Genomic DNA, 111,694 nt, shown 5'->3' with positions numbered 1-111,694 from the left:
CCGAGAGCGGGCCAATTTTCCGGAACGTGAGGGGCGGGATTTATCCAGCCAGCCGCGCGCCGTCACGCGACCAGACAAGGGTTAGTGGACCGACGGGTCCTCTTCTTCCAGAAATGTTCTGATTCCCTCGCGTGCGACCGTCGCCAGAAACTCGTCAAACGCCTCGCGATCGGTGGCAAAAGGCTCCTCCCATTCGATGAGGTCCTCGTGCTGGGTCACGACTTCCATTTTCCAGTCGCCATTCGTGCCTGCCGGGCGGAAGATGTCGACGAGCACCGTCACGCCATCATCGGTAAACTCACCAGCAAGGTCGGAATGCTCCAGCTTCGGCTTCTTCGCCATTCTCAAATCCGATCCGTGATTTCGACGAGCCGTTTAAGCGGCAATGATGACACGCCTTGTAGGCCACCATCGTGCATAGCGTAAGCAGCAGAGAAAGGCCCAAAGTCGAAGTTTACGAGAAGTTCCACAGAAGAAAATGCGTCATTCGACTGGTAGCGAAGCCCGTTTCAACCCATCTCCGGGATCACGCTAAGCCGTGTCGATGCTACGTGACGCCGCCCTTTTTTCGAGCGTCTTCAATGGTTGACGCGACGCCGACCGCCAGCGTCCGTTGTCGCCATAGCACCATCGCTGTAGTTAAAAGCGACTTTCGTTGTGCGATCGTTGGCGCATTTTTGGGAATGCGGTCCTCCAAGGGACTCCCGCGGAGTACCTACGTCTTATTTACAGCTTAAAGCGCCCGCTCCTGGAAATGAATGATCGTGATTGCGCATTGCCCGCGAAGAGAATGCTATGGGTGGCAGTGCACGGACCGGAACGGAACGGAATTGTTCTGGTGGATACTATCGATTGCGGCTTTAGTGGCGACTGCTGCGGCGTTTTGGTGAACTATAGAAAGGCCCAGTTTACGATTATCATCATGGTTTGGAGCAAACCGTAGCGCGCTAGTGCCAAGGCGACAGGTTGAAATTCAGTCCGCACCAGAGAAATGAAAAATAAGGACCCGAGCCGCGCCTGCTGGCGATCGCAAGCGCCTGTCAGCGGGCGACCCGCCGACCCATTTGCTGAAAGACTTTTGCTCGTCGCGACTCGCTCGCAAGCAACACCATCGCGATCCCAGTCATTTCCAGAATCCAATTCCACTTGAAGCCTAAGAAATAGCTACTGATGAAGCGGTCAAAATGATGAAAGGATGCCGCTCGAATTAGCACATACCCCAATACAAACGTTGAACCGACGAGCGCTAGCCAAGTCTGGATCGGGGATTTTCTGGCCCAGAAGAGAAAAACCGGTACGGTGGCCGCGCACATGACGGCTACACCGATAATAAAATCGACTTGCATTGCCCGGCGTTGCTCATACCACCCGCCAGAGACAGCGACCATGCGGCCCAGTTCCGTCATCGCAGACTGGAGATCGAGCTGCTTGTTTATGCCGAGAAAGAAAAACACCACGGAGATGGCACGCCAGATATAGCCGTCGGATCGTTCGTTCCAACATTGCCGAGCGACGACCCCGGTCGTCTTCCAGCAGCTCGCACAGGCCAGCAGGTACAGGATGACGGTAATCCATCCCCCGATTGTAGGGTCACCAATGCCCGGTTCCCAATTGAAATCGTGCGCCACTCTCGATCCTCAAGATGCTGGCCCTCAAGATGCAAGCCAAGCGCCTCTTCAAGTGCAATCCTTGCGGTTCGCGCTCTCGTCGCCAAGTTCGTCTTTGGACGTAGTTCAACCATCGTCGGAACTGAGCTGGCCTCAGCGTGAACGGCGCAACACGGAGCATCGGGACAGGTCGTTCCACGAAGACGCCAATCGACCGCGTGGGAACCGTTGTTTTAGCGCCCTTTGATGCGGTCGCTGCCGATTCCGACTCGGCGCGGCCTTGACTTTGCAAACGTTCGTCGTCCACCCTCAGCAGAGGCTAATTCAAGGGAGAGGGCTGGTGGCAGAACTTTCGGTCTGTATTGGATGGAATTCCCGCGAAGATATTGCCGACGAAGTTAAGGGCACTACACCAAAGGCGGCCCTTGGTTCAAGAACTGGCAGGATGTCGAGTATGCCCAAAAGTGGCTCGACAAGGCGCTCGCGATCGAGCCGCAGTTGGCCCCGGTATAAGCAGTGAACCTTGGCGCGCTCGTCAAATTTTACTCGGTTTTCTCCGGTGGGCGCCTCACGATCGGAGCGAAACCCAAAATGCTGTATTGGCCACGTTTCAGATGGCGAAAAGGAACGATAGCAATTGGCGATCGCGTCTCGATGCGCTACGGCGTCGTGATCGACGCCCAGAGCGGACACGTCGAGATCGGCAACAATGTTTCACTCAACGACTTTGCGGTACTGCTCGGCCACGGGGGTATCCGCATCGGGAATGGCGTACGGATCGCTGCTCAAACCGCCATTGTTTCTTTCGAGCATGGTTTCGACGATCCGGTTGCCCCCATAAAGGACCAACCGCTACGGAAAGCACCGGTCGTGATTGAGGACGACGTCTGGATCGGAGCCGGCGCTAAGATATTGGCCGGCGCCCATATCGGTCGCGGTTGCGTGATCGGAGCCAATAGCGTCGTCAAGGGAACCACGGTTCCTGGCGGCATCTATGTCGGCGCGCCGGCTCGGCTGGTCAGACTGCGTGGACGTTGAAGTGCTAGATCCCTCGAGGAGGCCAAAGTGCCAGTTTCGTAGACTGAGCGACGTGCGGGTCGGCGGTAAAGACCGGGAGCCTCTGCTCACGGAATATCTGAAGCGCTTGCAGGTCGGTTTCTCGATGCATGCGAGAAAGATTTAGCGAATTGTATTGGTGGCCCTTCGAGAGCGGATCGATGCCGGTGAGAATCACATTCGCCGCGCCACTTGCGAGTGCCAGAGCCGCGCCAACGATGCCGTTTGACCACTTGGCCTCGCCCTCCAATTCAAGATTCAGTCTTCCCGTCATCCGATGCATCAGGGCGATGCGCTCATGGCGGCTGATCAGCATCAATTCGTTGTAACGGTAGTCGAATGTATCAAGTCCTCTCACGAGCCGATCGAGCTCGTGCCGCCAATTGAGAACGCAAAGTAGTCCTGTTTTCTTATGTTGGAGCACTTTGCGAACCTCGACCGCGGCCGCATTGAGCCCTTCAATCTGATTGAACTGCATCAATGTCGCGTCAGGCGGCTGGGTTAACCAACCTTGGGCCGCCACCTGGGAGGCATTTATCGTCAATACGCGAAATGAATCGTTCCAGCCCTGAGGCCTCGTGGAAAAGGGTGCGGAGCCAGCGACCACGACGGCTTTTCCAAGAAAGAGGCGCTCCAACTTTGGAACTCGCGGAGCAGCCAACCGATACCTTAGCCAGCGATTAAAATAGCGCTTAGCGCGTATCAGCTCTTCGAAGTACGACATGCTCTGCTGTCCCTCCTCGGCGCTTTTCCCGGTCTAATAAAATTCGACGATGATCACGATCGCGAAATACAATGCCGTCGCAAGAAGAAGCAGTAGATCCCGCCTCAGCGCGCAGCCTCCCTCTTGCACCCGATGCGATGCTAGTGGCGCGTTGGATATTGCGCAAGAAGCAGCTCTCACAAATGCGGCGGCAGCAGAGTTTCCGTGCTGGCGAATACCGCCGTTTCTTCATCTACTCGGGCGAGAGCGCGACCTTTCCGTCGACGGGCTCGGCGCGCCAAGATCGCGAGGCTTTTTTAATGACCGTCTTGCGAATGAGGCGTAGACTATCGTGTTGGACCAGATGCACGGCACGGTTCGATCAAGGGTCTAGCGCTCTTGTCGTTATGGGGGAACGCCACCATGCAATTCCCTACATTCACACTGGACAATGGAGAGGTTGAAGTCCTCGCGTCCGTCATCCAAGCCTGGTGCCAAACAAACCAAATAGACCCGGAAAGCGAGTGCGCTCGGGCGGTAATTGCCACGGCACTTGACCTGATCGAAGCCGGCTTCCGGACGCGTGAGGGCCTGTCGATCGCGCTTGCCAATGCGTTAGCGCCCGATGCCTTGAACATCAGTGGCGAGTAAGACGGAGTGAGCGTATATTGATCGGGTTGCCCGTCGCAGGTAAAGCGTACACCTTCTTCGAGCAACTTGGCGTGTGACCCTCAGGAATGGACCAGGCCCTGTGAACCAGCCTCAGGGGCCCGCTAATAGGACCGACTTCTTTTCTTGATGTCTCAAAGGGGAACCTCGCAGCCTGCGGTAGCCGAACTGCGAGGTTCCCTTTGGTTCGAACCGACGCGATCCCCCTCAACATCCGGCCCGAGCCACCGGGAGTACCCTGGCAACGGAAATATAGGTGAATGATGCAAGGTCGGCATTGGACCTTGGTCGCGCCGAGTTTACGACTATTGCCCACCGCTATTCGGCCGCAACAAGCGGCAACGCGTCAAGTCCGTTGATCATGATCTCGAAGAATTCCGCAATGAAGCGACCGGCTACAAAGGGTTAGCTTTCCGGCTCGGTCAAACACAGAACTATCTGTAATAAAGATGGTAGCGGAGGATCGTTTTCACCCATCCCCCAGTTCGTCATAGGGCGGTTTACAGTATGAATGGTCCACTTTCGGCCTTTTCGTTGTTAATGTGCGACTTGGGAAGCTACCGACATCAAGTCCTCGGAATTCGGTGCCTTGAATGTATGGAGCCCAGCCTCCAGAACTTCAGTGAAGCTCCAGCGTACGATGCCCTCCCGGTCGATTAGGAACTGACCGACAAGCTGCCCCTGGTCGGCAGTCATCATCTGCTGATCGGCTTGCGTAATCTGATATCCTTCCTTCTTGTTGAGAAACTCGTCCATTGCCATCACGCCCATAGGCTCGGGCAACTCGCCTGGAAGATCGATCCGTATCGCCATGACCGTGTCGATCCCGACCTCGCGTAAGCCGAAGGCTTGGTGCGAAGCCCGTACCGGGTCGGAAGCAGCAAGAAGATCGGGTATCGGATGGTAACGGAAATAGAGCCGCGCGCGTTCGACCGGGGTGTTTACCACTGCCAGGGATTGGACGCCTTTCTCACGCAGCATCGGGTTGAGATGTGCCATGGCCGCGACATGGCGCCGGCAGAACGGACAATGCAGGCCTCGAAACAAACCGATCAACAATGGGCTGCGGCCACGAAAATCATCAAGTGCGATCTTCCCCTCGCACGAGATCGCATCAAACACAACGTTCGGGGCCCGGTCGCCCGGTTGTAGCGGATGGTCGACATAGCGCGTGGACATGGACAACCTCCTCGCTCAGGGATCAGTCGAGATAAGGCGCCACGGCAAGTGCTTCGAGGTCGAGATTGAGCGTTGCAAGCCTGACCTCTCGTCTTACCGCACAGCCAGGATCCGATCTGAGAATGGCCTCAAAGTGGCCCGCGGGCAAGCGGTAAACGGCGAATCGTGATCCATGCCATGGGACGACACGGCGGCGAGGCCGAATGGACTTCCAGACACGCGTCGTTCCCCTGCCGACCAGGCGGCGCGTTATCTTCTCGCCTGCGAAGCCTGGCAAGAGACACGAGACGCAAGTCACAGCCGGGAGAACTGTTACTGCTGTCTCACCAAAGGGGTGCAGTCCACCATGTCTTAGGTACGTTTTGTTACCTATGTCTTCGGTATGGACAAGGGACGTATGGTAGCGGAGGAGGGATTTGAACCCCCGACACAAGGATTATGATTCCTCTGCTCTGACCTACTGAGCTACTCCGCCACTGGTCAACGGTGCCGTTCGCAATGCGGTGGCCCGTGGGATGAGCGGCTTATAAGGTGCGCTTCGGCTTTGTGTCAAGCACATGATCGAGAAAATGCCACAGGCATTTTCAGGCGGCGACGGGGCTGGCCAGCAGCGCCTTCAGCGAGGCTTCCGCTGCCGGTTCCCGCTCGGAGCGCTCGATGAAACCACCGCCGTAAACGCGGGCGTTGTCGCCGGGCGCTGAATAAAGCGCACAGGCCTGGCCTGGTGCAACGCCGGCTTCGCCGATCGCTAGATCGACATAGATGCCGCTCGCATCGGCGTGCAGGACGGCCGGTGTCGGGGCACGCGTCGAGCGGACCTTGGCAAAGCATGCGAAGCCTTCGTCCGAGGCAGCCGCAGCAAGCGGTTCGTCGCCGAGCCAGTTGACATCGCGCAGATAGACGCGGTGTGTCTCCAGCGCTTCCTTGGGCCCGACGATGACCCGGCGGGACCGGGCATCGAGGTAGACGACATAGAGCGGCTCGCCAGTCGCGATGCCGATACCGCGGCGCTGGCCGATGGTGTAGTGCAGGATGCCTTCATGCTGCCCCAGCACGCGGCCGTCGAGATGGACGATCTCGCCTGCAAGCGCCGAATTCGGCTTCAGCTTGTTGATGATGTCGGAATATTTGCCCTGCGGCACGAAACAGATGTCCTGGCTGTCAGCCTTCTTGGCGACCACAAGGCCCATCTCTTCAGCAAGCTTGCGGGTTTCGGCCTTGGGCAGGCCGCCAAGCGGAAAGCGCAGATAGTCGATCTGCTCCTGCGTCGTCGCGAACAGGAAGTAGCTCTGGTCGCGGTCGGCGTCAGCAGGACGATAAAGGGCGCGGCGGCCGGGATTGCCAGGCACCGGATTGGGCCGCGAGCGGATGTAGTGGCCGGTCGCCAGCGCGTCGGCGCCGAGTTCCTTCGCGGTCGCGAGCAGGTCGGCAAACTTGACGGTCTGATTGCACGAGACGCAGGGGATCGGCGTCTCGCCCGCGACATAGCTTTCCATGAACGGATTGATCACCGTGTCACGAAACCGCTTCTCGTAATCCAGCACGTAGTGCGGGATGCCGAGCGTCTCGCAAACGCGACGGGCATCGTCGATATCCTGGCCGGCACAGCAGGAACCGGCGCGGTGAACGGCCGCGCCGTGATCATAAAGCTGCAGCGTAATGCCGAGCACGTCGTAGCCTTGGCGTTTGAGAATGCCTGCGACCACGGAGCTATCAACGCCGCCGGACATGGCGACGACAACACGGGTATCTTCCGGCTTCTTGTCAAAATCCAGTGTGTTCACGGGTGGCTGCCAATTCTAAGCTTGCTGCGATCCGCCCATCAGAGCCGGCGGATTTCATGTCCGCGGGATCGGCCGCCGGACTTTCGTTGGCGAGGATATAGAAAGGATTGGGTTCCGGCGCAAGAGGCGGGGAATTTGCTGAGATCTCGGAGATAGATTTCAACCCTTACGCAATTGTTTCAGAGTATCCCGAACAGCCTCCAAGCCATCCCAGCCACAGCACATCCGAGCAGTGTGGGAATAACCGACAGTCTAAGCCGAAAGATCGCAATGGCTGCGGCGACGCTGAGAACGAGCGAAGGCAGGGCCAGCGACGACCAGACGGGCAGCTCGATCCACATGGGGCCGAACCGATGGATGCGCGCCTCGGTGAACAGGAAGTGCAGACCGAACCAGATGGCAAGGTTCAGTATGACGCCGACCACGGCAGCGGTGATGGCCGACATCGCGCTCGCGAGCGCCGCATTGCCCCTGAGCTTTTCGATGAATGGCGCGCCGAGAAAGATCCACAGGAAGCACGGTACGAACGTCACCCACGTCGCGAGGATCGCAGCCAGCGTGGCTGCCGTGATCGGATCGAGACTGCCCGGATCGCGATAGGCGCCCATGAACCCGACGAACTGGAGCACCATGATCAGCGGTCCTGGCGTCGTCTCGGCCATGCCCAACCCGTCGAGCATCTCCGTCGGCCGCAGCCAGCCATAGTGCTGAACCGCCTCCTGCGCGACATAGGCAAGCACGGCGTATGCGCCACCGAAGGTCACCACGGCCATCTTGCTGAAAAAGACGCCAATCTGCGTGAACACATCATCTCCGCCGCGGAAGGCATAAAGCAGCAGAAGCGGCCCGAGCCAAAGCGTGAGCAAGACAGCCGAGATATTCAGCGACCACACCAGGTTCGGCCGCGCATGGACCGGCGTTTCCTCGCCAAGAGCGGAGTCGGCGTCAGCCAGGACACGGCCGGAGGCTGCCTTGTGGCCATTGCCTGCCTGGAAAAGGCTCGAGCCGGATTTGGAACCCACGAAACCTATCATCGCCGCAGCCAGAATGATCAGCGGGAATGGGACGTGAAGAACAAAGATCCCTATGAATGCGGCGGCGGCGATGGCGACCATGGCAGGATTCTTGAGCGCCCTGCCCCCGATCCGAATGACGGCTTGCACGACGACCGCAAGCACCGCGGCCTTGAGACCGAAGAACATGCCTTCGATGGCGTCGACGCTTCCAAACAGCACGTAGACGTAGCTGAGGGCCAGGATGGACAGGAAGCCGGGCAAAACGAACAGGATGCCGGCCACAAGCCCTCCTGCCGTCCTGTGCATAAGCCAGCCGATGTAGATCGCGAGTTGTTGCGCCTCTGGCCCAGGCAACAGCATGCAGTAATTCAGGGCGTGCAGAAAGCGCTGTTCGCCGATCCACTTCTTTTCGTCGACGACGATCCTGTGCATGACGGCGATCTGCCCGGCCGGGCCGCCGAAGCTCAGCGCCGCCACGCGCAACCAGACGCGAAGCGCCTCGCCGAACGAGATGCCGTGGCTCGTGTTGTCCGCCGTGCCCTCCGCGTGCGGCTCGGTGACAGGGTTGGCCATCTCAGCTTCCCTTCTTCACGGAGGGCCAATTGTGGGTCTCTTCGGTCGCGTCCCGGCACCATCGATAGAAGGCATCGTACAAGGTCATGCCTGCCTCCAATTGCTCGAGGTCGTCGGCAAACATCCGCGAAAGCCCGAGTGAGGCTGCCAGCAATCCCGCCGCTTCGGGCGCGAGATCAAGCCTTCCGGTATCTGCAGCCCTGACGATTGTAGCAAGCCTAAGCAGCGGCCCGGATTGAAGGGCGAACTCCTCCACCATGATATCGAACGAGCATCGATCGCCACGGTGGCTCCAGAAGACGTCCTCGATATCGAAGGGTGTTGCCCCAAACCGATCGGCGACCATCAGCACCTCCGCGGTGGGAACGAACAGGAAGACGGCCAAGGGATCCACGAAGCGGCGGATCAACCAGGGGCACGCGATACGGTCGATCTTCGGGCGGGCACGCGTGACCCAAACCGTCCGCCCCTTCACGTTGCGAGACGGCAGCTTATCCTCGGGCACCGCGAGACCGCCTGCCTTGATCCATGCCTCGAACCCGCCTTCGAGTGTTTCGGCTTGCACTCCCATGACGCGAAGATGCGCGGCAACGCCGTGGCTGAGCTTGGCGCCATGGTGGCACACGATGACGGCCGGGCTTTGAATTTCAGCGCCCCATTGGACCACATCCTTGAATGGCCTGCGGACTGATCCGGGGATGAGACGGGGATCGGCGGAAAAGTCCTCGTCATTGCGCACATCGATCAAGACAGGCGCACCCGGCGTGCCGATGAGGCGGTTCAGTTTATCGTTCGAGATTTCGGTGAATGACGGCATGGCGCGTCCCTCCGTGTTAGCGGTTTCGTTGGACGCGACTCTTCGGCTGGCGCCTCGTGGGGTGATCGCGACCCCATGAGCCATATGATCCACGGTGGATGGGCTATGTCAACACTTTCCATCCGCTTGCGCTGCCGGGCAATTGAGATGTAACGACTGAACTGGGGCGATGCCGCAGCAGCCAAGCTGAAGGGTCTTCAGGTCGCCGTCAGATTTCAAAAGCAGAAAACCCATGGCGGGTTAGTTTGTGAAAGGTAGTTCGCATGGTCGACATTGCCGGCTCAAGACCCGCCGCCCTGCGGGCGATCCCGAAAGGCGTCTGGGCTCTTGGCTTCGTCTCCCTGTTCATGGACATCTCCTCGGAGATGATCCACGCGCTGCTGCCGGTCTACATGGTTGCCGTCCTCGGCACCTCGGCATTTGCAGTCGGGCTGATCGAGGGTATTGCCGAGGCGACCGCCGCCATCACCAAGGTGTTTTCCGGAGCACTGAGCGATTGGCTTGGCAAGCGAAAGCTGCTTGTCGCCCTGGGCTACGGCATGGCTGCGTTGACAAAGCCCGTGTTTCCCCTGGCGCCGTCGCTGGGCTGGCTGGTGGCGGCCCGCTTCATAGATCGCATCGGGAAAGGCATCAGGGGGGCGCCGCGCGACGCCCTGATCGCCGATATCAGCCCGAAGGAAATCCGCGGCGCAAGTTTTGGTCTGCGCCAGTCGCTCGACACGGTCGGCGCATTCCTTGGGCCAGCGCTGGCTCTTGTTTTGATGTGGTGGACCGCCGACCACTATTCGACAGTCTTCTGGATCGCGGTCATCCCAGCGTTCTGCTCCGTCGCGATCATCCTCTTTGTCGTTAAGGAACCGCCACATGCTGACCAACGGCGCGCCCGGGTGCCGCTTAGAGGCTCGGAACTCGTCCGGTTGCCTGCGATCTACTGGCTGGTCGTTGCCGTCTCCGCAGTCTTCACCCTCGCACGTTTCAGCGAAGCCTTCCTCATCCTCGACGCCCAACAGATGGGACTTCCCGTCATGTTCGTGCCGATCGTCCTGATCGTCATGAATATTGCCTATGGGTTCTCGGCTTACCCCGCAGGCGTCATGGCGGATCGTGTCGACCGAATGACACTGTTGATTGTCGGGCTCGTGCTTCTCGTTCTCGCCGACCTCAGCCTTGCGCTTCTTCCCGGGTTGGCGGGCCTCGGGATCGGGGTATTGCTGTGGGGTCTCCACATGGGATTTACGCAAGGGTTGTTAGCCACCCTCGTTGCGGATACCGCACCCGCCGAGCAGCGCGGAACCGCCTTCGGCATCTTCAACCTGACTGCCGGTGTCGCGCTTCTCGCCGCGAGCGTGCTTGCCGGTGCGCTTTGGGATTGGGGCGGACACCAGATGACCTTCCTCGCCGGCGCGGCCTTCGCGCTGCTCGCCGGCCTTTCGCTGCTGCCGCTGAGGAAGCGACTAAGAAGTGCTTCGTAAAGCCAGAAGCAGGTGATCCGGCGTATTGAATAAATGACCAACCTCACAACGAAAATCCGCGTGCCCGGTAGCGAACACGCGGATCGTTGATCATCGACCACCGGTTATCCGGCCGGCAATCCTGAAGGAAAGCTTGCCCACGAAAATCGACAGGCAGAATGCGATCGGCCAGGCGGTGAAGAAAGCTTTCGGCCATTCGTGCAACCATTCGGCTGTCAGTCCAAGTTTCAGGAAGCTAAACAATCCCGTCATGCAAAAGGCCATCATGCAGGCGATCAGCAGGGTCTTTGTATCGGTCACTATTGTTCTCCACGCTGACGTGGACTGCGCCAGAAGCTTTCTTCGAAGACACAGCACCGCCTCTTGATAAGGTCAGGTGCCGTGGGTTCGCTTCTGGCGACTAATTCCCGCTGGGGCGAGGGCCCGAATAACCAGCCGGCCGATCATTTTTCGGCCCGCTCTGGTTATTGCGGCTTACAGAGTCTGTCAATCGACAGGGCCAAAGGAACAGCGAGCCGTCGCCTGCCTCGCAGCCCGCTTCTAGTCGAACTTCTCAGTCGTATCTGCCTTCCCCTTCACCCAATAGCCGGACGCCTTGATCCAGTGCAGCGGATAGCTTCTTTCGGTCACAAGATACTCGCGGACGGCACGCGTGACCGAAGCCTCTGCCGCGACCCAAACGAACGTCCCGCGCTCGATGCCTATACTGCGCAAGATGTTCAGGAGCGGCCGGGCGTCCGTCGCATCCGAAAGGGGACGGTCCGCCCAATGCATATACAGGTCCGCCTTTGTTTCGAAGATCTGTCTCTCTGCCGGACCGGTCACCGCCGCGATCGCGGTGATCACTGTATCGGCGTCGCTTTCCTCGATCCGACGTCCCATGGCCGGCAGGGCAGTTTCATCGCCGACCAGCAGCCACCGGGTCACACTTGCGGAGACCACCGCTGAGCCGCGCGGCCCACCGATTGAGAGCGTATCGCCCGCAGACGCATCGATCGCCCATTGGGTCACTGGACCCGCCTCATGCAAGGCAAAGTCGATGGTCAATGTGCGGGCATTGCTGTCGTACCGCCGTGGCGTGTAGTCGCGGCGCGGTTCGCCCTCGGCCGCGGGAACGAAAATCTTCACGTGGTCATCGGGCGCCAGGCTGACGAAGTCCGCAAGATCTTCACCCGTGAGGACGATGCGGCGCATGCCCGGCGTGATGTCGGTGACTTCGGCGACCGTCAGAGAGCGGCGACGCAGTTCGTGACGAACCCGTTCGACCAGGGGAGCTGGCAGGCTGTGAGTTGGGTTTTGATTGTTATCCATTGTGTCCTTCAGAGGCTCTTCACCTCGATCCGCAGGACACAGTCGCGCAGATCGAAGCCGCAGAGCCGTTCGATCATACGCGTTGAGTGACGTTAACGCTTACGTGGCCAGGATATCCGGCCATTGACGAACCCGATGTAGTCGACATCTCAAAGCTCTGCAACAACAGCCACCAGCAAATGTCGATTGTTGCGAAAGTTTAACTTTCGTTCCAGCCGGTCAAAACTCGCCAACCGACAGGCCGCTCTGGAGCGGTTTACCTCAGGACGCCGCCCGAGCGAGGAACGAACCATGGATAGCAAGATCCAGGACGTGCTTGACGCCTATCATGCCATGATCCGCGAGGAGCAAAACAGCCCACGCGAGCTTCCGCCCGGCGGTCGCGACGGAGGGCAGGACATGCGCTTGCGCGCGGTCGGCCGCGAAACCGGGCAGATCATCAACATTCTCGCCAAGAGCCTCAAGCAGCCGGTCATGCTCGAGCTCGGCACGTCCTTCGGCTATTCCGGCATCTGGCTGGCGGAAGCTGCCCGGGCCGGCGGCAAACTGATCACCATGGAGTTGCACGAGTACAAGTCGACACATGCCAAGGAGATGGCGACAAGGGCCGCGCTTGCCGATTGGATCGATTTCAGGATCGGCGACGCAGTCCAGATGATCGGCGAACTCATGGATGGCATCGACTTTGTCCTGGTGGATCTCTGGAAAGACTTGTACCTGCCTTGCCTTGAGGCTTTTTATCCCAAGCTCAATCCGGGCGCGATCGTCGTTGCCGACAACATGCTGCGCCCGGGCGACGAGAACGTCAGGCAATACGGCAAAGCTATCCGGGCTAAGCCGGGCATTACCAGTGTGCTTCTGCCCGTCGGCAGCGGCATCGAGGTCAGTCGCTGACCGATGAAACCGAGATTAACTGAGCGTTGGGAGCAACACTGATGTCGTGCAGCATCGTCGCACCGTTGCTGCCGGCAGGAAGTCTCACGCAGGCCCACGTTGCATCACCGCCCGGCCATTCTTTCTGCTGCGCCATCAGGGATGCTATCGCAGCATGACTGCCGACACCTTCGATGCGATCGATTTCAGCCACGAGCTCCGATTGGCAAGGGCGAGGCGCCGCCTTCGATCAGAGCTTGCGCCTCGGCCTCTAGCATCGGCCTGCCGAGCAGGAAGCCTTGCACCTCGCTGAAGCCTTCGGCGCGCAATTTCTGCAGTTGCTCCTCGGTTTCGATCCCTTCCGCAAGCGTCGTCGCATTGAAGCCGGAGCCGATACCGACGACCGCACGTACGATCGCCAGATTGCCCGGATCCGTTTCAATGCCAGAGACGAAGCTGCGGTCGAGCTTGATCTTATCAAAGGCAAAGGCCCGCAAGTAGCTGAAGGACGAATAGCCGGTGCCGAAATCGTCAATGGCGATGCGGATACCAAGTTCCTTCAATGCCCGCAGCAGCGGCAGGCTTTGCTCGACGTCGGCAAGGAAGACGGATTCGGTAATCTCGATCTCGAGGCGTTCCGGACGAAGGCCGGTCTCGTCGAGTGCGGAGACGACCGTCGCAAGCAGGCTGTTGTGCCGGAACTGGCACACGGAGAGATTGACCGCGATCTTCAAATGACTAGGCCAGGCGGCCGCCGCGCGGCAGGCTTCGCGCAGCACCCACTCACCGATCTGAACGATGAGGCCGGTTTCCTCGGCGAGAGGAATGAATTCCATCGGCGGCACCAGTCCTCGAACGGGATGGCGCCAGCGGATCAAGGCCTCGAAGCCCGCAAGGCCATCGTCATCAAGTTGCACGATCGGCTGGTAGTGAAGTTCGAACTGACCTTTAAGCAGCGCCTCGTGAAGTTCGGCCGTGAGCATGTGCCGGCGCTCTGCTTCCAGGCGCATTTCCGGCAGATAGAAGCGGTAAGTCGAGCGGCCGCTTTCCTTGGCTGCGTAGAGCGCAAGGTCCGCGTTCCGCATCAGGACGTCGTCGTCCTCGGCATGCTCAGGCGCAAGCGCAATGCCGATGCTGCAGGTGACGTGCTCGTTGACGCCGTCGAGATCAAACGGGGCCGATAACGACCTGAGCAGGCGTTCGGCAAAGCGTTCGATGCTCTCGCGTTGCTCCGAACACAGAAGAAGCGCGAATTCATCGCCGCCGAGACGAGCGACGAGGTCGCCGTCCGCCACCAGTTGCATCAGACGCGCGGCGACCTGGCAGAGCAGTGCATCGCCCGCCGCATGGCCCTTGCTGTCATTGATGTGCTTGAAATGGTCGACATCGAGGTAAAGCAGCGCGAGCGGATTTTCCGCGGTGGCAATCCGTGCTTCCCGTTGGATATGATCGGCGAAGAATGCGCGGTTCGGCAGGCCGGTCAGTGCATCATGCATTGCCATATAAGCGAGGCGGGCCTCGACCGATCGCTCCTCGGTCACGTCGTGGGAAATGCCGAGCACATAGCGCGGCGCTCCGCCATCCAGCGCAGGGAGTGCACGCTTGATCGTCCGCAGAATCCGCGGTGTCCCATCGGCACGCTGCATCGTCTCCTCGAAGCTGATGGTTGCTCCGGCCCCAAGAGCCCTGGAGTCCTGCTCGCGAAAGATGTCCGTTTGCCTGTCGTCGAATATGATGCGATCGCTCTTGCCGACAATGTCCTTCGGATCATAGCCGACGATGCCACCGCACGCCTCGTTGAAAAGGATATAGCGTCCGTCTTCTTCCATATCCTTCACGAAGACGCCGACGGGCAGGTTGTCGACGATGCTGTCGAGCATCGAGCGCGTATCGCTCACCTGCCTCTGGGCTGCGTTGACCTCAGTCCGGTCCTGAACAATCGCCAGGATCGCATCCCGCCCGTCAAAACGAACCGCCCGTCCATAGGTTAGCACTTCAAGGGTTTCGCCGTTGGCCTTCAGATGCGTCCAACGCTCGGCGCGTTCCATGTCGGTTCGACGCTGCACGGCATCGAGCATTCGCTTGCGCTCCTGCTCCGGCCTAATGTCGAGGACCGTCATGCGCGCATAGTCCTGGCGCGAATAGCCGTAGAGATCGACGGCAGCGTTGTTGACGATCAGGAAGCGAAGGCTGCCGGGATCGTAGACCCACATCGGCGACGGATGGGTTGCAAACAGCGACTGAAAATCATCATTCGGCGCATCGATCGGAACAAATGCTTTCTGGAGACCGGTCATGAGGAAATCACATAAAATAATGGCAGCGGATCGACAGGTTATAGACAAAAAAGCTAAATAAAATCAGAATCATAGTTCGCACAAACTTTAGGCGCAACGCCTTTGTATTGTGCAACGCAGTATATCTTCCAGCCTATTGTCGTCTCGTTGGAGCTTACCGATCTGGTATCCGACCGTCAGTTGTGCGGGTGACTACATTGACCGTGATCCGCAAGAACCTCGATGACGCGGCACTGATCGACGCGACCGTGACCGCAGCCTTCCACCATTAGCTCCAGCTCCGCCTTCAGGGCCATCAGGCTGCGGATTCTCTGCTCGACTTCGATCAGACGGGCCTTGGCGATCGCGTCGGCGGAAGCGCAGGACTGATGTGGATCGTCCTGCAGGGTCAGCAGTGTGCGGATTGCTTCCACTTCGAACCCAAGCTCTCGGGCATGACGGATGAAGGCGAGCCTGCGTAGATCTGCCAGCTCGTACGAGCGCTGATTGCCCTCGCTGCGGTTCGGCTCTGGCTGGAGGCCGATGCTCTCGTAATAGCGGATCGTCGGTACCTTGACGCCGCTTTTCCGGGAGGCTTCGCCGATCGTGATCTTTTTCATGATTTTCCTCTTGCACCTCTAGTCGCTAGAGGATGTAGGAAGGATGCTTCTTTATGACAAGGAAGCGGATCATGGGTGAAACGGTCGAGAAACGTTACAGGGTTGACGGCATGGATTGCGCCGGCTGCGCAGCCAAGATCGATACGGCCGTGCGGCGTATGCCAGGCGTCGAAGACGTTTCGGTCTCCGTGACGGCAGGAACGATGACCGTACGCCACAATGGCAACAGCGACCTTGTCGCCATCGAGCGGAAAGTGACGAGCCTTGGCTATTCCGTCTCACAACTCGTCGGAAGGTCGCCGGCGGAAACCCCACCGACGAGCCATGCCCACCACCATCATGACCACACTGATCATGATCATGCCGACCACGAACCTGCAGGGAAAAAGGCGACGGACGCACTTGAAGGTCTGCACGGTCACGACGCCCCGATGGCCGGACCTTGGTGGCAAAGCAAGAAAGGCCGCCTGACAATCCTTTCCGGCGCAGCGCTCGTTGTCGCCTACGCTATTGGTCACCTTGTGCCGGCAATTGCACCCTATGCATTCATCGTGGCAATGCTCGTCGGGCTTGTTCCGATCGCTCGGCGCGCCGTCGTCGCCGCCTTCGCGGGCACCCCTTTCTCGATTGAGATGCTGATGACGATCGCGGCGGTCGGCGCAGTGGTCATCGATGCCGGCGAGGAAGCCGCCACAGTGGTCTTCCTGTTCCTGGTCGGCGAACTGCTGGAAGGCGTCGCCGCCGGCAAGGCGCGCGCGAGCATCCAATCTCTGACGACGCTGGTACCGAAGCGTGCCTTCCTTGAAGAGGGCGGTACGACCCGGGAAGTGCCAGCCGAAAGCCTCGCTGTCGGTTCGACTATTCTGGTTCGTCCGGGCGACCGCGTCGCAGCGGATGGCACCGTCCTTTCCGGCGAGAGCGCAATCGACGAAGCGCCAGTCACCGGCGAAAGCACGCCGGTGCGCAAAGGCGAAGGCGACATGGTTTTTGCCGGCACCGTCAACGGTGACGCAGCACTTCGGGTCAAGGTGACGGCGGCGGCCGCCGACAACACGATAGCCCGCGTCGTCCGGCTGGTGGAGGAGGCGCAGGAATCCAAGGCGCCGACGGAGCGCTTCATCGATCGTTTCTCTCGCTACTATACACCCGGTGTGGTCGTCGCCGCTGCTCTTGTCGCAATCCTGCCACCGCTTCTTGCCGGTGGCGCTTGGGACGAGTGGATCTACAAGGGCCTCGCCATATTGCTGATCGGTTGCCCCTGCGCCCTGGTGATTTCGACCCCGGCCGCAATTGCCGCCTCGCTTTCTTCGGGCGCGCGCCGTGGACTGCTAATGAAAGGCGGCGCGGTCCTTGAGACCCTTGGCAAAGTCACCGCCGTTGCCCTCGACAAGACAGGCACGCTGACGGAAGGCAAGCCGCAGGTGACCGATGTGATCGCTTTTGGAAAAGACGAAGCGGAAGTCCTGAAGTATGCGGCTGCGCTTGAGACAGGATCTAGCCATCCGCTGGCGCTCGCGATCCTGGCAAGGGCAACAGCGGCGGGGGTCACCCTCCCCGCAGCGACCGACGCCAAGGCTCTAGGAGGAAAAGGTATCACCGGGGCGGTCGAGGGCCAGCCGGTGTTCTTCGGATCTCCCAAGGCTGCCGGCGAACGAATTCCTCTTTCGTCCGATCAGACCACCCGCATCAGCGCGCTCAATGACGATGGAAAGACTGTGTCCGTGCTCATCGTCGGCGACACGCTGGCGGGAGCCATCGCCATGCGCGACGAACCGCGCGATGACGCCAAGTCCGGCCTTGAGGAATTGACTGAGGCAGGCGTCAAGATCGTGATGCTCACCGGCGACAATCACCGCACGGCGGAGGCCATTGGCAGGCAGCTCGGCATCGAGGTACGCGCCGAGCTGATGCCCGAGGACAAGCAGCGCATCGTGAACGAGTTGAAGCGTGACGGCTTGATCGTTGCCAAGGTCGGTGACGGCATCAACGACGCCCCTGCCCTTGCGACCGCGGATGTCGGTATCGCTATGGGCGGCGGCACCGATGTGGCGCTCGAAACCGCTGACGCTGCGATCCTGCATGGCCGCGTCAGCGACATTGCGGCAATGATTGCGCTCTCCAAGCGCACCATGCGAAACATCGTCGAAAACATCACCATCGCACTCGGCCTGAAGGCCGTGTTCCTGGTGACAACGATTGCAGGCATTACCGGTCTCTGGCCCGCCATTCTGGCCGATACCGGCGCCACGGTGCTGGTCACCATCAATGCGCTGAGACTGCTGAAACCGATCGAGTGAGGGTCGCCGTTACCGGCGATCCATCCTCTGCGAAATCCGATCACGCAGGCACCGCTCGTTCGCTTACCGCTTCAGCCATGCCTGCATTGCTCGCGAAGAGAGCCGCAAAGAGGATTGCCGTCATACTCTTCGCACCCCGCCTCCAACATCGAAAAGATTCTCCGCAGCAAGGCTGTCGAGCCTGGCCTCCCGCCGACCGTCAAGGTCCAGATACACGCGAAGCGGCGGTGCGAAGCGAGACACGAGCAAGTGTAAATTGGAGGTTCGTTACTGTAAAATCGCTAAGATGGCGCCTGCAAGCCCTTGTGAGCTTCCGCCGATACGAGCCCATCACGCCGGCAGCCTTCATAGAGCATTCACGGAGATTTGCGCGTATTGGAACATTTTACGCGCCAGGGAGTTAACGTTTAGAGGAGGAGTAACATGACAAATGATTTCAACAAACCAAACCCGATGAACACGTCGGCGTCGAAGAGCAAGACCATATGGATTGTGCTTGCAGCGATCGTCGTCATCGTGGCCCTCGCAGCCACCTACTGGCCGAGATCACAGAGTACATCGACCACGACTGCACCTGCTGCGCCAGCGCCGACGGCTTCCGAGCCGGCTTCGCCACCGCCTGCATCGACTGCACCGGCAACACCAGCAACGCCACCAGCAGCGAACCCACCCGCTGAAGCTCCGGCAACCCCTGCGGCTCCCGCTCCGGCCCCGGCTACTCCGGCTCCGGCAACGCCGCAGTGATCGCGAGCCCGCTTGGTCTGGCGGGCTACGCTACGCGCAGGCAGAGGGCCGGCAGTGCGATTTAGTTCGCGCCGGCCTTGAGAATGCGATGCGTGCTGGCATCCAGCGCATTGCCCGCCTCCCTGCCATCCTTGGCAAGTCCATTCGCGGTGTTTGCGCATGAAGAAAGCCCAATAAGCGATGTGAGCGCAATGGCAATAGCGACGGCTGACTTTGTCATGGAAGCTCCTGAAATTGATATTGGAACAAACCGCTAAAAGATAACGATAGTCGCCCGCGTGACAGTGATCAACTTGGTCGACCGAGAGACAAAAGAAAAAGCCCGGCGCCGGTTCCCGCGCCGGGCTTTCTCATTTGCCTTGGGAGCAAAACTTAATCGACCGCAAAGACCAGCGGCTTTGCCTGGCGGATCGCCGGATTCGCCGTAAGCTTGGCAAGCACCTCGTCGCCGATCGGGCCATCGACATAGAGCAGTGCGATAGCATCACCGCCCTGCTTGTCACGGCCGAGCTGGAAGTTCGCGATGTTGACGCCAGCAGAACCAAGCGTCGTACCGATGAAACCGATCATGCCGGGGACGTCGGTGTTGGTTATGTAGACCATGTGCGAACCGACGTCGGCATCGAGGTTGATGCCCTTGATCTGGATGAAGCGCGGCTTGCCGTCCGAGAACACCGTGCCGGCAATCGAGCGTGTCATCGAGTCGGTTTTGACAGTCAGTTTGATGTAACCGTCGAAGACGCCCGTCTTGTCGCGCTTGACCTCGGAGAGAACGATACCCTTTTCCTTGATCATAACGGGGGCCGAAACCATGTTGACGTCGGCAACCTGCGTGCGGATCAAGCCGGCAAGCAGCGCGCTCGTCAGGGCGCGCGTGTTCATCGTGGCGGTCGCACCATCGAAGAGAATTTCGATTTCCTTGATCGGCTCTTCCGTGACCTGGCCGACGAAGGCGCCGAGAACGTCGGCGAGCCGGATGAACGGCTTCAGGATCGGCGCTTCCTCAGCCGTGATCGACGGCATGTTGATGGCGTTGGAAACGGCACCCTTCACCAGGTAGTCCGACATCTGCTCGGCAACCTGCAGCGCAACGTTTTCCTGGGCTTCCGTGGTCGAGGCGCCGAGATGCGGCGTGCAGACGACGTTTGGCAGGCCGAAGAGCGGGCTTTCCTTGGCGGGCTCGACTTCGAAGACGTCGAAGCCTGCACCGGCGACATGACCGGACTTGATGGCTTCGGCGAGTGCCGCTTCGTCAACCAGGCCGCCACGGGCGCAGTTGATGATACGAACGCCGGGCTTGGTCTTGGCGAGGTTTTCCTTGCCGAGAATGCCGCGAGTCTTGTCGGTCATCGGCACGTGCAGGGTGATGAAATCGGCCTTGGCCAGCAGCTCGTCGAGTTCGACCTTGGTGACGCCCATTTCCTGCGCGCGTTCGGCCGACAGGAAAGGATCATAGGCGAGAACATGCATGCCGAGGCCAATGGCCTTCTTGCACACGATGCCGCCGATATTGCCGGCGCCGATGACGCCAAGCGTCTTGCCGGTGATTTCGACACCCATGAACTTCGACTTTTCCCACTTGCCGGCCTGCGTCGAGGCATCGGCCTGCGGCAGCTGGCGGGCGACCGCGAACATCAGCGCGATGGCGTGCTCGGCGGTGGTGATCGAATTGCCGAACGGCGTATTCATGACGATGATGCCGCGGCGCGATGCGGCCGGGATGTCGACGTTATCGACGCCGATGCCGGCGCGACCGATGACCTTGAGGTTGGTCGCGGAGGCGATCAGCTTTTCCGTCGCCTTGGTAGCGGAGCGGATGGCGAGACCGTCGTAATTGCCGATTATTTCGGCGAGCTTGTCCTTGTCCTTGCCGAGCTGCGGCTGGAAATCGACTTCGACGCCGCGATCACGGAAGATCTGGACGGCGGTTTCCGACAGTTCGTCGGATACGAGAACGCGAGGTGCCATTGGGGGCTTCCTTCAAAAAGTTCAACGATGGATGAAATCAGGATGCGAGGCTCCGCCCATTCGGCGGAGCCGGATGCGATCAACTCAGGCAGCGACCTGGGAAAGCGTAGCCTTCTGGGTCTCGAACGCCCAGGTCAACCACGGCATCAGCTTCTGCATGTCAGCAGTTTCGATGGTCGCACCTGCCCAGATGCGAAGGCCGGACGGCGCGTCGCGATAGTGGCCGATGTCATAGGCGACACCTTCCTTGTCGAGCAGGCTGACGATGCCCTTGGCGAAGTTCGCCTGGCCGTCGGCGTCGAGTGCCAGAACGTCCTTGTCGGTGATCTTCAGGCAGACGGAGGTGTTCGAAGCCGTCTCAGCCTTCACCGCAAGGTTGGCGATCCAGTCGTTGGCAGCGACGAAGTCGGCGATGACCTTGGCATTGGCATCAGCGCGGGCCATCAGGCCCTTGAGACCGCCGACCTGCTTCGACCACAGCAGCGCATCGATATAGTCTTCGACGCAAAGCATCGACGGCGTGTTGATAGTTTCGCCGGTGAAGATGCCCTCGATCAGCTTGCCGCCCGAGGTCATGCGGAAGATCTTCGGCAACGGCCAAGCCGGTGCATAGGTCGTCAGGCGCTCGACGGCGCGCGGCGACAGGATGATGACGCCATGGGCGCCCTCGCCGCCGAGAACCTTCTGCCAGGAGAAGGTGACGACATCGAGCTTGGCGAAATCGAGGTTCTGCGCGAAGGCGGCCGAGGTCGCATCGCAGATCGTCAGACCCTTGCGGTCGGCGGGAATGAAATCGCCGTTCGGAACGCGAACGCCCGAGGTGGTGCCGTTCCATGTGAAGACGACGTCCCGGTCGAAATCTATGGTCGAAAGATCAGGCAACTCGCCGTAACCGGCTTCGATCTTGCGGACGTCCTTCAGCTTCAGCTGCTTGACGACGTCGGTGACCCAACCGGCGCCAAAGCTTTCCCAGGCGACCATATCGACGCCACGCTCGCCGAGCAGCGACCAGAGCGCCATTTCGACGGCGCCGGTATCGGAGGCAGGAACGATGCCGATGCGGTAATCCGCGGGCACTTCAAGCACTTCACGTGTGAGATCGATGGCCTGCTTGAGCTTCGTCTTTCCGATCTTCGCGCGGTGCGAACGGCCAAGCGGCGCGTCGGAAAGGGCTTCGAGCGACCAACCGGGGCGCTTCGAGCAAGGGCCAGAAGAAAAATGGGTGTTTTGCGGACGTACGTCCGGCTTTGCGGTCTTCGCCATGTGCTATCCTTCCAGATAGATAGCTCCTCGTTGGGGAGGAGTGTCCCGCCGCCGTCGTTATAGGGCGGTGAGATCGAAGTCAAGCAGTCGGCGGCGCAACGAGAGAAATTTTTGGTCTATACGCGTCATTGCGTCGCGGATCGGCCGGCCTACCAGCCAGCAACGCGCAGGCCGACACGGACTTCGTGCCGGGTCATCCCGTGATCGCGCCCGCTTTCCGCGTAGGGACCTGTAAACATGCTGCCGCCGGCAATATCGGAAAAGCGATAGCCAAAATCGACCTTGATGTTATCGGCGACTTCATAGCTGACGCCAACCATCAGGGCATAGGTGAAGCGCCAGCTGTTTTCGCCATTCAAATTCTGTGGGGCGAACGTGGCTGCCGCGCATGTCGAGGCGCCGTCGACGCACTCCGGTTGGGATCTCACGCTCCCCCATCTGACGTTAGTTATCCCCAAGCCGGCACCGACATAGGGGGTGAAGCCGGCAACGGTCGCAAGGTCGGCGTAGCCGTTTGTCATGATGCCATACGTCCGAACATCGGCACGTGTGCCGTAGGCGCAACCGGTTCCGGCGGGAGCAGAGGCCGCACAAGGCAGATCGAGGCGTGCTGTACCGGAAAAATCGCTCTTGAAGAAATCTGTCGTTAAATCGGCGCGCCAGATGTCGGTGAATTGATAACCGATCCCGACGCCACCGGAAACGGGCTGGGAGAAGCGCGCAGGATCGAACTCGCCCTCGCCGGCACCACCGACGTGATAAGTCGGTTTTTCGTTGCCCGTCCACGGCGCATAGCCGAGATCACCCCGAAGATACCATCCGGTCGTCATTGAGCTGCCGGCAATGCTAACCTCCGGTACGTCCGCAATCAGTGGTTCTTCCGCCGCCACCGGACTGCCGAGCAGCATAAGGCTTGCTACAGTGGCGAGGATCACTTTGGACGATTTCATTGCAAATTCCCGGCCGGGCAATAGAACGCCCGCATGACTGACTACGCAGACATTATTCCAGCGAGATGCTAACGCGCGGTTAACCATATTCGTTAACTGCGATCAGCGTTCGACCCACGCGAAAAAGGCTGCCGTGAAGGCAGCCTTGTAAGTGAGAACTCATGCAACAAAGAACGTGGTTGGTTATTGCAATGAGTAGCGCAAGGCGAGTTTGAAATCGTGCGAGGTAATGTTGTTGAAATGCATCGGCCCGGTGTCCACCGTGTTGTCATAGGAGTGGATCCGGCCGGTCTTTGCATCGCCTAGATCAAGGTAGGTATAACCGAAATCGACGGTAAGACGGTCTGTCACTTGATAGCCGAGGCCCGCATGCAGCGCCCAGGCAAAGTTCCAGGTGGAGTCGCTATCGGCATAAGCGACGCCTTGCGTCGGGACGTTAATGTCCCTGAAACCGGAGATGGTGTTGCGGGAGGTACCGACACCGGCTCCGACATATGGCGTGATGCCGTACCAGGTGCCTAGATCGACATAGGCGTTGGCCATCAGCAGCCATTCCGACTTGGCACCGTCATAGTCATTGGTGCCATCCCAAACAGCCGTCCCGGATGCATCGGTGTGTCCATAACGATCGAGTGCGGAGAAGTCGGCTTTGCCGCGATACTGGACGATCGCGTCAGCGCGTAGCCACTGGTTGAATTGATAGCCTACACCGAGGCCACCCAACGGCGCGCTGTCGAAGCCGCCATCGTCCAGAAATGGATGGAGCTCGACTTCGTCAAATAATTCTTGTTGCAACCCGCCAAGACGCTGGTTGCTCATGCCCAATTCGCCGCGCAAATACCATCCGCCGAAGACAGGCGCCGGTGCCGGCGGGTCAACATAGAGATCGGCCGCGAGAACTGGGGTAGTTCCCACCAGCACCGTAGCCACGGCAATCAAAAATCTCTTCATAATAATTCTCCAGGAACACAAATAGTCCGCGTGCCAATCGACCGCATACGGCTCTTATTCGTCCCGAAGTCTTGCAAATCAGAGTTAATGTCCGATTAAGTTTACAAGATATTCATCATGACCTTAGGCAAAAAGGTGCATAGCGGGGTCGAATCGACATCCGCCATGCACGGCCGCCTTCACGCCGCGTCGCGCACCCCACCGATCACGCCGGTCAGATCATTGACGATGCGTTCAATCTGAGCGCGGTCGTCGCCCTCGGCCATGACACGGATCAGTGGCTCGGTGCCGGACGGACGGATGACGAGGCGGCCGTTCTTGGCAAGCTCGGCCTCTGCATCGGCGATCGCCTTCTGCACCAGGATATCCTCCAGCGGCTTGCCGCCGGAGATGCGGACGTTGCGTAGCAGTTGGGGCACGGGATCGAAGCGACGGCAAACTTCGCTCACCGTCTTGCCGGTCCGCTTGACCGCAGCAAGAATCTGCAGGGCCGCCACGAGACCGTCGCCCGTCGTGCCATAGTCGGACAGCACGATGTGGCCGGACTGCTCGCCGCCGACATTGTAGTTGTGCTGGCGCATGTGTTCGACAACGTAACGGTCACCAACCATCGTACGCACAAGGCCAAGTCCCTTATCGCCGAGGAAGCGCTCCAACCCGAGATTCGACATGACCGTCGCGACGATACCGCCGCCGCGAAGCTGCTGGCTCTCGGCATAGCTTTCGGCGATGACGGCCATCAGCTGGTCACCGTCGACGACCGCACCGTTCTCGTCGACGATGATGACACGGTCGGCGTCGCCATCGAGCGCAATGCCAATATCGGCGCGCACTTCGTCGACCTTCTTCTGCAGCGCGACCGGGCTCGTGGAGCCACAATTGAGGTTGATGTTCGTGCCGTTCGGCTCGTTGCCGATGGTCACGACATCAGCACCGAGCTCCCAGAGCACGGCAGGCGCCACCTTGTAGGCGGCCCCGTTTGCGCAGTCGATCGCGATCCTCAAGCCCTGCAATGTGACGTCGCGCGGCAGCGTACGCTTGGCATGCTCGATATAGCGGTCGTGAACGCCGTCAACGCGCTTGGCGCGGCCGATATCATCGGCCTTCGCAAGCTGCGTGGAGAGATCCTTTTCAAGCAGGTCTTCGATCTGCGATTCCAGATCGTCGGAAAGCTTGTAGCCATCAGGCCCGAAGAGCTTGATGCCATTGTCCTGATAGGGATTGTGGGAGGCAGAGATCATGACACCAATGTCGGCGCGCAGCGAACGTGTCAGCATCGCCACGGCCGGTGTCGGGATAGGACCGAGAACGAACGCATCGACGCCGGCAGCGGTGAAGCCGGCAACCATCGCGTTTTCCAACATGTAGCCCGAAAGGCGCGTGTCCTTACCTATGACGACGCGGTGACGATGGTTGCCTCGGCGAAAGATCGTCCCAACTGCAATGCCGACCCGCATCGCAAGATCCGGTGTCATCGGGAACACGTTGGATTGACCGCGAATGCCATCCGTACCGAAATAGCGTCTTTTCATATGCACCCCTGTGCCTTGGCGCGCCTTCAGGCTGCGCATCATCACTTGCAAAAAATCAGCCGCCACAGGCGGAATATCGCTACAAGAGCCCCAAATGAGGCCTCGCTATGTCACCGGCATGACACAAATCGCGGTGACCATCACGTAAATTAGCAAGAAAACCCATTACATCGCGTTACCGACACAAAAGGCCGGCGTCCAGAATGGACCCCGGCCTTGCCGTCATTCTTCAAGAGAAATCAATGTGGCTGCGGCTCCAAGCCGGCTTCCGGCTCGTCACCCTTTGCCACCGGCCGCGTACCGGTCTTCGGCACAGCAGAGCCGCGGCTGGGCGGTGCATCGTCACCGAGATCGCGCGACGGCTTCTCGCCACGAATCAGCGCCTTGATTTCCTCGCCAGTCAGCGTCTCGTATTCGAGCAGGCCTTCGGCAAGCGCAACGAACTCGTCGTGCTTGTCCGTCAAGATGTCGCGAGCCTGAGTGTAGGCTTCGTCGATCAGGCGGCGCACTTCATTGTCGATCTTCTGGGCTGTCGCTTCGGAGACATTCTTCGACTGCGAAACAGAATGGCCGAGGAAGACCTCCTGCTGGTTCTCCCCGTAGGCGACCTGGCCGAGCTCGTCGGAGAAGCCCCACTGGGTCACCATCGCACGGGCAAGCTTGGTGGCCTGCTCGATGTCCGAGGATGCACCCGAAGTGATATTCTCCTTACCGAACGTCAGCTCTTCGGCGACGCGGCCGCCCATCATGATGCAGAGGCGCGAGACCATCCACTTGTAGCTCATCGAGTAGCGATCGCCCTCGGGGAGCTGCATGACCATGCCAAGCGCGCGGCCGCGCGGGATGATCGTTGCCTTGTGCAACGGATCGGCGACGGCAACGTTGAGCGCTGTGATCGCATGACCAGCTTCGTGATAGGCCGTGAGCTTCTTCTCCGCTTCGGTCATCGCCGAAGAGCGGCGCTCGGCACCCATCATGATCTTGTCTTTGGCGTCTTCGAACTCCTGCATGGTGACGACGCGCTTATTGCGGCGCGCAGCCATCAGGGCAGCTTCGTTGACGAGGTTCATCAGATCGGCACCGGAGAAGCCGGGCGTACCGCGCGCCAGAACCTTGAGATCGACATTCGGTGCCAGCGGCACGTTGCGGGCATGCACCTTGAGGATACGCTCGCGGCCGACGATGTCGGGGTTCGGAACGACGACCTGACGGTCGAAACGGCCCGGACGCAAAAGCGCCGGATCGAGAACGTCGGGCCGGTTGGTCGCCGCGATCAAGATGATGCCTTCGTTTGCCTCGAAGCCGTCCATTTCGACCAGCAGCTGGTTCAACGTCTGCTCGCGTTCGTCGTTACCGCCGCCGAGACCGGCGCCACGATGGCGACCGACGGCATCGATTTCGTCGATAAAGATGATGCAAGGCGCATTCTTCTTGGCCTGTTCGAACATGTCGCGGACACGGCTCGCGCCGACGCCGACGAACATTTCGACGAAGTCGGAGCCCGAGATCGTGAAGAACGGAACGTTTGCTTCACCGGCGACAGAGCGGGCGAGCAGTGTCTTACCGGTACCGGGAGGGCCAACCAGCAGAACACCGCGCGGAATCTTGCCGCCGAGACGCTGGAACTTCTGCGGATCGCGCAGGAATTCGACGATTTCCTCGAGGTCTTGCTTGGCTTCGTCCACGCCTGCGACGTCATCGAAGGTCACGCGGCCATGCGCTTCGGTCAGAAGCTTAGCCTTGGACTTGCCGAAGCCCATCGCGCCGCGCGAACCGCCCTGCATCTGCCGCATGAAGAACAGCCAGACGCCAAGGATCAGAAGCATCGGCAACAGCGTGCCGATATAGCTCAGGAAGCCCGACGAACCATCGGTTTCCGGGCGCGCGGAAACGAGAACATTCTTCTGCTGCAGACGATCGAGCAGGTTGTCGTCAACGACTGGCGTATAGGTCTGGAAGGTGGTGCCGTTTTCAACATAGCTGCCGGAAACGCGGTTGCCCGTGACGACGACTTCCTTGACGCGGCCCGCATCCACTTCACGCAGGAACTGCGAGTAAGGGATTTCGCGGGAGCTGGTCTGCGCCGGCGACGTCTGGAACATGCTGAACAGAGCAATCAGCAGAAGCGCTATGATTGCCCACAAGGCGAAATTACGTAAGTTAGGGTTCATCGAACTCCCCAGCACTGGAACAACCGCCTCATGGCGACCGTCTTATTTGGCCTCTAACATAGGATTGCCGCAGGTGATTGCCAAGGCAAACTGGACTGTTAGATAGATTTTCCGTCAATACGACCTAAAGGCGGTTTTGGATAGGGGCGTGTTCCAAAGGCAGCCGCAAGGCTCTCCGCAAAGATGAAATCAAATCGTGTCAAAAAACGGTCGAAGGGCGAAAAATAGGCTGTGATCCGGACTTTCTCCGCAATACTGCCAGGAGCCTCGTGTCCTGCCACGTCGACGATACGTGGGATGGCCACCAGGGCCCGCCTGACGACGCCCCTAGGTAGTTGACCGCTCTGTGCCACTGTTTTGCCAGCAACGATGCCGATTTCCGTTTGAGCTGCGTTTTCAACCAGGAATCGGCCGTCCCAGACAGCGCGCGTGGCGGGTGCCAGCGTCAACGGCAGGATGCCGCGGTTCTCGCGAACGAGAAAGAGCCCGTCGCGCCGAAGGTCGAAAACCACCCTCCCCGCCGTCATCCGGCCCACCCCACCTTTTTCGATAAACGCCAGCACATCGTCTATCTGCTTGCGACCGAGCGCGAACGCTTGCCCACCAAATACCGCTGCAAGGCGGGCGACGGCGTAGCTAAGGATCTGCCTTTCGGCGACGAGCCCGGCCGGGATCACGTGGCCGATCAAGGGAGAATGTAAAACGAAATACTGATCCAACCATCGAGCCGCCAAAACGGCGACGCCCGCTCGTAAATCGCCCACCTCGTCCGGAGCCGGAACAACATCAGCCTCTTCAGCAAGGCGCGACCGTATCCGCACACGTTCGTACTTCGGGTCCTCATTGCTTGGGTCGTCGATCCAGGCGACCTGCCGCGCGCGAAGGTAATCGCGGATCGCCTCCCGCTGGCAACCAAGCAACGGTCGAGCTACCCACAAGCGGCGATCAAAGAGAACGAGATCGGCAATGCCGGTGCTTGGCTGTTCTGAACGCTCCCGTCGCATGGCGAGTGTCTCGCGCTGATCGTCGGCTGTATGCGCGGTCACGACAATATCTGCGTTCAGGCTTTCAGCGGCATCGGCAAGCAGAGCGTAACGGGCTTCGCGTGCCGCCAGCATCGTACCAGTCTTGGGCTTTTCACCGCGCCATGTCTTGGTGAGGTGCGGAATATCGAGCGACCGACAGAAGGCTGCAACCTGGTGCGCCTCCTCGGCCGAGTCTGTCCGCAACGCATGGTCGACGGTTGCGGCACAAAGGGATATTTTCGAGTTGGGCGCGGCCTCGAGTGCTTCGGCGAGCGCCAGAAGCAGGCCAGTTGAATCGCTTCCACCCGAAATCGCGACAAGGATGCGCGAGGGCTTGATCAGCGAGTCAAGAAAACGGCGTGCTGCCGTCTCGGGTAGAAGGGGGCCGTCCGGGCGCAAACCGGAAGTCCTTAGCAGGCGAGACGCTTTTGCTCGCTGGCAACCTTGGTTATCACGGCACGAGAAGCCTTGGGATAACGCTTCGAAACTTCGCGCAGCGTGGCGCATGCGGTTTCCGTATTGTCGAGCGCGGCAAGCGACATGCCGAGCTTCAGCAGCATTTCCGGCGCCTTTTCAGAGCTGCCATACTTCTTGTGAGCATCGAGGAACGTCTTGGCGGCCTCGTTGTACTTGCCCTGCGAGTAGAGCGCCTCGCCAAGCCAGAAATTGGCATCGGCTGCTCGAGCACTGCTCGGGTATTGAGCGATGTACTGAGTGAACTCCTGCTCGGCCGTCGAGTAGTCACCCGAAAGGACGTGGCCATAGGCAGCCTTGTACTGGTCGGCTTCGCTGCCGAGCGAGGCAGTCTGCGACGAGCGGCCGGAATCGACGCCCGGAAGCGGGCCGGATCCAACTGTGGCACCCTCGTTGACCGAGCCACCGATCGGATTGCCGTTCTGGTCGAACTCCATCGAACCGAGCTGCTTCGGCGGCTGGCCGAGGCCATCGTTTGCCGGAACATCGGTCGAGGGAGCCGTCTCGGCTCCCTGCGGTGCTTGGATAACGCGGGCGACATCGTCACCACCGCTCTGACCTTGAACCGGAGGAGGCACATTGGCCTCGCTCTTTTTCATCGTCTTGGAGCTGCTGCCGGCACTACCGCCGCCGCCCTTTTCCAGCTCCTGGAAACGGAATTCATTGTCTTCCTGCGCCTTGCGGATCGTTTCCTGCATCTGCAGGAGCTGGAAGCTCATCTCCTCGATGCGGCCGTTCAGCTGACGCAGCTGCTCTTCCAACTGCTGGACGCGAACTTCGGCGCCGCCGGCGGCCTGCACGTTTACAACCGGTGCCTGCGGCTGCCGATCCGCGGCCTTGCCGCCGATCTGCCACCCAAAGAGCGACGTCGCATTCGCCGATTGGCCCGCCCCGGCCACGGCCGCGAGGCACAGCATGCCCGCAACGACAAGTTTTTTCATATGGTTTGTCCTGTCCCTGTGATTCTTCGCGCCCATTGGCGCGAACAGGAGATTTTTCCAATTGCTTTCAAAAAGCAACGGAAACTGGCCAAAGTGTGTTCAAAAAGAAAAGGCGGCCCGCGATGGAGCCGCCCTTTCGAAATTGTAATATTTCCCGGCAATTACATACCGGCGCCACCGAGAACGGTAACGGCACGGCGGTTCTGCGACCAGCAGGAAATATCGTCGCAGACGGCAACCGGACGTTCCTTGCCGTAGGAGATCGTCTTCATGCGCTGAGCCGGAACACCACGCGAAGCAAGGTAATCCTTGGTGGCGGCTGCACGGCGAGCACCGAGAGCGAGGTTGTATTCGCGCGTACCGCGTTCGTCGGCGTGGCCTTCGATGGTGATCGCGTACTTCGGATAGCGGGCAAGCCACTGAGCCTGACGATCGAGCGTCTGGGAAGCGTCCGCGCGGATCGAGGTGGAGTCAGTGTCGAAGAAGATGCGGTCGCCGACGTTGACGGTAAAGTCCTGGGCGGAACCAGGCGTTGCGGCTCCGGCGCCAAGGCCGAGGTCGCCTGCACTGTTCGCCATGTTCTTCTTGTTGGCGCAACCGGCCAGAGCAAGACCGGCGACAAGCGCGATCATGACGGGGTTACGGGCAAAATTCTGCATGCGGCTCATTGCCGGGGTGTGAATTCGGCTCATGGCCGGTCTCCTTGCGACTTGATTAAGGTTGCCGGACTGTAACCTCGTTGGGTTAATCGGCATTCAAGAATTATGGTTAACAGATGGTTGATTTGTCCCTCAGTCGCCCCAATCAGGGATTTTTGCGGCGACAAAAAGGCACATTCACAAGCTTTACTACTCGAGAAGCGGCGACCAGGCTGGGTCCGAAGCGTAGGTCGGGGTCTTGATGAGTTGCTCGTTGTAGCCTGTCAGATCGATCGAGTAGAGCTGCGGACCACCGGCACCCGCCGCCTGGCGGAAGAACATGATGACGCGGCCATTCGGCGCCCAGGTCGGGCCTTCGTTGTGGAAGCCCGTCGTCAGGATGCGCTCGCCCGAACCGTCCGGCTTCATCACACCGATCGAGAACTTGCCACCCGACTGCTTGGTGAAGGCAATCAGATCGCCGCGCGGAGACCAGACCGGCGTGGAGTAGTTGCCGTCACCGAAGGAGATGCGCGTCTGGCCGGAGCCGTCGGCGTTCATGACGTAGATCTGCTGCTTGCCGCCGCGGTCGCTTTCGAACACGATGCGCCCGCCATCCGGCGAATAGGACGGCGACGTATCGATCGCGGCTGTCGAGGTCAGGCGCGTCGTGGTGCGCGAACGCAGGTCCATCGTGTAGATATTGGCGTTGCCTTCCTGCTGCAGGCTCATCACGACCTTCTGGCCATCGGGCGAGAAGCGCGGCGAGAAGGTCATGCCCGGAAAGTTGCCGACGACCTCGCGCTGTCCCGTCTCAAGCTGCAGCAGGTAGACCCGCGGCTGCTGGTTGGCGAAGGACATGTATGTGACTTCCTGACGGTTCGGCGAGAAGCGCGGCGTCAGAACGAGGTCGCTGCCGTTCGTCAACATGCGGACGTTGAAGCCATCCTGGTCCATGATGGCGAGCTGACGCTTGCGATCCTGCTTGGTGCCGGATTCGGACACGAAGACGACGCGGGTATCGAAGTAGCCCTCCTCGCCGGTGATCTGCTTGTAGATCGCATCGGCGATAATATGGGCTACGCGGCGCCAGTTCTCCGGCTGCGTATAGAACTGCTGACCGGTCATCTGCGTGCCGGCAAACGTATCCCAGAGGCGGAACTCGGCGCGGAGGCGGCCGTCGCTTTCCTGCGTCACGCGACCGGTGACGAGGGCCTGTGCATTAATGACCTTCCAGTCCTCGAAGCGCGGAGCGGCATCCGGGTTGGAGATCTTCTCGATGAAGGCGTTCTTGTTGATCGGCGCGAAGAGGCCGGAGCGCTGGAGATCGGCAGCGATAACCTGCGATACCTGCGCGCCCATGTCACCCTGCAGGAAATCAGTGATCGCGATCGGCAGCGGCTCGACGTTACCCTTGTTGATGTTGATTTCGACAAGCGCGTTCGCCGGCGTGGCGACAACCGCAGTGGTTATCATGCCGACGGCGACCATCAAGGCGCGGATGAGGGAACACTTGGTCATGGAGGACAAGCCTTTCAGCATTTTAAAGGGCTAGATCGCTAGGATCGAAGTTGACGATAACTTCGCCCCAGGCGTCATATTTGTCTTTCGGAAGGTTCGTGAAGGGCGACGACTTCATGACGGCGCGCTTGGCACCGCTTGCCAACGCCATCCGCGTCGCCTCGTTTGTGCCGCCGGTCGCTTCAACCTCGGGTGAGCCGATGATGTTGCCATCAGGGTCTAGCTTCATGTGGACCTTGATGCGAACTTCGCTTGCGCCTTCCATCCCGGGGATAACCGACCAGTTGCCGGCAATCGCGCTGCGCAGCGCGTCCATCTCACTCATCGAGAGCTTGGAGCCGCTCGTGGTCTTCTTTGCACCGAGCGACGCAACTTCTGTCGAGCGCTTGGCGCCGCCGGAAGAAGGATCCTGCTTGTTCAGCAGAGCCGCAATATCGTCAGCGTTGAAATCGCTCTGCTTGGAAGAGGCAGACTTGGCCTTCTCCTGCTTCTTCTCAGCCTTCTTCTTGTCCGTCGGCTTGTCGTCGGCCGTCGCCTGGTCCTCGGTTTTCTTTTCCGGGGGCTTTTCGGCTGGCTTCTGTTCCGGTGGTTTTGGCTGCGGCTTCACGACCGGAGTCGGAACCTTGTCCGGCAGCGCCTCAGCGTCCGGCTTCGGCGGCTCGGCCTGTTCCTGCGGCGGTTCCTCAGCCTTCGGCGGCGTCGGGGTCGGCGGGGTGATTTCCGGCTTCGGCGGCGTGATGGAAGCGACCTGCTTCGGCTCGACGTCCGTCTCCTCCTTCATGATCTCCTTCACCTCGTTGGGCACGGGATCGTTCTGCGGAAGAGGCTTTTCGGCCGCCTTCGGGGCAGCAGCGCTCTCATTGTTGCTGGGCTTGGCGTTCGGGACCGGCGGCGTCTTGAGGTCGATATTGTTATCGCCCATGTTTTCCGCGTTATCGACTGTCGCCGGCTTGGTCGTCGGCTTCGGCGCCGCCTTTTCCTTCGGGGGCGCCGTCTTGTCACCCTGCTGCAGCTGCGACATCTCTTCGACAGGCACGAGATCGACGGGCATCGCCTCGAAATCCTCGACTTTGAACTGCTCCGGGGAGCCGATCGAGATCAGTGCCCAGGCAAGCAGTGCACAGTGCAGAGCCGCAGATGTGACGATACTGGCCTTCATAGCGTTTGCTATTGGTCCTTCTTCTGCTGCGTCACGAGACCGATGTTCTTGTAGCCGGCACCCTGGATGCGGGCCATGACGTCGGCGATCACGCCATAAGGCGCGGTCGCGTCGCCGCGAACGAAGATGCGCTCATTGTAGCCGGTCGTTGCGATCGCCTCGAGCTTCGCGGCAATCTCCTCGGCCGGGATCGGCGTTTCCTGCAGGAAGACCTGGCCGTCATTCTTGACCGAGATCGTGATCGGCTGCGTTTCGGAATTCAGCGCCTTCGCCTGCGTTTCCGGCAGATCGACCGGCACGCCGACGGTCATCATCGGTGCGGCGACCATGAAGATGATCAAAAGCACGAGCATAACGTCGACGAGCGGCGTCACGTTGATTTCGGAGATGGCACCACCTCTGTGGCCACCGCGACGACGACCACCGCGGCCACTGCCGCTACCGCCACCGCTTGGAGCACCCATACCCATATCGTTGACTCCGTTCCCGTCGATTACTGCGCGGCCTGACGCGGCTGCAGTTTCTCGTCGATCTGGCGCGAAAGGATGGCAGAAAATTCATCCGCGAAGCCTTCCATGCGAGCAGAGAGCTTGCCGGCATCGGCAGTGAACTTGTTGTAGGCGATAACGGCTGGGATAGCGGCAACAAGGCCGATTGCGGTTGCGAGCAGCGCTTCCGCGATACCAGGGGCAACGACCGCGAGGTTCGTCGACTTCGAGCCGGCGATCGCCTGGAACGAGGTCATGATACCGACGACCGTACCGAAGAGGCCGATGAACGGACCGGCAGAACCGATTGTCGCCAGCGAGCCGAGACGGGCTGAGAGGAATTCGGATTCACGAGCGAGCGTGACGTCCATGGCGCGGTCGATACGCATCTGCAGACCGATCGGGGAGCGCGCGCCGCGCTCGAACGACTTCTTCCATTCGCGCATGGCAGAGACGAAGATCGAGGCAAGGCCGGTGTTGTTGCGTTCCGACAGCGTCCGATAAAGCTCTTCCAGCGACTGACCCGACCAGAACACCTGCTCGAACTTGTCGAACTGGCGCCGCGCGCGGCCGTAAGCCAGATACTTGTCGATGACAATCGCCCAGGTCCAGACCGAGGCTGCGATGAGCCCGAGCATGACCAGCTTGACGACGAGACCTGCCTGCATAAACAGCGACCAGAGGCTGACGTCGGCCGTTGCTGCTGCCAATCCTACTTGTTCCATTGATCCAAAATCCCCGAATCCAAACGCCCGGTACTTGACCGGGCGGCACAAAGTGATCTCGCAAGAAGTGTCTGGCGGCCGCCGCCCAAAGCCCTGGTCAAGCTTCCAAGCTCTTATCCGCCTTCCTTGCCGTCAAATTTGGTCAAAGGAAGGCGTGCACCGCACAAACTCTGACAATCCGAGTAAGACACTATTATGGTTAACAGTTCGTTAGCGCCGGATCATGACAGCGAAACTATCGGCGAAAGATTTATCCCTTGGATTACTTGGTCAGATCTAGGTCGATGACCACAACAGCGCTTATCTTCCAGCGCGCGAATTCCTTCACACAAAACTCATGTTTATGCAAGGCCGGAATCCAGCGTCTTTTCATCGCTTCGCGATTAACCTGCGCGAATCGCCGCAGGCAAACGATGTTGAAACGGCGGGACGCGCTGCGGCCGCAAAGGCTCACGGTCCACGGAGCGGCTTGCTGCCTTCCAGAAATTTCTCGGCAAGCGCTTCGGGCAGTCGTCGCGGCCTCGCATTGGCGTTGATGACGGCGATGATCACCTTGGCGGCGATCAGCAGCGTTTCGCCGCGCCGGATTTCCTGATTGAGGACCATCTTGGCGCCACCCGCTTTTTCGGTGTGGGTCAGCACCATCAGGATGTCATCCATCCGCGCCGGTTGCTTGAAGTCGATCTCCATGCGGTGGACGACGAAGACAAGCCCCTCCTCGTCCGAATTGATGAGTTCGCGCTGCTCGACGCCGAGACAACGGAGGTAATCGGTGCGGCCGCGCTCGAGGAAGTGCAGATAGCGAGCATGGTAGACGAGGCCGGAAAAATCCGTGTCCTCGTAATAGACGCGCTGCAGGAGCCGGTGACCCGTTTCCGTGAGTTCACCCGAAATCGAAAAACCGTTGTCCGCCATAATTTTCTCCAAAGTCACGCGCCCTCTTTGGCGGAAGACTTTCCGCCTTGCAAGCATTGAACAATTGTCACGCTTCCTAAGTATTTTTTGACAGAGACAATCAAGCAGGAGACGACGCGATGAAGATTGCAGTGATGGGCGGAGACGGATTCATCGGCTGGCCGACATCATTGCATCTCTCCGACGCGGGACACGACATTCATATCCTCGACAATCTCTCGCGACGGTGGATCGACACCGAACTCGGGGTCCAGTCGCTGACGCCGATGGACTCGATCCAGGAGCGCACGCGCATTTGGCACGCCGAAACTGGCCGGCGCGTTCACTTCAACCTGATCGATCTCGCCAAGGACTACGAGCTCCTGAAGAAGTGGCTGGCCGAAAACCGTCCGGATGCCGTCATTCATTTCGCTGAGCAGCGTGCCGCCCCCTACTCCATGAAGAGCGACCGCCACAAGAACTACACCGTCAACAACAACGTCAACGCCACCCATAACCTCCTGAATGCGCTCGTCGAACTCCAGCTCGACGCGCATCTGATCCACCTCGGTACGATGGGCGTCTACGGCTATTCGACGGTCGGGGCGGCGATCCCCGAGGGCTATCTGCCCGTTGGCATCGAGACGGCGGATGGCGAGACCGTCAGCCAGGAAATCCTCTATCCCTCCAATCCCGGCTCGATCTATCACATGACCAAGTGCCTGGATCAGTTGCTTTTCCATTTCTACGCCAAGAACGACGGTCTGCGCATCACGGACCTGCACCAGGGGATTGTCTGGGGCACGCACACCGAGCAGACGCGCCGGCACGCCCAACTCATCAATCGCTTCGACTATGATGGCGACTACGGCACCGTGCTGAACCGGTTCCTGATCCAGGCGGCGATTGGATACCCGCTGACCGTTCACGGCACCGGCGGCCAGACCCGCGCCTTCATCCACATCCAGGATTCCGTACGCTGCATCGAGCTGGCGTTGAACAATCCGCCAGCCCGCGGCGCCCGTGTCGACATCTTCAACCAGATGACGGAGACGCATCGCGTGCGCGATCTGGCGGAAATGATCGCCAAGATGAGTGGTGCCGAGATCGCCTGGCTGCCGAACCCGCGCAAGGAGGCGCCGGAGAATGAGCTCATCGTCAAGAACGAGAAGTTCCGTAATCTTGGCCTCGATCCGATCACCCTGCGGGCGGGGCTTCTCAGTGAAATCGTCGACGTCGCCAAGAAGTTTAGCTATCGCGTCGATCGGTCGCGCGTGCCCGCCGTTTCCGCCTGGACGAAAGACATTGCCGCCACGATCAACCACGATCCGGAAGGCAAGAGGCTGAAGTCCGTTTCATGAGTGAGTCCCTGCGGCACGCCTACGTCACCCTCGTCACCAACAACGACTACGCCATGGGTGCCAAGGCGCTCGCGGCGTCGTTGCGCCGAACCGACACCCCTGCCGACATCGTCATCCTCCATACGCCAGGCGCTGAGCTGGCCAGTCTTGCCCCGCTCCTGCAGCTCGACTGCCGCCTGGTGCCGGTCAAGCATATGCCGCTGTCAGTCGAGTTCAATGAGCGCCATGCTCGATCCAATCTGCACGCCGCGGCCCCCTTCACGAAGGGACGCAAGCCGGAGTTTCACTCGCCGCTCGACAACTTCTGCAAGCTGCGCCTCTGGCAGCTGACCGAGTACACCAGCTGCGTCTTCATCGATGCCGATGCGATCGTGCTGCGCAACATCGACAAGCTCTTTCGCTATCCGGAGTTTTCGGCCGCCCCGAATGTCTACGAATCTCTTGCAGACTTCCACCGACTGAATTCCGGCGTCTTCGTCGCGCAACCGTCCGAAGCCACGTTTCAGCGCATGCTGGAGCGACTGGATAAGCCAGGCATGTTCTGGAAGCGGACGGACCAGACCTTCCTGCAGGATTTTTTCCCGGATTGGCACGGCCTGCCGGTCTATTTCAACATGCTCCAATATGTATGGTTCACCATGCCTCGGCTTTGGGACTGGCAGAGCATTTCCGTCCTGCACTACCAGTACGAGAAGCCATGGGAGGCGAATCATCCGAAGGCCGAGAAACTGCGGCCGCTGATCGACCTGTGGCACGCGTTCTATGCCGGCGATGATCCGCCGGATATCTCGGCAATGGCCAACCCCAAAGAGGCGGCATGAAGGTACTGGTATCGGGCGGAACGGGTTTCGTCGGACGCTACATCGTCGAAGAACTGCTCGCCGGCGGCTATACCGTGATCATCGGCGGCCGCCACGCGCCGCTGCCACGCTTCTTTTCGCGCCCGGTCGAGTTCGCCCCGCTCTCGCTCGATCCGGCCCACGATCATATCGAAGCCTTCGACGACGCCTATTTTTTCGTTCACGCCGCCTTCCACCACGTGCCCGGCAAATACCGCGGTGGGGAGGGTAACGACCCGGAGACGTTCAAGCGCTTCAATCTGGACGGCAGCGTCCGGCTTTTCGAAGCGGCAAAACGCGCCGGCACGCGGCGTTGCATCTTCATTTCCAGCCGTGCCGCCTATGGAGAGCACGCGCCTGGAACCACGCTGAAAGAAGGGATGCTTGACAAGCCGGAGACCCTTTATGGTCAGGTCAAACTGGATGCCGAACGCAGTCTGGCACATCTTGCAGCGCCGGGTTTCGCAACGGCCAGTCTCCGATTGACCGGCGTCTACGGCGACCTTCGACCCGGCAAATGGGACAAGCTGATCGGAGATTACCTCGCTGGTCGTCCCTTGCCTTCACGTGCCGGCACCGAGGTCCACGGAAAAGACGTCGGCAAAGCGGTGCGGCTCATGTTGGAAACAGACCCCCCGCGTATCTCCGGCGAGACCTTCAACGTGTCCGACGTGGCGCTGGATACCTGGGACATCCTGGAACCCATTCGATGGGAGCACGATTGCCTGAACAGGCTGCCGCTCCCCGCCGACAAATCGCTGCTCACACCGATGGACACGGCGAAAATCCGCGCGCTCGGTTGGTTGCCTGGGGGCATGCCCCTGTTTAATGAAACGATCCATGCGCTGGCCACGGGCACATAGGCGGCAGGTAACGGCGCACAGGCCCACGCAAGCCTGAAGTTGCAGACTGCCACGGATAGTGCAATCCGGAGGATAGTATGCAAGTCGGTTCCGCATCAGCGCTCAACATCCTGCGCAACACCTACTCGGCCGATAATCTCAATACGCCGGCCGACGGCACCAGCGCGCGACTGAAGATATTGCAGAATTCGGCAAAGGCGCAGGAAAGCCTGCGCGAAAGCATGACGACATCGGCCGAAGCCGCGAAAGTCCGTGCCGCACGCAAGCTTGAGGAAGCCAAGCAGCAGCTCGAAATGCTGAAGAGCGGCGGCTACCCGCCAGAGGTCGTCGCCCGGCTTGCGGCCGAACTTGCTCACAAGATCAGCGCCGCTGCGGCGGAGTTTGCCTCGGCTGTCGCTGCCAGCGCGACGCCCCCCGCATCTGCAGCCAATGCCACCGTTGCAACCGCCGATACCGGGGCGAGCGCGACAGACGCTACGACCTATGCGTCGGCGACAACCGAAACGGCTTCTTCGGATAGCTCCGACGGTAGCGCGGAGCAGACAGACGTACCCGATGGCGCAACCGCCGCACGCAATGCCTACCAAAGCGTGATCGAAGATGGAAGGCAGGCATCTGCCGGTATCTCGACCGAAGATCGCAAGACGATGGAAGAGTTCAAGGCCATCCTGCAAGAAGTCCGGCAGCTGATGGACAAGGCGATGCGCGAACTGCGCGCAAGAACCGGCCAGCAGGGATCGGGCACGGACGCCTATCCGCTTGAGGCACAGGCCGGCGCCTCAGTCAGACCAACCAGTATCACGATTTGACCTGATCGACTCAGGCAGGCGGTCAAAGGTCGCATTGACCCGTTGAAATGATCGGCAAGACCTTTATCGTCTGCTGAAAACAGCGCGATGGACCGCATGACCCCGAGAGAATTGAAAACCGAAATGCGTACCGGACGGCTCGCACTGCGCGACGCGATCCCGGAAGATACTCGCATCGAGATGAGCCTTGCCATGGCCGAGCATGCCGGCGAGGCCGTCGCATTCGAGCCCGGGACGACCGTGTCCGGCTTCCTGCCGATCCGCTCCGAAGCGGATATCCGGCCGCTTATGGCACGGTTCCAGACGCGTGGAGCACGGCTTTGCGTACCCGCCATCCTCGACAAGCAGACGATTGTCTTTCGCGAGCTGGTGCGCGGCGTCCCACTGGTCAGCACCGGCTTCGGTACCTCGGGTCCGCCCGCGGACGCCGCCGTGCTCGATCCCGAGATCATGCTGGTGCCTCTCTCCGCTTTCGACAATCGCGGCCACCGCATCGGCTATGGCGCCGGCCATTATGACCGCGCCATCGAGCGTTTGCGGCAAAAAGGCCTGCATCCGAAACTGATCGGCATTGCATTCGACTGCCAGGAAGTGGCACATGTGCCCGACGAGCCGCACGACGTCAGCCTGGACGCCCTCCTGACAGAAAGCGGGCTGCGCTTTTTTGCCTCTTGGATTGGATAGCAATGCGACTGCTTTTTCTGGGTGACATGGTGGGTAAGACCGGACGCACCGCCGTCTGGAACCGTCTCCCCGGCCTCATTTCTGACCTGAAGCTCGATTTCGTCGTCGTCAACGGCGAGAACGCTGCAGGCGGTTTCGGCATCACCGAGGATATCTTCCTCGAGACGATCAACGCGGGCGCCGATGTCGTCACGACGGGCAACCACGTCTGGGATCAGAAGGAAGCCGTCGCCTTTGCCGGACGTCATGACCAGTTCCTGCGACCGGCCAACTACCCGCAGGGCACGCCGGGGCGCGGCTCGGGGCTTTTTTATGCCCGCAACGGTGCACGCGTGCTTGTCGCAAATGTCATGGGCCGCGTTTTCATGCATCCCGAACTCGACGATCCCTTCAAATCCGCCGAGACGATCCTGGATGCCTGCCCTCTCAAGGAGCAGGCGGATGCAATCATTTTCGACTTTCACGCCGAAGCGACCAGCGAGAAGCAGTGCTTCGGCCATTTCGTCGACGGCCGCGCCAGCTTCGTCGTCGGTACGCACACCCATGTCCCGACGGCCGATCATCAGATCCTGAACGGCGGCACCGCCTACATGTCCGACGCAGGCATGTGTGGTGACTACGATTCCTCCCTCGGCATGGACAAGGAGGAGCCGCTGAACCGTTTCATCTCCAAAATGCCGAAAGGCCGCATGGAGGCGGCGACCGGCCCGGCCACCATCTGTGGCGTCGGCGTCGAGATATCGGATGCGACCGGCCTCGCGGAAAAGATCGCGCCGCTGCGCCTCGGTCCTCGGCTCGCCGAAACCATTCCGGAGTTTTGGCGTTAGTTCAGGCAGCCTCGCGCCATGACGCAAAAGTGAGCAGTGGCTCGGGATTTCAACTGGACCGCTGCGGCGCCTTGCCGCATCCTCCCGAGCTTACCGTGAGAGCGCTGGAGGAAGTGGCATGACGCCGCGTTTTCTTGTCTTCGCAATCGCCTGCCTGATGGTCTTGGTCGCCGCGGAGGCAGCCGCGGCCCAGGAGGAACGAAGAAACGTCAGCCAGTGCCAGGCCATCGCCCAATCGATCCCGCAAGCGACTTTTGCCAGTTTCACGGGCCCAGCACCGATTGCTGGCGCCGGCGCTGCCGACCAATCGGTCACGTTGACCTACATCGGACATTCCACCTTCCTTATCGAAACGCCGGGCGGCGTAACGATCGCGACCGACTACAGCGGCTGGTATTCGCCGCCGCACGTTCCGATGGTCGTCACCATGAATCGCGCCCATTCCTCGCATTATAGTTTGGTGACCGACCCGGCCATTAAATACGTGCTTCATGGATGGAGCGACGTGCCAGGGGAAAAGGCGAAGGTAAACCTCGTGGTCGGCGACACCTACATCCGCAACGTCACTACCGATATCAGGGGCGGTTTCGGCGCGCCGCAGCAGGATGGGAACTCGATCTTCATCTTCGAGGTGGCCGGTCTCTGCATCGGTCATCTCGGCCATCTGCATTACGAACTGACGGAAACCCACTACACGGAGATCGGCAGACTGGATGTCGTGATGGTTCCGGTGGATGGTGGCCTGACGATGGGTTCGGACAGCATGAGCCGGGTCATCAAGCGGCTGCGCGCCTCTCTCATCCTGCCGATGCACCAGCCGAGGCCGCTGCAAAGCTTCCTGTCGATGTTCGGACCCGATTTCGATATCAGCTACGCACCGACGAACACGATCACCGTGTCGCTGCGCACCTTGCCGAAAAAGCCGCTGATCTATGTGGCGAAAGGCATGCATTAAAAGACCTGGATCGCCCCAACCCCTTTCGACAAGATCGCTACATAGGCCACGCCAGTAAAAGGCCTTTTCATTCAATGACGGGAAGTCCCAGGCCGTGCTTGACCGTTTTGAGTGCGATCAGGCTCTTGTATTTTCGCACGAGCGCTTGTTGTTCACTCATAAGTCGCTCAATGAAGTTGTTATATTCCTCAAGGTTGCGGACGGCTACAAGCAGCACATAATCCATATCGCCGGTCACATACCAGCATGACTGAACTTCAGGCGCACGGTCCAACCATCGCTGGAATTGTTGCAGCGTGTGTCGATGTTCGTTCTGGATTTCAAGCTCGACCAGAACGGACAGGGTGCGATCGACGGCTTTCGGACTGACCACCGCCACGATCCTCTCGATGATCCCATCCTGCTTCAATTTGCTGATTCGGCGTTCGATGGCCGAGGTAGAAAGATTGACCGCATCAGCAATGACCTTGCCGGGAATGTCGGCATTCTCCTGCAGCATCGAAAGAATAGTTCGGTCAATATCGTCCACAGCGCATAACCAAGCTTCTACGCGGAAAATCCGCTATAAATTTGATATTGGCGCGATTTTCCCGCGTCATAAATTCATACCATCGCTCCATGACAAAACAAGCACCTCTCTCAGCCATCAACATCGAAGACGCACGCAAGCGCATCGATCCGATTTTTCTGAACACCGATTTGCTGTGTTCCGATAGGCTCGCGCTGTCGCTAGTCGTCAAAGACGAAACGGAAAATCCGATCCGCAGCTTCAAGGGGCGAGGTACGGGATATTTTCTCGCCGATCTCGCCGACGAGAGAACTCCTCTGGTCTCGGCATCGGCCGGGAACTTCGGTCAGGGGCTTGCTTATAATGCCGCGCGGCATGGGCGACCTCTGATCGTCTTTGCCAGTCTAAACGCCAATCCGCTGAAGATCGAGGCCATGCGCAGGTTTGGGGCAGAGGTCTTTCTCGCCGGGGAGGATTTTGACGCTGCGAAGGAGGCTGCCAAAATCTACGCCGTCGAACGGAAGCTGCAGTTCGTCGAGGACGGCGCGAGTGCAGCCATTGCGGAAGGGGCTGGAACGATTGCGGCGGAACTGACTGAAAACGTCGAAAACATCGACGCCGTTTTCATCCCGCTTGGAAACGGTGCTTTGGCGGCCGGAATAGGATGCTGGTTCAAATCGCGATCACCGCGAACAAGGGTCATCGCCGTCGCCGCAAAGGGTGCGCCATGCATGGCTCTGTCCTACAATGCGGGTGACGTGATCTCGACGTCGGAGGCACGCACGATTGCCGATGGAATTGCCGTCCGGAATCCCGTGCCGTCCGCGATCGAATGGCTTAAAGATACTATCGATGACGTCGTTCTCGTTGATGATGATCAACTTCTGGACGCAATGCGGTTTGCTCATGATACTTGGGAGCGTCTCGTCGAGCCAGCCGGGGCGGCGGGGCTCGCGGCCATTCTTGTGCAGGCATCTGCCCTGAAAGGCTGCCGTGTAGCGACCATGTTGTGTGGTGCTAACCTCACGGATCAACAGATCAAGCTATGGCTTCCATCTGCCGTAAAGGACAGCGCCTGTTAGAGCAAAGCAAATCGACTTCTAGCTGTTCCCCATCATGTCCGAATTTGTTTCGCCAATTTCGCGACAGATATTTGCGACTGAAAGTATTCCATATTCCAGTTAGGGCTAGGGATCACGCCGGGTCTAGTATTCTCAAGCGAACTGCAAGTGCTGCCGGATGCCGACATCGGGCATCTTGTCATCATCGAGATTGGCCTTGGCAATCTCCCAACCGAATTTGAGCTTACTGCCGGTAGAGACCCAGATCTCCGCGTCGTCAACATGCATCACTAGCATCGTCAGCTTCGGATCCTTCTTGCCGTCCTCATACCAGGCGGCGACGACGGAATTCCAATACTCATTGATCTTCGACGGATCGGACCGCACCTCGATCTTGCCGGCAAGGCAAGCGTGATAGTCGTGATGCTTTCCGACGACGCAGAAATGTGCCCTGGTGCCCGGCTTGATGGCACGGGCGATTTCTGCGTCCGATTTCGAGTAGAACCAGATCGTATTGGTCTTCGGATCGGCATGTGGCGCCATTGGCTGCATATGCATGTCCACTCCGTCCACGCCGAGCATGCCGGCATGAATGTCGTTGACCTGATCCCAGAGCTGACGTGCTGGGTGTTTCCGCGCCTCGTTGAAACTAGCCATAGCACTTCCTTCCGTTTCAAGGGTCCGTGTTTTGAAACGCCAGCTTCGGGGCTTTGTTCCGTAATTCCGGACGAGCGAGTCCCGGGAGAATGAAGCCGTTTTCCCTTGAATACCGCCCATTTCGCTCTTATAAGGCGGCCCATTCCGACAATAGGACGTGAACAGGGGTGCCATGGCTGGCCATTCACAGTTTAAAAACATCATGCATCGCAAGGGCCGTCAGGATGCCGTGCGGTCGAAAATGTTCTCCAAACTCGCGCGCGAAATCACCGTTGCCGCCAAGGCCGGCCTGCCCGACCCGACGATGAACGCCCGCCTGCGCCTGGCTATCCAGAACGCCAAGGCCCAGTCCATGCCGAAGGACAATATCGACCGCGCCATCAAAAAGGCAGCCGGTGCCGACAGCGAGAATTACGATGAGGTCCGCTACGAAGGTTACGGCCCGGGCGGAACGGCGATCATCGTCGAAGCCCTGACCGACAACCGCAACCGTACCGCGTCGAACGTCCGTTCGATCTTTACGAAGGCCGGCGGCGCACTCGGCGAAACCGGCTCGGTTTCCTTCTCTTTCGATCACGTCGGCGAGATCACCTACAAGCTTGCCGCTGGCGATGCCGACAGGGTGATGGAAGCTGCCATCGAAGCCGGTGCCGACGACGTCGAAACCGATGAAGAAGGCCACTACATCACGACCGCCTTCGAATCTCTCGGTGAAGTCGCCAAGGCCCTCGAAGGCTCTCTCGGTGAAGCCGAGACCGTCAAGGCCGTCTGGCGTGCGCAGAACAACGTGCCGGTCGACGAGGAAAAGGCGCAATCGCTGCTGAAGCTCATCGACAGCCTCGAAGACGATGACGACGTCCAGAACGTCTACTCGAACTTCGAAGTCGACGAAGAAGTTCTGGCCAAGCTTTCGGCTTGACCAATCACCATTTTTTCTGCAAGCCGGTCACGGAAACGTGGCCGGCTTTGTTGTTTTCGGCCGTCCATTCACATCCGATGGATCGGTGACAGCTTGGTTATCCCTAGCCACGGCGCGCCGGTCAGGAACCGGCGCCGCCGAGGAAGGCAAGCCGGGTGAAGATCGTGTAGTGCGACTCGGACGCCATCATCGCCACGAAGACCAGAACGAGCAGCGGCGGCAACATTATCGCGTAGACGAGCGCCAGCCGCTCCCATGCCATGTGCATGAAGATGGCAACGATCAGCCCCGCTTTCAGCATCATGAAGACGATGATGAGCGTCCAGCGCAGATAGCCCTGAATGCCGAGATAATCGACGAGATAGGAAAAGGTGCTGAGGACGAAAAGCAATCCCCAGACGACGAGGTAGAGCCGGATCGGATGCTGTTGGCCGGAATGCGCTTGTGCCTGTGCCATATTGCGACCTCACCACAGATAGAAAAACGCGAAGATGAAGACCCAGACGAGGTCGACGAAGTGCCAATAGAGGCCCATGATCTCGACGATCTCATAATTGCCCTTGCGGCTGGTGAAGAAGCCGCGCCGACCGGTATCGAAGTCCCCGCGCAAGACTTTGCGCGCGGTAATCAGCAAGAAGATCACGCCGAAGGTCACGTGCGTCCCGTGAAAGCCGGTGATCATGAAGAAGGATGATCCGAATTGTGCCGCCCCCCATGGGTTTTCCCAGGGGCGCACGCCTTCGGTGATGAGCTTCGTCCATTCGAAGGCCTGCATTCCGACAAATGTGGCGCCAAGTATTGCAGTCAGAAGCATTAAGGCAGCCGTTTTTCCGCGCTCACGGCGATAACCGAAGTTGACGGCCATGGCCATCGTGCCACTGCTGCTGATCAGAACGAAGGTCATGATCGCGATCAGGATCAGCGGAACGTCCTGCCCGCCGATATGAAGCGCAAAGACTTCGCTTGGATTGGGCCACGGCACCGGAGTCGACATTCGCGCGGTCATGTAGGCGAGCAGGAAGCAGCCGAAGATGAAGGTGTCGCTGAGGAGAAAGATCCACATCATGGCCTTACCCCAGGAAACGTTCTTGAATGCCCGCTGGTCCGAGGCAAAATCGGCCGCGACCCCTCGCAGACCTGCGGGGGGATGAAGGGCTACATCTTCGGTGTCCATTCGGGTCAATTCGGCCATCGTCTACCCCTTAGGAAACGAGTTGGCGGCAAAGATCGACGAAGTCGTTCGCCAAGCCAGTGAAGAGTGCGAAGAGAAGCAGCCAAACGACGAGCATGAAATGCCAGTAGGTGGCGCAGAGCTCGATGCCGAGGCGCAGCCTGGCTGATGTCGCGGTGCCCGCTCCGCGCGATCTCACTCTGGTCCGCGCCAGCACTGCCAACCCGCCGACAATGTGGAGGCCATGCAGCCCGGTCAGCATGTAGAAGAAGCTGTTCGCCGGATTGTCGACGAGCAGATAGCCCGCCGCGACGAGCTGCAGCCAGGCCACGATCTGCCCGGCGAGGAAAAGAACCGTGGTGGCGAGCGCCACGTCGAGCCCCAGTCGCACGCCTTCGTCGGCGCCGCGGCGCGCTTCGACGACAGCCCATTGCAGAGCTGCACAGCTGCCGATCAGCATGGCTGTATTTGCCCATAGAAGCCGCGGAATGGGGATCGCCCACCAATCGGAGCCGCTCATTCGCGAAAGATACGCGCTGGCCAACAGAGAAAAGAGTGCACCGACAACCGCGAGAAAAATGCCGAGACCGAACTTGGCGACGGGAATCGGCGGCCTCGCTGCGCCCTGGATGTCGTCAAGCGTCCCGATCTCCGCCCATGGCTTCGACATCAACCTTTGCCCGGAGAGCCACCAGATGATGATCGCGGCTACTCCCGCGAGAAAGACGAGGATGACGGTCATGCCGGCGCCCTCGACAGTCCGACCATGGGCGGCTGGTTCTGGGGTATGAAGTCTTCGGGAGCGCCGGGTACGCTGTAATCGTAGGCCCAGCGATAGACGATCGGAAGATCCTTGCCCCAGTTGCCATGAGCAGGCGGCGTCTCAGGCGTCTGCCATTCGAGCGTCGTCGCGCGCCACGGGTTGCCGCCGGCCTCGCGACCGTGGAACAGGCTCCAAACAAGATTGAACAGGAACACCATCTGCGCCGCGCCGACAACAAGCGCGGCGACCGAAATGAACATGCTCAGCGTATGCACTGACGGCGGAATGAAGACCGTGTCGCCAAGCTCGAAATAGCGGCGCGGCACACCCACGAGACCAACGTAGTGCATGGGGAAGAAGATCGCGTAGGCGCCGACGAAGGTGACCCAGAAATGGATCCTCCCGAGAACCTCGTCCAGCATCCGCCCGGTGATCTTCGGATACCAGTGATAGATCGCGCCAAAGACCACCATGATGGGAGCCACACCCATCACCATGTGGAAGTGCGCGACCACGAACATCGTATCGGACAACGGCACGTCGACCACGACGTTGCCAAGGAACAGTCCCGTCAAACCGCCATTGACGAATGTCACAATGAACGCGATGGCAAACAGCATCGGCAGTGTCAGGTGGATGTCGCCTCGCCACAGCGTGAGCACCCAGTTGTAGACCTTGATCGCAGTCGGCACGGCTATGATCAGGGTCGTCGTGGCAAAGAAGAATCCGAAGTTCGGGTTCATGCCGCTGACATACATGTGGTGCGCCCAGACGACGAAGCTCAGGGCTCCGATGATCACGATCGCCCAGACCATCATCCGGTAGCCGAAAATGTTCTTGCGCGCGTGCGTACTGATAAGATCGGAGACGATGCCGAAGGCGGGAAGCGCCACGATATAGACCTCGGGGTGCCCGAAGAACCAGAAGAGGTGCTGGAAGAGGATCGGGCTTCCACCGTCCGACGGGAGTTGCTCGCCCATTTCGACAATTGCCGGCATGAAGAAGCTGGTGCCGAGCAGCCGATCAAACAGCATCATGACCGCCGCGACGAAGAGCGCCGGAAAGGCAAGCAACGCCATCACGGTCGCGGTGAAAATGCCCCAGACGGTCAATGGCATCCGCATCAGTGTCATGCCGCGCGCCCGCCCCTGCAGTACGGTGACGACGTAGTTCAGCCCGCCCATCGTGAAGCCGATGATGAAGATGATGAGCGACGACAGCATCAGGATGATGCCCCAGTCGCGCCCACCCGGCGTGCCTGATGTCAATGCCTGCGGCGGATAGAGCGTCCAGCCCGCACCCGTTGGACCGCCCGGCGCGAAAAAGCCCGCGACGAGCACGATGACGGCGAGCAGGTAGAGCCAATAGCTCAGCATGTTCGCATAGGGGAACACCATGTCGCGCGCGCCGACCATCAGCGGAATGAGGTAGTTCCCGAAGCCGCCGAGAAAGAGCGCCGTCAGCAGATAGATCACCATGATCATGCCGTGCATGGTGATGAACTGGTAATAATGATCCGCGTCGATGAAGGAAAAATAGCCGGGAAAGCCGAGCTGCAGGCGTATCAGCCAGGATAGAACGAGCGCTACGAAACCAATGGCGAACGCCGTCAGGGAATACTGGATGGCGATGACCTTGGCATCCTGGCTGAAGACATACTTCGTCCACCAGCTCTTCGGATGATAGAGCTCGACGTCCGCGACCTCGGCGGGCGGGATGACGTCGCCGGCACTGGTCGGAATATCAACCATCGGATGCCTTCCTTCCTCCTCCCGTCACGGCCGCTCCTCGGCCGCGACGCCGGCCTACTCGGCCGGTTCAACCGCTGCCATCAGCTGCGAGAATGTCTGTTGCTGCGCCAGCCACTCCTGATAGGCGTCCGCCTCGTCGACGACGACCGTTCCTCGCATCTGCGCATGTGCAACGCCGCAAAGCTCCGCGCACAACACCTCGAAGGTGCCCGTTCGCGTCGGCGTGAACCAGAAATAGGTGACCGAGCCTGGGATCATGTCCATCTTGGCGCGGAACTCCGGAACATAGAAATCATGCAGCACGTCGATCGAGCGCAGGTGGACACGGATCGGCTTGCCGATCGGGAGATGCAGTTCGCCGCCTGCGATGATGATGTCGTCCAGGCCGGCTGGATCGTTCCTGATCACGCCGAGAGGGTTGTCGGCGGAAACGGCACGATTGTCCGCCCTGCCCAGCTGACCGTCGGCGCCCGGCAACCGGAAATTCCACAGCCATTGCTGACCGATGACTTCGACTTCTGCCGCTCCCGCCGGGACGGTGATGAACTGGTTCCAGACGACGAGGCCCGGCGCGAGCATCGCTCCCACGCCAAGGGCCGTGCTGCCGGCAAGCCACCATTCCAGGCGCTTGTTCTCCGGCTCGTAGGCCGCCCGGTTACCGGGCTTATGCCGAAAACGATAGATGCAATAGGCCATGAAAGAGATCACGGCGACGAAGACGATACCGGTGATCCAGAACGTGATGATGATGGTATTGTCGATGTAGTTCCAGTTCGAGGCGATCGGAGTCCACCACCACGGGCTGAACAAGTGGAATGCCACCGACCCGACAACGATCAGAACGAGAACCAGCACGACAACCATGCGTTCCTCCCAAGCCCCTGCCGGCCGCGGAAATTACCCGCAATCCGTCGGCACTTACGTTAGGACTATCTCATAAACAGGACATCACGGCAATGGCACGAGAGGAACCTCGCCAGACTGTCGACGAAGCTTCAATAAGCTGATTTTATTTCGAGAATTGCTTGAGATAGGCGATCAGATTGAGAATTTCGCCGTCGTCCTTCAGACCGATGAACACCATCTTCGTGCCCTTAACCTTCAGCTTTGGGTTGTGAAGATAATCGCGTAACGAATTTTCATCCCAGACCAACCCGGCTGTGCCTGCGGCCTTCATCGCGGGCGAATAGGCAAAATTCGGATGCGTGCCGGCGGTTCGGCCGAACAGGTGGTTCAACGACGGACCCACCTTGTTCTTGTCGGTATCCGCCACATGACAGACCGCGCACTTCTTGAATACCGTTTCCCCGGCCGCCGCATCGCCTTCTTGGGCAATGGCGGCCGAGGCGGGAAGACAGATCAGTGAAATCAAAACAGCAAGACCACGGTAACGCATAGCAAGCCTGATCCTCCAAAGGTTGCTCGAAACCGACCGCGCGCGATTTGCGGCGTGCGCCGTCCATCACATTTGTATCGCCACAATGTCGTGCAAACGACATGTGTGATCAAGCAAAGCTATGGTCCGGCTGCGTTAAGTCAATTCACACAAATGGCTGTGGGACCTGAACCGCCCGGGATGCGCGACATTAGGCCGCAGCGCGGAGGAAGTTTCCGAGCCCAGCAAAAAGCTCGACCGATTTCAATCTTGCCTCGACGTCATGGATCGGCATCGAAATGATGACCTCGTCGGCTTCCGTCTCGGCCAGGAACTGCGTGAGCTTTGCTTCAGCCGTCTTCTGCGAACCGACGACGGCGTAGCGAAGCGTATGCTCCACGGTCAGCTTTTCCATCGGCGACCAGAAGCTCTCCATATCCTCGACCGGGCGCGGGAACTGACCGCGCACGTTGCGACGCAGGTTGACGAACTGCTGCTGGGCGGAGGTGAAATGATACTGCGCCTCCTCATCCGTCGCGGCGACTGAACCCATGACGCCGACCATGACATAGGGCTTGTCGAGCACGGCAGACGGCTTGAATCGGCTGCGGTAGATGTCGATGGCATCGAGCAGCGAATCCGGCGCGAAGTGCGAGGCGAAGGCATAGGGCAGCCCGAGCATCGCGGCGAGCTGTGCGCTATAGAGGCTGGAGCCAAGCAGCCAGATCGGCACATTGGAATTCATGCCTGGAACAGCGAGGGTCGCCTGGTTCTCAATCGGCGCGCCAAGCAGCTGCTGCAACTCGACGACATCGTTCGGGAAGCTCTGCGCCCCGGCGTCGAGATTGCGCCGCAGCGCCTGTGCGGTACGCATGTCGGTGCCGGGCGCCCGGCCAAGACCGAGATCGACCCGGCCCGGGAACAGCGCCTCCAGCGTCCCGAATTGCTCGGCAATGACCAACGGCGAATGGTTCGGTAGCATGATGCCGCCCGAGCCGATACGAATGCGCTTGGTCGCGGCGCCGACATGGCCGATCACGACAGCCGTCGCCGCGCTGGCAATCCCCGGCATGCCATGATGTTCCGCCAGCCAGAAACGGCTGTATCCGAATTCTTCGGCCTTCTGCGCCATGCGCGCCGAACTCTCGAGCGACTGGCGGATCGTCCCGCCTTCTGGAACGGGAGAGAGATCAAGAATGGAAAAGGGAACCATGGCGAAGCCTGTCGGTCGTTGAAAGGACAGGTTTATGTAGGTCTGGATGCCGCCCATTCCAAACAACTCGGAAAAGAAAGAGGGCCGGTCTCCCGGCCCTTTCGTTCACTCTGCCAATCGCCCTGCTCAGGCCCGACGTCTAAGGACGTGCACCTCGGCACTCTGGTGCACCTGCGTCAGCGTAAAATTCGCCAGCTGACGGTCCATTTCGACCGCTTCGGTGGCTAGCCGGTGAATCGCTGCCGTTGTTTCCTCGACCATGGCAGCGTTCTGCTGCGTCATCGCCTCCAGTTCGGATACCGCCGTGTTGATCTGGCGCAGCGTGTCGGCTTCCTCGCGGGTCGTTTCCATGATCTCGCTGATCTGGCCGTTGATCGCCTCGACATGGCTGCCGATCCCGGTCAGCGCGTCGCCGGCACGCTCGACGAGGGATACGCCCATTTCCACCTCATGCGTGGACTTTTGCAGCAGGCTCGCGATCTCCTTTGCAGCGCTCGATGAACGCTGCGCCAGTTCACGCACTTCCATGGCGACGACTGCAAAGCCCTTGCCGGATTCGCCTGCGCGCGCTGCCTCGACGCCGGCATTGAGCGCCAAAAGGTTGGTCTGGAAGGCAATCGCATCGATAACGGCGATGATCGAATTGATCTGGCGCGACGAGGCCTGGATCGCCTCCATCGCGGCAACCGTCTCGCGCATGATCTGGCTGGAGCCGGTCGTCTCCCGCTTGGCGTCACGGGCGATCCGTTCGGCCTGTTCGGCACGCTCGATCTGAACGCGGACCGACTGGGTGATTGCATCGATGGCGTTTGCAGTCTCGGTGATCGAGGCGGCCTGACGCTCAGTGCGGCCGGCCAGCTCATCGGCACCGGTGCGCATTTCCTCGGAGCCCGCACGCACCGCCATGGAGTTGCCGCCGATTGCCGTCATCGTTTCGCTGAGCACCGCCAAGGCTTCATTGAAATTGACGCGAAGGCTTTCGAGTTCGTTCGGGAAGCGCGTCTCGATCTGATAGGCAAGATCGCCATTGGCAAGATGGTGCAGACCCTCGTCGATCGCTTGAACGACCTCCTGCAGTGTCCGGGCCTCAGCCTCGCGCTCGGCCATATGTTGCTGGCGATCCCGTTCCGCGCGCGCTCGCGTTTCGTTGCTGGCCGCTTCGAGCTCGCGGCTTTCGACCAGCGACTGCTTGAACCGCGCCAAGGCCTTGGCCATCGTGCCGATTTCGTCGCCGCGGTTTTGGCTACCGATCTCGACTTCGAGGTTGCCATCGGCAACATCGCGGGTGGCGCCGGCAAGGCGAGCAAGCGGCGAGAAGAGCAACTTGGTGATTGCCCACGTCGCAACGGCCATGACGACGAGGACACCGAACGCGATCATCGTCAGCAGAGTGGCGATTTCCAAGGAGCCGGCGTTAAGCTCGCTGAGGCGCACGCTTTCCACGACGAGGAAGCGCGAACCCTTATAATCGATGCCGCGGACATAGGCTCGCGCCGAGCCATCGGCGCGATCGAAGTCGTCGACCGTCATGCCCTTTGCCGACAACGCGTCCTTCGCGAATGTGAAAGGCGCGGTATCGAGCGTCACGAGCTGGCCGGTCGCCTTGACGCCAATCGCCGAGCCGTCATCCGAGATGATTGCCGCCTGCGCCGTGCTGTCGGCCACGATGCCCTTGGCGAGAATGCTGGTAATGATGTCTTCGCGCACCTTGAAGAGCATCACGCCCTTCGCGGCGCCGAGCTTGACGATCGGCACGGCATAGAAGATTGCCGACTTGCCGCTTGCGGCATCGACGCGAAGACCGGAGAAGCCCGTGGGGGCGGAATCATCCGTCGCCTTCGCGGTGTTCTCGATCGCCTTGGCGAAGGCGAGACCGGCGCCGGTCGACTTCCATGCATCGGTCTTCAGGTTTTCGGCGAAATCGTCGTTCTTCTTGTAGGAGTAGAGGACGTTCGCGTCGAGATCGGCAATCAGCAGGTCGCTGAAGGCGGTGTTTTCGAGGTCCCGAGCCACTTCGCTCTGCGTCGTCTCATGGTTGGAATAGTAGAAGCCGCTTGGCGCCTCCGGCTTCATCAGCTTCTCGCGCTGGTCGGCCGGGTTCGGATTGTTGGTAATGAACACCTTCTTCAATTCGGCGCGGGTATCGCCCGACGTCTTCTCGATGGTCTTCCAGCCGCTCTTCAGGCTCGTGATCGACATCTGCAGCGCTTCGATGCGCGCAATCGAGTTTGCCTGGTTTTCCAGTTGCTTCAGCTGATCCTGCAGCATGTCGCCGCGGAAGATCAGGACGCTCTCCTTTGCCTTGAGGGCCTGTTCGCCGGAAATACGGCTGCTGGCGAAGTAAGCGAGAACGTTGATGACCGCAATCGAGAGCGCGGTGAGCAGAATGAAGGTAGCGATGACCTTGAAGGACAGGGATTGAAATCTCTGAACCATGAACGATGAACCCTTCCGGAACGGCACATGCCGGCAGAACGCGGAACGTCCGACCGGTTGACCTGTAAACAGAACACGGGAGCCTTGCCTTCTGTGGAAGGGAGCTCCTCTGACATTTTATGGTTCAAAGTCGGCTATGGAGCTTAAATTGCCGTAAACAGCCGCCCTGAAAAACAACGAATGTTTTTGTTTTGTTCACTTATCGATGGCAGTTATTTCGTGACTGCAATAGGGTGAAGCATGCAAAATACGATTCGCATCATCGGCGTCGATCCGGGCCTGCGCCGCACGGGCTGGGGAATTATCGACACGCTCGGCAACTCCTTGCGCTTTGTCGCATCCGGCACGGTGACCTCGGACGGAGACATGGATCTAGCCTCGCGCCTTTGCCAACTGCACGATGGATTGGCGGATGTCGTGCATAGCTACCAGCCGGATGAGGCTGCAGTCGAACAAACTTTCGTCAACAAGGATGCCGTTGCGACGCTGAAGCTCGGCCAGGCCCGTGGCATTGCAATGCTCGTCCCCGCTCGCGCCGGCCTGCCGGTTGCCGAATATGCCCCGAACGCCGTCAAGAAGGCGGTCATCGGCGTCGGCCACGGCGAGAAGAAACAGATCCACATGATGCTGAAGATCCTGATGCCGAAGGTCGAATTCAAAGGCGACGACGCGGCCGACGCGCTGGCGATCGCCATCTGCCATGCTCACAACCGCGGTAGCAGCCGCATGCGGCAGGCAGCGCTTGCCGGCTAATCTTCACTGAGAACCCACCGAACGGACCAAATGCATGATCGGCAAGCTTAAAGGCACCATCGAAGAAATCGGCGACGACTATGTCCTCGTTGATGTCCACGGCGTCTGCTACGTCGCCTTCTGCTCGGCGCGCACCCTGTCCCGCCTCGGTTCGGTGGGCGAGGCCTGCGTGCTCTTCATTGAGACCTACGTTCGCGAAGACCAATTGAAACTCTTCGGTTTCATGACCGCCCTGGAGAGGGAATGGTTCAATCTTCTGCAAAGCGTTCAGGGGGTTGGTGCGAAGGTGGCTCTCGCCGTGCTGTCGACGCTGCCCCCGAGCGAACTTGCCAACGCCATCGCGCTGCAGGATCGTACGGCCGTCTCGCGCGCCCAGGGTGTTGGCCCCAAGGTTGCCGTGCGCATCGTCACCGAACTTAAGAATAAGGCGCCGGCCTTCGCAGGCGAAGCCTCCGGCACCATCGGCCTCAAGCAGGAGCTCGGCGAAGGCGTCGCCGCCGCCCCGGTCGCGGACGCGGTTTCCGCGCTGACAAACCTCGGTTATTCGCGTGATCAGGCCGCCAACGCCGTTGCCGCAGCGATGAAAACCGCCGGTGAAGGCGCTGACAGCGCGAAGCTCATCCGGCTCGGGTTGAAGGAATTGGCTCGCTGATCCCTCTGCCCAGGCGGGTGTCAAAGCCGCTGGCTTGGTGTATTGGTCACGAGCGTTTGAAGATTGGGAAATGTCAGCATGAGTGAAGCCGCGCGCCTGATATCCTCGGAAAAGCGAGGAGAGGACCTGGATGTGACGCTGCGGCCGCAATCGCTTGATGAGTTCACCGGCCAGGCGGAGGCGCGTGCGAACCTGAAGGTCTTCATAGAGGCGGCGAAGAATCGCGGCGAAGCACTCGACCATGTGCTTTTCGTCGGCCCGCCCGGCCTCGGCAAGACAACGCTTGCGCAGATCATGGCGAAGGAACTCGGCGTCAATTTCCGCTCCACCTCCGGCCCGGTTATCGCCAAGGCAGGCGATCTTGCGGCCCTTCTGACCAATCTCGAGGAGCGCGACGTGCTCTTCATCGACGAAATCCACCGCCTCAACCCGGCTGTCGAGGAAATCCTTTATCCCGCGATGGAGGATTTCCAGCTCGATCTCATCATCGGCGAAGGCCCTGCCGCGCGCTCGGTCAAGATCGACCTGTCGAAATTCACCCTCGTCGCGGCAACGACGCGTCTCGGCCTTTTGACCACGCCGCTGCGCGACCGTTTCGGCATTCCCGTCCGTCTGAGCTTCTACACCGTCGAGGAACTGGAGCTGATCGTGCGTCGCGGCGCGCGCCTGATGAACCTTCCCATGACCGATGAGGGTGCGCGGGAAATCGCCCGTCGCGCCCGCGGCACGCCGCGTATTGCCGGTCGCCTGTTACGCCGCGTGCGCGATTTCGCCGAAGTGGCGAAGGCCGAGGCCGTCACCCGCGAGATTGCCGACGAGGCGTTGACGCGGCTGCTCGTCGACAATATGGGCCTCGACCAGCTCGACAAGCGTTATCTCAACATGATCGCGGTCAATTTCGGCGGCGGCCCCGTTGGAATCGAGACCATCGCCGCGGGGCTCTCCGAACCGCGCGATGCGATCGAGGACATCATCGAGCCTTACATGATTCAGCAGGGCTTCATCCAGCGTACCCCACGCGGCCGCGTTCTCACGGCGACCGCCTGGAAGCATCTCGGCATGCAGCCCCCGAAGGATCTCGAAGCGGCGCAGTTTCGTTTGTTCCAGGAAGACGACTGACGCTTGCGGGTGGCCCCGTCAAGAAGGGAGTTATCTGATGCCGACGTTCGACCCCTGCAGGACCGCCCGCAAACTTGCCTTTAACAATGCGCTTGCGAACCACCGGCTGCATGAGGCTTGCGGCCGGTTGCTGCCGGGAGAGTTCGAGGCTGCGCGGGTAAGCTTCTTTCCGTCGATCAAGGCGACACTCAACCATATTCTGACGGTCGACTGGTTTTACATCGATGCGCTCGAAGGCGGCATGCTTGGGCCTGCCGCCTGGGACGTCGAGGAACCGTTCGACGATATCGCAAAGCTTGCAGCAGAGCAGGCCAAAGTCGATCGTCGGCTGGTCGCGCTCTGCGAAGCCGCCACCCCGGAAAAGCTGGCGTCGGTGACCGAGATCCATCGCACCGAACGCATCCAGCGCGAGCGGATGGAGGACGTTTTGAACCATCTGTTCCAGCATCAGACGCATCATCGCGGCCAGGTTCACGCGATGCTGGCGGGAACGAGCGTGCCGCCGCCACAGCTCGACGAATTCATCGTTGCAGACGATGGTCGCTTCCGGAGCGGCGATCTCGCCGCTCTCGGCTGGAGTGAAGACTATTTGATGCGCTAACCTCTGAAGGGAACGATGCGCTCTAGTCCTGCAGTCGCGCCTTCAGCCCGTCGATGATCGTCTTGCTCAGGAGCTCATAGTTCTCATCAAAGTGGTGGTCGCCGGCAAGGGCGATCACATCCACACCGCTGTCCTTCAGATCAGGGCAAGCCACCTCGTCGTCATCTTCCTTTCCGTAGATGCACTGGACGATCTTCGGATCGACCTTCTTCAGGTCATCAACCGGGTCGCCACCGGCACCTTCGGTCTTCTGGCCGAGCCATCCCATGACGGAGATCTGGTAATCCACCTCGTGCGAGAGAGACAGCAGCGACATCTGCGCGATAGCCGCCTTGGCGGCAGGCTTCAGACGTGAATAGGCGGCAGGCACGACGTCGGCGCCGAAGGAATAGCCGATGAGCAGAACGTGCTTCACCTTCCACTGCTTGCGATAAAGCTCGATAATCTTGCTGAGATCGTCTGCCGTTTGCTGCGGCTCCCGTTCCGACCAGAAATAATGAAGCGAGTCGACGCCGACGACAGGGACGCCCTGCTTCTGCAGCGCCGCACCGACCTCCTTATCGATGTCGCGCCAGCCGCCGTCACCGGAGTAAATGATCGCCATCGTATCGAAGGCCGGCTTGGCATCCAGAATGGTGAGCGGCAGGCCGAGCGGATTGTCGGCACTGCCGGAGGCGTCGATCAGGTCCGAGAGCATGTCGCCAAGCGTGGTCTGCGCATCATCGCCGGAGTCGCGAATCTCGATGTCGGAATGCTGCTTCTTGAGCTCCTCGACATGCGCGCGACCGTCCTTGTTTGCTGATGCCGTGAACGACGCGATGATCGGGTCCGGCAGCGATGTGTCGCTAAGCCCATAGATCATGCGATCGCCGACCGTCTGCTTCTTCGCCGGCGTGCAGAGCTCCTTGGTAAGCGGGATGCCCGCAACCGGATCGATCACCAGCGTTTGGCCGATGGTCGCATCGGGGGTCTGCGCAGCAATTGCGAGTGCCAGCGCGCCGCCCTCGCCGACGCCGGCCACGATCGGCAGATGGTATGCGCTGTTACCAGCCGCGCGCTGGACCTGCTGGCTCAGCGATTCAATATCGGACACCATGTAGATGCAGCCATCATTCTGGCTGACGTCGTAGTTCCTGAGCGCTTCCATGTAGGAGGCGAAGTCGATGCCGATGACGACGGCCCCTTGTTCGACGAGCCGGTCGGCCTCCGCCTTTTCGTTGTCGCCCCAGCCGGCACCATCCGATATCAGCACGACGGCCCCTTTCACGTCGCCATCGGGCAGGAAGATATGCGGAGAAGGGATAAGCCCGGTCTCAAAGCTCTGCGTCGTCTCGGTCGCCGCCATTGCAGCCGGAACGGACAGTGACAGGGCGCAGACGGCTGCAAGAAGGTGTCTTTTCATCATTTCCTCACTACCCCTCTCAATCCGCCGCCGATCAGGAATGTTGCGTCCATCAGAGCGAGCATCGGATTGCCTCCACCCGAAACCGCAAGATATCGCGGATGCCATTGCGGGTGAAACTTTGATTTGAAAGCCCTGAGGCCCTTGAAGTTATAAAACCGCTCGCCGTGCTCGAAGACAGTGCTGCCGATGCGGTCCCATACCGGTGCCATCTCGCGCTTCGACATGCCCGAGAGCGGCGCCATGCCGAGATTGAAATGCGAAAATCCCTGGTCGCGCAGGTATTCCATGATCTGGACGAAGAGGAAGTCCATCGCCCCCTTCGGCGCATCCGGTGAGAACCGCATCAAGTCGATGGTCCCCTCGTCCTTCGCTGCCGTTATCAGGATATTGGCGAAGGCGACAATCCTGCCTTCACGCTTCAGGATGCCAACCGGCTGGGCAACGATATAGTCAGGATCGAACGCACCGAGCGAGAAACCCTTCTCCTTGGCATTGTGATCCTCGAGCCAGGCATTCGAGACCGCGGCAAGCGCATCCATCGCAGCGGGAACGTTTTCCGGCGCGATCACCTCGAATTCAAGGCCGTCACGCTGCGCACGGCTCGCGGTTTGCCGCAGGTTTGCCCACTTGCCGCCTTTCATCTCGAAAGTCTTCAGATCGGCGACGGCAAGCTCACCCAGTTTGAACGCGCGCAGGCCCGCATCGGCACAGTGGGAAAGAAGCGCCGGCGAGATCTGGTAAAAGACCGCGCGGCAGCCGGCGGCTCGCGCGGACTCCACGAAACGCCAGACCAGCTCTGGAATGGCGCTGCGCTCGCCGATCGGATCGAAAAGAGCGATCCACGATCGCCCCTGCCTGCCGTACATGATGAAGGCGTCGCCTTTCTCGGAAAACATGATGCTCTTGTCGCCCATGCGCACCAGATTGGCGTCGGCGAAGCGCTGCTTCTCGACGATGTCCACCGCCCGCTGCAAGGCATCCGTTGACGCGGGCTCCGGTTTGACCGCGACCGGACGAAGGAGGCTGAAGATCGCAATCGCCGAGGAAATGATGGAGATGCCGAGCACAGCACGCAGACCACGTGGCGCTTCATCGGCGAATTCGAACTGCCACCAGAGCTCGCTGCTGTACTCGACGTCGCGGTAGACGAAGAGCAGGATCACGATCGCACCGACGCAGATGACGGCGATGGCCGTCAGCCACGATGCCGTCAGCGTCTGGTTGAGAAGGGACGCATGTCTGCGGAACAGTCGGCGGCTGACGAAGAGGCCGAAAATCAGGAAGCCGAGGAAACATGCCTCGACCAGCGCAATCGCCTTCAGCAGAGATAGCGTCAACGCCGCTGCGGCCGACAGGATCGATACCCACCAGGCGCCGTCGAGCTTCTGGCCGAGGCCCCGTGCGGCAACGACCAACGCCAGCCCCAGAACGCTCGACAGGAAATGCGCGCCTTCGACGATCGGCAGCGGCAGATAGTTCGCAAGAAACGCGAGGTTCTGGTCCGGCGTCGGCGTCACGCTCGAGAAGACCAGCATGACGCCGAGGAGCAGCGACAGCGTCGAGAGCAACTGCGGCATCAACCGGATGCCAATCCGCCGGATGCCTGACGCAACCGGGTGATCCGCAAATCGGCGGAGCTCGGTCGCCGACACCGCAAGGACGGCGATCAACAGCGGCAGAACATGATATATCAGGCGATAGAGCACCAGCGAGCCAAGCACAGCATCGATGTTCACAGCACTGCCGAGCGAGGCGATGATAACGGTCTCGAACACGCCGAGACCGGCTGGCACGTGACTCAAGACGCCAAGGCCGACAGCAATCGCATAGACGGCCAGGAACACCGGCCAGCTGATCGCCGCCTGCGGCAGCAGCACATAGAGGACGGTCGCCGAGGCGGCGATGTCGAAGGCGGTGACCAGAAACTGCCGCGACCAAGTACGCGAGTCCGGCAGTCGGATCTCGATCGGCCCAAGGTGGATCGCCCGCCCGTCGCGCCCCATGAACATGATGACGCCAAGGCCCGCGATGACGGCACCGGCCAACAGCCTGAGAGTGAGGCTACCGACATTGATCAGTGGCGCGATTTCATCAGCAATGATCAGGAGCGCGATTGCCGCGACCCCTGCAAGCCCGAGCCCGAACGACAGCGTCACGAATGCAATGACCCGGCCGATCTCCTCAGGCGTCAAGCCGAGGCGCGAATAGGCGCGATACCGGATTGCACCGCCGCTCAGTGCGCCAAAACCTGCCGTGTTGCCGACCGCATAGGCGCTGAAGCCGGTCAGCGCCACCTGTGGAAACGGCAGCTTGCGGCCAACATATTCGATGGCGTTCACGTCATAGAAGACAAGGGCGAGGAAGCTCAGGCCGGTGAAGACCAGCGCAAGCACGATCGAGCTGACCTTGGTGTCAGCCAGCGCCTGAACCACATCGTCGTAACGCACCTCGTTCGTCAGCTGCACAATCGCAAAGCCAACGAGACAGAACAGCGCGAGTGTCGCCAATGCCGTCAGGAGCGCGCGATAGCGTCTGAACAATCTACGCACCGAAGATTCGTCGGCGTCTTCGATTTCTTCCAACTTGCCGTGTCCCGACATCTCGTACCGTCGCAATATTCCAGTTTGGTGGGAATCATGTTCGAAACACGTAACATGGGCGGCCCGCAAGCTCTATGAATGCGTAGCCTGCCCCGCCCTGACCCACCGTTGTCGCCTGCTTCATCTCCAATTGGGGCAAATTTGGCGCAGGGCGCGCCCGCGCACATTGCAATTTCGTAACGTTGACAAGGCTGGGGCGGCAATAGGAGGATTGCGCGAGGTCGGCTTGATCCGAGAGCAAGGACGTCGGACGCTACACTGCAGGCTCATCCGAACTTGGGCGTTGCGAAAGGTGACGGGCGGCGGCGGCGTGTGCCTCAGCCTCGTGCCCTTCGCTGGAAACCTGCACCGTCGGCACAGCAAATTCGATGCCGTTTTCCTTGAAGGCATTGCGGATCATGGCCAACGCATTGCGGCGGATGACGAACTGTTCGCCGGGCTTGGTCATCATTGCCAGCCGGATGACGATCGCAAACTCGCCGAACTGTTCAACGCCCTTCATCTTCAGTGTTTCGATGATGTGCGGGCTGTAATCGGGATTATCCAGCAACTGCTGCCCGATCTGCTTGATCACCTTCTTCGCCTTCACAAGGTCGGTGTCGTAGGTCACGTTGAGGGTGATCTTATCGATGGTCCAGTCACGGTTGAGGTTCTTGACCGCGCCGAGTTCGCCGAAGGGCACCGTCGTCAGCGGCCCACGGTGATGCCGCAGCCGCACCGAACGCAGGCTGAAGGCCTCGACGACGCCCTTGTGGCTGCCGCTCTCGATATACTCGCCGACGCGAAAGGCATCGTCCCAAAGATAGAACATGCCGCTGATGACGTCCTTCACGATGGTCTGCGCCCCGAAACCGACGGCAACGCCGACCACCCCGGCGCCCGCAATCAGCGGACCGATCTGGACACCCAGGCCCGAGAGCACCATGAGAACAGCAATAACCGCGATAACGACGGCGAGAATATTGCGGAAAATCGGCAACAAGGTTTGCAGGCGGGCGCGGCTGGCCCTCTCCTCGTCCGTCATCGCGCCTTCGATACGAGAGTCATCGAGCTTGCCGTTGATGTAGGCACGCGCCAGGTGCCACAACAAATCGGCAGCCAGCAGGATGACGATGCCGCCGATCGCACCACGGGCAAGGCGGTCGATCATGGTCTCTCCCGCCGCCATCCGGTCGGCCACAAGCCCGATCATGCGACCGAACCAGAAGGCTGCAGCTGTGATGATGAGCGCGCGAACACCGCGGTCAAGCAGCACGGTAGCGATCCGGCGCCCGGCGAGAAAGCCTGCCTCCGCCTGATGCAAGGAACGAACCGCCAGCGTTGCGACGGAAAGTGCGCGCGGCAAAAGCACGGCATAAATCCCGAGCCACAGCAGTAGGTTGAACCCCGAAACCCAGAGAATCCAGAGCAGAGCGAAATAGAGCGTCAGTCCCCAGGAAACGCCGATGCTACGATGCTGTCCCTCCTCAACCGGGCGGGACCAGACTGCCTCGACCGCGATGGCAAACAGCCCGATACCGAGGATGTAGGCGACGAAGTAGCGCGCGCCTTCGGAAAAGCCAAGCGGCACCATCAATTGGATCGCTGCCCAGCCGAACGCGAAGTAAATCACGAAGAGCGCGCAACGCCGGAACCAGAAAAGGGCCTGGGCTCGCGAAATCTGGCGCTCGCCATCCGCGCGCGGCAAGGTGGCAAGGGCGACTAGGAGCCGTCCGAACGCGATGGTAAAGCGGGCAACCACGAGCGCGATCGCAATCGCGATGGCCATGGATCGCGTGACAGGCGGCCAGTTGAAAGCAAGCAAAGGTACCAATGTCGCCATGGAAAAGACGATTGCCGGGACAATGCGATAAAGCAGGTTTGCTGTAGCGTGATGGGCAACGGTGACGACTTCGTCGTCGGTCCGTCGGATTCGCGGCTTCGGCACGACCAGACGGAACAGCAGCTCGACAACCGCTCCGGTCAGAAAGAGGGCAATGACTTTCGTCGTTATCAGCACCCAACCGGTCGGCGCAACCTCACGCTCGACGATATCAGAAGCGGACTCGACTTCACCGGGAAGCTCCATTGCGGCATCGGAGACCATTTCGACATGGCGGCGGGCGTGACCGACGAGTTCCGAGAGCGCCGACATTTCGCCAGCTTCTGTCTGGGTGGCAGTCGGCGCCGCCTTCATTTGGGTCGCCATCCACTCTTTCACCTGCCGCGTTTGCATCAGCTCGAGCATCTGCCGAACTTCCGCCGGTGGTTGAGCAGCGGTGGTTGCAGGGGGGACCGAAGGAGGAGTGGCAGTTTGGGCGACAGCAGCCCCCGCGACGGCAAGCACGAACACCGCCGATATCAGCCGCTGCAACATCCCACGTGCGCCAATTGCGAAACCCATCTTCCTTACCCCCGATACGATCTCTCAACAATATATCGTGCTGTATGAAAGAAAAGCCCGCGCAGATGACGCTGCGCGGGCTTAATTAATAGCAAGGGATCGCGGCTCTATGCCTTTGGCTTCTCGACGTGGCCGCCGAAGCCCGCACGCATCGCCGAGAGCACCTTGTTGGCGAACTCGTCATTGTCGCGCGACGAGAATCGGCCGTGGAGCGCGGCGCTCAGGACCGGCGTCGGCACACTTTCATCGATCGCAGCCATGATCGTCCAGCGGCCCTCGCCGGAATCGGAAACGCGGCCGGTATACTTCGTGAGGACGGGATCCGCATGCAGCGCGTCGGCCGTCAGATCGAGCAGCCACGACGTAATGACGCTGCCGCGGCGCCACACTTCGGCAATATCAGGCAAATTGAGATCGTAGCGATAGTATTCGGGATGCGCCAAAGGTGCGGTTTCGGCGTCGACCTCGTGCGTGACCGCACCGACATTGGCATGCTTCAGGATATTCAGCCCCTCGGCATAGGCGGCCATTAGGCCATACTCGATGCCATTGTGCACCATCTTGACGAAGTGCCCGGCGCCGTGCGGACCGCAATGGAGATAGCCCTGCTCCGCAGTGCTATCCGGATGCGCACTACGACCCGCGGAAGGAGCGATGTCCCCCTGCCCCGGCGCCAGAGACGCAAAGATCGGCGACAGAGACTGGACGATCCCTTTCTCGCCACCGATCATCAGGCAATAGCCACGTTCCAGGCCGAAGACACCGCCACTGGTACCAACATCAACATAGTGGATGCCCTTGGTGATCAGTTCGGCACCACGCCGGATATCGTCATGATAGTATGAGTTGCCGCCGTCGATGATGATATCATCGTCGTGCAGCAGCGGCAGAAGCTGGGCAATGACCTTATCGGTGATGGCTGCCGGCAACATCAGCCAGACAGCGCGTGGCCGCGACAGCTTCGAGACGAACTCTTCAAGAGAGGCACTGCCGACGGCCCCCTTGCCGACGAGATCGGCAACGCTTTCCGGCTTGGCGTCGTAGACGACGCATTCATGGCCATCGCGCATCAATCGCTGGACCATGTAGTTGCCCATGCGGCCCAAACCCACCATGCCAAGCTGCATCTGAAATCTCCTGGAAATTAAATCGATATAATTCCGGAAATTAGCATTCGGATCGCTGCAAGCAAGTGAAGTGTGCGTCACATCTGCGTTGCGCCAGCAGCACAGCACGAAAGGGGTAGAAAGGAAAGTGCGATCCACGGCAACCGATGGATGTTTACGATCCTGGGCGCCTACAAACGTAGGTGGGCACCGTGTGTCCAGGCCCACGAGCCTGGTCAGGGACAGCTCCCTTTGGATCGAGTATGGCCCCAGGGATTGTGGTTCCTGTCGAGAGGCGCAGACCGCATTCCGATATATAAGGCCGATTTCCGCGGCGCGCCAGAGGGCCTGGGAGGCCGCCCTTATTTAATTGAGCTCGGCGGGCGCCCTGCCGTTCAGCTTGTCGGTAATGCCGCGGATACGGCTCGTCACCTCTCCAAGCGCCGCCGCAAGACTCTCTTCAGTGCGGGCATTCGCCGCCAACACAGTATCGCTGGTATTGCGCAGGGTGCCCAGTTCGGATTCGAGATCCGCGACGCGGCGGTTCAGCTCCGAAATTTCGTCCATGACCATGATGCCTGCCATCACGGTAATGCGAAGGTCGCCGATTTCGCCGAATTGGCCCTTGAGATGGCCGACGTAGTTGTCGAAGCGCGTCGCGAGGTCTGTCAGGTGATCTTCCTGCCCTTCCTCGCAGGCCATGCGATAGGCCTTGCCGTCGATCGTTACAGTTACCTGCGCCATGTGCCGCGCCTTTCTATCGGTCCAGAACCGCGCGGATCGTCTCCATGGCGGTTACTAACCGCCGCGAGACCTCGCGATTGACTTCCTCGAGCCGGTTCGCGCGGAACTCGGCCTGATCCAGCTCCTGGGCAAGCTTCGAGCGATCGGCATGAATACGGCGAACCTCGCCTTCGATCTCGCCTTGCTCTCGTTGGTGCTCGATACGCATCTCAACTGCGTTCTCGAGCCCCGAGATTGCTTGCCGCAGCTCGTTAAGTGCTGCTTCCATGATTTTGCCTGTAGGCGTCATGTCTCTTCCGGTTCCCCGCACAAGACCCGCGAATCGGCGCCCGAGACCGATCCAGTATTTCCAAAAGGATACGCACCTCGCCAACGGTGCGTCAATAAAGCCGGCGCCGCGGCTGCCGACCTATTCTGTGGATGACGAAAATCAAACTACCGGCAGCGGCACCGTTCAACTTTTGTAAAAACTGATGGTCAAATGTCTAAAATCGATTGGAGAGGCCTTTGGGGGGCCTTCCATTTGTTGACTTGGCCGTTCCAACTGCTATGTGTCACCCGCTCTCATTGATGGTCTCCACAGGCTTGAGGCCATCCCCCGACACCGGAACCCGTGGAATAGCCATGACCTCCCCTGAACAAAACGACCGGATGGCAAATGCAATCCGTTTCCTCGCCATGGATGCAGTCGAAAAGGCCAATTCCGGGCATCCCGGCATGCCGATGGGCATGGCCGACGTGGCGACGATTCTGTTTACCAAGTATCTGCGGTTTGACCCGAAGAAGCCGCATTGGCCGAACCGTGACCGCTTCGTACTGTCGGCCGGCCACGGCTCGATGCTGCTGTACTCGCTGCTCTATTTGACCGGCTACCCCGACATGACGATCGAGGACCTGAAGCAGTTCCGTCAGATCGGCTCCAAGACCGCCGGCCATCCGGAATACGGCCACGCGACCGGCATCGAAACGACCACCGGCCCGCTCGGCCAGGGCATTGCAAACGCCGTTGGCATGGCGATCGCCGAGCGCAAGCTACGCGATGAATTCGGCTCTGAGCTTCAGGACCATTACACCTACGCCATCTGCGGTGACGGCTGCCTGATGGAAGGCATCAGCCATGAAGCGATCGCGCTCGCCGGCCACCTGAAGCTGAACAAGCTCGTTCTCTTCTGGGATAATAACTCGATCACCATCGACGGCGCCGTCTCGCTGTCGGACTCGACCGACCAGATTGCCCGGTTCAAGGCCGTCCACTGGAACACGATCGAGATCGACGGTCACGACCAGGCTGCCATCGCCGCTGCCATCGAAGCCGCCCACAAGTCCGACCGTCCGACCTTCATCGCCTGCAAGACGATCATCGGCTTCGGCGCCCCGAACAAACAGGGCACCCACAAGGTCCACGGCAACCCGCTCGGCGCCGAAGAAATCGCAGCCACCCGCAAGGCGCTGAACTGGGAATACGAGCCCTTCGTCGTTCCCTCCGACGTTCTCGATGCATGGCGCGCTGCCGGCAGCCGTTCTGTTGACCTCGTCAAGTCGTGGGAAGACGGGCTCGCCAGGTCCGCGCACAAGGCTGAGTTCAGCCGCCGCTTCGCCGGCAACCTGCCGGAAGGCTTCGATGCCGCGATCAGCGCCTACAAGAAGAAGCTCGTCGAAACCAAGCCGACGATCGCCACCCGCAAGGCTTCGGAAGACGCGCTTGAGGTCATCAACGGCTTCCTGCCGGAAACGCTTGGCGGCTCGGCCGACCTGACGCCGTCCAACAACACCAAGACCAGCCAGATGCATTCGATCACGCCGACGGATTTTGCCGGTCGCTACATGCACTGGGGCATCCGCGAGCACGGCATGGCTTCGGCCATGAACGGCATCGCGCTGCATGGCGGTCTTATTCCTTATGGTGGCGGTTTCCTGATCTTCTCGGACTATTGCCGCCCGCCGATCCGTCTGGCAGCTCTCATGGGCATCCGCGTGGTACACGTCCTGACGCATGACTCGATCGGCGTCGGCGAAGACGGCCCGACCCACCAGCCGGTCGAACAGATCGCCGGCCTGCGCGCAGTTCCGAACCTGCAGGTCTTCCGCCCGGCCGACGCCACCGAAACGGCCGAGTGCTGGCAGATTGCCATCAAGGCGAAGAACCATCCGTCCGCACTCGCGCTCACCCGCCAGAACCTGACGACGGTGCGCACCGAGTACAGCGAGAAGAATCTTTGCGAACTGGGCGCCTACACGCTCGCCGGCAAGGCCGACGCAAAGGTGACGATCTTCGCTTCGGGCTCCGAGGTTGAGCTCGCCGTTGCCGCCCGTGCAACGCTCGAAGCCAAGGGCGTCAGCGTCCGTGTCGTCTCAGTCCCCTGCACGGAACTATTCTTCGAGCAGCCGGATGCTTACCGCAAGGAAGTCATCGGCAACTCGCCGGTCAAGATCGCCGTCGAAGCTGCCGTCCGCGAAGGCTGGGATGCCTTCATCGGGCCGGAAAGCACTTTCGTCGGCATGAAGGGCTTCGGCGCGTCCGGCCCGGCCAAGGAAGTCTTCAAGCATTTCGGCATCACCGCGGACGCCGTGGTCGCTGCCGCAGAAGCAAAACTCAGCGCATAACCCTTCAAATCGGCTCCGATTTGAAGAAAGGATTATGCGCAGTTTCCAAGTACTATAGCGTCCATCGCGCGTCATATGCGCGTAGCGCTATAGGGAGCGCTCAGGCGCTCTCCATCTCAATCCGCAAGCCCCATCTCTAGGGAGTGAATGCACATGACTGTAAAGGTTGCCATCAACGGCTTCGGCCGCATCGGCCGTAACGTTCTCCGCGCTATCGTTGAGTCCGGCCGCACCGACATCGAAGTCGTTGCCATCAACGACCTCGGCCCGGTCGAGACCAACGCCCACCTGCTGCGCTACGACTCAATCCACGGCAAGTTCCCTGCCGAGGTAAAGGTTGAGGGCGACACGATCACCGTAGGCGGTGGCAAGCCGATAAAGGTGACGGCGATCAAGGACCCGGCAACGCTGCCGCACAAGGAACTCGGCGTCGACATCGCGATGGAGTGCACCGGCATCTTTACCGCTCGCGACAAGGCGGCCCTCCATCTGGCGGCCGGCGCCAAGCGCGTCATCGTCTCGGCTCCTGCCGACGGTGCCGACCTGACCGTCGTTTTCGGCGTCAACCACGACCAGCTGACCAAGGACCACCTGGTCATCTCCAACGCGTCCTGCACGACGAATTGCCTCGTGCCGGTCGTGAAGGTTCTCGATGACGCTGTCGGCATCGACCACGGCTTCATGACCACCATCCACTCCTACACCGGCGACCAGCCGACGCTCGACACGATGCACAAGGATCTTTATCGCGCCCGCGCTGCGGCTCTGTCGATGATCCCGACGTCGACGGGCGCTGCGAAGGCCGTTGGCCTCGTCCTGCCGCATCTGAAGGGCAAGCTCGACGGCACCTCGATCCGCGTTCCGACCCCGAACGTCTCGGTCGTCGACTTCAAGTTCGTCGCCAAGAAGGCAACGACCGTCGGCGAAATCAACGAAGCGATCAAGGCTGCTGCAAACGGCAAGCTCAAGGGCATCCTCGGCTACACCGACGAGCCGCTCGTTTCCCGCGACTTCAACCACGACAGCCACTCCTCGATCTTCGCAACTGATCAGACGAAGGTCATGGAAGGCAACTTCGTGCGTGTCCTGTCCTGGTACGACAACGAGTGGGGCTTCTCCAGCCGCATGTCCGACACCGCCGTTGCTTTCGCAAAGCTCATCTAAGAGCATCGCGAGATAAATCGTCGAAAGCGGCTCGGGTAACCGGGCCGCTTTTCTTTTGGCGCCAAACTGACTAGCGTCACAGCCACAAGAAAATGCCGGATGAATGGCTGGCGGATTTACCCATGAAAATTCTCATGACGATCATCGTTTTCCTTATGGTCGCGAGCGTGTTGAGCTTGAGCGTCGTTGGCGGGCGCAGTTCGAAGCAGATCGCCGAAGGGCAGCCGCTGATGGCGTCCACACGCGTCATGGGGCCTCGATAATCCGCTCCCTGAGAACGATAGGACTGGCGCGGCCCGGCCGATCACCGTACTGTCGATCGAAGGCAGACTGCACAGAAGCGAAAGAGAATTTGATGGACTACTTTACGATCGAGATCGGCGGACAAGCGATCGCAAGTTTTCGCTCCGAGAATGCCGATGATGCCAAGAATTTCTTCGAGGCCGAGGATTTTCGCGAGGACCTGACGGTCCTGCAATCGCAGGGCAAGCCGGTTTGGGATGGGGCCACCATGCTCACGCTGCGCAAGGCGACTGCCGAAGAGGCAAGCGAAGTCGAACACGCCTACGAGTTCGACGACGATCCGGAGCGCACCATCGACGATGAATTTGTCGTCTTTCTGGTCCCGATTTCCGACATCGCCGAAGACCGGGACGATGAGGGCGACGACGCCTGAGCCGTAGCGATCAGATAAGCGAGCGCTCTAGAAGCGCGCCTGCTGAAGCCCGGCGCGGCTCTTGTGGCCATCACTGATTGCGAGGAAAAGCGCTAGAGCGCGGCTTCTGCCCTGCTATCGCCCGATTTGCTCATACACTCGATTCATAGCTCCTTCGTGAGCGCTCATCCGGCTTTGCCGTCCGGCACGCCAAAACAGCAGCATGAAGCCGCAAAACAGCACGGGTTTGACCGCAAGGTCTACCCATCCTGCTTGTTTTGCCGTTTACTCGTAGCGGGCTTGAGTGACCACGAAAGGGCGATCAGAAATGGGCTGCGGGACCGGGGGCGGTCTGCATTGAATTGTGGGTAAGGGGACAGGCATGGAAGCGTTCTACATCGTCGTACTGGTATCGACGACGCTCGTGCTTCTGGCCGCATTCTCCAGCCTGCTCGCCTTCCGCTTCGGCGCTCCCCTGCTCCTGCTCTTTCTGGCGATCGGCCTGCTTGCGGGAACGGATGGTCTCGGCATCGAGTTCACCAACAATTATCTCGCCTATATCCTCGGCTCCATCGCGCTTGCTGTCATCTTGTTCGACTCCGGCTTCGGAACGCCGGTGCAAGCTTTTAAGCTTGCCGCGGTGCCCTCTCTGACGCTCGCCTCGGTCGGCGTCCTGATGACGGCGGCACTCATTGGCGTCGCAGCCATGTGGCTGCTGAATTTCACTTGGCTAGAGGGCCTGCTGCTTGGCTCCATCGTCGCCTCGACCGATGCAGCCGCCGTCTTCTTCTTGCTGCGCATCGGCGGCATCAACATTCGCGACAAGGTCCGCTCGACGCTGGAAGTGGAATCCGGAACCAACGACCCGATGGCGATCTTCCTGACCATCGCCCTCGTCGAGATTCTGGCCAGCGGCGAACGCTACCACGGCATCAACATCGGCATGCTCGCCATGTTCGTGCAGCAAATGGGCCTCGGCGTGATTCTCGGCCTGCTCGGCGGCATGATGATCTCGCTAATCGTCAGCCAGCTGGAAACCGATCGTGGCCTGACCCCGATCTTCGTGCTGGCCCTGGCGCTGCTGGTCTTCTCGGCTACCGGCGCGGTCGGCGGTAGCGGCTTCCTCGCTGTCTATGTCGCCGGCATCTACGCGGGCAATCGCAAGCTGCAGGGCTATGCCTCCATCAAGCGCTTCCAGGATGGCATGACCTGGCTTGCCCAGATCATCATGTTCCTCGTCCTCGGCCTGCTGGCGACCCCGTCGCAGTTTCCGGCGATCGCCATCCCCGCCGTGCTGCTCGCCCTGTTCCTGATCTTCATCGCGCGCCCGCTCGCCATCTGGCTCTCGCTGCTGCCTTTCGACTACACGCAGCAGGAGATCGGCTTTGTCGCGTGGGTCGGTCTGCGCGGTGCTGTTTCGATCCTGCTCGCCATCATGCCTATTCTCGGCGGCCTGGAGAATGGTCCGGTCTATTTCAATACCGCCTTCATCATCGTGCTCGTCTCGCTTCTGGTGCAGGGCTGGACCATCAAGCCGGTCGCCAAGAAGCTTGGGCTCATCATCCCACCGCGCATGGGCGCCGTCGACAAGGTGGAAGTCGATCTGCCTGGCGCAGCAAACCACGAGCTTTTATCCTACCGCGTCGTCAAGGACAGCCCGGTGCTGCGCGGCGAGCGCATCCCGCGCTGGGCAACGCCGTCGCTCGTCATCCGCGACGGCAAGTCAATGCGCTACCAATATGCCGGCCGGTTGCGCGAGAATGATCTCGTCTATCTCTTCGTCGTTCCTTCCTATTCGCGGCTTCTCGACAAGCTCTTTGCCAGCCGCGCGCCGGTCGAGGAGGACGATGCCGATTTCTTCGGCGCCTTCGCGCTGTCTCCGGCCCGGCCGGCCGCCGATCTCGACGCCGCCTATGGCCCAGGCCTGCTGAACGAATCCGAGAAGGGCCTGACGATCGCCGAGCTGATGAAACACCGTCTGGGCGGCAAAGCCGACTATGCCGACAGGGTGCGCCTCGGCTCCATCATCCTCATCGTCCGCGACCTCGACGACCAGGATCACATTACCTCGGTCGGCATGTCGCTCGAGGCTCTGGAGCCTGCCACCGCCTTGCCGATCTTCCTCAATCTCCACGACATCATCGACCGTATCCGCGACCGTCTCAAGGGTCGCAGGAACCGGGGAGCAGCCGCCGCTGCGACATCAGCCAGGGCCGATGAAAACCCGCAATGACCGCCTTGCGTCTGCGGTCATCCTTGCTATGGTCCCCGCATCTTTGGGCAATAACGAACGGACTTTTCCATGCCTTCCTTCAAGACCCTCGACGACCTCAACGACATTGCCGGCAAGCGTATCCTCGTTCGCGTTGACCTCAATGTTCCGGTCAAAGACGGCAAAGTGACCGACACCACGCGCATCGAGCGCGTTGCCCCGACGATCTTGGAACTCTCGCAGAAGGGCGCCAAGGTCATCCTGCTCGCGCATTTCGGTCGCCCCAAGGACGGCCCGTCGCCGGACCTCTCGCTGTCGCTGATCGCTCCGTCGGTCGAAGAGGTGCTTGATCACCCCGTGTCCACCGCAAGCGACGTCATCGGCGATGCAGCGGCGGCCGCGGTCGCATCGATGAAGAACGGCGACATCCTGCTTCTCGAGAACACCCGCTTCCACAAGGGCGAGGAAAAGAACGACCCGGACTTCGTGAAGGCGCTTGCGGCAAATGGGGATATCTACGTCAACGATGCGTTCTCCGCCGCCCACCGCGCGCATGCCTCGACGGAAGGTCTCGCGCATCACCTTCCTGCCCATGCCGGCCGCACGATGCAGGCCGAGCTTGAGGCGCTGGAAAGCGGTCTCGGCAACCCGGCCCGCCCCGTCGTCGCCATCGTCGGTGGCGCCAAGGTCTCGACCAAGATCGACCTCTTGATGAACCTCGTCAAGAAGGTCGATGCACTGGTAATTGGTGGCGGCATGGCGAACACCTTCATTGCCGCGCGTGGCACCAATGTCGGCAAGTCGCTCTGCGAGCATGATTTGGCAGAGACCGCAAAGCAGATCATGATCGAAGCGGCCACGGCCGGCTGCGCCATCATTCTTCCCGAAGACGGCGTCGTTGCCCGCGAATTCAAAGCAAACGCCGCCAATGAAACGGTCGCGATCGATGCAATCCCCAGTGATGCGATGGTGCTTGACGTCGGCCCAAAATCGATCGAGGCGATCAAGGCCTGGATCGAGCGCGCTAATACGCTTGTCTGGAACGGCCCGCTCGGCGCTTTCGAAATCAAACCGTTCGACAAGGCAACAGTTGCAGCAGCGAAATATGCGGCCGAGCGCACCAAGTCCGGCAAGCTTACCTCGGTTGCCGGGGGCGGCGACACGGTCTCGGCTCTGAACCATGCCGGCGTTGCCGACGATTTCAGCTATGTGTCGACTGCAGGCGGCGCCTTCCTCGAATGGATGGAGGGCAAAGTACTTCCCGGCGTTGCCGTCCTGGCCAAAGCCAAGTAATCGGCACAAGCAGATTTAACAAATTTTACATGTAGATAGACCGCGGCGCGAAAGCGTCGCGGTCTTTTGCTCACAACGAATACAAAAGCCCAAACTTTCAAACGATTAAAAAAAATTCAAACGTTTCAAACAATTTTGCCGCCGTTTTCCCACCCATAAACTTCTGTTATCCGCGACCTATATCTATTGGTTGACGATTTTTTTGCTGTGGAGAGAACGATATGAGCGAACGTTTGGAAGACATTGCCGTGCGTATGGTAGCTGGCGGCCGCGGGCTGCTTGCAGCAGATGAATCGACAGCCACGATCGGTAAGCGGTTCGATACGATCGGACTTGAATCGACGGAAACGAGCCGTCGCGACTACCGCGAAATGCTGTTCCGCACGGACGACGCGATGCGTCAGTATATTTCCGGCGTGATCCTCTACGAAGAGACCCTCCACCAGAAGGCAGCAGACGGCACGCCCTTCGTCGAAATCATCCGCGCGGCTGACAGCATTCCTGGCATCAAGGTCGATATTGGCGCAAAGGCGATGGCGGCTTATCCGGGCGAAACCATCACCGAAGGCCTCGACGGCCTGGCGGACCGCCTGGCGAAGTACCATGAAGCAGGCGCCCGCTTCGCCAAGTGGCGCGGCGTGATCGCAATCTCCTCCACGCTTCCGACCTGGGGCTCCATGAAGGCCAATGCCCACGCGCTCGCCCGCTACGCAGCACTGTGCCAGCAGGCCAACATCGTGCCGATCGTCGAGCCGGAATGCCTGATGGACGGCAAGCCGGGCGACCATAACATTGATCGCTGCGCCGAAGTCACCGAGTGGACACTGCGCACTGTCTTCGAAGAGCTGGCCGACGCCCGCGTCAGCCTCGAAGGCATGATCCTGAAGCCGAACATGGTCATTGATGGCAAGAACGCTCGCAAGGCATCGGTAGCCGAGGTCGCCGAGCGCACGGTCGAAGTGCTGAAGCGCACCGTTCCGTCCGCCGTCCCTGGCATTGCCTTCCTCTCCGGCGGCCAGTCCAGCGAAGAAGCGACGGCTCATCTTTCCGCAATCAACTCCGGCTACGACCTGCCGTGGGCTGTCACCTTCTCCTACGGCCGCGCGCTGCAGGATACGGCTCTGAAGGCCTGGGGCGGCAAGCCGGAAAACGTCGCCGCCGGCCAGCGCGCCTTTGCCCATCGCGCCGAAATGAACAGCCTCGCCGCCAAGGGCAGCTGGAAGAAGGACCTTGAGCAGGCCGCGTAAGCCTCTTCTCGACTGATGAAACAGAAGAGACCGGTCGCCAAGGCGGCCGGTTTTTCCATTGTAACCGCGACAAGTTTTCCGCTTCTTCAGCCGGCGGATCGTCGGTAGAGATCGTGGCATCAGCCAGTTTGGAGCCACAATGAAAACCGTTGCCTTCACGACCGTCGATGTTTTCACCTCCACCCGCTTCGAGGGCAACCCGCTAGCTGTGATGACGGATGCACGCGGGCTTGCCGATACTGACATGCAGAACATCGCCGCCGAGTTCGGCTATTCGGAGGTGACCTTCGTGCTGCCGCCGGAAGATCCGGCAAACACCGCCCGTGTCCGCATCTTCACGCCCACCATGGAGGTTCCCTTTGCGGGCCATCCGAACGTCGGAACAGCCTATGTGCTCGGCCAGCAGGGTCAGGTCTTCGGGCGACCGGTCGGCGATAGCCTGCGCTTCGAAGAGAAGGCCGGCCTCGTCGAAGTCGATTTGAAACGCAGCGGCAATGAGGTGCTGTCGGCATCCATTCGCGCACCGAAGCGGCTCGCCATCGGCAACGCGATACCTGAGCAGACAGTTGCCCGCTGCATCGCGATCGAGCCACAAGAAATCCGCTTAGCAAAGCATCGACCGGTTCTCGCATCGGTAGGTCTGAGCTTCGTCGTTGCCGAACTTGCAGATCTTGCCGCCCTCGGCCGCGCCCGCCCAAACCTTGCATATTTTCAGGATGCAGCCAGACCGACGGTCGAAGGCAACCACGACTTCTCGCTGTTCGTCTACGTTCGCTCTCAAGAAGAACCATGGACGATCCGCGCACGAATGTTTGCGCCGCTCGATAACGTGCCGGAGGATCCGGCGACCGGCAGCGCCTCGGCGGCACTTGGCGCCTATCTCGTTTCGCTCGAGCCGGATGCGAACATGAACGTTTCGCTGACCATAGAGCAAGGCGTCGAGATGGGACGCCGCAGCAGCATCGGTATCGATGTCATCAAGAAGAACGGCATTGTTACAGACGTGAAGATCTCGGGCAGCTGCACGCCCGCCATGCGCGGCGAAGTCTCGTATTAGACGAAAAGATCGCGCCCGATCAGCGCCACCGCCCAAATGGCGAAGGCAATCAACGCGATCTTCCAGAAATCCATGCGTCGTCGCAGCCCGGGAACACCCAGCGGCTTGATCAGCTGAATCGCCATCGCCAGGATGAGCAGCAGCGCGATCAGCTTCGTCATGTCTTTATTTTTCCATCTTTTCTGAATGTCACAGGACGGACATTTTTTCCCGTCACGACTGCATTTATTCATGCCGTAAAGGCATTTGGGGGCACAATCAATCTTCTCGAGGCTGGGCGACACTGCGTGTCGCCACATGACCTTTGACATTCAACGCGTAGAGTCTGGTTATATGAAAAGAAATCTGCTGTCCGTCGCCTCGCTTCTCTTCGGGACGCTCTTTCTCTTCATGGGCAACGGGTTGCAGGGCATCCTGCTTCCTGTGCGCGGCAACCTGGAAGGCTATGCGACGACGACTCTCGGCCTGCTCGGCACGTCCTGGGCAGCCGGCTTCGTCATCGGCTGCCTCGTCGCGCCGAAGCTGGTGCGCCGTGTCGGCCACGTCCGCGCCTTTTCGGGTTTCATTGCCATTATCGCAATTATCTCGCTCGTCAGCGGCATCATCATCCACCCGGTCTGGTGGGTGCTGTTGCGCGCCGTCACCGGCTTTGCGACCGCCGGCACGTCGATGATCATCGAGAGCTGGCTGAACGAGCGCGCCACCAACGAGAGCCGCGGCGCGATCTTCTCGCTCTATATCGCCATCACGCTCTTCGGCGTCGTGGCGGGCCAGATGATGATCCCGCTGGAGGATGTACGCACGCCTGTCCTGTTCATGATCTGCGGCATCTTCTACTGCATCGCGATGCTTCCGACGACGCTCTCCACCGCCGCTTCGCCGCAGCCGCTGAAGGCCGTGAAGCTCGATCTGCCGGCCCTCTACCGCAACTCCCCCGTCTCCTGCCTTGGCATTCTCCTCGTCGGCATCGCCAACGGTGCCTATGGTACGCTGGGCGCGGTCTTCGGCGCAGGCTCCGGCCTTTCCGATACCAGCATCGCCATCATGATGAGCGCCACCATTTTCGCCGGTGCCCTGATGCAGTTGCCGGCAGGTCGCCTCTCCGATCGCATCGACCGCCGCCACGTACTTGCGGCAATGTCTGCCATTGCTGCTCTCGCTGGCCTGCTGCTGGCGATCCTGCAGCCCTCCTCGCCCTACTTCATCATCGGTCTGGTGGTGCTCTACGGCGCCGTCGCCAACACGCTTTATCCCATCGCCGTTGCACACGCCAACGACTATGCTTCCGCCGAGGACTTCGTGAAGGTATCAGGCGGACTGCTGCTCCTCTACGGCATCGGCACCATCATCGGCCCGACCATCGGCGGCCCGGTCATGTCGATGATCAACCCGCACGCCCTCTTCCTGGTGACGGCGGTCGCCCATGTTCTGATCACCGCCTATGCCATCATTCGCAGCCGCATGCGTGCCGCCGTTCCGGTCGGCGACCGCGACGCCTACACGACCATCCCGACGGCCACATCGCAAACGCTGACACCCGAAAGTATGTCGCTTGCCAACCCCGGACCTAGCAAGACTCCCGAAACTGGCGATCCTGCCCTAAAATATAGCTGAGGCAGACAAGGGAGGATTACATATGAGCTTTATCGACGAAGGCCGGCCGCAGAAGAAGGTTGCGCACGAGATCGGTTGCGACCTCTCCACCCTATCGGTCGACGAGTTGCGAGCGCGCGTCGAGCTGCTCAAAGCCGAGATCGTGAGAATCGAAGCAGAGGCCACCAGCAAGACCTCGACAAGATCGGCGGCAGAAAGCCTCTTCCGCTCGTAATTCGCCAGCGGGCTATTACAGCAAACAAGCGCTCGAAAAGTGTTAATCCGGGACAGGTTTAAGCGGCTATTAAGCTTTATAAGGTATTACTGTACTCATCCAGATCTTCTCTGGATCTCAGACAGTTTTCCATGCGGTGAATTGGTCTGATTTTTCTCCCTGTTTTACCTTGAGAGCCGCTTTTGCGGCTCTTCTTTTTTATTGCGCTGGGGACCATTTCCATGAAACTGTGGAAGTTAACCCTTTCTTAAGAAACGCCTTGCGCAATTCGGCTAAAGCTACCATCTTAAAAGCATAAAGAGCGGCCGGAGAACCCTTTTCCCTTCGGCTGATGTTACCTGACCATAAGTAGATGCGTGCAACAGGGACTGTTTAAATGTCAGAGCTTGGATTGAACACAATCAGTTTTGCAGGTCGCGCTGCCGCATCCTCGCAGTTCAAGGCACTGTATTCGGAAGGCATGTCGCTGGTTGAAGAAACCGCCGCCTACCTCGATGGCCAGGGCCGCGCAGCCTCGAAGGTTCTGCCACGCATGGCGTCCGTTCTCTATGCTGCAGAATCGATGCGCCTGACCACCCGCCTCATGCAGATGGCCTCCTGGCTGCTGCTGCAGCGAGCCGTCAACAATGGCGAGATGTCGCGCGATCAGGTTCTGGCGGAGAAGAACAAGGTTCGCCTCGACGGCTTTAACGTCGATCGCAACGCACCGGGCTGGGGCGATCTGCCGGAATCCTTCCGCGACCTGATCGAACGCTCGTTGCGCCTGCAGAACCGCGTCGCCCTGCTCGATCGCGAAATCTATCGCCCGGCCGAGGCACCGATCGTTCCCGATAACCAGAACAGCGTTCAGGCCCAACTGAGCCTGCTGCAAACGGCCTTCGGCAACAACTGAAACGCCTGAGTCGGATTTCATGAAAACGGCTGCATCCGTGCAGCCGTTTTTTGTTGTGCCCACAACAAGCAAGCGGATTTGACGTGCTGCTGGTGGAAAAGGGAACCAATATTGCCGACGCCGTGCTACATGGCAGCGTTGAAACGTCCTGTAAACAATTGTCGCAACGAGCTCCGGAACACCGCGTGCCGCCGAAGGGCTTCTCACGGGCGCACGTCCCGACCGCCTCATTCTCACCTCCGGTTTCCTCAGCGGAAAATCCGGTCCCGGTTCGAACGTCGCCAATATTCTACGGTCACCGGGCATATTACCGCCAACGCTGGTAATCCTCACCGCCAGGATGGCTGCCGCTTCACAGCGGCAAATGGAAAGGCATGATCCTCTACCATCTGCTCAAGGGCACCTTGCGATTCAACGCGTTGAAAAGAGAGCTTGGCGACTGCTCTCAGCGCCTTCTGATCAAGCAGCTCAGGGAGCTCGAAGAGGATGGCCTTGTCGAGCGCAAGGTCTTCGCCGTCATCCCGCCCAAGGTGGAGTATTCGATCAGCGAAGAGGGCCGGACGTTGGCACCGATCCTGCTCGGCTTGCGCGATTGGGGACACGGATGGCTGACCCGCCGCAACCTGGTTGCCCGCGACGACCACCTGTCGGAAAAAGACACGGGAGTGTCATCTGCCGCGTAAGTTTGCTGGGGTTTAGAATTTGCCTTCTATCGCCGCATGACCGCAATTGGCGCACAAGCCTGCCTTGGCGGATGTTCGAAATCCGCTGGGTGGCATTTGCCACATAGTTCCACAAAAAAACCCCGCCGAAGCGGGGCTCTTTCAAATTCCACCAAGTGGCAGCGATTAGAGGCCGAGGCCGCCGAAACGCTTGTTGAACTTGGAAACGCGGCCGCCACGGTCCATGAGCTGCTGGTTACCACCAGTCCATGCCGGATGCGACTTGGAGTCGATTTCGAGGTTCATGACTGCGCCTTCAGAACCCCAGGTCGAGCGGGTTTCGTATTCGGTGCCGTCGGTCATGACTACCTTGATCGTGTGATAGTCGGGATGGATATCTGCCTTCATAACAATCTTCCTGCCATGCAACGTCCAATTTGGCGCATACTCGTTGCGACAAGAGGACCGATTGAATAAATGAAGCCGCAGACGCAAAGGCTACGGCTTCCCATTAGGATGGGCTGCCTATACATGAAGGGCGGCAGGATAACAAGAGCCATCAGCCGCGGACGAGCGGTGTTGTAGGCGATCGGAGACGAATTGGCATACGCAGGGCAAGCAGGAGAAAAGAAGTCGAGATCGCTGAAGCCGCTCGGCCGGCTGACGCCCTATGTCGCGCGCTACCGCGGCATGGTCGCCGGCGCCCTCGCTTCACTTGCGCTTGCCGCCGTCACCTCGCTCACGCTGCCCCTGGCCGTCCGCCGCATGATCGACCATGGCTTCACACAGGCCGACGGCAGCTTCATCAACAGCTATTTTGTCATGCTGATGATCATGGCGATCGTGCTCGCGATTGCCAGCGCCCTTCGCTACTACTTCGTTATCACGCTCGGCGAACGTGTGGTCTCCGACCTTCGCCGCGATGTTTTCAGCCACGTGACACGGCTGTCGCCTGCCTTCTTCGACGTCAACCAGTCGGGCGAGATCGTCTCACGCCTCACAGCGGACACGACGCAGATCAAGTCGGCGGTAGGCGCGACCGCCTCCGTCGCCTTGCGCAACCTCATTCTCTGCCTCGGTGCAATGGGCATGATGATCGTGACCTCGCCAAAGCTGTCCAGCCTGGTGATCGGTGCGATTCCGTTGATCGTCTTTCCGCTCGTCGGCTTCGGTCGCTCGGTCCGAAAGCGCTCGCGCTCTGCCCAGGATACGCTGGCGGACGCATCTGCTTTCGCCAACGAAACGATTGCCGCCAGCCGCACCGTCCAGGCCTTTGGCGGCGAGGACGCCGCCGCCTCGCGTTATGGGACGGCCGTCGAAACCGCCTATGACGCTGCCCGCGCCGCAATTCGCTCGCGCGCCCTGCTGACGGGCATCGCCATCACCCTTATCTTCGGCAGCGTCGTCGCCGTTCTCTGGGTTGGAGCCCACAACGTCCTGGCCGGCACGCTCTCACCGGGCACGCTCGGCCAGTTCCTTCTCTACGCCGTCATCGCCGCCGGCTCTCTCGGCGCTCTCTCCGAAGTTTGGGGCGAACTTTCACAAGCCGCTGGTGCGGCCGAGAGGCTGACGGAACTGCTCGATGAAGTCTCCCCGATTGCAGCGCCCACCGCGCCGGTTGCTCTGCCCGCTCCGGCGCAAGGTCGTGTCCTGTTCACCGACGTACACTTTGCCTATCCCTCGCGTCCCGAACGATCCGCTCTGCATGGCCTGAGCTTCGATGTCTCCCCCGGCGAGACCGTGGCGATCGTTGGCCCCTCCGGGGCCGGCAAGAGCACGGTCTTCTCGCTGCTGCTCCGCTTCTATGATCCGCAGCAGGGCGCGGTGATGATCGACGGCGTCGATGCACACAGCACCGATCCCCACGAGCTGCGCAAGCGCCTCGCGATCGTGCCGCAGGATGTCACGATCTTTGCGGCGTCCATTCACGACAACATCGCCTTCGGCCGCCCCGAGGCGACCCGCGAAGAGGTCCGTGCCGCCGCAATCGCCGCGCAGGCCGACGAATTCATTGCTCGCCTGGACAAGGGATACGACACACAGGCAGGCGAGCGCGGCATCACCCTGTCGGGCGGCCAGCGCCAGCGTATCGCCATCGCCCGTGCCATCCTGAAGAACGCACCGGTGTTGCTCCTCGACGAGGCGACGTCAGCGCTGGACGCCGAAAGTGAAACCCTTGTGCAAAAGGCCCTCGATGGGCTCATGACCGGCCGCACGACCCTCGTCATCGCCCATCGCCTCGCGACCGTGCTGAAGGCCGACCGGATCCTCGTGATGGATCAGGGTCGCGTCGTCGAAGAAGGAACACATCAAACCCTTATTCGAGACGGCGGCATATATGCCAAGCTCGCCAAGCTGCAGTTCGAGACAGGCGCCGGAGACTTTCTCGCCGCCGTAAAGTGATCGTCCGATTACACGTTCCTCCTCCGCCGCCAGCCTCCGCCAGTTGCATCGACGTGTAATCTTTGCGTACATATTGCATTATACACGCAGAGATTACACTCGGTTTATGGACGGATTTTAAGGTCGCCGCGCTGTGAGGGAGGCTCTGGTGAACTCGATAGACTTTGCCGATACGCTGATCGCACGCGTCGCCGTGGCCGTCGTCATATCGATGCTGCTGTGCTATCGCTCGCTTCGGGAGGCCCGCGATTGGTCGAAGACCGAAGCGGCCGGAACCCCCATTGACGCCGCAGGCACCCCCTTGCAACAGGACAACTCCCCCTCGCGCCATACCTGATCAACAAGTTCTCGTCGGTCTTCTCGATCTTCAAGCCTTAGGGAGTTCGACTTCGGGCGCATTCCGCCCTGCGAGAGGCCTCGCTTGTGCTGGTTGTAACGCGCAAAATATCCCGATGGAATAGTTGCGTCTTTTGTTCTAGGCTGCACCTGTAGATAGGACAACATCCTGATTCCGGGAGAAAAATCGATGTATAAATTCGAAGTTTACAAGGACAAGGCTGGCGAGTTCCGTTTCCGTTTCAAGGCGCCGAATGGTGAATCCATGTTCGCCTCAGAAGGCTATAAGGCCAAGGCGTCGGCGCTGAGCGCCATCGAATCCATCAAAAAGAATTCTTCCGGCGCAGAAGTCGTTGACACGACGAAGGCTGAAGCCTGATCAAATCAGGCGGCGCCAAAAGCGCCGCCTTTACACTGCCCGACCGGCAACCCTGCCGGAGAAGATGCAGCCGCCGAGGAATGTTCCCTCGAGCGCGTTATAACCGTGCACACCGCCACCGCCAAAGCCGGCCACCTCGCCCGCCGCATAGAGCCCCGGCAGCGGATCCCCACTATGGCCAATCACACGTGCGGAAAGGTCCGTCTCCAGACCACCTAAAGACTTGCGTGTCAGGATATGCAACCGCACCGCAATCAATGGCCCGGCCCGTGGGTCAAGCAGCAGATGCGGCTTTGCCGTACGCATCAGCCGGTCCCCGAGGTAGCGTCGGGCGCCGCGAATCGCGATAACCTGCGCGTCCTTCGAAAAGGCGTTGCCGATCTCCCTGTCGCGCGCCTCGATCTGCGTCCTGAGACGGCTTGCATCCACGCGGCCTTCGCCCGTCAAACCGTTCATGCCGTCGACAAGTGCTTCCAGCGTCTCGCGAACGATGAAATCCTCTCCCTTATCCATGAAGGCCTGAACGGGGCCTGGCGGCTCCTTGCCCAATCGCTTGAGAAGCAGGTGAAGATCCTTGCCCGTGATATCCGGATTCTGCTCGGAGCCGGAAAGGGCAAACTCCTTCTTGATGATTGCCTTGGTCAGGATGAACCAGCTGTAGTCAAGCCCCGTGGCGCAGATTGCCTTCAGCGTCGCCAGCGTATCGAAACCGGGCATCGCAGGCGCGGCAAAGCGATTACCATCGGCATCGCACCAGAAGGAGGACGGACCGGGCAGGATACGTATGCCGTGATTGCGCCAGATCGGATCCCAGTTCTTCAACCCCTCCGTATAGTGCCACATCCGATCCGAATTGATCTCTCGCCCGCCCGCGCGCTCGGTAATCTCGATCATGCGCCCGTCGACATGGGCAGGCACACCCGCGACCATATCAGCCGGGGGCCGTCCGAGCCGATCGATCGGCCATCTCCTGCGCACCGCCTCGTGATTGCCCCCGATGCCTCCGGACGTGACGATCGTCGCGTCGGCCCTTATCTCGAAAAGTGCCGAAAAAATGCGGTTCGTCTCCCGCCCTCGAACGGAAGCGTCCGGCTGGAGGACCGTGCCGCGAGCGCCGCAGACGATGCCGTCTTGCACGAGAAGGTCATCCACCTGATGCCGGAACAGAAGCGTGACAAGTCCCTTCGCCTCCGCCTCGCGCACACGGCGAATGAATGGCGCAAGCACAGCCGGCCCGGTTCCCCACGTCACATGGAAGCGTGGCACGGAATTTCCGTGGCCGTGCGCCAGGCCGCCTCCCCGCTCGGCCCAGCCGACTACGGGGAACCAGCGCATTCCCTGCTGATGAAGCCACGAGCGCTTTTCGCCTGCGGCAAATTCGAGATAGGCCTCCGCCCAGCGACGCGGCCAATAGTCTTCCGGCCGGTCGAACGACGCAGACCCCATCCAGTCCTGCCGTGCAAGGCTAAGGGTGTCACGGATGCCCAGCAGGCGCTGTTCCGGGCTGTCGACGAAGAACAGTCCGCCCAGCGACCAGAATGCCTGCCCACCGAGGCTTTGTTCGCCCTCCTGCTCGACGATGCAGACATTCCGCCCGCGATCCGCCGCCTCCGCCGCCGCCACAAGCCCGGCAAGACCCGCGCCGATGACCAGCACATCGCATTCGATCAAAGCATTCTCCCCCAAATCTCCGCGAGCCCACGCGGAGCCCGCTCAGCGACAACGCCACTTTTTCCTCGATGACATTCTTTGCAACCGGACGCGGAGAGACGCCTTACGCCGCGTCCAGCCGGCCGTGCCGAAGCAGCCGATCTTTCGGATACTGGCTAGACTGACGGCATTGATGATGCGCCAGGCCGAACGCCTACTTCTCGGTCAGCTTGAGTTCGATTCGACGGTTCGTGGCGCGCGCCTCCGGGGTGTCGCCCGGCGCGATCGGCTGGAACTCGCCGAAGCCGGCGGCGACGAGACGGTCGGCAGGTACACCGCGCGAGATCAGGAACTTGACGACCGAAATCGCGCGCGCTGAAGACAGCTGCCAATTGTCGCCATACCTGCCGGTGCCGGTGAGCGGCACGTTATCCGTATGGCCGTCCACACGCAGAACCCAGTTGATCTCCGGCGGGATTTCCTTGGCAACGTCGAGAAGGGCCGTCGCAAGCTTTGCCATCTCGCCCTGCCCATCTGGATTGAGATCCGCGCTGCCAGAGGGGAACAGCACTTCCGACTGGAAGACGAAGCGGTCGCCGACAATCCTGATGTTCTCGCGATCGGACAGGATTTCGCGCAGGCGGCCGAAGAAATCGGACCGGTAGCGGTTGAGCTCCTGGACGCGCTGCGCCAGCGCAACGTTCAGACGACGGCCCAGATCGGCGATCTTTGTCTGCGAGGTCTGATCCTTCTGCTCGGAGGCCTGCAGAGCGGCTTCCACGGCAGCAATCTGGCTGCGCAATGCGGCGATCTGCTGGTTCAATAGCTCGACCTGGCTCATCGCCCGGTCACTCATCTGCTTCTGTTCGTCCAGTTCCTTCGTGAGGCTGCCGATACGCGCCTGCGCCGCACTCTGCCCCCCCGAGCCGGCATCAAGAAGCGCTTTCAGCCGCGATCGCTCGCTCTCAGCCGACGCCAAGGAGGCCTGCAGATTGGCAACGCTGTCCTCGAGGTCCTGCTTGCTCCCCTTCTCCAGGGCCAGAAGCTGCGTCAGCTCGTTGATCTGGCTGTTCAGACGGTTGAGCACCTCATCCCGGCCCGTAATTTCCCGGCTCAGGATGTATTGACCGACGACGAAGACGGTCAGGACGAACATGATGGAGATCAGCAGCGTCGACAGCGCATCGACAAATCCTGGCCAGTAGTCCACCGCGCGTTGGGGGCGACGATTGCGGGCGAGAGCCATGGCTTACTTGCCCTCGGTCTTTTCGGTTTGCGGCATCCGCTGTGAGCGTTCGCTTGAACCGTGCCTTTCCTGAGAACCGATCCGTTCGGCCAGGCGATCGAGCGTGCGGCGCATCGCCTTCGTCTCGTCCTGCTGCGCATCGATCCAGTCGCGCAGCATCTGCTGCTCATTGCGCATATTCTTGACAAGGCCCTGAATGCCTTCGGCAAGGTTCGCCATCGCCGCAACCGATCTCTGGGTGCCGCCGCTGCCCTCTTCCGAAATCCGGCGCATGTATTCGGATAGCGCGCGAACGTCATCCGGAGAGACTGCGGAATTCGCGCCGATGGCAGGCATGGCTACATCGTGCCCGACGTCGGTTACCGAGGAAAGCCAGTTTTCCAGTTCCATGTAGAACCGGTTTTGAGCACGGCCTGCCTGCAGATCGAGAAAGCCGAGGATAAGCGAGCCGGACAAACCAAGGAGGGATGACGAGAAGGCCTGCCCCATGCCCGAAAGCGGCATGGAAAGCCCCTCCTTCAGAGCGCTGAGAACATCGCTGGAACCGTTCGCTCCCGCATCGAGCGACTGAATGACCGCACTGATCGAGCCGATTGTGCCGATGAGGCCCCAGAATGTTCCGAGCAGGCCGAGAAAGATCAGAAGGCCGATGAGATAGCGCGACACATCGCGTGACTCATCGAGCCGGTTGGCAATCGAGTCGAGAATTGAGCGGAACGCCGCCGTCGAAATTCCTGCCGAGGCATTGCGGCTGCCAATCAGCGTCCGCATCGGAGCAAGCAGCTTGGGGTTGCGGCCGACTTTGTCGGCGCTGCCCGCTGCCTGGAACGAGTTGAACCACCGCACTTCCGGTCTGAGCGACAGCACGTGGCTGAAGACGAGGATGATGCCAACGGCCAGGATGCCAAGGATCAAGCCGTTGAGGCCCGGATTGTGCATGAAGGCAGTCTGCGTCTGCCGGAAGAGGATGGCGGCAATGAACCCGACGATGGTCAGAAACAGCACCATCGTCCAAAGAAACGGCATCGGACTGGAAAGTTTATAGCTGTAGTTGCCCGTGGTTTTTTCGGTCGAGCCGAACTCCGCCACATTCACATTTTCCATAGGTTCCGCAGCCTCCGGATTCATTTCAGCCGGAGACTAGAGCAACATTGTGCCGAATTGAAGTATGCGGAAACGAAAACCGTGTCTTTACAACAGCGATTTACCGAGTCGGGACGGGGCGCTTGGCGACTTCGAGCAACGCCTTCTGGATATACTCGTTGCCGGCAACCACCGAGCCCGTCTCGAGAATGGACGTACCGCCGTCCCAGTCGGACACATAGCCGCCGGCTTCGCGGATGAGCAGGATACCCGCCGCAATATCCCAGGCCGACAACGCAGTTTCCCAGTAGCCGTCGAAGCGACCGGCGGCCACATACGCGAGATCGAGAGAAGCCGCGCCCATGCGGCGAATCCCGGCAACTTCGCCCATCACGTGACGGAGCTCGACGAGGAACTTGCCGTGATTGCCGCGGCCGAGGTGCGGTACGCCGCAGGCAACGACGGAATCCGAAAGCACACGGCGAGCGCCGACGCGCAGACGGCGATCGTTCAGAAAGGCGCCGCCGCCACGTTCGGCGGTGTAGAGCTCGTCCGTTGCCGGATTGAAGACGACGCCGGCGACGATCTCATTGTTGCGCTCAAGCGCGATCGATACCGCAAACATCGGAATGCCGTGCAGGAAGTTCGTGGTGCCGTCGAGCGGGTCGACGATCCAACGGTGCGCACCGTCCGTACCCTTGATTTCCTCGCTCTCCTCGCCGAGGAAGCCGTAAGTCGGGCGAGCCTTCAGGAGTTCGTCCTTGACGATCTTCTCCGCCTTGCGATCGGCATTCGACACGAAGTCGCCCGGGCCCTTCACTGAAACCTGCAGGTTCTGGACTTCTCCGAAATCACGCCCCAGCGATTTTCCTGCCTTGATGGCAGCCTGAACCATGACATTGAGGAGAGCTGAACGAGCCATGTGAGCACTTTTCCTTGAGCGATAATACGGTACGCGCTGTCAGGGCGGGAAAGGTCCCTGATCGCCGGAGAAGGCAGCGCTCGATAAGATTGGCGGCCTCAAGACCACAAAATCGGGAAAATTTCAAGAGGAGAGCCGCACAGCCCTCAAGGCTCGTCGACAGTATCTAGAATTTCTGCTGCGCCATCAGCACCTCACGCGCAATCTGGTCGAGCGGCAGAATGCGATCGACGCCGCCCTTGGCGATCGCTTCCTTGGCATCCCGAAGACGACCGATGTCGCCTCGTCTTGTGCCACCGTATAGGCGCCGGCCTGATGCATCTCCAGCATGCCCTTTGCGCCGTCATCGCCCATGCCTGTCAGGATGATGCCCATCGCGTTCGAGCCGGCGCTGCGCGCAGCCGAGCGGAACAACACGTCGACGGACGGGCGATGGCGGGACACCAGCGGACCCTGCTTGACGGAGACGTGGTAACGCGCGCCTTGCCGCTCAAGAAATGCGTCGACTTCGCGGTCGCCAACCCTTCGGCCCCATTGACGGCCTCGGTCACCGTGTAGCCGGCGTTGGTCAGCGTGACTTTCGTGGTCAGGCGGATGCTTGCGGAATCGTCTACAGTCAGAATGTTTGCGCTCATGGCGTCACCTCTTTATGCAACCAGAATTTAGCGTCGTCAGGGTTGAAAGCGTCGAGGAACCCTGCGCGCTCAAGCACCTTCAGAACGCGCCCCTTGGCGAGCGAGGAAAGTGTGATCGACTTGTTCTGCGCCTTTGCGTGCCGACGAGCGGACTCGATGAGCTGGATGAAACTCAGATCCGCTTCGGCATGCTCTGGAATATCGATGACAACTGAATTATTACTATAGATACTCGCAGTAATTTTTGAAAAAATGTTGGATATATTTCTGATAGCAACGTATAATTAAGTGATACTGGCTAGTTATACTGACTAAACGTACTCAACTCAGCCTCATTGGATGAAGAAATACTTACAAGCCCCAAAAGGACTCTCATGACAGGCTTAACAGCGGGTAAAGTTTGGTTACCGGAACATGCAATTAAGGCGTGTCCAGACTCCCTGAATTATTACCTGAGATAAACTATAATGAGGCGCACTCGTCTTGTGTAACTATTTGTTTTACATGTGAAATATGAAAGTCTTGACTATCGCGTCGGTCGTGACGTCATATTTTTCACACGCTGTTAAGCACAACATTGACGAGTCTCCGGCGTTTACCGGCTGTTTCCCTCCGGCCCCTAAAAATGGAGTCAAAATTTGCCAGTGTTATAAGTAAAGGAAATAACGTGACGAACGGGGCGACATCGGCACTTCAGGCATTTCAGGCTTCAGGATCGGGCATCAGCGAGACGCTCGAAGCGGCCCGCAGCCAGGTCGAGGAGCATTTCCTCGAAGGCGGTACGGTGTTGCTTTCGGTCATGGATGGTCTCAACCGTTTGTTGAGCTCACTCGACAATGTCACGAAGGCGCTGGACGCCAACGAGTCGAGCGATACGGGCGCGGATTTGCGCTCGACGGTCAAGAGCCTTACCGGACTGCCGATCGCCGAAAAGGCGCGCCAGAATGCCCTCTCCTCGCTTGCCGACACGGGCAATTCGTTGCGCAAACATGTCGCTGATATGCAGGAGACGATGCGCTATCTGCGCACCTTTGCAGTGACTGCCAAGATCACCGGCGCCGGTCTTCCCGAATTCGCCGGCTTCGCACAGGAAATCCTCGAGCGCATCTACTCCGGAACGGCTGAAGTCAACGGTTTTGCCGCCCATCTCGACAGCCTCGAGAAGGAAGTCAAAGTCGCGCTGAGCTTTGGCGCAGCGACCGCGCGCAGCTATTCCGAGACAGTGCCCGACGTTGCACGAGCGTTGCAGGACGACGCCCGGAAGATTGCCGAACACCGAAAAAACCTCGCGGCTATCGCCCGCGATGTCTCGGCAATTGCCCGTGGTATTCAGAGCAAAGTGGCCTCCACGCTGTCTGCGCTGCAGGTTGGAGACATCACCCGCCAACGGATCGAGCATGTCCAGGGCACTTTTGCACTCCTCGACGAGTTCCTCGATGGAGAAGACGGACGCAAGCTTGGTGCGGATGCACGCCGGCGCCTGGAGAATGTCGTTCATCATCTGACGGCCGCGCAGATGAACGATATGTGCAAGGATTTTCATCGCGACTCACAGAATGTCGTCAAGACGATCGCGAGCTTTGGTCAGGATACGCAGGAGATCCTGCGCCTGCGCGACCAGATGAGCTGCGGCGGTCAGGGGAATTTCATGCGCGCGCTAGAGTCGAGCGTTTCCGCCGCGCACGAGATCGTCAAGCAGGTGGACCAAGCGGCCCAGCAGGCCGATCAGGTAAGCCAATCGACGCTCGGCACCGCCGCCAAACTCCTAGAATCCATCGGCAACATCCGTGTGGTCAAGACCGACATCCACTACATGGCGTTGAATACAAACCTGCGCTGCAGCCGTTTGGGCGAAGAAGGAAAATCAATCAACGTTGTCACGGCGGAGCTGCGCATCTTTGCGGCCAAACTCGACGAATCCGCCGACGGGATCGTCAACGGACTGCCGACACTGGAAGCGGCAGCCGGCCGGATTGCGCCCGCCGGTATAGACAACGCCGTCGGTCTCGGCGACAACCTGACATCAGCCGTTGGCAACATCCGTGCTGCCGCCGACACGATGGAAGACGAGCTCAAGGTTCTCTCCGAGCACGGCCGCGAAGTGGCGAACAAGATCAGCTTGTTGATCGGCAAGCTGGATTTCGAGCGTGATCTCGGCGATGTGCTGGCGCGCTGCGCCGAGGTGCTTGAGGATGCCGCCGGCGCCGAAATCGCTGACATTTCGGACATTGCCGACGTGGTGGCACCGCTCGATCGGAAGATCTTCAAGCTCTATACGATGGTGCAGGAGCGCAACGTCCACCGCGACATCATTCCCGCCATGGAAGAAACGGCTGCGACGGTTGTCGAGACGAAAGTCGAGGACGACGAAGACCGCTTCGCCGACGCGCTCTTCTAAATCACTGGATCCGGCGGAACTTGTTGGCGGCCTCGATCGCCGCCTTCTGCTGATCTTCCTCGATGCCGAGGTAGAAGTCTTCGAGGGCCGGGTCAGGCAGGCCGGCCCGACGCGACAGGACATACCATTTTGCGGCTTCGACAGGATCTGGCTTGGTTCCAAGTGCATTGATGTAGAGATGCGCCAGCTTGTTTTGCGCAACCACGTTTCCGCGATTGGCGGCAAGCCGCAACCACTGGAAACCCTTGACGAAATCGCGCGGTCCATTCTGACCGTTGACCAACCAGGTACCAAGATCGACCTGGGCCGTGTCGTAGCCGGCATGCGCTGCGCGCGCCATCCATTCGCGCGCCAGCTGCTTCTTTTCCTCCGGCAGATCAGGCAACGAGGAGTAAATCTCCGCCACTGCATATTGCGCGTCCGCGATGCCCTGTTCGGCAGCCTTCTCATAGTAAGGCAAGGCGAGCTTCAATCCCTTGTCGCCCGGATTGTCAGCTGTCAGGATCTGGCCCCAATTGAACTGCGCCGAGGCATTTCCGGCGTCAGCCGCCTCGTGCATATATTCGTCGGCCTTCGCCTTGTCGCGCTTGACGAACCGGCCCTCGATCAGCATCAGCGAATATTTGAACATCGCAGCGGCGTCGCCGCCCTCCGCTCCCTTGCTGTACCAGAAGGCCGCGTTCTTCATGTCGCGCTTGACGCCCAGCCCATCCGCTAGAAGTTCACCCATAAGCGTCTGCGCGGCCGGATCACCGAGCTGCGCCCGCGGCAGAGCCCTTTCCATCGCGGTCAGATAATAGCCACGCTGATAGGCGCCGTAGGCGTCGTCGACCGGCCCCTTGTAGTCTTTTTCCGGGGGTAGGTCGGGCAGCTTCGCACCCATGCGGTCGAAAACCCCGACGCCCGTCGACGGTCCGGTGCCGTCTGTCTGCGGCCGCCCAGTTTTCAGCGACTCGGGAGCGGTCGCGAGCGGCCGGGTCACGATGTTGTCAACCGTCTGGGCCGAAACGCCATGCGTCAGCCCCGCCAGAATGACGGCGGCCAAGGCAGCGGAAAGGCGCAAATAGCGGGACAGGATCGGCATGAGCGCGATATCAATCCTCAAACCGTGGCGCTTTTTCGTCCAAGAGCGCATTGACCTCGGCGACGACGGAGGGCGCACGACCAGCGTCCTCGAAAACTGCGAGCCGCAGCGCCACGAACTCCGCACCGGTCTCTGCCACCGCCAATGCGGAAGCCGGATCCGTGCCGCCCATCACAATGCAGGGAATCTCAATCATCGAGGCCCACCACTCACCGAGTGCCAGGTTCTTGGGGTGCGCTTCCGGCTTGATGTCGCCGTCGAGCTTGCCGAAGAAGATATAGTCCGGCCGCTCCTCGCCGATCTCCAGCGCATGGTGCCGGTCGGCGGCATTGCCGCCGCCGACGATCAGCTTGTCGGCATACTTGTCGATCGCCTCGGAGATTTCGCTGGCCGGTCCGGTCAGATGCAGGCCATCCGCTTTGGTCCGCCCGACGACGCGGCTGTCGCCTGCAAGCAGGGCGGCTGCGCCCGCATCCTGAATAATTGGAACCAGCTTCTCGGCGTGCTTTTGGAATTCGCCATCGTTGAGACCGTATTGCGGCACAATCACCGAGGCGACGTCACCGCCCTTTAACGCATCCCCGACAATCTTTGCCTGCTCATCGGCACCAGCGATATCGGGGACGATCAGAACTAGGCGGCAGCGGTTTTCCGGTTCGGTCATCAACTCTTTCCATTTAAAGCGGAACAGGCCGTTTCGCGGCCCTTCTGCACTCGTCTTGTGTGAGTAGTTCCGTTAGACGGGGCTGGCAAGGGGAGGATTTTCAAAAGCATGCCGATGGAACTGTCATTTTACTACGCCGCTGTTCCCGCTGTCATCTTGGTCGGACTTGCGAAAGGCGGAATGGGCGACGCGCTGTCGCTGATCGGGCTGCCCTTTCTCGCTCTCGTCGTCTCACCCGTCCAGGCGGCAGCGATCCTGCTGCCGATCCTCATCTTCATGGACATGATCTCGCTGGTGATCTGGCGCAAGCACGGCGACTGGACAACCCTGAAGATAATGCTGCCGGGAGCATTGTTCGGCATCGCGCTCGGCTGGGCGACGTCGGCGCTCGTTCCCGGCAACGTGCTTCGCGTCGTCATCGGCGTCGTCACCGTCCTCTTTTGCCTTCGCTATTTCTGGAACAACTACGGCCCCGGTGCCGGAAAGCACACGCCTCCCCACGAGCAACGGCCGCTGCTTGCGACAATCTGGGGAAGCCTGTCCGGCTATGGCAGTTTCGTCGCGCACGCAGGCGGGGCACCCTTCCAAATCTACGCCCTGCCGCTGCAGATGCAACCGCGCGAATATACCGGCACCAGCGTCCGCTTCTTCGCAATCCTCAACGCCGTCAAGCTCGTCCCCTACTTCGCGCTCGGCCAGCTCGACACACAGAACCTTGCCACCTCGGCCACGCTTCTGCCGTTTGCACCGCTTGCGACGATCGCCGGTGCCTGGTGCGTACGTCGCATGAAGCCCGCCATCTTCTATCCTTTCATGTATGCCATGGCCCTGATTGCCGCCGTGTTGATAGCCAAGGAAGGCTTGGGATTCTGACAATTTTGGGTTTCGTTGCGCCGCACAATTTCCTTGCCCGATTGCGCCGTTTGACGTAGCTTTTCGCCATGTCGAACACGGATCCCTTCACTGCGATAGCCGATCCCCACCGGCGCTTCCTGCTGGAAGAACTTCGACGTGCGCCAAAGACCGTGAACGAGCTGGCCGAAGGGCTCCCCATCAGCCGCCCAGCCGTCTCCCAGCACCTCAAGGCGCTGCTGGATTGCAATCTGGTTTCGGTCACCGCAGAGGGCACGCGACGCATCTACGCGGTCAACAATCGCGGCTTCGACAGGCTCAATCTCTGGCTCGACCAGTTCTGGGCTTAGCCCGACCGCTCAAATGAAAGACGCCGGCTCGCGACTTTCCGTCGGAACCGGCGTCATAATCGCCTGTCGAACACGAACTACTCTAAGCTTTTGATGAAATTGGAGTTTCGCCCTCCTCGCCTAGGGCCGCGCTCGATGATTTATTGCATCCTACTCAATGGAAGGATGATTTAAGGCGCTCAATCTCGTCCTTGATCCGCAATTTTCTGCGTTTGCACTCAGCTACTTCATTATCGTTTCGGGAGGGGGATATCATAAGCGAATGCAACTCCTCCTCGAGAGCAACATGCTTTTTCTGGAGTGACTCAAGATGAGCTTGAACAGTCATTTGACCCTTCCTTCCTCTTACCTCTCCCCGGCCAACACCGCCGGAGATCCAAGGCGTCAACCTTTCGACTGTGACACATTTTTGAAGCCTTGTCGAAGGTGAAAACAAGGAGAACACGTGGCAAAATCATGACGAACAGCCGCTAGCCGTTACCTCGATTTGGTGATAGGAGCTTGCGGAAATCATCGGCAGAACGGACGATGTCCGAAGACGGTTATGGGGAATGCATATGGCCGATCAGGAACAGGCGGAAATCAGGCTCATGGTCGCAAGACTGCGCCAGGAGCACGAGGACTACGATGCGGCCATCAACGCCATGATTGCCACCGGATGCGACGCATTGCGCATCCAGCGCATGAAGAAGAAGAAACTGGTCATCAAGGACAAGCTGACGAAGCTTGAGGACCAGATCATCCCTGACATCATCGCCTGAAGGGAATTCCGTGACGATGACAGACAGACCACCCGTTGCCATCATCATGGGAAGCCAGTCCGATTGGGAGACCATGAAAAACGCCGCCGATACGCTGGAGGCTCTCGAAATTCCCTATGACGCGCGCATCATATCAGCCCATCGCACGCCGGATCGCCTGGTGAACTTCGCCAAGACTGCACGCGACGAAGGTTTCAAGGTGATCATTGCCGGCGCCGGCGGCGCGGCCCACCTGCCCGGCATGGCCGCGGCCATGACACCGCTTCCCGTTTTCGGCGTCCCGGTTCAATCCAAGGCGCTGTCCGGTCAGGACAGTCTTCTTTCCATCGTTCAGATGCCGGGCGGCATCCCGGTCGGGACACTTGCCATCGGCAAGGCCGGCGCAATCAACGCCGCCCTTCTGGCCGCTGCAGTTCTGGCATTGTCGGACGAGGACATTGCCGAGCGGCTCGACGACTGGCGCGAGCGCCAGAGCGCGGCCGTTGCCGAATATCCGATGGACGACCTATGACCGTAAGAACGATTGGCATCATCGGCGGCGGTCAGCTCGGTCGCATGCTTGCCATGGCCGCAGCACGACTGAACTTCCGCACCGTCGTCCTGGAACCGCAGGCCGGCTGTCCGGCCGCACAGGTTGCCAACGAACAGATCACAGCGGCCTATGACGACCCTGCGGCGCTCGCAGAACTGGCGAAGGCTTGCGACGTCGTCACCTACGAGTTCGAGAACGTCCCCGTTTCGGCTGCCGAGACGCTGGCGAACAATGTCCCAGTCTACCCGCCCCCGAAAGCATTGGAAGCCGCGCAGGACCGACTCGTCGAGAAGCGCTTCATTAATGATTGCGGCATCCTCACCGCAAGATTTCACGCCGTCGACAGTCAGGCCAATCTCGAGGCTGCTCTGGCGGACTTCGGCGGCCAGGGCGTCCTCAAGACCCGCCGTCTTGGCTATGACGGCAAGGGACAGAAAGTGTTTCGCTCCGCAGCCGATACGCCGGACGGCGCTTTTGCAGCGCTCGGCGGCGTACCGCTCATTCTCGAGAGCTTCGTCTACTTCGAACGCGAGATCTCGATCATCGCGGCGCGCGCAACCGACGGCACCGTTGTCTGCTACGACCCTGCCGAAAATGTTCACCGCGATGGCATCCTGCATACCTCGACGGTGCCCGCGTCCATCTCGGCGGAAACTGCAGCTTCCGCTCGCGAAGCCGCTGAGAAGATTCTGGCGGCGCTCGGCTATGTCGGTGTCATCGGCATCGAATTCTTCGTACTCGCCGACGGCAGCCCGATCGCCAATGAAATGGCGCCCCGTGTCCACAACTCCGGTCACTGGACGGAAGCCGCCTGCGTCATCTCGCAATTCGAGCAGCATATTCGCGCGGTTGTCGGCCTGCCCCTCGGCAATACCGACCGCCACTCGGACTGCGTGATGCAGAACCTGATCGGCGACGATATTCTGGCGCTCCCGGACTGGCTGCGGCGGACGGACACGCTGGTTCACCTCTACGGCAAGACGGAATCGCGTCCCGGCCGCAAGATGGGGCACGTCACCACATTGACCGCAAAATTGCCGGCTTTTCCCTGACAAAAGCCGCTTCGGCCATGGGAAAAACACCGTCATGTGGTTGACACAGGCAAGTCGCCGGGTTATCTGCACGCCCAACCTGAAGAGCGCGCCCCGAGCGCGCTTTTGAATGTAATAGATACGGGCGAATGTGAATTCCCCCTCAAACATCGCGGATCAAAACAATGAAGATCAAGAATTCGCTCAAGTCGCTCAAGGCTCGTCATCGTGACAACCGCCTGGTTCGCCGCAAGGGCCGCATCTACATCATCAACAAGCTGAACCCGCGCTTCAAGGCTCGCCAGGGCTGATATAGCGCGCCTGGACGGCTTCGTGGCATTTGCCCATGACTGCCCAGGGATTGCCGCGGCAATCAAATCAAATTGCTTTGATCTTCGGCGATGGCGGGCTAGTATGCCCGCCATGCGCTTTTTTGCTATGACTTGCGCGGCGCTGCCGCTGTCCCTTGCCCTGCTCGCTACCGTTTTTCCCGCCGCCGCCGCGGAAAAGGAAGTCATCGTCGAGCAGCCGGACGCAAACCTTACACCCAAGCAGCATCTGGATCAGCTCCATGCGCAGCTGAAGCGCGAACGCGATCCGGACAAGGCAAGCAGTATCGCCGACGAAATCCGCACCGTCTGGAACGACTCGGGGAGTGCTACCGTCAACCTCCTGATGCAATGGGCCGACAAAGCGATCCAGGAGAAGCGCACCGCTGCCGCCCTCGACTTTCTCGATCAGGCTATCGCCCTCAAGCCGGACTACGCCGAAAGCTGGAATCGCCGGGCCACGCTCAACTACGCCAATGACAGCTATCGCAAGTCGATGTCCGACATCGAGCATGTGCTCGACCTCGAGCCACGGCACTTCGGCGCACTCTCCGGCATGGCGGCCATTCTAACCGAAACGGGAAATGACCAGTTGGCCCTGAAAGCCTGGGAGCGTTTCCTGGAGATCTATCCGGCCAATCGAAGCGCCCAGGAACAGATGAACACACTCTCCGAAAAGCTGGCCGGCAGCCGCACCTGATCTTGACGGTGAACCACGCGGCCCAATCTTACGTATCGGTTACGTGATTTCAGCAGATATTGCCATGCTTGCCGAAGCTTCCGCTTTTCTTGCCCCTGTCGTCGCCGCCATCGGCTACTCCTCCTATAAGAGGCGGCAATTTGAGGCCAGCTACCCGAACATCGGCCAACTCACGGATATCGGCGGCTACCGGCTGAACGCCGTTCACGTCCCTCGCCCCAAGACCGCCGATCTGCCCCCGCTCGTGTTCATCCATGGCGCGGCCGGCAATCTGCTTGATCAGGTCGGCGCCTTCCTGCAGCCCCTGGAAGGCCGTGCGGAAATGCTGTTCGTCGACCGGCCGGGGCACGGCTACTCGGAGCGCGGCGGCCCGGAGAATGCCCTGCCCTCGGGGCAGGCGGATGCGATCGCAAAACTCATGGAACAGCGCGGGATCAAGCGGGCGATTGTCGTCGGCCATTCCTTCGGCGGCGCCATTGCGGCCGCCTTCGGAGTCCGGCATCCAGATATGACCGAGGGGTTGCTCTTTCTCGCCCCGGCGACGCATCCTTGGCCTGGCGGCATCGACTGGTACTATCATCTCGCGGTGATGCCCATCCTCGGTTGGCTCTTCAATCACGCCGTTGTCGTGCCGCTCGGCTTGCGACGGTTGGAGCAGGCGACGATGAATGTCTTCCGTCCTAATCCGCGCCCTGAGGACTATATAGCCAGAACAGGCCCCACGCTCGTGCTGCGCCCGCAAGCTTTTTACAATAACGCCATCGATTGCATACGCCTGCTCGACTATCTCAAGGCACATTCCCCGCAATATTCTAAGATCACCGCCCCGACCGTCATCATCACCGGCGACAGCGATGCCATCGTTTGGGAGCACCTTCATTCGCAAGGACTGGCCCGTGACATCGCCGGCTCCGAGTTGGTGAAGATCCGTGGCCTCGGTCACAAGCCGGACTATGTCGTCACCGATGTCGCCATTGCCGCGATGGAGAAGATCGGCGGCGCGGTTTGCGATCTCCAAGCTGCCGCACGCCAGGCCGAACGTCGCCTGGTGCATGAAGGGCCCGCATTGCCGACAGACCTTGCCGCACCCTTCGGCGGACTGACGCCACGCATGGCAACGGGAAACTGACGTTTCCGCGAAACCCGGACCGAACACACTTTAGCGGACGGCCGTGCATTGCCTAGCGCTCGCCGCGTCCCATATCCATCGCACCGTCATGCTTTGAGGGAAGCCATGGATCACCCCCACATCAGAATATTTGCCGTCGTCGCCGCGCTGTCACTCGCTCTTGCACCGCCGACGCTCGCTGCCTCGCCCACGCCCGTTGAGGCCGAGCACGGCATGGTTGTAACCGCCCAGCACCTGGCAACCGATGTCGGCGTCGATGTGCTGAAGAGCGGCGGCAATGCCGTCGATGCCGCAGTCGCCGTCGGCTACGCGCTCGCCGTCGTTTATCCGACGGCCGGCAATATCGGCGGCGGTGGCTTCATGACAATCCGCCTGAAAGACGGCAAGACGACATTTCTTGATTTCCGCGAGCGCGCGCCGCTGGCAGCCACCAAGACGATGTATCTCGATGCCAAGGGCGATATCGTCCCTCGTGCCAGCCTCGACGGCTATCTCGCCGTCGGCGTACCCGGTTCCGTGATGGGCTTCGAAATGGCGCGCGAGAAATACGGCACGAAGTCGCGGCAGGATCTCTTGGCGCCGGCGATTCGCTACGCCAAGGAAGGCTTCACGCTGGAACAGGGCGACGTGGCCAGCATCGCCGGCAGCGCCAAGCGGCTCGGTAAGGACGAGGCGGCAGCAAAAATCTTCCTGAAGGCGGAGGGAAAGCCCTATGCCATCGGCGAAAAGCTCGCGCAACCCGACCTTGCCGCCGTTCTTTCCAACATCGCCGACAAAGGACCTGACGCCTTCTACAAGGGCATGCCGGCCGACGCGATCGTCAAGGCGAGCCAGGCGAAAGGCGGCATTCTCGCAAAGGAGGATTTCGAGCAGTACGCGGTGCGTGAATTGAAACCGGTCGAATGCAGCTACCGCGGCTACGACATCATCTCCTCGCCTCCCCCCTCGTCGGGCGGCGTCATTATCTGCGAAATCCTCAATGTGCTGGAAGACTACCCGCTGTCCTTCCTGGGTTACGGCTCGGCAGAGACAGTTCACCTGATGGTCGAGGCCATGCGCTATGCCTATGTCGACCGCAACGCCGCGCTTGGTGATCCCGATTTCGTCGAGAACCCGGTGTCGACATTGCTCGACAAGAGCTACGCCAAGGCGATCCGTGCCAAGATCGATCCCTACAAATCAGGCGCTTCAGCCAACTTGAGGCCGCTGGGCGCCAAGGAAAGCGTCGAGACCACGCATTATTCGATCATAGACGATGAAGGAAACGCCGTCGCCGTCACCTACACGCTGAACGGATCCTTCGGCGCCGGCGTTGTGGCCCCCGGCACCGGCATCCTTCTCAACAACGAGATGGACGACTTCACCTCAAAGCCCGGCGTTCCGAACCTCTATGGGCTCGTGCAGGGCGAAGCCAATGCGATCGCACCGAAGAAGACGCCGCTCTCCTCCATGAGCCCGACGATCGTCACCAAGAACGGCAAGCCCTTCATGGTGATCGGCAGCCCCGGCGGCTCACGCATCATCACCATCACCCTCGAGGCGATTTTGAACGTCATCGATTTCGGCATGGACATCAGCCAGGCGGTCAACGCTCCGCGCATCCATCACCAGTGGCAGCCGGACAAGATCTATCTCGAGCCCTACACGCTCTCGCCCGATACGATCCGGGCATTGATCGCGATGGGCCATACGCTGGATGACGGCAGCGGCCCGCCGCAATGGGGACAGGCCGCCGGTATCCTTGTCGGGGGCAAGAGCCTCGCCGATATCGAGAAAGGCGGCGGCGCGCGCTATTATGGCGCGATGGACAGCCGCGCCACCGAGGGTTCCGCCAGCGGCTACTGATCACCGGATACGCGCATGGACGCCACCTCCGAAATCCAGCTCCGCCTGCAACGACTGAGCATTGATGCTGATCGTCTCGTCCTGCCGGATCGTGTCGTAGCGCGATACACGGCCTACACTTTTCGTGTCACGGTGACAAAGTCACCGTTCACAAGCGTCGCGTGTGGTCCTATGCATGGGCGTACCATCATTCGAAAGAGTCTCCATGACCAGCATTGAAATGATCGTTGCCGCCCGCGCCCGCCTGCGCGGACATGCGCGCCGCACGCCGCTACTCTCCTCTCCCTTCATCGACGAGCTTGCCGGACGGCGAGTGTTCGTGAAGGCCGAGTGCCTGCAGCATACCGGCTCCTTCAAATTCCGCGGCGGCTGGTCGGCCGTTTCCGCACTCGATCCTGCCGTGCGCGCACGCGGCGTCATCGCTTTTTCGTCAGGAAATCACGCGCAGGGTGTTGCGCTCGCCGCGAAGCTGCATGGCATCCCTTCCGTGATCGTCATGCCCTCCGATGCGCCGAAACTGAAGATCGCCAACACCCGTGCGCTCGGTGCCGAAGTCGTGCTCTACGATCGCGCCACACAGGACCGCGACGCGATTGGCGCAGAGCTTTCGGCCGCACGTGGACTGACTCTGATCAAGCCCTTCGACGAGCCCCAGGTGATCGCCGGCCAAGGCACGGCGGGTCTCGAGATTGCAGAACAGGCGGAAGAGGAAGGCATCAAGTCGGCCGAGGTGTTGATCCCCTGCGGCGGCGGTGGCCTGTCATCGGGGATCGCGCTTGCGCTCGAGGCAAGCGCGCCTGCGTTTCGCGTGCGCCCCTGCGAGCCAGATGGCTTCGACGATTTCACGCGGTCGCTTGCCTCGGGCAAGATCGAGCGCAACGCGGCGATGACCGGCTCCATCTGCGATGCGATCATCACCCCGCAGCCCGGCAACATCACCTTCCCGATCCTGCAGCGCCTCGCGGGCGCCGGCGTCGTCGTCACTGACGAGGAGGCGCTCCGTGCCATGGCGCTCGCCTTTGTACGACTGAAGATCGTCGTTGAACCGGGCGGCGCGGTGGCGCTTGCCGCAGCCCTGTTCCATGGCGATCAGCTGGAAGAAGACAACGTGATCGTCGTTACCTCGGGCGGCAACGTCGATGCCGAGATGTTCGCGGACGCGCTGGCGCGGCATGGATAGAGGCAGGACAAGCCTGCCTCACTACTTTCCTCACGCAGCCTTGTAGCGCGTAGCCGGTGCCGACCGTGACAGGTTCGGCATCAGCGCCCGGCGTGCATCCTCGTAGGCCTTCAGCAGTCCGGCATCTTCGAGGGCTGGGATGGTCGCGAATTCGCCTTGGTCGAAGCCGATAAGAGCCGCATCCACCATGTCTTCCGCCTGCATGACGATCTCGGTCGGCAGGTGCTCGACCGGCGTGCCGGCGATGCCCCAGAATTCGGTCGCCGTTGCTCCCGGCAGCACGGCCTGGATGCGGATGTTCTTGTCCGCCAACTCATGCTTCAGCGACCGGCTGAAGGTAAGAACGAAGGCCTTGCTGGCCCCATAGACGCCGTTCAGGATTTCGGGCGCGATCGCGACGATCGAGGCGATGTTGATGATCGCACCGCCGCCACGCGCCACAAAACCAGGCACGGCTGCATAGGTCAGCCGCATCAACGCTGTGACGTTGAGATCGACCATCGCCTGCATCTTGTCGACATCGGAGGCTAGCAGCGGCGCGGTGCCGCCGAAACCGGCATTGTTGACGAGAAGCGTGATGCTGCGGTCCGTCTTCAGCACGCCCTCGACACGCGCCAGATCGGCTTGGTTGCCGAGATCGGCGGGGAGCGTCTCGACCGTCCTACCCGTTTCATTGGTCAATTTCGTTGCAAGGTCGGACAGGCGTTCGGCGTTGCGGGCAACAAGAATGAGGTCATAACCACGCGTCGCAAGTCGATGGGCATAGATGGCGCCGATTCCTGACGATGCGCCTGTAACGAGAGCCGTGCCCTTGTGATGATCGGTCATAGTCGTTCTCCATGTTGAGCAACAGCACCTGCTGTCTGCTTGCAAGGAGTCATACGCCCGATTGCCAATGTCTTGAATGTCATATAAACCTCCTTTTAGGACAAACGGAGTTTTGAGCATGCAGCGCATCGCCGTCCTTCTCTTCCCCGGCTTCCAGATGATGAGCCTTGCGGCGATCTCGGCTTTCGAGTTCACCAACCTCGAACTCGACGAACAGGTCTACGACATCTCCTACCTCTCGGAGACAGGAGGACCGGTGCCGGGCTCCTTCGGGGTGACTGTCGAGACGACGCGCTTCGACGATCCTGCCTTCGATACGCTGCTGGTGTCAGGTGCCGTCGGCATCAAACTGCCGACCCCCGGCGAAAGCGACTTCATCCGCAGCGCGCTTGCCGCCTCGCGCCGCGTGGCATCGATCTGCACCGGCGCCTTCCTGCTGGCCGAGGCGGGTGTTCTGGACGGTCGCCGCGCCACGACGCATTGGCTTCTCGCCCACGAGTTGCAATCGCGCTATCCCAGGATCAAGATCGAGGAAGACCGCATCTTCATCATCGACGGCTCCGTCTGGAGTTCGGCCGGCATGACGGCCGGAGTGGATCTGGCGCTTGCCATGGTCGAGAAGGATCATGGCGCCGAGGTTGCCCGCGCTGTTGCCCGCAAGCTCGTCGTCTACCACCGCCGCGCCGGCGGCCAGTCGCAATTCTCTGCGTTGTTGGAACTGGAACCGAAATCGGACCGGATTCAGAAGGCGCTTGTCCACGCGCGCAGCAACTTGAAGAACGCGCTCTCCGTCGAGGAGCTGGCGGAAGCGGCGCACCTCAGCCCCCGCCAGTTCAGCCGAACGTTCCGGGCCGAGACCGGGCAATCGCCGGCAAAGGCGGTGGAGAACCTGCGTCTCGAGGCCGCGCGGCTGATGATGGAACAGGGCCGGCATCCGATCGATGTCGTTGCCGCCGAAACGGGCTTTGCCGACCGCGAGAGGATGCGCCGCGCCTTCCTGCGCGCCTTCGGTCAGCCGCCGCAGGCGATCCGCCGCAACGCGCAGCGCGAATATCAGGCGTAGGCTCGCGCGACCGGGCGGACGGCCTGCGGCACGACATCGGCGACGGCCTCGCCGACTGATTGAAGCATGATTGACGCAAGCCGGGCCGCCGCTGGCCCGGGCTCCGCCTCGGCACGATGCAGGACAAGACCGAGCGACGGGAGCTCCGGCAAGCTGGCCTCCTTCGCAACAAGTGGCCTGACCTTCCGGGGCAGTCCGATCGGCGTCCGGATGGTAATGCCGAGGCCTGCGACCGTCGCCGCCCACAATCCACCAAGGCTGGGGCTGACGAAGGAAAGGCGCCAGGAAATGCCAGCTTCATCGAGCGCCTTCGTTGCCGCGGTGCGCAACAGGCACGGGGCCTCCAGCGAGGCAAGCGGCAGCGGCTCGCCGCTGCCGAGGCTCCAGGCAATCGTCCCTTCCGCCGGTCCGATCCAACGCATCGGGACGTCGGCGATCTTGTCGCACTGTGGCGTCAGCGTGCCATCGCTCCATGCCAGCGCCAGATCGAGCTTTCCCGAGGTGACGCGCTCGATCAGTTCGACATTGCGCACAACCCGTGCCTCGATGCGGACCTTCGGATGCGCACGTGCGAAACGGCCGAGCACATCGGGCAGCAGGGTCTCGCCAAAATCCTCCTGCAATCCGAGCCGCACCCAGCCCTCGAGCTCTATGCTCTGTACGGCGGCAGCCGCCTCGTCATTGAGCTCGAGCAGCCGGCGCGCATAGGCCAGCATCGTCTCGCCGGCATCGGTGAGCGCAAGGCCGCGCCCGGCCTTGCGGAAGATCGGCGTTCCTGCCTGTTCCTCCAGCTTCTTCAACTGGGCGCTGACGGCCGAGGTCGAGCGGCCGAGCCGGTCGGCCGCTCTCGCGAAGTTGCCAAGCTCCATTCCGGTCGCAAAGGTCCTCAGCACATCGAGATCGAAGATCGTCCGTCGCAACTCAACAGTCCCGTATTTGTGGATAATTGATCCATAAAATTCCGATTTTATGCATTATCGTGACGTGCGATGCTCCTCCTGTCAAGAACTCACTGAGAGGAGGCTGTCATGCCTTTCGTTCGTATTTCTCTCCTGCGTGGCAAGTCGCCGGACTACCTTCGCGCCGTTTCGGACAGCATACATCGCGCCATGGTCGAGACGTTCAACGTGCCGGCGACCGACCGCTTCCAGGCTATTCATCAGCATGAAGAGGGCGAACTGATCTTCGATCGCAACTATCTCGCCGGGCCTCGCTCCGACGACTTCGTGCTTTTCGCAATCACCGCGGGGAAGCCTCGCTCGACGGAGGCCCGCCAGACGTTCTTCAAGCGCGCCGCCGAGCTTCTCGGACAGTCGCCCGGCATCCGGCCGGAAGACGTCATGATCGTCGTCACCACCACATCGCCGGATGAGTGGTCGTTCGGCGATGGAAAGGCGCAGATGAGCGAACCCGGCTGGGAAGCCAGCGCATTCGGGAGTGCAGCATGACGGGCAATCCCGAACGCATGACGATCCGCCTGCCAGGGAATGCCGTTCGCTCGCCTGTCGGCAGCGCCACTGCGCCGTTCTGGGTGGAGATGCTGCTGGAGGGAGCAGCCGATGGCGAGAACACGGCGATGCGGGCGAGCCTCGATACCGGTACGATCACCCGCTGGCACGCGCATCCGCGCGGGCAGCTGCTCTATATTCTATCCGGCAAGGGCCTGGCACAGCGCGATGGCGGCGCGATCGAGGAGTTGCGGACCGCAGATGCCGTCTGGTTCGCCGCCGGCGAGAAGCACTGGCACGGTGCCGGACCCGACAGCCCGTTCAGCTATCTCAGCATCCAGGCCGCCGAAGCCGGCCGCTTCGTCGACTGGCTTGAGCCGGTGGAGGTTCTCCCATGATGGCGATGCAATACAGCTTCACCCTGCCGGCCGATTATGACATGTCGATCATCGACCGGCGCATCCGCGACAAGGGGCCGATGCTGGACGGATTTCCCGGTCTCGGTTTCAAGGCCTATCTCAGCGCTCGCAAGGGCGAGTTCGGATCCCGCGAAAACCTCTATGCACCCTTCTATCTCTGGCAGCAGCCGTATGGTGCTAGCGACTTTCTCACCGGACCCGGCTTCGAAGGACTGACACAGTCCTTCGGCTGGCCCCGCGTGAAGACTTGGATCATATGGCACGCCGAAACCGCACCCGCGTTGGGAGATGCTAAATTCGCTGCCGAGGAGGTGATCGCCATCGAGCCCTATTCCGCGCTCGCCGACATCAGAGACGAGGAAGCCAGACGGGCGCAACGCCAAGCACGACAGGCTGACGTCCTCGCCTCGGTTTCAGCCTTCGAGCCGACCAGGTGGACGCTGGTGCGCTTCAGCCTGCAGCGATCGGCTCCGCTCATTGCAGGCTCAAGCCAGATCTATCGGGTCGGGCACGTTTCCCTGCCCTAAGTCACACCGTCGCCCGACGATAGAGCGCGAGCGAACCAGCCAGCGCAAGCAGCGCGCCGCCACAGGCACGTTCAAGCCAAAGCGCTCCCTTCGTCTTGAGGAAGCGGACGGCCTGCGCGCCGAACACGGCATAGGCAAGCATGATGATGAAATCGAGGGAGGCGAACACCAGTGCGAGCACGGCGTATTGCGCCGCCTGCGGGCTGGTCGGATCGATGAACTGTGGCAGGAAGGCCGAAAAGAAGAGGTAGCCCTTCGGATTGGTGACCGCGACCATGAAGCTCTTCAGGGCGATCGAAGCCGGCGTTCCGCCCGCCGCCACCGCCCCCTGCTTCAAGGCGGCATCGATCGTACCTTTCGACCGCAGCATCATGATGCCGAGAAAAGCCAGATAGGCGGCGCCGACATATTTGAGCGCCGAGAACCAGAATTCCGACGCCGCCAACAGCGCGCCGAGACCGATAGCAACGGCCCCGATCAGTACAAAATCCGAGAGCACCGCTCCAACCATGCCGGCGGCGGCACGCCTGACGCCGTAACGCGAACCATTGGTCATCGCCAGAAGCACCGTTGGTCCCGGCGTGGCGATGCCAACGAAGGAAACGGCTGCGAACGCAAGAAGCGTGACTGTCTGCATGATGCCCTCCCGATCTCGGCACGGGAGACTTGCATGCGCATGCGCCACACGCAAGGGAGCATCGCGTGGACCAAAAACAGAAAGCCCGCCGCCTGTGTCCGGCGACGGGCATTCGTTCAATCCCTAGGGAAAGTCTCAGACGCCGCTCTGGCCGTCGGAGCCGATATAGGCGATACGCAGCATGTTGGTCGCGCCAGGCGTTCCGAGCGGCACGCCGGCCGAGATGATGATCCGGTCGCCCGGCTTGCCGAAGCCTTCATCGGCGACGATACGGCAGGCGCGGTTGACCATGTCGTCGAGGTCGGTTGCGTCATGCGTGACAACGCAGTGCAGGCCCCAGACGATGGCCAGTCGGCGTGCGGTCTGGATAACGGGCGACAGCGCCAGGATCGGCACCTGCGGGCGCTCGCGGGAGGCGCGCAGACCCGTTGTGCCTGATGAGGTGTAACAGACGATGGCCGACAGACGCAGCGTCTCGGCGATCTGGCGGGCGGCGAGCGAAATCGCGTCGGCGCCGGTTGCCTCGGGCTGGGCGCGCTGCGCATAGATGATGCCCGGATAGTGCGGCTCGCGCTCGATGGCGCTGGCGATCGACGCCATCGTCGCGACCGCTTCGATAGGATAGTCACCGGACGCGGATTCGGCCGACAGCATGACCGCATCGGCGCCTTCGAAGACGGCGGTCGCAACGTCGGACACTTCGGCGCGCGTCGGAACCGGCGCGGAGATCATCGATTCCAGCATCTGCGTCGCGACGACAACCGGCTTACCGGAGCGACGGCAGGCGCGGATCAGCTGCTTCTGGATGCCCGGCACGGATTCGAGCGGCATTTCGACGCCAAGATCGCCACGAGCAACCATCAGCGCGTCGGAAAGCTCGATGATTTCCTCGATGCGCTCGATCGCCTGCGGCTTTTCGATCTTCGACATGATGCCGACGCGGCCGCGTGCGATCTTGCGCACTTCGGCCAGATCTTCCGGGCGCTGCACGAAGGAGAGCGCGACCCAGTCGACGTCGTCGGTTTCGAGAACGGCTGCGAGGTCAGTACGATCCTTGTCCGTCAGAACGCCGACGGTGAGCAGCGTGTCGGGAAGGCTGACGCCCTTTCGGTCGGAGATCTTCGTGCCTGAAATAACCGTCGTGACGATGCTCTTGCCGTCGCACTTTTCAGCGCGCAGTGCGAGCTTGCCGTCATCGATCAGCAGCCGGTGGCCGGGCTGCACCGATTCCAGGATTTCCGGGTGCGGCAGGAATACACGGCTGGCGTCGCCGGGAACATCCTTGTTGTCGAGCGTAAACGTGTCTCCCGGCTTCAAATCGACCTTGCCTTCGGCAAACTTGCCGACGCGCAGCTTCGGACCCTGCAGATCGGCGAGAATGCCGATCGGCCGGCCGGAACGCGCCTCGACGGCGCGGATGCGCTTGATCAGTGTGCGCATAACGTCATGGCTGGCGTGGCTCATGTTGATGCGGAAGACATCCGCACCGGCCTGGTGCAGCTTCTCGATCATCGATTCCTCGGACGAGGCGGGTCCGAGCGTGGCGAGGATTTTAATTTTGCGGTTACGCTTCATCAATTCGGGCTTTCTTGCGTGCCGGGGGTATCGGAAAGTTGAACCATCCAGCTGCCCTGGCGGCCCGTGTCATATTCCTTGAACCCCATCTTCTGATAGCCACGGGCATAGCAATCATTGACACCCGTGATCTTGAACTCGTTTTCCGCCACGCACATCTGCACGTCACCCGTCCATCGGCCTCCCCGAGCGGCGTCTTCGGCGTAGAGATAGTAATATCGCGACTGCAACTCGCCTTCGATCAGCGTCGCGCAAGTCGTCGCCGGCACCTGCCACCAGCCTTCCGTCATCCAGCCATCCTTGGCTCGATACCCGATCGCCACGCCCACCAGATTCTGCGTTCCGTTGCACACGCGGAAATCGGCGCGGGCTACATCAGCAATAAAAAACGGCGAGAAAGCCGCGAGAACAAACAATGCAAAACGGGCAAGCGGCCCGGAACGCGTAAGGAAACTTGGCGCGGTCTGAATCAACACGACTTCCAATGGGCTCCCGGTTATTTCTTTAGGTGTGCCTTCTTGCGCTGCCTCCCGGCGAATGTCAACGCAATGCTAATCGATTATATTCCGGATCTTTAACCGTACTTGGACCGGGCTGCAGCCTTTGCTTGTCGAGCGCGCTTGAACCAGCCCATGGCCCGTGCGATCAGAGGCAGCCCCATAAACTGCGATCGGCCATTTCCTTCATGAGCACTTTCAAAGCATTCGAACTATTAGCCGGCGATCATGACAAAGGCATGGTGCTGCTCGGCGATCACGCGAGGAACCGATTGCCCGAGCGCTATGGCAGGCTTGGCTTGCCGGACAGTGCATTCGAGCGCCACATTGCCTATGACATCGGCATTGAAGGACTCGTAAGGAACTTGTCGGCGAAGCTCGGCGTGCCGGCCGTGCTGGGCGGCTTTTCACGGTTGCTGATTGATCCCAATCGTGGCGAGGACGACCCGACACTGATCATGAAGATATCAGACGGCGCGATCGTTCCGGGCAATCATCCGATCACCGCTGAGGAGTGGAATTACCGGGTCGAAACGTTCCACCGGCCTTATCACAAAGCCGTCAGCGAAACGATCGACAAGGTAGCGAACAAGACAGGCAAGGCCCCGCTCGTTCTGTCTCTTCACTCCTATACGCCGGTCTGGAAAATCTTTCCCCGCCCCTGGCACGCAGCGGTTCTGTGGGATACCGATCATCGCGCAGTCGCTCCCCTGCTTGATATGCTGCGCAGCGATCCCGATCTCGTGGTGGGTGACAACGAACCTTACGATGGCGCACTGAAGGGTGACACGATGTATCGGCATTGCATGCTGACCGGCATCCCGCACGCGCTGCTCGAGGTGCGCCAGGATCTGATCGGCGACGAGCCCGGCATTGCCGCATGGGCAAAGCGTCTCGCGCCGATTTTCGAGACAATGAACGCCAATCCAGCGCTGCACGAGTATAATGTCCACGTGTCGCGCACCGGTCCGTACGAATGAAGGAGACCAAAATGGCCGCCCTGACCAAGCAACAACAGACCGAATTCGAGGCTGCAGCCTTTCGCCGCCTCGTGGAGCATCTGCGCGAACGAGGCGATGTGCAGAACATCGATCTGATGAATCTGGCCGGCTTCTGCCGCAACTGCCTGTCCAACTGGTACCGCGAGGCGGCCGAGGCCGAAGGGGTTCCGCTGTCAAAGGACGAATCGCGCGAAATCGTCTATGGCATGCCATATGAAGATTGGAAGAACCTTCACCAGAACGACGCCTCGGCGGAGCAAAAAGCCGCTTTTGAACTGAACAAGCCGCACAAATAAATCTCTGGCGGCTGAATCGGCTTGACCCCGGACACGCTTCGCGGCAGTCAACGCCATCCGAATTTCCCACCCTCTATCAGGAGAACACGATGTCTGATGCTCATGGCGTCGCCCGCGACCAGCTCCGCGCTTTTGTGGAGCGCATTGAACGCTTGGAAGAAGAAAAGAAGACCATCGCCGACGACATCAAGGACGTCTACGGCGAAGCAAAAGGCATGGGCTTCGATACCAAGATTCTCAAGAAGGTCGTTGCGCTCCGCAAGAAGGACGAGCAGGAACGCATGGAAGAGGACGCAATCCTCGACACTTATCTGCACGCGCTCGGCATGATCGAGGCGCCGCCGGAAGGCTGATTTCTGCGCACTTTCTCAAAAGCCGCCGATCCATCGGCGGCTTTCTTGTTTTGGGCGCCGAAGGCAATTCGGCGACGCCAGAACGAAGCCCATTAAATAGGCATACTAAAAACTGCTTGATTTTGAGGCGCCATTCGCGCATTCAATGGCCGCACGACGGGCACAGCAGAAGCCTCAGAGCCACAGGGCAGCGCAACGACAGCATGGCACCTTCCCCGATACCGACACCGGCGCTATCTGAACTAACGCGCGTCCCGGATCTCAGTGAACGGCGGTAGACCTGTGGCCAACCGTTCTTCCAAGCCCAGCGACCTCAACGTCCTCGTCATCGACGAGAACAGCATCCGCGCGTCGATCATCGAGGTCGGCCTGCGCGAGGCGGGCTATGACAATGTCACCATCATCGACGACATGAATGGCCTTGCGAGGCGCATCATGGAGATCAACCCCGATGTCATCGTCATCGACATCGAGAACCCGAACCGCGACATGCTGGAAAGCATCTTCCAGATTTCGCGCGCGGTAAAACGCCCCATTGCGATGTTCGTCGACAAGTCGGACGAAGCCTCCATCGAGGCGGCGGTCGAGGCTGGTGTTTCCGCCTATATCGTCGATGGCCTCAAGCAGGAACGGGTGCGCCCGATCCTGAAGATGGCGATCAGCCGCTTCAATGCCTTCTCGCGCCTGAACCGCGAGCTGGAGGAGACGCGCGGCGAACTGGAAAACCGCAAGCTGATCGACCGGGCGAAGGGATTGCTGATGCGATCCCGCGGCCTGACGGAGGACGAAGCTTATGCGCTCATGCGGCGAACGGCCATGAACCAGAACAGGAAGATCGTCGAGATCGCCCAAAGCCTGATTACCGCTGCAAGCCTTCTGGATCCGGGAACCGACGCATGACGAGCACACATCAGATTACCGCCGGCTTTCTGCCGCTTCTCGACAGCGCCATACTGGTCGCCGCCAAGGAAAAGGGCTTTGCACAGGCACAGGAAATCGAGCTGACGCTCGTGCGTGAACGCTCTTGGGCGACGATTCGCGACCGACTTGCGGTCAGCCATTTCGACGTGGCGCATATTCTCGCCCCCATGCCGATCGCCTGCAATCTGGGACTGACCGCACCGGCCCCGCGCATGATCGTACCGATGGCCCTTGGACTTGGCGGCAATGCCGTGACTGTCTCTGCCGGTCTATGGAGCGAGATGGCCGAATGCGGCGCCTCGCCCGATCTCGATGCGCGCTCCAGCGGCCTTGCCTTGAAGCAGGTCATCGATCGCCGCAAAGGAGACCGGCTCCGCTTCGGCGTCGTCCACCCCTACTCGGGCCATAACTACGAACTGCGCTACTGGCTGTCTGCGAGCGGCATCGATCCCGATCGGCAAGTGGAGATCGGCATCTTGCCTCCTCCTGACATGGCGGATGCCCTGACGGCCGGCCTCATCGACGGCTATTGCGCAGGCGAACCTTGGAATACACTTGGCGTGCTCAACAATGGCGCGCATCTGGCGACGGCCAAGGCGGCCATCTGGAAATCGAGCCCGGAAAAGGTGCTCGGCGTCAACAGCCGTTGGGCCGATGGCCATCCCAAGGCCTTGGCTGCCCTTCTGCAAGCGCTCTACAAGGCCTCCCTCTGGTGCGCGAACGCCGCCAACCACCTGGAGCTTGCCGATCTGCTGGCGAGGCCCGCCTATGTGAACCGGCCTGCTGAAGACCTGCTGCCCGCATTGACCGGCCTTCTGCATACCGGCGGGGGCGAGATCCGGAACGTAAAGGACTTCTTCGTCCCCAATGCCAAGGCCGCGACATTCCCATGGAAAAGCCACGCCCTGTGGTTCTACACGCAGATGGTTCGCTGGGGGCACATCGAACATACGGCGCAGCATCAGCAGATCGCCAATGACACCTACAGGCCGGATATCTACCGAAACGCGCTGCGGACGTTGAACGTCGCCATGCCGGCCGCAAGCTCCAAGGTGGAAGGCGCGCTTCGCACCGAAACGCCCGTCGGATCCAGCGGCGCGCTGACGCTCGGGCCGGATGGCTTCTTCGACGGTAACCTGTTCGATCCCGATGACGTGGATGGCTACATTGCGGCTCAGAGCCGATCCTAACCGCGCGCTTATTTTATGCGCGTTGCACAATTTTTAGATCCGCTGCTGCATATGCGCTGATGCCGAGATGCCGTCCCGATTTTCGGTGTCGATCTTAATCTTTAAAAAACAAACACTTGAATAAACTGGCACGGCTCTTGCTTTGCTATGGGCAGGCCACGAGGCCACGAATTCGGCGTCCAACGACGGGCGCTCACAGCAAAGCCGCTGATCAGGATATTTCGCGCACCTCAGGTGCATGCGCCCTGACCAGCGGCTTTTTGTTTTTAACCCCTAGCGATGGATCGGCACGACCTTGTCGGGCCCCGGAGAAGCCATGTCTGTTATCAAGAGTACGCAGTCGATGTCCGCCGGCGAACCAGCCAAAGCATTGTGGATGTCCACGATTGCCTTCACCCTCTGTTTTGCCGTGTGGACGATCTTCGCGATCATTGGCATCCGCATCAAACAGGAGCTTGGCCTGAACGAGGCCGAGTTCGGATTGCTGGTCGGCACGCCAGTCCTGACCGGTTCGCTGGTTCGCATCGTGCTTGGCATCTGGACCGGCCGTTACGGCGGCCGCCT

113 protein-coding genes, 1 tRNA gene, 1 other RNA gene and 3 pseudogenes (1 of these 118 cut by a window edge) are annotated in these 111,694 nt (G+C 60.3%); 56 read left to right on the top strand and 62 right to left on the bottom strand.

Annotation, left to right across the window (positions count from 1 at the left end):
• Positions 1-30: the final stretch of a transglutaminase-like cysteine peptidase gene (locus PMI09_RS28875; RefSeq protein ID WP_007802692.1), read on the top strand. The gene continues 558 nt to the left of window position 1, outside the view; only the last 30 of its 588 coding nucleotides appear in the window; its start codon lies beyond the left edge, outside the window; its stop codon occupies positions 28-30.
• A gap of 51 nt (positions 31-81) precedes the next feature.
• On the opposite strand, the gene PMI09_RS28870 is transcribed toward PMI09_RS28875, so the two are convergent.
• Positions 82-342 (bottom strand): hypothetical protein, encoded by a 261-nt coding sequence (locus PMI09_RS28870; protein WP_007802691.1) that lies wholly within the window; start codon positions 340-342, stop codon positions 82-84.
• A 698-nt stretch (positions 343-1,040) separates the two neighbouring features.
• Positions 1,041-1,628 carry a hypothetical protein gene (locus tag PMI09_RS28865; protein WP_007802689.1) on the bottom strand — a complete coding sequence of 196 codons (588 nt, stop codon included), beginning with the start codon at positions 1,626-1,628 and terminating at the stop codon, positions 1,041-1,043.
• A 633-nt stretch (positions 1,629-2,261) separates the two neighbouring features.
• Here PMI09_RS28865 and PMI09_RS28860 point away from each other — a divergent pair.
• On the top strand, positions 2,262-2,645 hold the full coding sequence (locus PMI09_RS28860; protein ID WP_244423839.1) for an acyltransferase: 384 nt from the start codon (positions 2,262-2,264) through the stop codon (positions 2,643-2,645).
• 4 nt (positions 2,646-2,649) lie between these two features.
• Here the strand turns inward: PMI09_RS28860 and PMI09_RS28855 are convergent, their stop codons facing one another.
• The gene (locus PMI09_RS28855) at positions 2,650-3,387 is read right to left on the bottom strand and encodes a hypothetical protein (protein WP_007802684.1); all 738 of its coding nucleotides are present in this window, start codon (positions 3,385-3,387) and stop codon (positions 2,650-2,652) included.
• 402 nt (positions 3,388-3,789) lie between these two features.
• Here PMI09_RS28855 and PMI09_RS31880 point away from each other — a divergent pair, with 402 nt between their 5' ends.
• The gene (locus PMI09_RS31880; RefSeq protein ID WP_007802682.1) at positions 3,790-4,017 is read left to right on the top strand and encodes a hypothetical protein; all 228 of its coding nucleotides are present in this window, start codon (positions 3,790-3,792) and stop codon (positions 4,015-4,017) included.
• A 555-nt stretch (positions 4,018-4,572) separates the two neighbouring features.
• On the opposite strand, the gene PMI09_RS28845 is transcribed toward PMI09_RS31880, so the two are convergent.
• From PMI09_RS28845 to PMI09_RS28825, 5 genes are all read right to left on the bottom strand, one after another.
• On the bottom strand, positions 4,573-5,214 hold the full coding sequence (locus tag PMI09_RS28845) for a peroxiredoxin-like family protein (RefSeq protein WP_007802680.1): 642 nt from the start codon (positions 5,212-5,214) through the stop codon (positions 4,573-4,575).
• A 398-nt stretch (positions 5,215-5,612) separates the two neighbouring features.
• Positions 5,613-5,689, bottom strand: a tRNA-Met gene (locus PMI09_RS28840).
• Between the two features lie 109 nt (positions 5,690-5,798).
• Positions 5,799-6,998 (bottom strand): tRNA 2-thiouridine(34) synthase MnmA, encoded by a 1,200-nt coding sequence (gene mnmA / locus PMI09_RS28835; RefSeq protein ID WP_007802678.1) that lies wholly within the window; start codon positions 6,996-6,998, stop codon positions 5,799-5,801.
• Positions 6,999-7,177: 179 nt separating this feature from the next.
• Positions 7,178-8,587, bottom strand: a complete 1,410-nt coding sequence (gene chrA / locus PMI09_RS28830; protein ID WP_007802676.1) for a chromate efflux transporter — start codon at positions 8,585-8,587, stop codon at positions 7,178-7,180.
• Position 8,588: 1 nt separating this feature from the next.
• The gene (locus PMI09_RS28825) at positions 8,589-9,404 is read right to left on the bottom strand and encodes a chromate resistance protein ChrB domain-containing protein (protein ID WP_007802675.1); all 816 of its coding nucleotides are present in this window, start codon (positions 9,402-9,404) and stop codon (positions 8,589-8,591) included.
• A gap of 263 nt (positions 9,405-9,667) precedes the next feature.
• On the opposite strand from PMI09_RS28825, the gene PMI09_RS28820 reads away from it, so the two are divergent.
• Positions 9,668-10,876: an MFS transporter gene (locus PMI09_RS28820; protein WP_007802672.1), complete on the top strand. Its 1,209-nt coding sequence runs from the start codon at positions 9,668-9,670 to the stop codon at positions 10,874-10,876.
• Positions 10,877-10,966: 90 nt separating this feature from the next.
• Here the strand turns inward: PMI09_RS28820 and PMI09_RS28815 are convergent, their stop codons facing one another.
• Positions 10,967-11,176, bottom strand: coding sequence for a DUF2798 domain-containing protein (locus tag PMI09_RS28815; RefSeq protein WP_007802670.1), 210 nt, complete (start codon positions 11,174-11,176; stop codon positions 10,967-10,969).
• A gap of 240 nt (positions 11,177-11,416) precedes the next feature.
• Positions 11,417-12,187 (bottom strand): siderophore-interacting protein, encoded by a 771-nt coding sequence (locus tag PMI09_RS28810; RefSeq protein ID WP_007802668.1) that lies wholly within the window; start codon positions 12,185-12,187, stop codon positions 11,417-11,419.
• A gap of 291 nt (positions 12,188-12,478) precedes the next feature.
• Between PMI09_RS28810 and PMI09_RS28805 the strand changes: the two genes are divergently transcribed.
• Entirely contained in the window at positions 12,479-13,081 is a 603-nt protein-coding gene (locus PMI09_RS28805) for an O-methyltransferase (RefSeq protein WP_007802666.1), read from the top strand.
• On the opposite strand, the gene PMI09_RS28800 is transcribed toward PMI09_RS28805, so the two are convergent.
• The 3 genes from PMI09_RS28800 to PMI09_RS28790 form a co-directional block, all read right to left on the bottom strand.
• Positions 13,071-13,274 (bottom strand): hypothetical protein, encoded by a 204-nt coding sequence (locus PMI09_RS28800; protein ID WP_037084465.1) that lies wholly within the window; start codon positions 13,272-13,274, stop codon positions 13,071-13,073. The two genes, PMI09_RS28805 and PMI09_RS28800, sit on opposite strands and share 11 nt — an antisense overlap.
• Entirely contained in the window at positions 13,267-15,357 is a 2,091-nt protein-coding gene (locus PMI09_RS28795; protein ID WP_007802665.1) for a putative bifunctional diguanylate cyclase/phosphodiesterase, read from the bottom strand. Before PMI09_RS28795 ends, PMI09_RS28800 begins: the two co-directional genes overlap by 8 nt.
• A gap of 176 nt (positions 15,358-15,533) precedes the next feature.
• The gene (locus PMI09_RS28790; RefSeq protein WP_007802664.1) at positions 15,534-15,956 is read right to left on the bottom strand and encodes a MerR family transcriptional regulator; all 423 of its coding nucleotides are present in this window, start codon (positions 15,954-15,956) and stop codon (positions 15,534-15,536) included.
• A 71-nt stretch (positions 15,957-16,027) separates the two neighbouring features.
• Here PMI09_RS28790 and PMI09_RS28785 point away from each other — a divergent pair, with 71 nt between their 5' ends.
• Both PMI09_RS28785 and PMI09_RS31815 read left to right on the top strand, forming a co-directional pair.
• Complete coding sequence (locus tag PMI09_RS28785) at positions 16,028-18,253, top strand: heavy metal translocating P-type ATPase (protein WP_007802662.1); 2,226 nt, start codon at positions 16,028-16,030, stop codon at positions 18,251-18,253.
• Positions 18,254-18,676: 423 nt separating this feature from the next.
• Entirely contained in the window at positions 18,677-18,997 is a 321-nt protein-coding gene (locus tag PMI09_RS31815) for a hypothetical protein (protein ID WP_081499128.1), read from the top strand.
• A 61-nt stretch (positions 18,998-19,058) separates the two neighbouring features.
• Here PMI09_RS31815 and PMI09_RS28780 read toward each other — a convergent pair whose 3' ends face one another.
• From PMI09_RS28780 to ybgC, 15 genes are all read right to left on the bottom strand, one after another.
• Positions 19,059-19,217: a hypothetical protein gene (locus PMI09_RS28780; protein WP_007802658.1), complete on the bottom strand. Its 159-nt coding sequence runs from the start codon at positions 19,215-19,217 to the stop codon at positions 19,059-19,061.
• Positions 19,218-19,369: 152 nt separating this feature from the next.
• Positions 19,370-20,965 (bottom strand): phosphoglycerate dehydrogenase, encoded by a 1,596-nt coding sequence (serA, locus tag PMI09_RS28775; RefSeq protein ID WP_007802656.1) that lies wholly within the window; start codon positions 20,963-20,965, stop codon positions 19,370-19,372.
• 84 nt (positions 20,966-21,049) lie between these two features.
• Complete coding sequence (locus PMI09_RS28770; protein ID WP_007802654.1) at positions 21,050-22,228, bottom strand: phosphoserine transaminase; 1,179 nt, start codon at positions 22,226-22,228, stop codon at positions 21,050-21,052.
• A gap of 149 nt (positions 22,229-22,377) precedes the next feature.
• Entirely contained in the window at positions 22,378-23,178 is an 801-nt protein-coding gene (locus PMI09_RS28765; RefSeq protein ID WP_007802652.1) for an outer membrane protein, read from the bottom strand.
• A 183-nt stretch (positions 23,179-23,361) separates the two neighbouring features.
• Positions 23,362-24,129, bottom strand: a complete 768-nt coding sequence (locus tag PMI09_RS28760; protein WP_007802650.1) for an outer membrane protein — start codon at positions 24,127-24,129, stop codon at positions 23,362-23,364.
• A 179-nt stretch (positions 24,130-24,308) separates the two neighbouring features.
• Entirely contained in the window at positions 24,309-25,661 is a 1,353-nt protein-coding gene (glmM, locus tag PMI09_RS28755; protein ID WP_007802648.1) for a phosphoglucosamine mutase, read from the bottom strand.
• Between the two features lie 239 nt (positions 25,662-25,900).
• Positions 25,901-27,832 carry an ATP-dependent zinc metalloprotease FtsH gene (gene ftsH, locus PMI09_RS28750; RefSeq protein ID WP_007802644.1) on the bottom strand — a complete coding sequence of 644 codons (1,932 nt, stop codon included), beginning with the start codon at positions 27,830-27,832 and terminating at the stop codon, positions 25,901-25,903.
• A gap of 98 nt (positions 27,833-27,930) precedes the next feature.
• The gene (gene tilS / locus PMI09_RS28745) at positions 27,931-29,256 is read right to left on the bottom strand and encodes a tRNA lysidine(34) synthetase TilS (RefSeq protein WP_007802642.1); all 1,326 of its coding nucleotides are present in this window, start codon (positions 29,254-29,256) and stop codon (positions 27,931-27,933) included.
• A gap of 11 nt (positions 29,257-29,267) precedes the next feature.
• Positions 29,268-30,272: a tol-pal system protein YbgF gene (ybgF, locus tag PMI09_RS28740; protein ID WP_007802641.1), complete on the bottom strand. Its 1,005-nt coding sequence runs from the start codon at positions 30,270-30,272 to the stop codon at positions 29,268-29,270.
• 161 nt (positions 30,273-30,433) lie between these two features.
• Complete coding sequence (gene pal / locus PMI09_RS28735) at positions 30,434-30,964, bottom strand: peptidoglycan-associated lipoprotein Pal (RefSeq protein ID WP_007802639.1); 531 nt, start codon at positions 30,962-30,964, stop codon at positions 30,434-30,436.
• A gap of 156 nt (positions 30,965-31,120) precedes the next feature.
• Complete coding sequence (gene tolB, locus PMI09_RS28730) at positions 31,121-32,431, bottom strand: Tol-Pal system beta propeller repeat protein TolB (RefSeq protein ID WP_007802637.1); 1,311 nt, start codon at positions 32,429-32,431, stop codon at positions 31,121-31,123.
• Between the two features lie 22 nt (positions 32,432-32,453).
• On the bottom strand, positions 32,454-33,590 hold the full coding sequence (locus PMI09_RS28725) for a hypothetical protein (protein WP_007802635.1): 1,137 nt from the start codon (positions 33,588-33,590) through the stop codon (positions 32,454-32,456).
• 8 nt (positions 33,591-33,598) lie between these two features.
• The gene (gene tolR / locus PMI09_RS28720) at positions 33,599-34,054 is read right to left on the bottom strand and encodes a protein TolR (protein WP_037084461.1); all 456 of its coding nucleotides are present in this window, start codon (positions 34,052-34,054) and stop codon (positions 33,599-33,601) included.
• A gap of 29 nt (positions 34,055-34,083) precedes the next feature.
• Positions 34,084-34,803 carry a protein TolQ gene (tolQ, locus tag PMI09_RS28715; protein WP_007802632.1) on the bottom strand — a complete coding sequence of 240 codons (720 nt, stop codon included), beginning with the start codon at positions 34,801-34,803 and terminating at the stop codon, positions 34,084-34,086.
• A 450-nt stretch (positions 34,804-35,253) separates the two neighbouring features.
• Positions 35,254-35,718 (bottom strand): tol-pal system-associated acyl-CoA thioesterase, encoded by a 465-nt coding sequence (gene ybgC, locus PMI09_RS28705; protein WP_007802629.1) that lies wholly within the window; start codon positions 35,716-35,718, stop codon positions 35,254-35,256.
• Positions 35,719-35,837: 119 nt separating this feature from the next.
• Between ybgC and PMI09_RS28700 the strand changes: the two genes are divergently transcribed.
• The 7 genes from PMI09_RS28700 (at position 35,838) to PMI09_RS28670 (ending at position 42,035) form a co-directional block, all read left to right on the top strand.
• Entirely contained in the window at positions 35,838-37,058 is a 1,221-nt protein-coding gene (locus PMI09_RS28700) for an NAD-dependent epimerase/dehydratase family protein (protein WP_007802627.1), read from the top strand.
• On the top strand, positions 37,055-37,879 hold the full coding sequence (locus PMI09_RS28695; protein ID WP_007802626.1) for a glycosyltransferase: 825 nt from the start codon (positions 37,055-37,057) through the stop codon (positions 37,877-37,879). Before PMI09_RS28700 ends, PMI09_RS28695 begins: the two co-directional genes overlap by 4 nt.
• Entirely contained in the window at positions 37,876-38,760 is an 885-nt protein-coding gene (locus tag PMI09_RS28690) for an NAD-dependent epimerase/dehydratase family protein (RefSeq protein WP_007802624.1), read from the top strand. Before PMI09_RS28695 ends, PMI09_RS28690 begins: the two co-directional genes overlap by 4 nt.
• A gap of 77 nt (positions 38,761-38,837) precedes the next feature.
• Positions 38,838-39,569 (top strand): hypothetical protein, encoded by a 732-nt coding sequence (locus PMI09_RS28685; RefSeq protein ID WP_007802622.1) that lies wholly within the window; start codon positions 38,838-38,840, stop codon positions 39,567-39,569.
• A gap of 96 nt (positions 39,570-39,665) precedes the next feature.
• Complete coding sequence (locus PMI09_RS28680; protein WP_037084472.1) at positions 39,666-40,253, top strand: 5-formyltetrahydrofolate cyclo-ligase; 588 nt, start codon at positions 39,666-39,668, stop codon at positions 40,251-40,253.
• Positions 40,254-40,255: 2 nt separating this feature from the next.
• A complete protein-coding gene (locus PMI09_RS28675) occupies positions 40,256-41,080 on the top strand; it encodes a TIGR00282 family metallophosphoesterase (RefSeq protein ID WP_007802617.1) in 825 nt (274 codons plus the stop codon).
• 118 nt (positions 41,081-41,198) lie between these two features.
• The gene (locus PMI09_RS28670; RefSeq protein WP_007802614.1) at positions 41,199-42,035 is read left to right on the top strand and encodes an MBL fold metallo-hydrolase; all 837 of its coding nucleotides are present in this window, start codon (positions 41,199-41,201) and stop codon (positions 42,033-42,035) included.
• Positions 42,036-42,102: 67 nt separating this feature from the next.
• Here PMI09_RS28670 and PMI09_RS28665 read toward each other — a convergent pair whose 3' ends face one another.
• Positions 42,103-42,564: an Lrp/AsnC family transcriptional regulator gene (locus PMI09_RS28665; RefSeq protein ID WP_081499127.1), complete on the bottom strand. Its 462-nt coding sequence runs from the start codon at positions 42,562-42,564 to the stop codon at positions 42,103-42,105.
• Between the two features lie 89 nt (positions 42,565-42,653).
• Between PMI09_RS28665 and PMI09_RS28660 the strand changes: the two genes are divergently transcribed.
• Complete coding sequence (locus tag PMI09_RS28660; RefSeq protein WP_007802610.1) at positions 42,654-43,625, top strand: threonine ammonia-lyase; 972 nt, start codon at positions 42,654-42,656, stop codon at positions 43,623-43,625.
• A 132-nt stretch (positions 43,626-43,757) separates the two neighbouring features.
• Here PMI09_RS28660 and PMI09_RS28655 read toward each other — a convergent pair whose 3' ends face one another.
• A complete protein-coding gene (locus PMI09_RS28655; RefSeq protein ID WP_007802607.1) occupies positions 43,758-44,261 on the bottom strand; it encodes a pyridoxamine 5'-phosphate oxidase family protein in 504 nt (167 codons plus the stop codon).
• Positions 44,262-44,433: 172 nt separating this feature from the next.
• On the opposite strand from PMI09_RS28655, the gene PMI09_RS28650 reads away from it, so the two are divergent.
• Positions 44,434-45,180 carry a YebC/PmpR family DNA-binding transcriptional regulator gene (locus tag PMI09_RS28650; RefSeq protein WP_007802605.1) on the top strand — a complete coding sequence of 249 codons (747 nt, stop codon included), beginning with the start codon at positions 44,434-44,436 and terminating at the stop codon, positions 45,178-45,180.
• 121 nt (positions 45,181-45,301) lie between these two features.
• On the opposite strand, the gene PMI09_RS28645 is transcribed toward PMI09_RS28650, so the two are convergent.
• The 8 genes from PMI09_RS28645 to PMI09_RS28610 all read right to left on the bottom strand — a co-directional run bounded on the left by PMI09_RS28645 (position 45,302) and on the right by PMI09_RS28610 (position 53,889).
• Positions 45,302-45,637 (bottom strand): cytochrome C oxidase subunit IV family protein, encoded by a 336-nt coding sequence (locus tag PMI09_RS28645; protein ID WP_007802603.1) that lies wholly within the window; start codon positions 45,635-45,637, stop codon positions 45,302-45,304.
• 9 nt (positions 45,638-45,646) lie between these two features.
• Positions 45,647-46,372, bottom strand: a complete 726-nt coding sequence (locus PMI09_RS28640; protein ID WP_007802601.1) for a heme-copper oxidase subunit III family protein — start codon at positions 46,370-46,372, stop codon at positions 45,647-45,649.
• A 10-nt stretch (positions 46,373-46,382) separates the two neighbouring features.
• Positions 46,383-47,093 (bottom strand): cytochrome c oxidase subunit 3, encoded by a 711-nt coding sequence (locus PMI09_RS28635; protein ID WP_007802599.1) that lies wholly within the window; start codon positions 47,091-47,093, stop codon positions 46,383-46,385.
• Positions 47,090-48,865, bottom strand: coding sequence for a cbb3-type cytochrome c oxidase subunit I (locus PMI09_RS28630; protein ID WP_007802596.1), 1,776 nt, complete (start codon positions 48,863-48,865; stop codon positions 47,090-47,092). The genes PMI09_RS28635 and PMI09_RS28630 overlap by 4 nt, the downstream gene beginning before the upstream one ends.
• Positions 48,866-48,919: 54 nt before the next feature.
• Complete coding sequence (locus tag PMI09_RS28625; protein ID WP_007802594.1) at positions 48,920-49,729, bottom strand: cytochrome c oxidase subunit II; 810 nt, start codon at positions 49,727-49,729, stop codon at positions 48,920-48,922.
• 145 nt (positions 49,730-49,874) lie between these two features.
• Positions 49,875-50,261, bottom strand: a complete 387-nt coding sequence (locus PMI09_RS28620; protein WP_007802591.1) for a c-type cytochrome — start codon at positions 50,259-50,261, stop codon at positions 49,875-49,877.
• A gap of 190 nt (positions 50,262-50,451) precedes the next feature.
• The gene (locus PMI09_RS28615) at positions 50,452-51,453 is read right to left on the bottom strand and encodes an LLM class flavin-dependent oxidoreductase (RefSeq protein WP_037084471.1); all 1,002 of its coding nucleotides are present in this window, start codon (positions 51,451-51,453) and stop codon (positions 50,452-50,454) included.
• Positions 51,454-51,579: 126 nt separating this feature from the next.
• The gene (locus PMI09_RS28610; RefSeq protein ID WP_007802587.1) at positions 51,580-53,889 is read right to left on the bottom strand and encodes a methyl-accepting chemotaxis protein; all 2,310 of its coding nucleotides are present in this window, start codon (positions 53,887-53,889) and stop codon (positions 51,580-51,582) included.
• A gap of 240 nt (positions 53,890-54,129) precedes the next feature.
• On the opposite strand from PMI09_RS28610, the gene ruvC reads away from it, so the two are divergent.
• The 4 genes from ruvC to PMI09_RS28590 all read left to right on the top strand — a co-directional run bounded on the left by ruvC (position 54,130) and on the right by PMI09_RS28590 (position 57,014).
• Entirely contained in the window at positions 54,130-54,642 is a 513-nt protein-coding gene (gene ruvC, locus PMI09_RS28605; RefSeq protein WP_007802584.1) for a crossover junction endodeoxyribonuclease RuvC, read from the top strand.
• Positions 54,643-54,676: 34 nt separating this feature from the next.
• Positions 54,677-55,294: a Holliday junction branch migration protein RuvA gene (ruvA, locus tag PMI09_RS28600; RefSeq protein WP_007802582.1), complete on the top strand. Its 618-nt coding sequence runs from the start codon at positions 54,677-54,679 to the stop codon at positions 55,292-55,294.
• Positions 55,295-55,372: 78 nt separating this feature from the next.
• Positions 55,373-56,413, top strand: a complete 1,041-nt coding sequence (gene ruvB / locus PMI09_RS28595; protein ID WP_007802580.1) for a Holliday junction branch migration DNA helicase RuvB — start codon at positions 55,373-55,375, stop codon at positions 56,411-56,413.
• A gap of 37 nt (positions 56,414-56,450) precedes the next feature.
• Positions 56,451-57,014 (top strand): DinB family protein, encoded by a 564-nt coding sequence (locus PMI09_RS28590; RefSeq protein ID WP_007802578.1) that lies wholly within the window; start codon positions 56,451-56,453, stop codon positions 57,012-57,014.
• Between the two features lie 22 nt (positions 57,015-57,036).
• Here the strand turns inward: PMI09_RS28590 and PMI09_RS28585 are convergent, their stop codons facing one another.
• From PMI09_RS28585 to PMI09_RS28560, 7 genes are all read right to left on the bottom strand, one after another.
• The gene (locus PMI09_RS28585) at positions 57,037-58,419 is read right to left on the bottom strand and encodes a virulence factor family protein (RefSeq protein WP_037084455.1); all 1,383 of its coding nucleotides are present in this window, start codon (positions 58,417-58,419) and stop codon (positions 57,037-57,039) included.
• Complete coding sequence (gene mprF, locus PMI09_RS28580) at positions 58,416-61,019, bottom strand: bifunctional lysylphosphatidylglycerol flippase/synthetase MprF (RefSeq protein WP_007802573.1); 2,604 nt, start codon at positions 61,017-61,019, stop codon at positions 58,416-58,418. Before mprF ends, PMI09_RS28585 begins: the two co-directional genes overlap by 4 nt.
• A 253-nt stretch (positions 61,020-61,272) precedes the next feature.
• Complete coding sequence (locus PMI09_RS28575) at positions 61,273-63,402, bottom strand: mechanosensitive ion channel family protein (RefSeq protein WP_007802571.1); 2,130 nt, start codon at positions 63,400-63,402, stop codon at positions 61,273-61,275.
• Between the two features lie 107 nt (positions 63,403-63,509).
• A complete protein-coding gene (gene gnd, locus PMI09_RS28570; protein WP_007802569.1) occupies positions 63,510-64,529 on the bottom strand; it encodes a phosphogluconate dehydrogenase (NAD(+)-dependent, decarboxylating) in 1,020 nt (339 codons plus the stop codon).
• A 127-nt stretch (positions 64,530-64,656) separates the two neighbouring features.
• A non-coding RNA gene (ssrS, locus tag PMI09_RS30790) (6S RNA) lies at positions 64,657-64,815 on the bottom strand.
• A gap of 59 nt (positions 64,816-64,874) precedes the next feature.
• Positions 64,875-65,252 carry a cell division protein ZapA gene (locus PMI09_RS28565; protein ID WP_007802567.1) on the bottom strand — a complete coding sequence of 126 codons (378 nt, stop codon included), beginning with the start codon at positions 65,250-65,252 and terminating at the stop codon, positions 64,875-64,877.
• A 13-nt stretch (positions 65,253-65,265) separates the two neighbouring features.
• The gene (locus PMI09_RS28560; protein ID WP_024315384.1) at positions 65,266-65,541 is read right to left on the bottom strand and encodes a DUF4164 domain-containing protein; all 276 of its coding nucleotides are present in this window, start codon (positions 65,539-65,541) and stop codon (positions 65,266-65,268) included.
• A gap of 335 nt (positions 65,542-65,876) precedes the next feature.
• Here PMI09_RS28560 and tkt point away from each other — a divergent pair, with 335 nt between their 5' ends.
• The 8 genes from tkt to PMI09_RS28525 all read left to right on the top strand — a co-directional run bounded on the left by tkt (position 65,877) and on the right by PMI09_RS28525 (position 75,484).
• Positions 65,877-67,856 (top strand): transketolase, encoded by a 1,980-nt coding sequence (tkt, locus tag PMI09_RS28555; protein WP_007802562.1) that lies wholly within the window; start codon positions 65,877-65,879, stop codon positions 67,854-67,856.
• Positions 67,857-68,009: 153 nt separating this feature from the next.
• The gene (gene gap / locus PMI09_RS28550; RefSeq protein WP_007802560.1) at positions 68,010-69,020 is read left to right on the top strand and encodes a type I glyceraldehyde-3-phosphate dehydrogenase; all 1,011 of its coding nucleotides are present in this window, start codon (positions 68,010-68,012) and stop codon (positions 69,018-69,020) included.
• 122 nt (positions 69,021-69,142) lie between these two features.
• A complete protein-coding gene (locus tag PMI09_RS31535) occupies positions 69,143-69,283 on the top strand; it encodes a hypothetical protein (protein ID WP_007802558.1) in 141 nt (46 codons plus the stop codon).
• A 92-nt stretch (positions 69,284-69,375) separates the two neighbouring features.
• Positions 69,376-69,696 carry a hypothetical protein gene (locus PMI09_RS28545; RefSeq protein ID WP_007802556.1) on the top strand — a complete coding sequence of 107 codons (321 nt, stop codon included), beginning with the start codon at positions 69,376-69,378 and terminating at the stop codon, positions 69,694-69,696.
• Between the two features lie 361 nt (positions 69,697-70,057).
• The gene (locus PMI09_RS28540) at positions 70,058-71,908 is read left to right on the top strand and encodes a potassium/proton antiporter (protein WP_007802552.1); all 1,851 of its coding nucleotides are present in this window, start codon (positions 70,058-70,060) and stop codon (positions 71,906-71,908) included.
• A gap of 69 nt (positions 71,909-71,977) precedes the next feature.
• Positions 71,978-73,180 carry a phosphoglycerate kinase gene (locus PMI09_RS28535; RefSeq protein ID WP_007802550.1) on the top strand — a complete coding sequence of 401 codons (1,203 nt, stop codon included), beginning with the start codon at positions 71,978-71,980 and terminating at the stop codon, positions 73,178-73,180.
• A gap of 221 nt (positions 73,181-73,401) precedes the next feature.
• Entirely contained in the window at positions 73,402-74,427 is a 1,026-nt protein-coding gene (locus tag PMI09_RS28530) for a class I fructose-bisphosphate aldolase (RefSeq protein ID WP_007802547.1), read from the top strand.
• 139 nt (positions 74,428-74,566) lie between these two features.
• Positions 74,567-75,484 (top strand): PhzF family phenazine biosynthesis protein, encoded by a 918-nt coding sequence (locus PMI09_RS28525; RefSeq protein WP_007802546.1) that lies wholly within the window; start codon positions 74,567-74,569, stop codon positions 75,482-75,484.
• Here PMI09_RS28525 and PMI09_RS31810 read toward each other — a convergent pair.
• Positions 75,481-75,645, bottom strand: coding sequence for a hypothetical protein (locus PMI09_RS31810; protein WP_007802544.1), 165 nt, complete (start codon positions 75,643-75,645; stop codon positions 75,481-75,483). The two genes, PMI09_RS28525 and PMI09_RS31810, sit on opposite strands and share 4 nt — an antisense overlap.
• A gap of 172 nt (positions 75,646-75,817) precedes the next feature.
• Here PMI09_RS31810 and PMI09_RS28520 point away from each other — a divergent pair, with 172 nt between their 5' ends.
• From PMI09_RS28520 to PMI09_RS28505, 4 genes are all read left to right on the top strand, one after another.
• Complete coding sequence (locus tag PMI09_RS28520) at positions 75,818-77,098, top strand: MFS transporter (protein ID WP_007802542.1); 1,281 nt, start codon at positions 75,818-75,820, stop codon at positions 77,096-77,098.
• Positions 77,099-77,120: 22 nt separating this feature from the next.
• Positions 77,121-77,312 (top strand): DUF1192 domain-containing protein, encoded by a 192-nt coding sequence (locus PMI09_RS28515; protein ID WP_007802539.1) that lies wholly within the window; start codon positions 77,121-77,123, stop codon positions 77,310-77,312.
• 376 nt (positions 77,313-77,688) lie between these two features.
• Complete coding sequence (gene rcdA, locus PMI09_RS28510) at positions 77,689-78,204, top strand: protease adaptor protein RcdA (protein ID WP_007802538.1); 516 nt, start codon at positions 77,689-77,691, stop codon at positions 78,202-78,204.
• A 344-nt stretch (positions 78,205-78,548) separates the two neighbouring features.
• Positions 78,549-78,887: a winged helix-turn-helix transcriptional regulator gene (locus tag PMI09_RS28505; protein WP_052026615.1), complete on the top strand. Its 339-nt coding sequence runs from the start codon at positions 78,549-78,551 to the stop codon at positions 78,885-78,887.
• Between the two features lie 165 nt (positions 78,888-79,052).
• On the opposite strand, the gene rpmE is transcribed toward PMI09_RS28505, so the two are convergent.
• Positions 79,053-79,274: a 50S ribosomal protein L31 gene (gene rpmE / locus PMI09_RS28500; RefSeq protein ID WP_007527409.1), complete on the bottom strand. Its 222-nt coding sequence runs from the start codon at positions 79,272-79,274 to the stop codon at positions 79,053-79,055.
• Positions 79,275-79,466: 192 nt separating this feature from the next.
• Between rpmE and PMI09_RS28495 the strand changes: the two genes are divergently transcribed.
• The 3 genes from PMI09_RS28495 (at position 79,467) to PMI09_RS28485 (ending at position 81,984) form a co-directional block, all read left to right on the top strand.
• Positions 79,467-81,269 (top strand): ABC transporter transmembrane domain-containing protein, encoded by a 1,803-nt coding sequence (locus tag PMI09_RS28495; RefSeq protein ID WP_007802533.1) that lies wholly within the window; start codon positions 79,467-79,469, stop codon positions 81,267-81,269.
• 148 nt (positions 81,270-81,417) lie between these two features.
• On the top strand, positions 81,418-81,606 hold the full coding sequence (locus tag PMI09_RS28490; protein WP_007802530.1) for a hypothetical protein: 189 nt from the start codon (positions 81,418-81,420) through the stop codon (positions 81,604-81,606).
• A 189-nt stretch (positions 81,607-81,795) separates the two neighbouring features.
• Entirely contained in the window at positions 81,796-81,984 is a 189-nt protein-coding gene (locus tag PMI09_RS28485; protein ID WP_007802528.1) for a YegP family protein, read from the top strand.
• Positions 81,985-82,014: 30 nt separating this feature from the next.
• Here the strand turns inward: PMI09_RS28485 and PMI09_RS28480 are convergent, their stop codons facing one another.
• From PMI09_RS28480 to PMI09_RS32695, 7 genes and pseudogenes are all read right to left on the bottom strand, one after another.
• Positions 82,015-83,655: an FAD-binding dehydrogenase gene (locus PMI09_RS28480; RefSeq protein WP_007802526.1), complete on the bottom strand. Its 1,641-nt coding sequence runs from the start codon at positions 83,653-83,655 to the stop codon at positions 82,015-82,017.
• 193 nt (positions 83,656-83,848) lie between these two features.
• On the bottom strand, positions 83,849-84,880 hold the full coding sequence (locus PMI09_RS28475; RefSeq protein WP_007802524.1) for a peptidoglycan -binding protein: 1,032 nt from the start codon (positions 84,878-84,880) through the stop codon (positions 83,849-83,851).
• 3 nt (positions 84,881-84,883) lie between these two features.
• Positions 84,884-85,984: a hypothetical protein gene (locus PMI09_RS28470; RefSeq protein WP_007802522.1), complete on the bottom strand. Its 1,101-nt coding sequence runs from the start codon at positions 85,982-85,984 to the stop codon at positions 84,884-84,886.
• A 100-nt stretch (positions 85,985-86,084) separates the two neighbouring features.
• Positions 86,085-86,885 carry an inositol monophosphatase family protein gene (locus PMI09_RS28465; RefSeq protein WP_007802520.1) on the bottom strand — a complete coding sequence of 267 codons (801 nt, stop codon included), beginning with the start codon at positions 86,883-86,885 and terminating at the stop codon, positions 86,085-86,087.
• A gap of 166 nt (positions 86,886-87,051) precedes the next feature.
• A pseudogene (locus tag PMI09_RS30785) lies at positions 87,052-87,383 on the bottom strand (CheB methylesterase domain-containing protein); the annotation flags it as partial.
• Positions 87,380-87,520: pseudogene (locus PMI09_RS32905) on the bottom strand (response regulator); the annotation flags it as partial. The pseudogenes PMI09_RS32905 and PMI09_RS30785, both read right to left, overlap by 4 nt.
• A complete protein-coding gene (locus tag PMI09_RS32695; RefSeq protein WP_081499126.1) occupies positions 87,517-87,792 on the bottom strand; it encodes an STAS domain-containing protein in 276 nt (91 codons plus the stop codon). The pseudogene PMI09_RS32905 and the gene PMI09_RS32695, both read right to left, overlap by 4 nt.
• Positions 87,793-88,187: 395 nt before the next feature.
• On the opposite strand from PMI09_RS32695, the gene PMI09_RS28450 reads away from it, so the two are divergent.
• On the top strand, positions 88,188-89,918 hold the full coding sequence (locus tag PMI09_RS28450; protein WP_007802516.1) for a hypothetical protein: 1,731 nt from the start codon (positions 88,188-88,190) through the stop codon (positions 89,916-89,918).
• Between the two features lies 1 nt (position 89,919).
• Here PMI09_RS28450 and PMI09_RS28445 read toward each other — a convergent pair whose 3' ends face one another.
• Together PMI09_RS28445 and PMI09_RS28440 are read right to left on the bottom strand one after the other, a co-directional pair.
• A complete protein-coding gene (locus PMI09_RS28445) occupies positions 89,920-91,002 on the bottom strand; it encodes a tetratricopeptide repeat protein (RefSeq protein WP_007802513.1) in 1,083 nt (360 codons plus the stop codon).
• A 10-nt stretch (positions 91,003-91,012) separates the two neighbouring features.
• The gene (locus tag PMI09_RS28440; RefSeq protein ID WP_007802511.1) at positions 91,013-91,666 is read right to left on the bottom strand and encodes a thiamine phosphate synthase; all 654 of its coding nucleotides are present in this window, start codon (positions 91,664-91,666) and stop codon (positions 91,013-91,015) included.
• Between the two features lie 108 nt (positions 91,667-91,774).
• On the opposite strand from PMI09_RS28440, the gene PMI09_RS28435 reads away from it, so the two are divergent.
• Both PMI09_RS28435 and PMI09_RS28430 read left to right on the top strand, forming a co-directional pair.
• The gene (locus PMI09_RS28435) at positions 91,775-92,539 is read left to right on the top strand and encodes a sulfite exporter TauE/SafE family protein (protein ID WP_007802509.1); all 765 of its coding nucleotides are present in this window, start codon (positions 91,775-91,777) and stop codon (positions 92,537-92,539) included.
• A 68-nt stretch (positions 92,540-92,607) separates the two neighbouring features.
• Positions 92,608-92,868 carry an ArsR/SmtB family transcription factor gene (locus tag PMI09_RS28430; protein ID WP_007802507.1) on the top strand — a complete coding sequence of 87 codons (261 nt, stop codon included), beginning with the start codon at positions 92,608-92,610 and terminating at the stop codon, positions 92,866-92,868.
• 154 nt (positions 92,869-93,022) lie between these two features.
• On the opposite strand, the gene PMI09_RS30775 is transcribed toward PMI09_RS28430, so the two are convergent.
• A complete protein-coding gene (locus PMI09_RS30775; protein WP_007802505.1) occupies positions 93,023-93,196 on the bottom strand; it encodes a YdcH family protein in 174 nt (57 codons plus the stop codon).
• A gap of 229 nt (positions 93,197-93,425) precedes the next feature.
• On the opposite strand from PMI09_RS30775, the gene PMI09_RS28420 reads away from it, so the two are divergent.
• From PMI09_RS28420 to PMI09_RS28385, 8 genes are all read left to right on the top strand, one after another.
• Positions 93,426-93,629: a YdcH family protein gene (locus tag PMI09_RS28420; protein WP_007527435.1), complete on the top strand. Its 204-nt coding sequence runs from the start codon at positions 93,426-93,428 to the stop codon at positions 93,627-93,629.
• A gap of 16 nt (positions 93,630-93,645) precedes the next feature.
• Positions 93,646-94,140 carry a 5-(carboxyamino)imidazole ribonucleotide mutase gene (gene purE / locus PMI09_RS28415; protein WP_007802503.1) on the top strand — a complete coding sequence of 165 codons (495 nt, stop codon included), beginning with the start codon at positions 93,646-93,648 and terminating at the stop codon, positions 94,138-94,140.
• Positions 94,137-95,213, top strand: a complete 1,077-nt coding sequence (locus PMI09_RS28410) for a 5-(carboxyamino)imidazole ribonucleotide synthase (RefSeq protein ID WP_007802500.1) — start codon at positions 94,137-94,139, stop codon at positions 95,211-95,213. Before purE ends, PMI09_RS28410 begins: the two co-directional genes overlap by 4 nt.
• A 164-nt stretch (positions 95,214-95,377) precedes the next feature.
• Positions 95,378-95,503: a type B 50S ribosomal protein L36 gene (ykgO, locus tag PMI09_RS28405; RefSeq protein WP_003566454.1), complete on the top strand. Its 126-nt coding sequence runs from the start codon at positions 95,378-95,380 to the stop codon at positions 95,501-95,503.
• Between the two features lie 103 nt (positions 95,504-95,606).
• Positions 95,607-96,221: a hypothetical protein gene (locus tag PMI09_RS28400; RefSeq protein WP_007802498.1), complete on the top strand. Its 615-nt coding sequence runs from the start codon at positions 95,607-95,609 to the stop codon at positions 96,219-96,221.
• Positions 96,222-96,285: 64 nt separating this feature from the next.
• Complete coding sequence (locus PMI09_RS28395; RefSeq protein WP_007802495.1) at positions 96,286-97,350, top strand: alpha/beta fold hydrolase; 1,065 nt, start codon at positions 96,286-96,288, stop codon at positions 97,348-97,350.
• Positions 97,351-97,455: 105 nt separating this feature from the next.
• The gene (ggt, locus tag PMI09_RS28390; RefSeq protein ID WP_007802492.1) at positions 97,456-99,195 is read left to right on the top strand and encodes a gamma-glutamyltransferase; all 1,740 of its coding nucleotides are present in this window, start codon (positions 97,456-97,458) and stop codon (positions 99,193-99,195) included.
• A gap of 205 nt (positions 99,196-99,400) precedes the next feature.
• On the top strand, positions 99,401-100,375 hold the full coding sequence (locus tag PMI09_RS28385; RefSeq protein ID WP_007802490.1) for a threonine ammonia-lyase: 975 nt from the start codon (positions 99,401-99,403) through the stop codon (positions 100,373-100,375).
• Between the two features lie 30 nt (positions 100,376-100,405).
• Here PMI09_RS28385 and PMI09_RS28380 read toward each other — a convergent pair whose 3' ends face one another.
• Complete coding sequence (locus PMI09_RS28380) at positions 100,406-101,203, bottom strand: SDR family NAD(P)-dependent oxidoreductase (protein ID WP_007802487.1); 798 nt, start codon at positions 101,201-101,203, stop codon at positions 100,406-100,408.
• Positions 101,204-101,321: 118 nt separating this feature from the next.
• Between PMI09_RS28380 and PMI09_RS28375 the strand changes: the two genes are divergently transcribed.
• Positions 101,322-102,266 carry a GlxA family transcriptional regulator gene (locus PMI09_RS28375; protein WP_007802485.1) on the top strand — a complete coding sequence of 315 codons (945 nt, stop codon included), beginning with the start codon at positions 101,322-101,324 and terminating at the stop codon, positions 102,264-102,266.
• Here PMI09_RS28375 and PMI09_RS28370 read toward each other — a convergent pair.
• Positions 102,257-103,186 carry a LysR substrate-binding domain-containing protein gene (locus tag PMI09_RS28370; RefSeq protein ID WP_007802482.1) on the bottom strand — a complete coding sequence of 310 codons (930 nt, stop codon included), beginning with the start codon at positions 103,184-103,186 and terminating at the stop codon, positions 102,257-102,259. The genes PMI09_RS28375 and PMI09_RS28370 overlap by 10 nt on opposite strands.
• A gap of 108 nt (positions 103,187-103,294) precedes the next feature.
• On the opposite strand from PMI09_RS28370, the gene PMI09_RS28365 reads away from it, so the two are divergent.
• From PMI09_RS28365 to PMI09_RS28355, 3 genes are read left to right on the top strand one after another with little or no spacing between them, the layout of a single operon-like run.
• Positions 103,295-103,714: a tautomerase family protein gene (locus PMI09_RS28365; protein WP_007802479.1), complete on the top strand. Its 420-nt coding sequence runs from the start codon at positions 103,295-103,297 to the stop codon at positions 103,712-103,714.
• A complete protein-coding gene (locus PMI09_RS28360; RefSeq protein ID WP_007802477.1) occupies positions 103,711-104,112 on the top strand; it encodes a cupin domain-containing protein in 402 nt (133 codons plus the stop codon). Before PMI09_RS28365 ends, PMI09_RS28360 begins: the two co-directional genes overlap by 4 nt.
• Positions 104,109-104,660, top strand: coding sequence for a DUF4865 family protein (locus PMI09_RS28355; protein WP_007802476.1), 552 nt, complete (start codon positions 104,109-104,111; stop codon positions 104,658-104,660). The genes PMI09_RS28360 and PMI09_RS28355 overlap by 4 nt, the downstream gene beginning before the upstream one ends.
• Position 104,661: 1 nt before the next feature.
• Here PMI09_RS28355 and PMI09_RS28350 read toward each other — a convergent pair whose 3' ends face one another.
• The 3 genes from PMI09_RS28350 to PMI09_RS28340 form a co-directional block, all read right to left on the bottom strand.
• Entirely contained in the window at positions 104,662-105,297 is a 636-nt protein-coding gene (locus PMI09_RS28350; RefSeq protein WP_007802474.1) for a LysE family translocator, read from the bottom strand.
• A 135-nt stretch (positions 105,298-105,432) separates the two neighbouring features.
• Positions 105,433-106,872: a pyruvate kinase gene (gene pyk / locus PMI09_RS28345; RefSeq protein WP_007802472.1), complete on the bottom strand. Its 1,440-nt coding sequence runs from the start codon at positions 106,870-106,872 to the stop codon at positions 105,433-105,435.
• Positions 106,872-107,357, bottom strand: coding sequence for a DUF1036 domain-containing protein (locus tag PMI09_RS28340; protein WP_007802470.1), 486 nt, complete (start codon positions 107,355-107,357; stop codon positions 106,872-106,874). Before PMI09_RS28340 ends, pyk begins: the two co-directional genes overlap by 1 nt.
• A gap of 200 nt (positions 107,358-107,557) precedes the next feature.
• On the opposite strand from PMI09_RS28340, the gene PMI09_RS28335 reads away from it, so the two are divergent.
• The 6 genes and pseudogenes from PMI09_RS28335 to PMI09_RS28310 form a co-directional block, all read left to right on the top strand.
• The gene (locus PMI09_RS28335) at positions 107,558-108,349 is read left to right on the top strand and encodes an N-formylglutamate amidohydrolase (protein ID WP_007802468.1); all 792 of its coding nucleotides are present in this window, start codon (positions 107,558-107,560) and stop codon (positions 108,347-108,349) included.
• Between the two features lie 11 nt (positions 108,350-108,360).
• The gene (locus PMI09_RS28330) at positions 108,361-108,666 is read left to right on the top strand and encodes a DUF1244 domain-containing protein (RefSeq protein WP_007802466.1); all 306 of its coding nucleotides are present in this window, start codon (positions 108,361-108,363) and stop codon (positions 108,664-108,666) included.
• Positions 108,667-108,755: 89 nt separating this feature from the next.
• Positions 108,756-109,019 (top strand): DUF2312 domain-containing protein, encoded by a 264-nt coding sequence (locus tag PMI09_RS28325; protein ID WP_007527482.1) that lies wholly within the window; start codon positions 108,756-108,758, stop codon positions 109,017-109,019.
• A gap of 282 nt (positions 109,020-109,301) precedes the next feature.
• Complete coding sequence (locus PMI09_RS28320; RefSeq protein WP_037084447.1) at positions 109,302-109,919, top strand: ANTAR domain-containing response regulator; 618 nt, start codon at positions 109,302-109,304, stop codon at positions 109,917-109,919.
• Positions 109,916-111,130 carry a CmpA/NrtA family ABC transporter substrate-binding protein gene (locus PMI09_RS28315; RefSeq protein ID WP_007802462.1) on the top strand — a complete coding sequence of 405 codons (1,215 nt, stop codon included), beginning with the start codon at positions 109,916-109,918 and terminating at the stop codon, positions 111,128-111,130. The genes PMI09_RS28320 and PMI09_RS28315 overlap by 4 nt, the downstream gene beginning before the upstream one ends.
• 316 nt (positions 111,131-111,446) lie before the next feature.
• Positions 111,447-111,694, top strand: a pseudogene (locus PMI09_RS28310) (MFS transporter); the annotation flags it as partial.

Origin of the sequence: Rhizobium sp. CF122, from assembly GCF_000282035.1 — a bacterium.
Classification (GTDB): Bacteria; Pseudomonadota; Alphaproteobacteria; order Rhizobiales; family Rhizobiaceae; genus Rhizobium.
This window is presented reverse-complemented; position numbering and strand designations above follow the sequence as displayed.

What these genes read in the sequence shown, in the direction of transcription:
- PMI09_RS28760 (WP_007802650.1), bottom strand. Translation starts at nt 24,129, where the DNA reads ATGAAGAGATTTTTGATTGCCGTGGCTACGGTGCTGGTGGGAACTACC.
- PMI09_RS28650 (WP_007802605.1), top strand. Translation starts at nt 44,434, where the DNA reads ATGGCTGGCCATTCACAGTTTAAAAACATCATGCATCGCAAGGGCCGT.
- PMI09_RS28410 (WP_007802500.1), top strand. Translation starts at nt 94,137, where the DNA reads ATGACCGTAAGAACGATTGGCATCATCGGCGGCGGTCAGCTCGGTCGC.
- PMI09_RS28585 (WP_037084455.1), bottom strand. Translation starts at nt 58,419, where the DNA reads ATGATGAAAAGACACCTTCTTGCAGCCGTCTGCGCCCTGTCACTGTCC.
- PMI09_RS28870 (WP_007802691.1), bottom strand. Translation starts at nt 342, where the DNA reads ATGGCGAAGAAGCCGAAGCTGGAGCATTCCGACCTTGCTGGTGAGTTT.
- PMI09_RS28590 (WP_007802578.1), top strand. Translation starts at nt 56,451, where the DNA reads ATGCCGACGTTCGACCCCTGCAGGACCGCCCGCAAACTTGCCTTTAAC.
- ruvB (WP_007802580.1), top strand. Translation starts at nt 55,373, where the DNA reads ATGAGTGAAGCCGCGCGCCTGATATCCTCGGAAAAGCGAGGAGAGGAC.
- PMI09_RS28470 (WP_007802522.1), bottom strand. Translation starts at nt 85,984, where the DNA reads ATGGAAAATGTGAATGTGGCGGAGTTCGGCTCGACCGAAAAAACCACG.
- ruvC (WP_007802584.1), top strand. Translation starts at nt 54,130, where the DNA reads ATGCAAAATACGATTCGCATCATCGGCGTCGATCCGGGCCTGCGCCGC.
- ruvA (WP_007802582.1), top strand. Translation starts at nt 54,677, where the DNA reads ATGATCGGCAAGCTTAAAGGCACCATCGAAGAAATCGGCGACGACTAT.
- PMI09_RS28825 (WP_007802675.1), bottom strand. Translation starts at nt 9,404, where the DNA reads ATGCCGTCATTCACCGAAATCTCGAACGATAAACTGAACCGCCTCATC.
- tolQ (WP_007802632.1), bottom strand. Translation starts at nt 34,803, where the DNA reads ATGGAACAAGTAGGATTGGCAGCAGCAACGGCCGACGTCAGCCTCTGG.
- glmM (WP_007802648.1), bottom strand. Translation starts at nt 25,661, where the DNA reads ATGAAAAGACGCTATTTCGGTACGGATGGCATTCGCGGTCAATCCAAC.
- PMI09_RS28770 (WP_007802654.1), bottom strand. Translation starts at nt 22,228, where the DNA reads ATGGCGAAGACCGCAAAGCCGGACGTACGTCCGCAAAACACCCATTTT.
- PMI09_RS31880 (WP_007802682.1), top strand. Translation starts at nt 3,790, where the DNA reads ATGCAATTCCCTACATTCACACTGGACAATGGAGAGGTTGAAGTCCTC.
- PMI09_RS28360 (WP_007802477.1), top strand. Translation starts at nt 103,711, where the DNA reads ATGACGGGCAATCCCGAACGCATGACGATCCGCCTGCCAGGGAATGCC.
- PMI09_RS31810 (WP_007802544.1), bottom strand. Translation starts at nt 75,645, where the DNA reads ATGACGAAGCTGATCGCGCTGCTGCTCATCCTGGCGATGGCGATTCAG.
- purE (WP_007802503.1), top strand. Translation starts at nt 93,646, where the DNA reads ATGACAGACAGACCACCCGTTGCCATCATCATGGGAAGCCAGTCCGAT.
- PMI09_RS28315 (WP_007802462.1), top strand. Translation starts at nt 109,916, where the DNA reads ATGACGAGCACACATCAGATTACCGCCGGCTTTCTGCCGCTTCTCGAC.
- PMI09_RS28725 (WP_007802635.1), bottom strand. Translation starts at nt 33,590, where the DNA reads ATGAAGGCCAGTATCGTCACATCTGCGGCTCTGCACTGTGCACTGCTT.
- PMI09_RS28545 (WP_007802556.1), top strand. Translation starts at nt 69,376, where the DNA reads ATGGACTACTTTACGATCGAGATCGGCGGACAAGCGATCGCAAGTTTT.
- chrA (WP_007802676.1), bottom strand. Translation starts at nt 8,587, where the DNA reads ATGGCCAACCCTGTCACCGAGCCGCACGCGGAGGGCACGGCGGACAAC.
- PMI09_RS28795 (WP_007802665.1), bottom strand. Translation starts at nt 15,357, where the DNA reads ATGACCGGTCTCCAGAAAGCATTTGTTCCGATCGATGCGCCGAATGAT.
- PMI09_RS28335 (WP_007802468.1), top strand. Translation starts at nt 107,558, where the DNA reads ATGAGCACTTTCAAAGCATTCGAACTATTAGCCGGCGATCATGACAAA.
- rpmE (WP_007527409.1), bottom strand. Translation starts at nt 79,274, where the DNA reads ATGAAGGCAGATATCCATCCCGACTATCACACGATCAAGGTAGTCATG.
- PMI09_RS28445 (WP_007802513.1), bottom strand. Translation starts at nt 91,002, where the DNA reads ATGCCGATCCTGTCCCGCTATTTGCGCCTTTCCGCTGCCTTGGCCGCC.
- PMI09_RS28375 (WP_007802485.1), top strand. Translation starts at nt 101,322, where the DNA reads ATGCAGCGCATCGCCGTCCTTCTCTTCCCCGGCTTCCAGATGATGAGC.
- rcdA (WP_007802538.1), top strand. Translation starts at nt 77,689, where the DNA reads ATGTCAGAGCTTGGATTGAACACAATCAGTTTTGCAGGTCGCGCTGCC.
- PMI09_RS28655 (WP_007802607.1), bottom strand. Translation starts at nt 44,261, where the DNA reads ATGGCTAGTTTCAACGAGGCGCGGAAACACCCAGCACGTCAGCTCTGG.
- PMI09_RS28615 (WP_037084471.1), bottom strand. Translation starts at nt 51,453, where the DNA reads ATGGTTCCCTTTTCCATTCTTGATCTCTCTCCCGTTCCAGAAGGCGGG.
- PMI09_RS28845 (WP_007802680.1), bottom strand. Translation starts at nt 5,214, where the DNA reads ATGTCCACGCGCTATGTCGACCATCCGCTACAACCGGGCGACCGGGCC.
- PMI09_RS28440 (WP_007802511.1), bottom strand. Translation starts at nt 91,666, where the DNA reads ATGACCGAACCGGAAAACCGCTGCCGCCTAGTTCTGATCGTCCCCGAT.
- PMI09_RS30775 (WP_007802505.1), bottom strand. Translation starts at nt 93,196, where the DNA reads ATGACTGTTCAAGCTCATCTTGAGTCACTCCAGAAAAAGCATGTTGCT.
- PMI09_RS28640 (WP_007802601.1), bottom strand. Translation starts at nt 46,372, where the DNA reads ATGGCCGAATTGACCCGAATGGACACCGAAGATGTAGCCCTTCATCCC.
- PMI09_RS28420 (WP_007527435.1), top strand. Translation starts at nt 93,426, where the DNA reads ATGGCCGATCAGGAACAGGCGGAAATCAGGCTCATGGTCGCAAGACTG.
- PMI09_RS28765 (WP_007802652.1), bottom strand. Translation starts at nt 23,178, where the DNA reads ATGAAATCGTCCAAAGTGATCCTCGCCACTGTAGCAAGCCTTATGCTG.
- PMI09_RS28515 (WP_007802539.1), top strand. Translation starts at nt 77,121, where the DNA reads ATGAGCTTTATCGACGAAGGCCGGCCGCAGAAGAAGGTTGCGCACGAG.
- gap (WP_007802560.1), top strand. Translation starts at nt 68,010, where the DNA reads ATGACTGTAAAGGTTGCCATCAACGGCTTCGGCCGCATCGGCCGTAAC.
- ybgF (WP_007802641.1), bottom strand. Translation starts at nt 30,272, where the DNA reads ATGAAAAAACTTGTCGTTGCGGGCATGCTGTGCCTCGCGGCCGTGGCC.
- PMI09_RS28690 (WP_007802624.1), top strand. Translation starts at nt 37,876, where the DNA reads ATGAAGGTACTGGTATCGGGCGGAACGGGTTTCGTCGGACGCTACATC.
- PMI09_RS28465 (WP_007802520.1), bottom strand. Translation starts at nt 86,885, where the DNA reads ATGGCTCGTTCAGCTCTCCTCAATGTCATGGTTCAGGCTGCCATCAAG.
- tolB (WP_007802637.1), bottom strand. Translation starts at nt 32,431, where the DNA reads ATGACCAAGTGTTCCCTCATCCGCGCCTTGATGGTCGCCGTCGGCATG.
- PMI09_RS28380 (WP_007802487.1), bottom strand. Translation starts at nt 101,203, where the DNA reads ATGACCGATCATCACAAGGGCACGGCTCTCGTTACAGGCGCATCGTCA.
- PMI09_RS28330 (WP_007802466.1), top strand. Translation starts at nt 108,361, where the DNA reads ATGGCCGCCCTGACCAAGCAACAACAGACCGAATTCGAGGCTGCAGCC.
- pal (WP_007802639.1), bottom strand. Translation starts at nt 30,964, where the DNA reads ATGAGCCGAATTCACACCCCGGCAATGAGCCGCATGCAGAATTTTGCC.
- PMI09_RS28540 (WP_007802552.1), top strand. Translation starts at nt 70,058, where the DNA reads ATGGAAGCGTTCTACATCGTCGTACTGGTATCGACGACGCTCGTGCTT.
- PMI09_RS31535 (WP_007802558.1), top strand. Translation starts at nt 69,143, where the DNA reads ATGAAAATTCTCATGACGATCATCGTTTTCCTTATGGTCGCGAGCGTG.
- PMI09_RS28625 (WP_007802594.1), bottom strand. Translation starts at nt 49,729, where the DNA reads ATGGTTGTCGTGCTGGTTCTCGTTCTGATCGTTGTCGGGTCGGTGGCA.
- PMI09_RS28385 (WP_007802490.1), top strand. Translation starts at nt 99,401, where the DNA reads ATGACCAGCATTGAAATGATCGTTGCCGCCCGCGCCCGCCTGCGCGGA.
- PMI09_RS28700 (WP_007802627.1), top strand. Translation starts at nt 35,838, where the DNA reads ATGAAGATTGCAGTGATGGGCGGAGACGGATTCATCGGCTGGCCGACA.
- gnd (WP_007802569.1), bottom strand. Translation starts at nt 64,529, where the DNA reads ATGCAGCTTGGCATGGTGGGTTTGGGCCGCATGGGCAACTACATGGTC.
- PMI09_RS28575 (WP_007802571.1), bottom strand. Translation starts at nt 63,402, where the DNA reads ATGGGTTTCGCAATTGGCGCACGTGGGATGTTGCAGCGGCTGATATCG.
- PMI09_RS28645 (WP_007802603.1), bottom strand. Translation starts at nt 45,637, where the DNA reads ATGGCACAGGCACAAGCGCATTCCGGCCAACAGCATCCGATCCGGCTC.
- PMI09_RS28565 (WP_007802567.1), bottom strand. Translation starts at nt 65,252, where the DNA reads ATGGCGCAGGTAACTGTAACGATCGACGGCAAGGCCTATCGCATGGCC.
- PMI09_RS28475 (WP_007802524.1), bottom strand. Translation starts at nt 84,880, where the DNA reads ATGGCTCTCGCCCGCAATCGTCGCCCCCAACGCGCGGTGGACTACTGG.
- PMI09_RS28630 (WP_007802596.1), bottom strand. Translation starts at nt 48,865, where the DNA reads ATGGTTGATATTCCGACCAGTGCCGGCGACGTCATCCCGCCCGCCGAG.
- PMI09_RS28430 (WP_007802507.1), top strand. Translation starts at nt 92,608, where the DNA reads ATGTCGAACACGGATCCCTTCACTGCGATAGCCGATCCCCACCGGCGC.
- PMI09_RS28610 (WP_007802587.1), bottom strand. Translation starts at nt 53,889, where the DNA reads ATGGTTCAGAGATTTCAATCCCTGTCCTTCAAGGTCATCGCTACCTTC.
- PMI09_RS28785 (WP_007802662.1), top strand. Translation starts at nt 16,028, where the DNA reads ATGGGTGAAACGGTCGAGAAACGTTACAGGGTTGACGGCATGGATTGC.
- PMI09_RS28855 (WP_007802684.1), bottom strand. Translation starts at nt 3,387, where the DNA reads ATGTCGTACTTCGAAGAGCTGATACGCGCTAAGCGCTATTTTAATCGC.
- PMI09_RS28525 (WP_007802546.1), top strand. Translation starts at nt 74,567, where the DNA reads ATGAAAACCGTTGCCTTCACGACCGTCGATGTTTTCACCTCCACCCGC.
- PMI09_RS28530 (WP_007802547.1), top strand. Translation starts at nt 73,402, where the DNA reads ATGAGCGAACGTTTGGAAGACATTGCCGTGCGTATGGTAGCTGGCGGC.
- ftsH (WP_007802644.1), bottom strand. Translation starts at nt 27,832, where the DNA reads ATGAACCCTAACTTACGTAATTTCGCCTTGTGGGCAATCATAGCGCTT.
- PMI09_RS28635 (WP_007802599.1), bottom strand. Translation starts at nt 47,093, where the DNA reads ATGACCGTCATCCTCGTCTTTCTCGCGGGAGTAGCCGCGATCATCATC.
- mprF (WP_007802573.1), bottom strand. Translation starts at nt 61,019, where the DNA reads ATGTCGGGACACGGCAAGTTGGAAGAAATCGAAGACGCCGACGAATCT.
- PMI09_RS28355 (WP_007802476.1), top strand. Translation starts at nt 104,109, where the DNA reads ATGATGGCGATGCAATACAGCTTCACCCTGCCGGCCGATTATGACATG.
- PMI09_RS28435 (WP_007802509.1), top strand. Translation starts at nt 91,775, where the DNA reads ATGCCGATGGAACTGTCATTTTACTACGCCGCTGTTCCCGCTGTCATC.
- PMI09_RS28520 (WP_007802542.1), top strand. Translation starts at nt 75,818, where the DNA reads ATGAAAAGAAATCTGCTGTCCGTCGCCTCGCTTCTCTTCGGGACGCTC.
- PMI09_RS28860 (WP_244423839.1), top strand. Translation starts at nt 2,262, where the DNA reads ATGCGCTACGGCGTCGTGATCGACGCCCAGAGCGGACACGTCGAGATC.
- PMI09_RS28395 (WP_007802495.1), top strand. Translation starts at nt 96,286, where the DNA reads ATGCTTGCCGAAGCTTCCGCTTTTCTTGCCCCTGTCGTCGCCGCCATC.
- PMI09_RS28660 (WP_007802610.1), top strand. Translation starts at nt 42,654, where the DNA reads ATGACAAAACAAGCACCTCTCTCAGCCATCAACATCGAAGACGCACGC.
- PMI09_RS28685 (WP_007802622.1), top strand. Translation starts at nt 38,838, where the DNA reads ATGCAAGTCGGTTCCGCATCAGCGCTCAACATCCTGCGCAACACCTAC.
- pyk (WP_007802472.1), bottom strand. Translation starts at nt 106,872, where the DNA reads ATGAAGCGTAACCGCAAAATTAAAATCCTCGCCACGCTCGGACCCGCC.
- PMI09_RS28670 (WP_007802614.1), top strand. Translation starts at nt 41,199, where the DNA reads ATGACGCCGCGTTTTCTTGTCTTCGCAATCGCCTGCCTGATGGTCTTG.
- PMI09_RS28365 (WP_007802479.1), top strand. Translation starts at nt 103,295, where the DNA reads ATGCCTTTCGTTCGTATTTCTCTCCTGCGTGGCAAGTCGCCGGACTAC.
- PMI09_RS28325 (WP_007527482.1), top strand. Translation starts at nt 108,756, where the DNA reads ATGTCTGATGCTCATGGCGTCGCCCGCGACCAGCTCCGCGCTTTTGTG.
- tkt (WP_007802562.1), top strand. Translation starts at nt 65,877, where the DNA reads ATGACCTCCCCTGAACAAAACGACCGGATGGCAAATGCAATCCGTTTC.
- PMI09_RS28675 (WP_007802617.1), top strand. Translation starts at nt 40,256, where the DNA reads ATGCGACTGCTTTTTCTGGGTGACATGGTGGGTAAGACCGGACGCACC.
- PMI09_RS28805 (WP_007802666.1), top strand. Translation starts at nt 12,479, where the DNA reads ATGGATAGCAAGATCCAGGACGTGCTTGACGCCTATCATGCCATGATC.
- PMI09_RS28620 (WP_007802591.1), bottom strand. Translation starts at nt 50,261, where the DNA reads ATGCGTTACCGTGGTCTTGCTGTTTTGATTTCACTGATCTGTCTTCCC.
- PMI09_RS28535 (WP_007802550.1), top strand. Translation starts at nt 71,978, where the DNA reads ATGCCTTCCTTCAAGACCCTCGACGACCTCAACGACATTGCCGGCAAG.
- PMI09_RS28820 (WP_007802672.1), top strand. Translation starts at nt 9,668, where the DNA reads ATGGTCGACATTGCCGGCTCAAGACCCGCCGCCCTGCGGGCGATCCCG.
- PMI09_RS28485 (WP_007802528.1), top strand. Translation starts at nt 81,796, where the DNA reads ATGTATAAATTCGAAGTTTACAAGGACAAGGCTGGCGAGTTCCGTTTC.
- PMI09_RS28780 (WP_007802658.1), bottom strand. Translation starts at nt 19,217, where the DNA reads ATGACAAAGTCAGCCGTCGCTATTGCCATTGCGCTCACATCGCTTATT.
- PMI09_RS28695 (WP_007802626.1), top strand. Translation starts at nt 37,055, where the DNA reads ATGAGTGAGTCCCTGCGGCACGCCTACGTCACCCTCGTCACCAACAAC.
- ggt (WP_007802492.1), top strand. Translation starts at nt 97,456, where the DNA reads ATGGATCACCCCCACATCAGAATATTTGCCGTCGTCGCCGCGCTGTCA.
- PMI09_RS28790 (WP_007802664.1), bottom strand. Translation starts at nt 15,956, where the DNA reads ATGAAAAAGATCACGATCGGCGAAGCCTCCCGGAAAAGCGGCGTCAAG.
- ybgC (WP_007802629.1), bottom strand. Translation starts at nt 35,718, where the DNA reads ATGGCGGACAACGGTTTTTCGATTTCGGGTGAACTCACGGAAACGGGT.
- PMI09_RS28810 (WP_007802668.1), bottom strand. Translation starts at nt 12,187, where the DNA reads ATGGATAACAATCAAAACCCAACTCACAGCCTGCCAGCTCCCCTGGTC.
- PMI09_RS28680 (WP_037084472.1), top strand. Translation starts at nt 39,666, where the DNA reads ATGACCCCGAGAGAATTGAAAACCGAAATGCGTACCGGACGGCTCGCA.
- PMI09_RS31815 (WP_081499128.1), top strand. Translation starts at nt 18,677, where the DNA reads ATGACAAATGATTTCAACAAACCAAACCCGATGAACACGTCGGCGTCG.
- PMI09_RS28560 (WP_024315384.1), bottom strand. Translation starts at nt 65,541, where the DNA reads ATGACGCCTACAGGCAAAATCATGGAAGCAGCACTTAACGAGCTGCGG.
- PMI09_RS28400 (WP_007802498.1), top strand. Translation starts at nt 95,607, where the DNA reads ATGCCCGCCATGCGCTTTTTTGCTATGACTTGCGCGGCGCTGCCGCTG.
- tolR (WP_037084461.1), bottom strand. Translation starts at nt 34,054, where the DNA reads ATGGGTGCTCCAAGCGGTGGCGGTAGCGGCAGTGGCCGCGGTGGTCGT.
- ykgO (WP_003566454.1), top strand. Translation starts at nt 95,378, where the DNA reads ATGAAGATCAAGAATTCGCTCAAGTCGCTCAAGGCTCGTCATCGTGAC.
- serA (WP_007802656.1), bottom strand. Translation starts at nt 20,965, where the DNA reads ATGGCACCTCGCGTTCTCGTATCCGACGAACTGTCGGAAACCGCCGTC.
- PMI09_RS28350 (WP_007802474.1), bottom strand. Translation starts at nt 105,297, where the DNA reads ATGCAGACAGTCACGCTTCTTGCGTTCGCAGCCGTTTCCTTCGTTGGC.